Origin of the sequence: Intrasporangium zincisolvens (assembly GCF_034724055.1) — a bacterium.
Taxonomy (GTDB): domain Bacteria; phylum Actinomycetota; class Actinomycetes; order Actinomycetales; family Dermatophilaceae; genus Monashia; species Monashia zincisolvens.
The window spans coordinates 1-115343 of the sequence record NZ_JAWIIL010000012.1 but is presented as its reverse complement, the minus strand read 5'-3'; the positions used below and the strand labels follow the sequence as shown (position 1 = coordinate 115343).

The following is a 115343-nucleotide window of genomic DNA, read 5'->3' as shown; positions in this document are numbered from 1 at the left end:
CGCCGGCCGCTGGTGGAAGGGCGAGGAGGCCCTCGGCCGCGCCGACTTCGCCGACGACGTCGTCACGACCGCGCGGGCCCTGACCCCGCTGCTGCGCTTCCTCAACTCGAGCCAACGCGGCACCGTCGACGATCCCGAGCTCGAGCTCGCGGCCATGGTCGACCTCGAGAGCGAGGTCGAGATCTTCCGCGCCGAGCGGCCCTACCCGAACGAGCGCGACGCCTGGCACCAGGAGCAGCGCCGCGTCTTCGCCGCGTGCCTGTCCAAGGAGGGGCTCGAGGACTTCGACCTGCCGACGTTCAAGCGCATCGTCTCGACGCGCGGCTACGGCGACATCGGCGCCCAGTCGGTGCTCATCAGCTCGATCAACGCCCTCGACGCGCCCGGCATCGACCAGCTGCGCCTCATGGTCCGCGAGCTGCTCTGGGGCGAGGGGCGCGACGAGGAGCGGATCAACCGCGTCCTCGGCTCGGAGGACCTCCCGGTGCAGGGCTTCGGCGAGAGCGTCGTGCTCAAGCTGTTCGCCATCGCCCACCCCGAGCACTGGCTGCCGCTGTTCACCCTGGGCGGCGACTCCGGCAAGGTCGCGATGCTCAAGCGGCTCGGCGGCCCGGCCCGCTGGTCCGAAGGCAAGTCGCGGGGCCGGACCCACGTCGAGACCAACGCCCTGCTGCGCCAGACCCTCGACCCGCTCCTGCCCGACGACCCGTGGGGCCAGGGCCAGCTGGCGCACTGGCTCATGCGCCGCTCCGACAAGGCCCTCGTGCCCGACCACGACGCCATCGGCGAGGCAGCCAAGGAGCTGCTCATCCAGGAGTCGTTCCTGCGCGAGATCCGCTCGCTGCTCGAGGAGAAGAAGCAGGTCATCTTCTACGGGCCGCCCGGCACCGGCAAGACGTACCTCGCGCAGCGGTTCGCCGCGGCACTGCAGCCCGACCCGGCCAAGCGCGACATCGTCCAGTTCCACCCGAGCAGCAGCTACGAGGACTTCTTCGAAGGCTTCCGGCCGCAGATCGACCACCAGGGCCAGATGGTCTACGAGCTGCGCAAGGGCCCGCTCGCCCTCCTCGCCGAGGCGGCCGAGGCCGACCCCCTGACGCCGCACATCATGATCATCGACGAGATCAACCGCGCGAACCTGCCGCGGGTCTTCGGTGAGCTGCTCTTCCTGCTCGAGTACCGCTCGCACTCGGTCAAGACGAGCTACCGGCCCGACGAGGGCTTCGAGCTGCCGCCGAACCTCTACTTCATCGGCACGATGAACACCGCGGACCGCTCGATCGCACTCGTCGACGCCGCCCTGCGCCGACGCTTCGACTTCGTGCCGTTCATGCCGCACGACGGCCCGATGGAGGGCCTGCTGCGTCGCTGGCTCGAGGCCAACGACGGGCCTGTGTGGGTGGCCGACCTCGTCGACCGCGTCAACGAGGACCTGCGCCGCGCCCTGCGCGGCCCGCACCTGCAGATCGGGCACAGCTACTTCATGCGCCCGGGGCTCGACGACGTGTCGGCGCTGCGCCGGATCTGGGACTACAACGTCTACCCGTTCATCGAGGACCAGCTCTACGGCCGCGAGCACGAGCTGGCGCAGTTCCGCTGGGAGAACGTCCTCGCCCGCTACGGCCAGCTCGACCTGACCCGCCCGTGACAGCCGTGACGCGTCGATGACCATCGAGCTGCCCCCGATCCCCGAGCACGGACGCTCGGGGCCGGTCCGGCTCGACCGCGAGACCCGCGCCGCGCTCGTCAACGCGGCCGGGGAGCGGCTCGTCATCCACGCGACGGCCGATCCCGACGTGGTGACGATCGGGGCCACGAGCTGGGTGGGCGCGCTCGCCGTGCCCGGGCTCGTCGTCCGCGTGACGCCCCGGGTGTCGGTGACGAACTTCTTCGCGATGCTCGGCGCCGGCGTCTCGCCCGACGCCTTCGACCACGAGCACGTGACGTGGAGCGACACCGACGAGCTCATCGACGGCGTCGCCTACTTCGCGATCCGTCTCATCGACAGCACCACGATGCGGGGCCTCGTCCACGGCTACGTCGGTCGCGAGGAGCGGATGCGCACCATCCGCGGCCGCCTGCTCGTCGAGGAGTTCGCGCGCCGGCCGTGGAACGCCGCCGAGCCGCAGTGCCGCTACGACGACTTCACCAACGACATCCGCGAGAACCAGCTGTTCCGCTGCACCCTCCAGGCGATGCTGAGCTGGCCCCAGCTGGCCCCGCAGGTGCGCCGCGAGGCCCTCCGGGTGCTCGGCCGGTTCGAGGGGGTCAGCGACACCCCGGCGACGCTGCACGCGGTGCCGGTGCCGGTGACCCGCCTCAACGAGCACTACGACGACGCGATGCGCCTCTCGCGCCTCGTGCTGCAGGCGATGTCGCTGTCGCACCAGTCGGGTGACCAGCAGGCCAACAGCCTCATGGTCGACATGGACGACCTCTTCCGGCGCTGGATGGTCCAGGAGCTCGACCAGCGCCTCGCGCCGGACCTGCGCATCGAGACCGAGTCCGACGTATGGCTCGACGAGGGCCGGGCGGTGACGATGGTGCCCGACCTCGTCGTGCGCCGGGGGAGCGAGGTCGTGCTCGTCGGCGACGCGAAGTACTCGATGGGGGCCGACGGCTACCTCGCCTCTCGCGACTACGTCGACCTCGTCGCCTACACGACCGCGATGGGCCTGCCGACCGGCCTGCTCGTGCACTGCAACGCGGCCCGCTCGCCCGACTCCGAGATGGTCATCCGCAACGCGGGCACCCGCATCCTGTGCCGGCCGATCCGCCTCGACGGCACCTACGCGGGGGTGTGCAGCTCGCTCGACGCGATGGCCGAGCTCGTCCGCGAGCTGGCCGACGCCCCGGGCGAGCTCGAGGTGCCCACGCTGATCCGCGCGCGTCGCTGACGCACAGCCTCCGCACGGCTGTTCCACGGATCACACGCCATTTCCTTGTGACGGGCTGTGGCCACTACTACCGTTTGTAGTACCGACAGAGTAGCTGCCGGAACACCTCGAAGTTCTGGAGTTGAGCACCATGGCCACCATCCACCGTGACACCCCAGTCAGCGGCGACTCGGGCACCGCTGGCACCCCGACGCACGACCCGACCAAGGGCGTCGTCACGTTCCAGGAGGAGGTCGTCCGTTCGGACATCGCTCGCAAGCTGCTCGCCGGCCTGCGTCTCGTCCTCGGGTTCACCTTCCTCTGGCCCTTCCTCGACAAGCTCTTCGGCCTCGGCTACGCCACCCCGTCCGCGAAGGCGTGGATCCACGGCGGCACGCCGGCCCAGGGCTTCATGACGCACGCCGAGGGCCCGTTCGCGACCTTCTTCAAGAACATCTCCGGCCCGTGGGCCGACTGGGTGTTCATGACCGGTCTGCTGGGCATCGGCATCGCCCTCATCGCCGGCGCCGGCCTGAAGATCGCGGCCGGGACCGGTGTACTCCTCCTCGCCCTCATGTACCTGGCCGAGTTCCCGCTCGGGCAGTCGGGCATGACCAACCCGCTCGTCGACAGCCACTGGATCGAGGCTCTGGGCATCGCGGTTCTCGCCGCGACCTACGCCGGGGACACGTGGGGCCTGGGCAAGTGGTGGGGCCGTAAGGTCGGTAACGGCTTCCTGCGGTGAGCGGGGCGGTGGGCCGGTCATCGACCCGCCCACCACGCGGGACCGGTCCACCCAGCACGACGGGCCGGCAACCTGCCAGCGAGGCGGTCCTCCCCTTCGGGAGGGCCGCCTCCCGCACGTGGCCGGCAGGTCAGCCGACGGTGAAGGCGCAGAACTCGTTGCCCGCCGGGTCGGCGAGCACCGTCCAGCCGAGACCGTCCTCGCCGCGGGGCCGCAGCACCGTCGCACCGGCCTCGAGGACCCCGTCGACGTCACGGGTGGTGACGTCGACGTGGACGCGGTTCTTGGCCGCCTTCGCCTCGGGGACCGGCTGGAAGACGAGGCTCTCGCACGGCAGGCCCGCGACGTGCTCGAGGTGGCTGAACCCGTCGTCGCGCACTGCGGTGGCACCGAGCAGGCCGGCCCACCACCGGGCGAGCCGGTGCGCGTCGTCGGCATCGCCGGTGACGTCCTGGACGAGCTCGTAGAGGGGTGCGCGCAGCCGCTCGTCGTCGGCCTGCCGCACGAAGACGCAGAACTCCTGGCCGTCGGGGTCGGCCAGCACCGTCCAGCGCGGCTGCTCGTCGACGACGCGGGCTCCCGCGGCGAGGACGCCGTCGAGGTCGGCCGCGTGGACGTCGAGGTGCAGACGGTTCTTCACCGTCTTCGGCTCGGGCACGGTGTTGACCCAGACGAGCACCTCGCCGGCGCGGCGGAGGTCGGCGTCGCCGTCGTCGTGGAGGGTGACGTCGAGGCCGAGCACCGGGCCCCAGAAGCGCGCCAGGGCGTGCGCGTCGCCGGCGTCGATGCAGAGGTCCTTGTACGTCGCGATCGCCATGGACCGACGGTAGCGGCGCCCGCCCACGGCGTCCGACGTCCGGGAGCGCCCGGTCGTGACGCACGAGGGCCGCCCGGGTGCTCCCGGGCGGCCCTCGAAACGCGTCAGCCGCGGCTCAGCGGACCGTGAGCGTCACCGCCCCCGACGTCGAGGGGTTGTAGGCCTTCGACCCGGAGTAGGTGGCGGTGACACGGTGCGTGCCCCTCGACAGGACGGGCGCCCAGAGCGTCGCCTTGCCGGAGCGCACCGTGCTCGTGCCGATCACCCGCGAGCCGTCGCGGAAGGTCACCGTGCCGGTGGCGCCCGACGGCGTCAGCCTCGCGGTGAGCACCGGGCGACCGCCGTAGCGGTAGCTCGTGACGTTGGCCGAGAGGGCCGTCCGGCTCGCCAGGCCCTTGACGGCGACCGTGACGGTGCCCGAGCGGCTCGCGAGCGTCGAGGCGTCGCCGGAGTACGACGCCGTGAACGACGCCGTGCCGCGGGGCAGCCCGGTGACGGGCAGGACCGCCTTGCCGCCGGACACCTGCACGGTCCGCAGCGCCTTGCCGTTGTAGCCGAACGTCACCGACCCGGTGGCGTTGGGCGGTGCCACCGTCGCCGTCAGCGTCGTGCGCCCGCCGTAGGTGATCGACGTCGGGCTCGCGGCGAGCCTCGTGCTCGAGGGGCGCTTGACGGCGACGGCCTGGGCGCGCGAGCCGTCGGTGTTCAGGTGGTGCAGCAGGAGCAGGCCCTGCGGCTTGTCGACCACCGCGGTCGACGCGTCGCGGTACACGTCGAGCGTCGCCCCCGGCAGGTCGGTGTTGAGCAGCGTGCCGTAGTCGCCGAACGCCGACAGCCCCGGCGAGGCCAGGCTGATCGTCATCGGCGCCGCCGCGCTTCCGGCCGCGTCGACCTGCCCGCGCTGGCTGTACGACTCGACCCAGTACCGCACCCGCGGCGCCGAGCCGGACACCATGCCGGCGTCCATGAGGGCGCTGACCGCCACCGGCATCGCCAGCGAGTCGCTGTTGAACAGGTCGGTGTCGAACGAGCCGTCGACGCCGTTGGTGAGCTGGTCGTCGAGGACGTCGCCGACGTGACCGGGACGCAGGTCGACCAGCTCGGTGAGGAAGTAGTCGTGGTCGTCGGTCGACGTCACGTAGCGGGTCGTGTACGCGACGGCGTCGGCCGTGCCGTCACCGTTGGTGTCGAGGAAGACGTCGAACTCGATCTCGCTGGCCGGGGTGCGCCACGGGCCGTGCGTGCTGATCCCGAAGGTCAGCAGCGCGTCCGCGGGGTCGTCCCATCCGGCCCAGTCCGAGGCCGAGCCGACGTAGCGCAGGTCGGCCCCGCGGTCGTCGGCCGTCTCGAGGCAGTCGAGCACCCGGGACGACGAGCAGTCCGGGATGCGCGGGCTCGTGGCCTGCAGCTGGAACGTCGAGACCGTCGACTCGTAGTCCTCGGGCGTGATGTCCTCGCCCGAGGGAACGGTGTCGAGGCCCGAGCCGGACAGCGGCAGCGACGAGGACTGGACCGAGCCCGAGCCGGTGACCGTCGTGCTCGCGGCCGCCTTCATGGTCGAGGCTGGCCGCGGCGCCGACCACACCGGCACGCGCAGGGCGCCGCCGGACGTGCCTGCGACCGGCGACAGGACGATCCGGCCGCCGGCGTCGGTGCGCTGGTTGCGCATGATGCCGATCTCCGCCGGGTCGGCGGACGCCGTCGGGTCGGAGACCGCGCGCAGCTGTGAACGGGTGAACGTCGCGGTGACCGTGACGTCGACCGAGCCGCCCGCGGGCACGCGGACCTGTGACGGGCTGAAGGAGTAGGCAACTCCGGGCGTCGGGTGCGCGGCGACGTAGTCGAGCGTGTAGGACGCCGACGTGACGGGCCGCTTGTTGACGACGCGGACCGTCTTGGTCAGCGTCTTCGTCGCCGTGGTGACGGCGACCGGACCGAACGAGACGCTGACGGCCCCCGGGTCGTCGGTGACGTAGGCGAGCGTCGTCGTGTCGACCGCGGCGTCGGCGACGACGCGTCCGGACCCGACGCGCTCGGGACCGTAGACCTCGCCGGTGTGGTCGGGGCCGACGGAGACGTCCTGGGTGGCCGTGTTCATGATGGCCGCCTTGACCTCCTCGACCGTCCACGACGGGTGCGCGGCGCGCACGAGGGCGGCCTCGCCGGCCACGTGCGGGGAGGCCATGGAGGTGCCGGACTCGGCGATGCCCTCGTCGCCGGTGCCGACCGCGACGGAGAACGTCGTGACGCCGGGCGCCGCGACGTCGGGCTTGACGCCGCCGGCGACACCGACCCCGCGCGAGGAGAAGCTCGCGACCTGGTCGATCGCCCCGTGGTTCGTGACGGTGACCGCGTTCCGCAGCGCGTTGGTCATCGTGACGCGGACCTCGGTGGACGCGTCGAGCTTCGCCTGGATGGCGTCGCGGCCCTGCTTGACGAGCAGCATCGCCGGGATGCCGGCGTCGCCGGCGACCCCGGCCGAGAAGGCGTCGGAGTCGCTGCCGTAGATGACGCCGACGGCGCCGGCGGTCTTGGCGTTGGCGGCGCGCACGGCGGAGCCGCACCGGCGACCGTTGCCGTCGAGCCACATCTGCATGACGACCTTGCCGGCGACCTTCGTGACGTCGTCACCGGTGTACGGGTCGCAGCCGTCGGTGTTGTTCCCCGGCGTGGATCCCTCGGCCTGGACCGGGTCCGCGGACCAGTCGCCGACCGTGACGACGGGGACGTCGGTGACGCCCGGCCCGGCCGCCCAGCCGTAGCTGTCGGACCGCATGGCGGCGAAGACGTCGTCCTGCTTGCCGTCGATCGGGTCGGCCGGCTCGATGCCGGCGGGGGAGTCGACCTTGAGGCCGTCGACGACGTCGTAGCCGTCGTCGGAGGCCGCGACGCCGAGGACGCGGCGGGCGTTGCCCGGCGAGCCGCCGACCTCGTAGACGTCGCCGGAGTTGCCGATGGAGGCGACGACCACCGTGCCGAGGGCCGCGAGGTTGTTCGAGGCGACCGAGTCGGGGTCCTGGGGCGAGCCGTAGGAGCTGCCGAGCGACATGTTGACGACGTCGAGGTGGTCGGACACGTCGCCGTCGCCGTTCGGGTCGGCGGCCCAGTCGAGGGCCTGCCCCACGAGGTTCGTCGACCCGTCGCAGCCGAAGACCTTGAGTGCGTAGAGGCTCGCGCCGGGCGCCACGCCCGGGCCGATGCGCACCTGTTCCGGCTCGATGGGGTCGGCGTAGCCGCCGGTCCACGTGGAGCCGTCGGCCGCGACGCCGAGGCCGGCAGTCGTGCCGGCGACGTGCGAACCGTGGCCCTCGCAGTCGAGCGGGTTGGCATCGGGCACGGGGACCGACGCGGGGTCGGCGCCGTCGTAGGCGTCGCCGGCGAAGTCGTAGCCGCCGACGACCTTGGCGGTCTGGGCGAAGGTGGTGGAGGCCTTGGCGGCCTCGAACGCGGCGGTCGTGCCGTCACCGCCGAAGTCGGCGTGCGTGTAGTCGATGCCGGTGTCGATGATGCCGACGCGGATGCCCTCACCGGTGTCGTCGGTGCCGGCCCAGACCTTCGGCGCCCCGATGAGCGGGACGGACGAGCTGTTCGACGTGGACTTCGGGGTGAGCCGGTGGATCGCCTTGACCCCGGGGATCGCGGCGAGCGCGGCCAGGCGGCTCGCGTCGGTCTGCACGGCGATGCCGGCGTACGCGGCGTGGGCGCGGTAGAGGGTGCGGGCGCGCGTCGAGCCCGCACCGAACCGGCTCTCGACGGATCGCTGCGCCTGCTTGACCGCGGAGGTCTGGCTCCGCGCCGCGCTCCTGGCCGCGGCGAGCCCGCGACCGCGGGCCTGGCCGAACGCCCGGACCGCCGGCACGGCGTCGAGCTCGAGCATGACGTCGACCGGGCCGGTGGCCCGGCGCAGGTCCTGGTCGACCGTGCCGCCGGCGGTGCGCTGCATGCCGAGGGCGAGGGAGCCGGCCCCTGTGACGTGGCTGGGCAGCTGCGTGTGGTTGCGGTGCTTGACCGCGGTGCGCGTGGTGTTCGTGGTGTGCGTGGTGGCGCTCGCCGGCGTCACCCCGAGGGTCGCGGCGACGAGGGCCGTTGCGGCTCCTGCGCTCACCGTGCCAACCAGACCGCGACGACGACGTCGCAGCCCCCGAGAGTTGATCGACACCCATCCTCCTCACGTGGCTCCGGCCGCACCGAGCCCGCCCGGGCACTCCGTGCGCAGGGACGCTCGCCCCCGAACTGTGCTGCCACGCCGGGGGCAACATATCGGACACCGGGGACGCCCACTCGGCGAAGCGCAGACCTCGTCATCTGCCCGATATGTCGGGGGCAGGACACGGGCTCGCCGGGCCTGTCGGAGGGCATCGGCATACTCGGGGCATGCAGCGCATCGACGGCCACCTCGTCCTCTCCCCGACGGACCTCACCAAGCACGTGGCCTGCGCGCACATCACGACGCTCGACCTCGAGGCGCTGGGTGCGCCGCGGTCGCCGGAGGGGGCCCGGGCGGCGCGGGTCGCCCCCGACGACTCGCTCAACCTCGTCTTCACCAAGGGCCTCGAGCACGAGCACGCCTACCTCGACCGGCTGCGCTCCGAGGGCCGGGAGGTGCTCGACGTCGCCGCCCTCGGTCTGGCCGGCGCCGCGGCCGAGGAGGCCACGGTGGAGGCGATGCGCCGCGGCGTCGACGTCGTCTACCAGGCCACGTTCTTCGACGGCCACTGGGTGGGCCTGGCCGACTTCCTCCTGCGGGTCGACCTGCCCGAGGGGGAGCGCAGCTCGTTCGGGCCGTGGCGCTACGACATCGCCGACACCAAGCTGGCGCGGCGCCTCAAGGTGCCGGCGCTGCTGCAGATGGCCACCTACGCCGCCCGCCTCGAGACCCTCCAGGGGGTGGCGCCGCAGTGGCTCACCGTCGTCACCGGCGACCAGGAGCAGCACCCGTGGCGGCTCGTCGACGTCGCCCCGTACGCCCGGCGCCGGCGAGAGGAGCTGCTTGACGCCATCGAGCGCCCGCAGCCCACCGAGTCGGCTCGGGTGCAGCACTGCGGCCAGTGCCGGTGGAAGGACCGGTGTGCACAGGAGTGGCTCGACCGGGACGACCTCATCCAGGTGGCCGGCATGCGCGCCGACCACCGGGCCGCCCTCGTGCAGCTCGGCATCCCGACGCTGCGCGCCCTCGCCGGGGCCACCGAGGAGCAGCTGGCACCAGCGCTGTCGGTGTCCACGAGTCGGCGCCTGCTCCAGCAGGCCCGGCTGCAGCTCGCCGAGCGTGACACCGGCCGGGCCCAGTTCGAGCTGCTCGACCCCGAGCCGGGCCGTGGCCTGCAGATGCTGCCCGCGCCCGACGAGGGCGACGTCTACCTCGACTTCGAGGGCGACCCCTGGGCCGAGGGCGGGGCCGGGCGTGAGTACCTCGCCGGCACCTGGACCCGGCAGGGCGACTTCGTCGACTTCTGGGCCCACGACTTCGCCGAAGAGGGTCGCCTCACCACCAACCTCGTCGACTGGCTCACCGCGCGCTGGCAGCAGCACCCGGACATGCACGTCTACCACTACGCGCCCTACGAGACGACCGCGCTCAAGCGACTCGTCGGCCAGCACGCCACGCGTGAGGCGCAGCTCGACCAGCTGCTGCGCCACGAGGTGTTCGTCGACCTCTATGCCGTCGTGCGCCAGGGCGTGCGCATCAGCAAGGGCTCCTACTCCATCAAGAAGCTGGAGGAGTTCTACTGGGGTCACACGCGCCAGTCCGAGGGCGACGGCGTCGCCGACGGGCTCTCGTCGGTCGTCGAGTACGAGCGGTGGCTCGTCGGACGGGAGTCGGGCGAGGCCGACCAGTCGATCCTCGACGACATCCGCCGCTACAACCGCGACGACGTCCGCTCCACGCTCGACCTGCACGTGTGGCTCGAGCAGCGTCGCGACGAGCTCGCCGCGCAGGGCCACGAGCTCGCCCGCCCCGTGCCCGAGGCGCTGCGCGAGATCTCCGACGAGGAGCGCGCCGAGGCCGAGCTCGCCGATCGCCTCGTCGCGGGTGAGGAGCCGCTGCTCGCGGGGCTCGTCGGGTGGCACCGGCGCGAGAAGCGGCCCGAGTGGTGGGACTTCTTCCGCTACAAGGAGCTCGACACCGCCGAGCTCGTCGAGGACGGCACCGCCATCGGCGACCTCGGCGAGCCCGAGGAGATGCGGCTCGTCAAGCTCTCCAGGGTGTGGCGCTACCCGTTCCCGCCCCAGGACTGCAAGGTGTCGGTCGGCAAGTACGTGCCCGACGTCGACACGCACGCGCCCGTGGGCAAGGTGGTCGCGCTCGACCCCGTCGAGGGCTGGGTCGAGCTGTCGATGAAGAAGAGCCTCGAGCCACCGCACCCGCGCGGCCTCGGCGGTCCCGGCCCGGTCATGGACCAGGTGCTCCGGCAGAGCATCGCCCGCACCGGCGAGCTCGCACTGGCCGGGGGCGACAACCTCGCCACCCGGCTCGTGCGGCGCGTGGTTCCTGCCGGGGAGGCCCTCGAGGTACGCCCCGGCGAGACCCCGAAGGACGTCGTCGTACGGGTCGGGCGCGCGCTCGACGGTGAGGTCCTCGCGGTGCAGGGCCCCCCGGGCACGGGCAAGACGTACGCCGGCTCGGCGCTCGTGCGCGAGCTGCTCGACGCCGGGCTGCGGGTCGGCGTCACGGCGCAGTCGCACGCCGTCGTGCTCAACCTCCTCGACGAGGTCGGCCGCCCCGCCTGGCACAAGGACGGCAGCAACGCCGAGGAGGGCGACGAGCCGGAGGACCCCAACGCGCTCATCACCCACACCACCGACAACGCGGCGGTCGCCGCGGCCCTCGCCTCCGGGGAGGCGCGGCTCGTCGGGGGCACGGCGTGGTTGTGGTCCCGCGAGGAGATGGCCGGGTCGGTCGACGTGCTCGTCATCGACGAAGCCGGGCAGTTCTCCCTCGCCAACGCCGTCGCCGTCGCGCCCGCTGCGCGCTCGCTCGTGCTGCTCGGCGACCCCCAGCAGCTGACCCAGCCCACCAAGGCCGTGCACCCGTACGGCTCCGGCGTCTCCGCGCTCGACCACCTGCGGACCGACGACGGCACCGTGCACGACGTCATCCCGCCGCACCGGGGCGTGTTCCTCGACCGCACCCACCGCATGCACCCGGCGCTCACCGAGTTCGTGTCCGAGCTGGCCTACGAGGGCAGGCTCGAGTCGGCGCCGGGCCGCGAGAGGCTCGCGGTCGACGCGCCCGGTTCGCTGTCCGGCAACGGCCTGCGCTGGGTGCCCGTCGAGCACGAGCAGCTCTGCGAGCAGTCGAGCGTGCAGGAGGCACAGGTCGTGGCTGCCCTGCTCGACGACCTGCTGCGCGGCACCTGGACCGATGCCGAGGGCGCCACCGCCCGGTTCGGCCTCGACGACGTCCTCGTCGTCGCGCCGTACAACGCCCACGTCGCCACGCTCGCGGCCATGCTGCATCCGGGAGCGCGCGTGGGCACGGTCGACAAGTTCCAGGGGCAGCAGGCCGCGGTCGTCGTCTACTCGATGGCGAGCACCACGGCGGCCCTGGCCCCGCGCGGCGTGTCGTTCCTCTACGACCTGCACCGTCTCAACGTCGCGATCTCCCGCGCCAAGGCCATGGCCGTCGTCGTCGGGTCGCCGACGCTCCTCGATGCCGCCGTCCACACGCCGGAGGAGCTGCGCGCCGTCAACGCCCTGTGCCGGTTCGTCGACGAGGCCAAGACCGTCTGAGGAGGCCGGCCGGCGGGATGGGCCTCAGGGTGGGCGTCAGGGGCGGCGGGGGAGCGTGACGAGGTCGGCCTCGACCACCTCGCGGTCCTCGGCATCGGCCACCGTCGTGAGGGCCTCACGCGCCTGCGCCTCGAAACGGTCGGCCGCCTCGAAGTCGCCCCCGACGGCCGCGGCCCGGGCCGAGGCCTCGAACGCCGCCGCGAGGTCCCAGTCGTCGACGCCGCCCGAGCGCGCGATCGCGACGTAGCGCGCCGCGTGGTGCGCGGCCGCGTCGGGCAGCCCGAGCACGGCGTGCACCCGCGAGACGAGCCAGTGGCCGCGACCGAGGTTCGCCGCCCGCACCTGCGGCACCTGGCTCCAGTGGTGCAGCGACGCGTAGGCGCGCCCGAGCATCGCGTCGTCGTCGGCGGGGGAGCGGTCGTCCCGATCGAGCAGCTCCCAAGTGGCGTTGTAGAGGTCGACGCCGAGACGCCGGTGGTCGAGGTCGGTCATGGACGCAACCTAGGCGCCGTGGGCCGCCACGTGCCAGAGCCGCCCCTCGCCGCGGATGCCCGGCAGTGCCGCCCGGATCGAGCGCTCGGCCAGCTCCGGGGCGACCCCGAGGTCGACGGCGTAGCGCAGCGCCACGGCGGGAGCACGGTCGCCGCCGTGGTGGCAGTGCACGAGGACGCGCTTGCCCTCGGCGCGGAACTGGCGCAGCGCCGACGACGCGTCGTCGAGGACGAAGTCGAGGTGCGGGTTGAGCTCCTGGTCGTCGTGCTCGTTGATCCAGAACTCGATGTGGTCGCGCGCCGACATGCCCTCCGCGGGGATGTCGCGCAGCCCGAGCGGGCACAGCGACACGACCGCCTGGACGCCGAGCTCACGGACCCGGCCGAGGTCGGTGATGCTGCCGAGCAGGATGTCCGGGTCGATCGGGTGCGGCTGGGCGAGCGGCGGCACGGTGGAGTCGGCCACCGTCTCGACGGAGGGCCACTCGCCGTGGCGTCGCCCGCCGATCGAGGTCGACACGGCGAGCTCGACGAGGTCGTGGGCGCGCAGGCCCGGCCAGCCGTGGACCAGCCGGCGCCACTGCGTCGGCACGGCGGACGCGCCGTAGCGGGCGCCGAGCAGCGACCCGGCGATGGCCGCGACGGTGTCGGTGTCATGGCCGGCACGAACGGCGGCCTGCAGCCCGCGCTGCAGGTGCATCGCCGAGCCGTCGCCGCGGTCGGTCGAGGTGATCGCGGCCCACGCGTCCTGCAGGGCGGTGACGGTGAAGCCGTTGTCCCCGAAGGCGCCCGGGTCGGCGCCGGTGGCCGCCTCGATCCAGTCGCCCCAGTGGCCGGCGTGCGTCGCGCTGACGAGGTCGAGCCCGGCGGTGAGGTCGAGTCGGCCCTCCGTGACGGCGACGCGGATCGCCTCGGACCACAGCACCGCCGAGTCCCCGGCCAGCGGGTCGGCATGGGTCAGCTCGGCGACGGCGCGCGCCGCCCGGGCCGTCGCCTCGCGGTCGGTGAGAGCCGACAGCCCGACGATGGAGGTGCGCATCAGGGCGCCGTTGCCGGCGGTGAGCCCGGTGCGCGCGTGGAGGTTCTCGCTGGCGCGCGCCAGGCGCTCGTGCGGGCGGCCCTCGAGGGTCCGGGCTTCGGTGAGCACCACGCGGGTCTGGGTGCCGACGTCGCTGGCGCCGCCGTCGAGCCAGGCTGTGAAGGCGTCGGCCACCTCGTCGAGGCCGCGCGGTGAGGTGAGGTCGAGCCCCACCGCGGCGACCCGCGCCACGCAGAGCGTCATCTGGGTGTCGTCGCTCCACTCGCCGGGCCCGTACGGACCGAGGCCGCCGCCCTTCATGACGGCCTCGCCGACGGGCGGTGCCGCCATCTCGTACGGCACACCCAGCGCGTCGCCGCACGCCTGTCCGAGGAGCACGCCGGCGGCGCGGTCGACCGCGATGGGGCGGATCGGCACGGGAGCTCCTCGATGGGTCACAAGGTGGGTCACTGGTGGTTCGCGGTGGGTCGCGGCAGGTCACGGCCGGCCAGGTGGGCGCGCACGCGCCACCCGAGGGGAAACCTACCGGTCGCGGGCCGGGCGCCACCCACGCAGTAGGCTCGCCGCGTGCTCCAACCGCTCACCGTCGTGCTGCTCGTCGGCAGCGGCGTGCTCGCCCTCCTCGCGGCCCACCACCTGCTGCGCCGCCGGTTGGTCGATGACCCCGTCGTCATCACCGCGCTCGTCCTCGAGGTCGCGCTGCTCGTCCAGCTCGTCGTCGGCCTGACGAAGGCCTCGGCCATCGCCGACGGCGCCGAGCGCGCCACGTTCATCGCCTACCTGTTCACCGTCCTGCTCGTGCCGCCGGCCACCGTCGTCATCGCCATCAAGGAGAAGACGCAGTGGGCCATGGGCGTCGTCCTCGGCGGGGCGTTCGTCGTCGCCATCCTCGTCGCGCGTCTCCAACAGGTCTGGAGCCTCCATGCAGCCTGACCAGCCCACGCAGCCCCAGCAGCCCCAGCAGCCTGAGCACCACGAGCAGCCGGAGCAGCACGAGACCCCGCACACCGGGCACGGTTTCGGCCGGGTGCTCGTCGCGGTCTACGGCCTGCTCGCCCTCGCGGCGACGGGCCGCTCGATCCTGCAGATCAGCGAGTACTTCGACCGGGCCCCGGTGTCCTACGTCCTGTCGGCGCTCGCCGCGGTCATCTACCTCGTCGCCACGATCGGCCTCGCCCGCGGCGACCGCGCGTCGGTCCGGCTCGCCACGGTCGCGTTGAGCGTCGAGCTGATCGGCGTCCTCGTCGTGGGCACGCTGTCCTACGTCGTGCCCTCCGCCTTCCCCGACAAGACCGTGTGGTCGCACTTCGGGTCCGGCTACGGCTACGTGCCCCTCGTGCTGCCGATCGTGGGCCTGTGGTGGATCCACCACACCGCGCGCGCCGGAGACGCCACGGACGGAGCAGCGACCGCCCGCCGATAGGGTTGCGGCCATGACTTCGCAGCCCGCTGCCGCCCCCGCGACCGTGGCCACCGGTCCCCTCACCGTCCGCGAGATCAGCCCCGACGAGGAGCTCGACACGCTCCACGCCGTCGGCGGCAGCTTCCTGCAGACGCCCGCGTGGGGGCGGGCCAAGGCCGGCTGGCGCCGCACGCCGCTCGGTTGGTTCGACGCCGCCGGCACCCGCGTCGGAGCCGGGATGGTCCTGTCGCGCACGATCCCGCGGCTGCGACGCACGTACGCCTATCTCCCCGAGGGGCCGGGGCTGCCGTGGGAGGCCGTCGCCGCCGACCCGTCGGCGTGGATCGACCCGCTCGTCACGTGGGCGAAGGGGAACGGCGCGTTCGCGCTGCGCCTCGGCTTCCCGGTCGTGTCACGCGTCTGGGACCGCGAGCCGGTCAAGAAGCAGGTGGCCGAGGGCGGCCTGCTCAGCTTCACGACGCTCGAGCCCGCGGTCGACAACCCGGTGGCCCGCTCGCTCGAGGCCTGGCTCGGCCGCAACCGCTGGCTGCCGATCGGTGGTGACGGCGTCGCCGTCGGGCAGCCGCGCCTGCTCTGCGTCGTCGACCTGCGCGGCCGCACCGTCGACGAGCTGAACAAGGGCATGAACCAGCAGTGGCGGCGCAACGTCAAGAAGGCCGCGAAGTCGGGGGTGCAGGTCCGCGCGGTCGGGATCGAGGGCCTCGACACCTTCCACGACCTCTACGTCGAGTCGGCGGAGCGCGACAACTTCCTGCCGCGGCCCAAGCCCTACTTCGAGACGATGGCGCGCTCGTTCATGCAGGACGGCGACGACCGCGAGTCGCGCCCCCGCGCCTGGTTCTACGAGGCCCACGTCGACGGCGACGTGCTCGCCTCGGCCCTGATGATCCGCTTCGGCCCGACCTTCTCCTACCTCTACGGCGGCTCCACCGAGCGCAACCGCGACGCCCGCGCCTCCAACGCCCTGCAGTGGCAGGCCATGCAGGACGCCCTCGAGCAGGGCTGCGAGGCCTACGACTTCCGCGGCTTCAACACCTCGCTCGGCGCGACGAGCCCGCTGACCGGCCTGCTGCTGTTCAAGCTCGGCGCCGGCGCCGACGTGCGCGAGATGGTCGGCGAGCGCGAGCTCGTCATCAGCCGGTTCTGGCACACCGCCTTCGAGCGCGCGATGGCCCTGCGCATCGCGATCAACAAGCGTCGCAAGGCCGCTCGCGCGTCCGCCGACGACGCCGACATCTGAGGTCGGCGCCCGGGCGGCACCCGTCAGTCAGCCCGAGCGGGCCGGCAGCGTGACGGCGCACGTGACCGCCGTGTCGCTGGTGTCCAGCGACACGAGCGTTCCTCCGGCGAAGATGCGGCACTCGAGGATCCCGGTGCCCGCGGGCGACTGGACGTCGACCTGCACCCTCGCGGTCGTCGACGAGCCGGACGCCCCGTCGACGGCGGCCTCGGCGACCCAGGGGACGGGACGCTCGAGGGGGTCGACGGCGCTCTGGTCGTCGACCGTGACGGCGGTGGTGGCCTCGGCCGGCCCGGCAGCAACGACCTCGACGCGCAGCTGCCGCACCCCTGCGGGCACCGGGTGCACCTGCCGTGCTCGGCCCGTGAGGGGAGCGGTGCCGCCGAGCGGGGGCGCGTCGGGAAGCTCGACCCACGACATCAGCGACGCGGGTCCGGAGTAGTCGGGCGGGGTGTCGCCCGAGTCGTTCCCGAAGCCGGGGTCCATGCCGGGGTCCATGCCGGGGTCCATGCCGGGGTCCCTGCCGGGGTCCATGCCGGGGTCCATGCCGGGGTCCATGCCGGGGTCGTATCCATCCCCGGGCGCCACCCCGACGGAGACCGAGCCCGCCCCGCCGCCGACCCCGACGTGCACCCCGCCGCCCACCCCGAGAAGCACCGTCAGCGCCGTGGCGGCGGCCACCCACCAGCCCCAACGGCGTCCGGTGCCCGGCGGACGGACCGGCGAGGCGGGTCGGTGGACGGGGCGACCGCTCGGGAAGGCGGTGGTGTGCGACAGGCGGGGTCGGCCCGGGACGGCGGGGGTCGCGCGGCGCGTCGTGGCGTCGTCGAGGTCCGGGAAGGCGACGTGGGTGTCGCGGTCCGGGTCCGGCTGCGCCGGCCGGTCGGTGCCGCTCACCGGCGCGTGCTCCACGACCCGTCGGTGACCTTGCAGTCGACGGTCTGTGTGCCGACCGACCGGGACAGCTCGACGCCGCCAGTGGTCACGCTGCAGCTCATCGCCTGGGTGCCGCGGTAGCCGTAGTCGTCGGCGCTGAAGGAGAAGTACGCGTCGTCCGGGTCGACCGAGAGCTCGGCGGCGTACGGCAGCGTCACACCGGTCAGCTGCGTGGTGCGGCCGCCGCTGCTGTAGAGACGCAGGTCCACGACGCGTCCGGTGCCGTGGAACTCGACGCGCACCTGCGTCGGGCGCTGGGGCACCGACGGCACGTCCGAGGGCGCGACCGACACCGGCGTCACCGGCAGGGCCTTGTCGTCGTCCTGGCGGCCGGCCGAGGTGCTCGAGCTGCCGGACTCCGAAGAGCGCGGGGCGGCCATGACGACCAGGAGGACCAGCAGCACGATGACGATGCCGCCGACGGCGAGGAGGCCGAGGAGGACGCGCCGGGCACGCGCTGCCGGCGTGTCGGGCGGCAAGGGTGTCGGGGAGGCCTGGCTGAGCGAGACCGGTGAGGCGGGCGTGACGGGCGGAGCTGACGGCGGCGCGGTGGCCGGTTCGTCGAACGCCGAGAACCGGTCCGCCGACGGGTCCGGCTCCGCCTGCGGGACGGGCGTATGCGGGACGGGCGTATGCGGGACGGGCGCCTGCGGGACGGGCGCCGTCGGGTCGGGTGACGCGCTGCCGGGCTCGTACTGCGGCGAGAGCGCGTCCGTGCGCTGTGGCGAGTCGGTCACGTCGTTCGTTCCCCCTGCGTCGGTGACGGCTCATCCAACCAGAGGTGGGCGCCGCGATGGTCGCCCATGAGAGGCCGCGGGTCCGCCCGCGGTTCCCTCGTCGGTGGCTCGTCGGTGGCTCGTCGGTGGCTCGTCGGTGGCTCGTCGGCGGCCCTACTGGAAACCCGTGCGACCCGCGCCCGTCGGCCCGCCTATCCTGTCGAGCATGTCCGACCAGCCCGCGAACGCCCCTGCGCGCTCGCGGCCACCGCGGCGCCGGGGGAGGGGCGGCCCGGACCGCCGGGCCGGGCGCGGACCGACGCCGGAGCAGCGTGAGGCGCGTCGGGCGGCACGGGCGGCCACACTCCCGCCGATCACCTATCCCGAGCACCTGCCGGTCGTCGACCGTCGCGACGACATCGCCGCCGCGATCCGCGACCACCAGGTCGTCGTCATCGCCGGCGAGACCGGCTCCGGCAAGACGACCCAGATCCCGAAGATCTGCCTCGAGCTCGGGCGCGGGCTCGACGGGCAGATCGGTCACACGCAGCCGCGCCGCATCGCGGCCCGCGCCGTGGCCGAGCGGCTCGCCGAGGAGCTCGACGTCGAGCTGGGGCAGGCCGTCGGCTACCAGGTGCGGTTCACCGACCACGCCACCCGCGACACGCTCGTCAAGGTCATGACCGACGGCATCCTGCTCGCCGAGATGCAGCGCGACCGCGAGCTGCGCCGCTACGACACGATCATCATCGACGAGGCCCACGAGCGCAGCCTCAACATCGACTTCATCCTCGGCTACCTCAAGCAGCTGCTGCCGCGTCGACCCGACCTCAAGGTCGTCATCACGTCGGCGACGATCGACCCCCAGCGCTTCGCCGAGCACTTCGCCGACCCGTCTACGGGCGAGCCGGCCCCCATCATCGAGGTGTCCGGCCGCACCTTCCCCGTCGAGGTCCGCTACCGCCCGCTCGTCGATCCCGACCGTCCCGACGCCGAGGAGCGGGACATGGTGACGGGCGTCTGCGAGGCCGTCGAGGAGCTCTGGACCGAGCGGCACTCCGGGACGAGCAGCGACATCCTCGTCTTCTTCTCGGGCGAGCGCGAGATCCGCGACGCGGCCGACGCCCTGAACGGGATGAAGCTGCCCGTCACCGAGGTGGTCCCGCTCTACGGACGTCTCTCGGCCGCCGAGCAGCACCGCGTCTTCTCGTCCCACACCGGACGCCGGATCGTCCTGGCCACCAACGTCGCCGAGACCTCGCTCACCGTCCCGGGCATCCGGTACGTCATCGACACCGGCACGGCCCGCATCAGCCGCTACAGCCAGCGCACCAAGGTCCAGCGCCTGCCCATCGAGCCGGTCAGCCAGGCCTCGGCCAACCAGCGCTCGGGCCGTTGCGGCCGTGTCTCCGACGGCATCGCCATCCGGCTCTACTCCGAGGACGACTACGACAGCCGGCCCGAGTTCACCGACCCCGAGATCCTGCGCACCAACCTCGCGTCCGTCATCCTCCAGATGACGAGCCTCGGACTCGGCGACATCGCCCGCTTCCCGTTCGTCGACCCGCCGGACAGCCGCCAGATCACCGACGGCGTCCGGCTGCTCGAGGAGCTGCAGGCGTTCTCGCCCGACGACGACGAGCCCGCCACCGGGCAAGGGCGCCGGCGTCCGGGACGCCGCCTGACGGCATACGGCCGCACCATCGCGACGCTGCCGATCGACCCGCGGCACGCGCGCATGGTCATCGAGGCCGACAAGCGCGGCGTGCTGCGCGAGGTGCTCGTCATCGTCGCGGCCCTCTCGATCCAGGACCCGCGCGAGCGACCGCAGGACAAGCAGGAGCTCGCCAACGCCTCGCACAAGCGCTTCGCGGACGAGACGAGCGACTTCGTCACCTGGCTGAACCTCTGGGCCTACCTCAAGGAGCAGCAGAAGGAGCTGAGCAGCAGCGCCTTCCGCCGGATGTGCAAGGCCGAGTTCCTCCACTACCTGCGCATCCGCGAGTGGCAGGACCTCCACAGCCAGGTGCGGCAGGCCGCCAAGCAGGCCGGCCTCGACGTCAGCCGCGGGACGGTCAACGTCGGCGAGGGTGAGATCGACGCCGACGCGATCCACCAGTCGCTGCTCGCCGGCCTGCTCTCGCACGTCGGCGTCCGCGACGAGCAGAAGCGGGAGTATGCCGGCGCCCGCGGCACGCGCTTCGGCATCAGTCCCGGGTCGGCGCTCTTCCGCAAGCAGCCCCAGTTCGTCATGGCCGAGGAGCTCGTCGAGACGAGTCGCCTGTGGGCCCGGATCAATGCTCGGATCGACCCGGTGTGGGCCGAACAGCTCGGCGAGCACCTCGTCAAGAGGCAGTACTCCGAGCCGCGGTGGTCGGGCAGGCGCGGCTCGGCCGTCGCGACGGAGCGGGTCACGCTCTACGGGGTGCCGCTGGTCGTCGGACGCGTCGTCGGCCTCGGCCGCGTCGACCCCGAGCTCGCCCGCGACCTCTTCGTCCGCCACGCCCTCGTCGAGGGGGACTGGCACACCGAGCACGCCTTCCTCCGCGACAATGCGGCCCTCGTCGAACGGCTCGGTGAGCTCGAGGCCCGCACGCGAAGGCGCGACATCGTCGTCGACGACAGCACGCTGATCGCGTTCTACGACAAGCGGATTCCCGCCGAGGTCGTCTCCGGACGTCACTTCGACACGTGGTGGAAGAAGGCGCGACGCGCCGAGCCCGACCTGCTGACCTTCACCGAGGAGCTCCTGCTGCGCGAGAGCGCCGGCAGCCTCGCCGACGCCGACCACCCCACCACGTGGACGCAGGGCGAGAACGTCCTGCCCGTCACGTACCGCTTCGAGCCGGGCGCCGCCGACGACGGTGTCACGGTGCACGTCCCCGTTGACCGCCTCAACCAGGTGAGCGCCGACGGGTTCGACTGGCAGGTGCCGGGATTCCGCGAGGAGCTCGTCACCGCGCTGATCCGCTCGCTGCCCAAGCAGATCCGCCGGCTCATCGTGCCGGCGCCCGACCACGCCCGTGCCGTGCTGCCCGAGCTGGACCCGACCTCGGGCCCGCTCCTGCCGGCCCTCGCGACGCTGCTGCGCCGACGCGCCGGCGCAGCCGTCTCGCCCGCAGACTTCGACTGGGCGCGCGTCCCCGATCACCTGCGGGTCACCTTCTCGGTCGACGGCCCCGACGGTCGTCCGGTGGCCACGGGCAAGGACCTCGAGGCCGTCCGGGAGGCCGCGACCCCCCAGCTGCGCCGGCAGGTCCGACGCGCCGGCTCCAGCCTCGAACGCAGTGGACTGACCGCCTTCCCGGACGAGGGCGTGCCCGAGACGTTCGAGAGCGCCGACGGTGTGCACGGCTTCCCGGCCCTCGTCGACACCGGCTCCGCCGTCGACCTGCGCGTGCTGCCGACCCGCGGCGAGGCCGAGGCCGAGCACCGCCTCGGCCTGCGGCGTCTGCTCCTGCTCGGCATCACGCCGCCGTGGAAGCAGGTCCTGGCCCGCCTCACCAACACCCAGAAGCTCGCCCTCGGACACAACCCGCACGGCAGCGTCCCGGCCCTGCTGGACGACTGCCTCGCCTGCGCCGTCGACGCCATCAGCGCCGACGCCGCCGGCGCGTCGGGCCCGGGCGCGGGACGCGTCGACCACACGGTGCGCACCCGCGAGGACTTCGAGTGGGCGCTGTCGGCGGTGCGCACCCACACGACGGCCCGCGTCGTGGAGGTCGTCGGGCTCGTCGAGCCGGTCCTGGCCCGGCACCTGGCCCTGACGAACCGCCTCGCCGAGCTCGACCGCTCCGCAAGCCCCGCCCTCCGCCCCGTGCTCGCCGACGTCCGCGCCCAGCTGCGCGAGCTCGTGCGCCCGGGGTTCGTGGCCGACACCGGCCTCGCGCGCCTGCCCGACCTCGAGCGCTATCTGCGCGCGGCCGAGCACCGCCTCGAGAAGGCCCCGGCCAACCTCGCACGCGACGCCCAGTCCCTCGAGCAGGTCGACCTCGTCGAGGGCCGGTACGCCGACCTGCTCGAGTCGCTGCGCCCGGCCCAACGCGGGGCCCGCGAGGTCGTCGACATCGGCTGGATGATCGAGGAGCTGCGGGTCTCGCTCTTCGCCCAGACCCTCGGCACGGCCTACTCCGTGTCGCCGCAGCGCGTCCTCAAGGCCATCGCCAAGGCCGCCGCCTGACCGGTCGCGCGTACTAGCGTTGGTGCATGAGCGCGCGCCCCGCCATCGACGGCGTCCGGACGGTGGAGGTACCGGGAGGCGCGCTCGCCTACGAGGTCCTCGATGCGTCCCCCGACTCGGACGCGTCCGGGGTGGGGCACGCGGTGCTCGCGGTCCACGGCGTCTCGAGCCAGCGGCGGCTGTGGCTCTGGCTGGCCGACGCGCTCGCAGACGTGGCTGCCGGCGTACGCCTGGTCGCGCCCGACCTGCGCGGCCGGGGCGACAGCGTCGCGGTCCCCGGCCCGTTCTCGATGGCCGTGCACGCGGACGACCTCGTGCACGTGCTCGACGACGCCGGCCTGGACCGGGTGCACGTCGTGGGCATGTCGATGGGCGGGTTCGTGGCCGTGCACCTCGCGGCCCGGCACCCGGAGCGCGTCGAGAGCCTCGTCCTCGTCGACGGCGGCGTCCCGATGGACCCGCCTCCCGGGCTGACGCGCGAGACCGTCGCCACCGCCTTCGCCGACCGCGTCGGCCGCCTCGAGCGACGGTTCTCCGGCGTCGAGGAGTACCTCGACTACTTCTGCTCCACCACGGCACCCTTGCTCGACCGCGACGACCCCGTGCTCCGGCGCTACCTGTCCCACGACCTCGCCGCCGACGGCACGGTCCGGCTCAGCGGCCGGGCGCTCGTCGAGGACGCCGCCGACGTCTTCTTCGGCGAGCACCCCTGGGACGCGGTTCGCGCGCCGGTACGCTTCCTGCACGCCGAGTGGAGCGTCGGCGCCGGCAGCCCGCCGGCCTACCCGCTCCCGGTCGTCGAGCAACGGGCGGCCCGCTGCGTCCGCGTCCTCGCGGCGCGGCAGACCGACCATGCCGGCACGATCATGGGCCCCGAGGGTGCCCGGTTCGTCGCCGACCTCGTGAGGGAGGCCGTGGCGTGACCAGCCACACCACCGACGACACCCCGCCGCCCGGCCCGCACCGCTCCCTGGGAGCCCACGCCGACCCCGACGCGCACGCCATCGCGACGCGTCGGCTCGCCAGGGCCCTGGGGCAGGTGGTCCCTGTCGAGCGCGTCGTCACCGACCGCGACGTCGTCGCGAGCCTGTCGTCCGACGACGCCGAGTGGGCGCCCGTGGGGCGGGCCCTCGCGGCGCTGCGACCACGGTCCGAGGCCGAGGTGGCCGAGGCCGTCCGCGTGTGCGCCGACCTGCGCGTGCCGGTCGTCCCGCGCGGCGCAGGCACCGGCCTCTCCGGAGGCGCCAACGCGGTCGACGGGTGCCTCGTGCTCGACCTGTCGCGGATGAACCGCGTCCTCGAGATCGACGCCGACGACCTGCTGTGCCGCGTCGAGCCCGGCGTCGTCAACGACGACCTCAAGGCGGCCGTGGCCGAGCACGGTCTCTGGTACCCGCCCGACCCGGCCAGCGCGCCGTGGTCGACGATCGGCGGCAACGTCGCGACGAACGCCGGCGGCCTGTGCTGCCTCAAGTACGGCGTCACCCGCGACTACGTGCTCGGGATGCGGGCCGTCGTCGGCGGACCGGCCGGGTACGGCAGCGTCGTGCGCCTCGGCCGGCACACGGCCAAGGGCGTGGCCGGCTACGACCTCACGGGCCTCATGGTCGGCTCGGAGGGCACCCTCGGCGTCGTCACCGAGGTGACGCTCCGGCTCCGGCCGGCCCTGCGAGGCACCGCCCGCACCGTCGTCGGCGCCTTCCCCGACCTCGTGACCGCCGGGCGCGCCGTCGCGTCGGTCACCCGCCGTGGCCTCACGCCGGCCGCCCTCGAGCTGCTCGACCGCGAGTGCCTCACCGCCGTCGAGGAGTGGAAGCACCTCGGCATCGAGGCCGACGCCGAGGCGCTCCTGCTGGCCCGCGTCGACACCCCGGGGGAGGGCGGCGCCGCGGAGGCACAGGCGGTTGTCGAGGCCTTCGCGGACGGCGATCCCCTCTGGGCGGTCGTGTCGAGCGACGACGACGAGGCGGAGGCACTCTTCGCCGCCCGACGCCTCGCCTACCCGGCGCTGGAGCGGCTCGGCCCGGTGCTGACCGAGGACGTCTGCGTGCCGCGCTCCCAGGTGCCGGCCATGCTGTCGGCGCTCGTCGACATCGCCGGGCGCCACGGCGTCCGGATGGCCACGATCGCCCATGCCGGCGACGGCAACCTGCACCCGCTGCTGCTGACCCCGCCCGGCGACGACGCCGCACGCGAGGCGGCCCAGCACGCCTTCGAGGAGATGCTCGACGCGGCGATCGCCCTCGGCGGCACCGTCACCGGTGAGCACGGCGTCGGGCTGCTCAAGCGCGACGGCATGCTCCGCGAGCTCGACCCGCTCGCCGTCGCCATGCAGCGCGCCGTCAAGGACGCGCTCGACCCGCTGTACCTCTTCAACCCCGGCAAGGTGCTCGAGTGAGCGTCGAGGCCGACTCCGAGGGGAGTCCGGCCGACCCGGGCGCCGCCCTCGTCCGCGACCTGCCCCCGGTCGCACGGCCCGGCGGGCGCAGCCTCGCCCTGTGCGAGGTCGGCGACCCAACCGGCCGGCCCGTCGTCTACTTCCACGGCACGGGCAGCTCGCGTCTCGAGGCCGCGCTCTACGACGAGGCGGCCCGCGCCCGCGGGGTCCGCATGCTCTGCTGGGACCGGCCCGGCGCGGGGGGCTCACCGGCGCAGCCGGGACGCACGATGCGCGACGTCGTCGACGACACCCGGGCGGTCCTCGACGCGCTCGGCACCGGGCGCGTCGGCGTCGTCGGCCTCTCCGGGGGCGGCAGCCACGTGCTCGTCCTCGCCGCGTCGGCGCCCGACCTCGTGAGGCACGCGGTGGTCGTCAACGCGGGGCCGCCGGCCGAGCCCGACGTGCTCGCCCTACTGCCGTCGTCGGTGTCGGGGCCCATGCGGCTGGCCCGCAGCAGGCCTCGGCTGTTCCGGGGCCTCGCCGGACTGACCCAACGCCGTGGCACCGACGTGCTCGGCCGGGTGGCCGAGGCGGTCCGCCGGCGCGGTCTCGACCCCACCGACGCCGAGGTGCTCGAGCGGCCCGAGGTGCGGCGCGTCCTGGAGGCGGCCGCGGAGGAGGGGGCACGCCAGCCGGGCGCCTGGACCGACGAGGCGCTCGTCGTCTGGGGCGCACCGTGGGGAGTCGGCCTCGACGCGTTCGCCGTGCCGCTCGACGTCTTCGTCGGCACCGAGGACCCGTTCCGCCGGTACGGGGAGTCGCTGACGCGGGCCGGGGCGCAGCTGCACGTGTTCCCCGGCGGACACGTGTCCGGGTGCGTGCCGGCCGTCCTCGACCACGTCGTCTCCGTGGCCGCCCGGGGCTGACCGTCCGTCCTGCGGTCGCACGGGAATCCGTGGGGCGGGTGGGGCGTTGGACCCATCGACCCGCCACACGAAAGGCCAGACCCGTGCAGGACCCGACCGAGCTCTTCCAGTTCGAGAGCGACACCTCGCCGAGCATGCTCGAGGAGCTGCAGGCCTCGGTGCTCGTCGTCGCCCTCGACGGGTTCATCGACGCCGGCAGCACGCAGCGGCTGCTCGCCGACCACCTCCTCGCGGCCCACGAGTCGCGCGTCGTCGCCTCCTTCGACATCGACCAGCTGCTCGACTACCGCGGCCGCCGTCCGGTCATGGTCTTCGACCGCGACCACTGGAGCAGCTACGACGACCCGAGTCTGCTGCTGCACCGGGTCGTCGACAAGGAGGGCGTCCCCTTCCTCCTGCTCGTCGGTCCCGAGCCGGACTACCAGTGGGCCCGGATGGTCGAGGCCACGACGACGCTCATGGACGCGTTCGGCGTCGACCTGACCGTCAGCGTCCACGGCATCCCGATGGCCGTGCCGCACACCCGGCCGCTCGGCGTCACGGCACACGGCACCAACCCGAGCCTCGTGCCCGCCAACGAGCCGGCCTTCGGCACCGTGCAGGTGCCGGCCAGCTTCTCCTCGCTGCTCGAGCTCCGGCTCGGCGAGGCGGGGCGCGACGCCATCGGCTTCGCGGTCCACGTGCCGCACTACCTCGGCCAGTCCGAGTACGCCGACGCCGCGCTCCTCGGTCTCGACCGCGTGCGCAACGCCACCGGCCTCGACCTCGACACCCGCGAGCTGGCCGCCACGGCCGGGCTCAACCGGGCCGAGATCGCCCGCCAGATGGAGGAGTCGGACGAGATCACGGCGGTCGTCAAGGCGCTCGAGCAGCAGTACGACACGTTCCTGGAGGGGCGGCGGCAGCGCAGCCTGCTCGCCACCGACCTGTCCGACCTGCCGACCGCCGACGAGATCGGTGCCGAGTTCGAGGCGTTCCTCAAGGACGTCACCGAGGACGACCCCGACAGCTGACCGGTCCGCGCCTCAGCCGGGCCCTCAGCCCTTGGCCTCGCTCCAGCGCCGCACGACGGAGGTGTCGGCGACGAACCGCACCGCGTCCGTCCCGGCCCACGTGCGCGCGGCGCTCGTGAGTGCCGTTCCCACGGTCGCGGCGGCCTGCTCGGCGTGCTCCTCGGGGACGTGGACGAGCAGCTCGTCGTGCAGGCAGAGCACGATCTGGCCGCCGAGCGGGGCGACCGCGTGGCGCACCGTGGCCGCCCACGCCTTGAACAGCTCGGCCGCCGAGCCCTGGATGATCGCGTTGCGGGCGTAGCGCCCCCGACCCGCGTCGGCGGCGGCCGAGGCGCCGCCGGCGAGGGCGTCCTCACCGGGCTCCAACCCCTGCGGCGTCACCCCCGGGGCGCCGAAGCGGATGAGCCGACCCCCGTACGTGCGCACCGGCCGCCGGGCGATGCCGTCGGCGTAGGCGCGGTCGAGCAGGCCCATGGCCACGGGATAGGCCCGTTCGAGGTCCTTGAGGGCCTCGCCCGCCGGGCCCGAACGCTGGCCGTACATCGCCGCGAGCACCGCGACCTTGGCCGTGGGGCGGTCGGCGCCGAGCTTGGCGGCCACCGGGGCGTAGAGGTCGTCCGCACGCGTCGCCTCGGCGAAGGCGCGGTCCGCGCTGACGACCGCGAGGACGCGGGGCTCGACCTGCCCGAGGTCGGCGCGGACGAAGACGTGACCCGGCGCCGCGGCCACGGCCGGGCGCAGGGGAGCGGGGAGGTTGTGCAGCCCGTTCTGGGCGGTCATCCGCCCCGCCGCGCCGTCGCAGGCGGTCCAGCCGCCGCGGAGCCGGTCGTCGGCACCGACGTGGTCGTCGAGCCACCGGTACCCGTAGGTCGTGGCGATGCGTTCGTCCTTGCGCCACCGCAGCAGCGCGTCGACGAACGGGTGCGTGTGCCGGTACGGCTCGAGCACGAAGGCGCGGGTGTTCGGCACGTCGACCCCGACCGACTGCAGCAGCTCACGCACCTGCCCCGGGTTGCGCAGGTCGGCGACCGCGCGGCCCGGCGCGTGGCGCAGGACGTCCTGGTCACGGCGGGCCCGGATGCGTGCCGCGTCGGCGTCGTCGGCGGGGCGGGGCCCGGCCGCGGCGGCGATGAGGCCCTCGGCAGCGGGGCGGTCGACGGGGAGGCCGTCGCGCTCGAGCTCGAGGCACAGCACGGCAGCGGCGGACTCGGACCACACCGTGCGCTCGAGTCGTGCAACTGCTGCACCGGCGATGCGAGCGAGCGAGTCCCGCTGTGCCGCTTGGCATTCCAGCGCGAGCTCGGCCAGCTCGCGGAGCCGCGCCGGCGTGCTCGCCCAGGCGAGGGCATCGGGGCGCAGATGCGCGTCGGTGGTCCAGAGGGACGGGTCGTCGCCGGCGACGACGTCGAACAGGTCGCCGTCGAAACCGCTCAGGCGGGGCGCCCGGGGGCGCGGCACCTCGGCCTCGGGCAGACCCCGGCAGGCGGCCACGACGTGTCCCGGGGTGGCCCGCCAGCCCCCGTTGACGAGGCGGTGCGCCTCGGCGAGGTCCCACGTGCGCGGGACGTCCACCCGGGCGTCGACGACCGGCCGCAGCGTCGAGGCCGCCGACCACACCACCCACCGCGGACGCGTCGTCGCCGTGACGCTCGCCACCCGCTCGACGAGGGCCTCGAGCGGCACGTGCTCGTCGACCCCCTCACCGAGCAGGAGGGCGGCGGTCGGTCCGACGACGAGTGCGACGAGGGGGACTGCGTTGTCAGGCAATGGATCCCGCGATCCTGTCGATTGCCTCGGCGAGGATGTCGGGGGAGGTGGCGAAGTTGACCCGCGCATGCCCGGCCCCGACGGAGCCGAACGTCGGGCCGTCCGACAGCGCGACGCGTGCCGTGTCGACGAGCCGCGTCGCGGGCCGGTCGCCGAGGCCGAGTCCGCGCAGGTCGAGCCACGCCAGGTAGGTGGCCTCGGGAACGACGAGGCGCGCGCCGGGGAGGCGCTCGGTGACGAGCCGCGAGAGCAGCGCGCGGTTGGCGTCGAGCTCGGCCAGCAGGTGCGCGAGCCACTCACGTCCGTGGCGCCAGGCGGCGACGTGCGCGACGACACCCAGATGGCTCGCGCCGAAGGTCACGAACGGGTGCAGGCGGCGCACGTCGGACACGGCGTCGGGCCCCGGGGCGATGACGGCGGCCTTGAGCCCCGCGAGGTTCCACGCCTTGGAGGCCGACGACACGACGATGCCGCGCCCGGTGCCCGGCACCGTCAGGTACGGGGTGAAGGTGCTGGAGGTGTAGACGAGGGCGCCGTGGATCTCGTCGGACACGACCCGGACGCCGTGGTCCTCGGCGAGGCGTGCCACCGCGGCCAGCTCGTCGGCGGTGTGCACCGTGCCGGTCGGGTTGTGCGGGTTGGACAGGAGCAGGACCGCCCGTGTGCCGCCTGCGGTGGCGGTCGCGAAAGCCTCTGCGAGAGAGTCGAGGTCGAGGCGAAGGTCGGCTCCGAGAGGTGCTTCGACGACGCGGCGCCCGGCGGCCTCGACGACCTCGAAGAAGGCGTTGTAGACGGGCGTCGTCAGCACGACGGGACCGCCCGGGTCGGTGAGCAGTCCCAGCAGGTGGGTGACGCCGGTGAGCACGTCGGTGACGCGCACCGTGGCGCCGGGGTCGGGCCGCCAGCCCCACGTGTCCGCGGCGTGCTCGGCGAACGCCTCGGCGTAGTCGACCGTCCAGGCGTAGCCGGTGTCGCCACGCTGCACCGCCGCGCCGACGGCCTCGACGACGGCGGGGCAGGGCTGGGCGTCCATCTCGGCGATCCACAGCGGCAGGACGTCGGGGTCGTAGCGCCGCCACTTGACGCTCGTGCGGTCGCGGCGTAGCTCGTCGAGCGACGCGCCGAGGATCGGTCCGGGCATGGCACGACCCTACGAGACGCCGCCGACCGTGCGTGAGCCGCAGATCGACGACACCTTGGGGCGCATGCGCGCCCCGTCTCGTCATACGGTGACGGGGGAGGCCGCCGGGTGCGGCGGAAGACGCGACTCGTTCAAGGGGTGAGAGCCGGTGGGCTTCTTCGGTTGGGACAGGACCGAGGCCGTCAAGGCCTCGGACAGTGCGGCGGAGCAGGCTGGGGCGGTGGTGCGCAACGGGGCGCCGGCCCGTGTCGACCAGTCCGCGGAGGGCGGGCTGACAGGTGCGGCGACCCGCCTCGTCGAGCGCCTCCTCGACGTCGGCATCGACGGCAAGGGCCCCTTCGACTCCGCGCACACGGTCGCCGCCAAGGCCCTCCGTGACGCCTCCGGTGACGCTGACCAGGCGCTGCGCATCATCGCGCGCGACCACCGGCAGCTCGGTGCCGCAGGCGGATTCATCACCGGCCTCGGTGGCTTCTTCACGATGCCGGTGTCCCTGCCGGCGAACATCCTCGAGTTCTACCTCCTCGCCACACGCCTGACGGCGGCCACCGCGAAGGTCCGCGGCTACGACATCGACCAACCCGAGATCCGCTCGGCGATCCTGCTGACCCTCGTCGGCGCCGACAGCGACGACATGCTGAGGAAGGCGGGCCTGCACGCAGCCGGGGGCAAGCTGTCGGCCCTCGCCCTCGACCGTCTGCCCGCGCCAGCGGTCATGGTCCTCAACAAGGCCGTCGGCTTCCGTCTGCTCGCGCGCATCGGCCAGGGCACGTTCGCCCGCCTCGGTCGCGCCGTGCCCGTCGTCGGTGGCCTGCTCGGGGCCGCTGTCGACGTCTACATGCTCGGGCGCATCGGCAAGCAGGCGGCCAAGGAGTTCCCGTCCCTGGCGACGTTCGGTCGCTGAGACCCCGGGCGACGATGACGAGGGTGTCGAGACGACCATGACATCGGGAATCCAGGCCGCGCCCCGTACGTTGGGGCGGGCATGAAGGCTGCCTCCCGGATCAAGCTCGCTGCGACCGTCGCGTCCGTCGTGCGTGCCGCCACCCGACCCGGTGCGCCCGGGGTGGGCGAACGCGTCCAGGCGGTGCCCCGACTGGTCCGCGCGACGCTCGACCACGCCTACACCGGGACGTCCCTGCGGCGTCTCGGGCTCGTGGCCGCTGCCGTCGCCTACGTCGCATCGCCGATCGACCTCGTGCCCGAGGCGATCCTGCCGGTCATCGGGGCGGTGGACGACGCCGTCGTGCTGACGTGGGTCGTCCGGGCGTTCTTCGAGGAGACCGATCGCTTCATCGCCTGGGAGATCGGCCAGGGCCGGCACCACGGCCGCGGTCGGGCAGGGGCCACCGGGCAGACCGTGCCCGGGCAGGCCGTACCGACGTCCGCGCCGGCTCCCTCGGCGCCGCCGGCGGGTCAGCCGTCGGGCACCACGCTCGGCACGGCTGCCGACGCCCGGGCCCGCCTGTGGGCCGGCGAGGTCAGCGACAGCCGACGCCGCGACCGCGACGTCACGGGTGCCGCCCGTGGGCGCCTCGTCGGCAGGCAGGGCGCTGCGGCCGGCTCACGACCCGCGCCCGGCGCGCCGTCGGCAGTTCCCGGCCGCGCCGAGGGCACCGGGCGTGTCCGTCTCCCCGAGGGTGCGCGTCAGGCCGCGACCGACTACGTGCTCGAGTCGGTCCGCAAGCGGCTCGAGCGCTGAAGGCCCGGTCGCCGTCGTCCACACCCCCTCGCGCCGAGGGACGCGCGTCCACAGCCGGGGTCTGCAGGGCTGCGGCCCCGACCCGGCCGAGGGCAGCCTTCGGGCATGCCGAAGATCTCCCTGTCCGGACCCGCCGAGCTGTTGACGGTTCTGCCCTACCACCTCGGCTTCCGGCCCGAGCGCAGCATCGTCGTCGTCTGCTTCCACGAGCTGCGCCTCGGGTTGGTGGCCCGGCTCGACCTCGTCGGTCCGGCCGACGCCGCGCGGGCGGCCCAGCAGACCGTGCCGACCCTGGTGCAGGAGCGCCCGAGCCGCGTCGTCCTCGTCGGGTTCGCGGGCGGGCCGGACGAGTCGGGCGATCCGGTACCGCTGCTCGACGCGCTGCGGGACGGTCTCGACGAGGGAGGGGTGACGGTCGGGGAGCGACTGGTCGTCCGCGACGGGCAGTGGTTCGGGCTCGACTGCGACTGCTGTCCGTCTCCCGGGCGGCCCATGCCCGAGCCGGCCGATGTACCGGCCGTCGCCGAGTACGTCGCGATGGGTACCGCCGTGCTCGCCAGCCGCGAGGAGCTGGCCCGGCTCGTCGAGCCCCTCCCACCCGAGGACCCCGACCACGCCGGGCGGCTGGCCGCGGTGGAGGAGTGGGTGGGCCGGCTCGAGCGAGCCGACGGCGGCGGCTCGGTCGCCGACCGTCGGGCCCGCGGTGAGCTCGTCGACGAGGCTCTCGGAGCATGGGTGCGGCTCGTGCGGTCCGGGCTCGACGTCGACCCGTCCCCCCGGGCCGTCGCGGCGCTCGTCGGGCCCCTCGTCGACACGCGCCTGCGCGACCTGGTCGTCTCGTGGCTCTGCCCGGGCTTCCCCGGTGACCACGTCCCCGACGAGCTCGCCACCCGGCTGCGGCGGGCCCTCGACATCCATGGCGGCCCCGGGGCGGGCGCCACGGCCTGGGCCGAGACCGAGGCCCAGACCGAGCGGCTCGTCCTGGCACGCGTCGAGCAGTTGTGCCGGGCCACGCCCGAGGCGTGCGCCGCTCCGGTCCTCGCGGCGACCGCCGCCTACGCCTGGTGGCTCGGCGACGGTGCCCATGCCTCGTTCGCGGCCGACCGTGCCCTGCTCGCCGACCCGGGGCACGTTCTGGCGACGCTCGTCCGGGCAGCTCTCGAGAAGGGCGTCCGCCCGCCCCGGTGCGCCTGAGGAGGCGGCCCGGGCCGGTCCACGGGCTGGACCGGCGGGCGGTGCGTGCGCATCCCGTCGCGTATGGTTGGGAGCAGGTCATGAGCGCCAGCGACAAGCCCCGGCTCGCTGGCCGGCAACCCTCCTTCGCGGTGGGGTGCCCCGGGTGAGGACCAGGCCGCACCGGTATGGGACCGCGGCAAGCGCGAACATCCGAGGAGCTCTCCGCATGACTGTGACCCACCGTCCCGGCCAGGTCACGCGCCGCCCCGTCCGTCCCCCGCAGGGTCCGGACAGAGCGGGCGCCCGAACGGATGCCCGAACGGATGCGCCGGGTGGAGACGGGGTGTGGCGCGACGGCGACCCCGTCGGCCGGCGCCGGTTCGCCGAGCTCGGCGACCTCGAGCTCGAGCGCGGGGGAGTCCTGCCCGGCGTCCGGGTCGCCTACGAGACGTGGGGCCGGCTCAACGAGGCCCGCGACAACGTCGTCCTCGTCGAGCACGCGCTGACCGGCGACAGCCACGTCGTCGGCGAGGCCGGCGGGGGCCATCCGTCGCCGGGCTGGTGGGACAGCCTCATCGGTCCCGGTCAGGCGGTCGACCCCGACGAGTGGTTCGTCGTCGCTGCCAACGTCCTCGGTGGCTGCCAGGGCACGACCGGGCCGGCGAGCCCGGCCCCCGACGGCCGCCCGTGGGGCAGCCGCTTCCCGTACGTCACGGTGCGCGACCAGGTCACCGCCGAGCGGGCCCTGCTCTCGCATCTCGGCATCACCCGTGTCGCCGCCGTCATCGGTGGCTCCATGGGTGGCATGCGCGCCCTCGAGTGGGCGGTCAGCCATCCCGACTCCGTCGAGCGCTGCGTCGTGCTCGCCTCGACGCCGTACGCCACGGCCGACCAGATCGCCTGGTGCCAGCCGCAGCTGCTCGCGATCCGCACCGACCCGCACTTCGCCGGCGGCGACTACTACGACTCCGCGCACCGCCCCGACACCGGGCTCGGCCTGGCACGGCGCATCGCGCACGTCACCTACCGCACGGAGGCCGAGCTCGGTGACCGGTTCGGCCGCGAGGCCCAGCTCGGTGAGGACCCCTTCAGCGTCGGCGAGCGTGCCGCCGGCAGAGGGCGCTTCGCCGTCGAGTCCTACCTCGACCACCACGCCGGCAAGCTCGCCCGACGCTTCGACGCCAACTCCTACGTCGTGCTCACCGAGGCGATGAACTCCCACGACGTCGGCCGCGACCGCGGTGGGCTCGAGGCGGCGCTGGCCCGCGTCACGGCCGACTGCACCGTCGTGTCCGTCGACACCGACCGGCTCTACCCGCCGCGGCTGTCCGACGAGCTCCACGCCGCGCTGCCCGGCGCGACACGCGTGTCGATCAGCTCGGCTTTCGGCCACGACGGCTTCCTCATCGAGGAGGCGCAGGTGGGCTCGGTCGTCCGCGACGCGCTGGCCCGGCGCCGACGTCACTGACGCGCTCGCGGGCTCCGTGCCGGACCGGCGTCGGGGCAGTCCGGTCGTGCCGCTGCCGCGGTGACCCATTTCGGGTACGGTGCGACCACCGGTTTGTTGCCGTACCAAGGAGGTCCGGGAAGTGGCCATCGTCGTCGGATACGTCGCCACCAAGGAGGGACGCGCGGCGCTCAAGCGAGCCGCCGAGGAGTGCGTCCTCCGGGGCACCAAGCTCGTCGTCATCAGCTCCCACCGAGGTGGGAAGGACTTCGACGCCGACGAGGCCGCCGCGTTCGAGGCCGAGCTCGCCCGCGTCAAGGCCCTGCTGGCCGACAAGGGCCTCGAGCACGAGGTGCGTCAGCTCGTCCGCGGCAACGACCCGGCCGAGGACCTCATCAGCGTCGCCGAGGAGGAGCACGCCGACTTCATCGTCATCGGCCTGCGTCGCCGCAGCCCCGTCGGCAAGCTGATCCTCGGCTCGAACGCCCAGCGGATCCTGCTCGACGCCTCCTGCCCGGTGCTGGCGGTCAAGGCCGGCTGAGCCGGGCCCACCCCCGTCTGCGCCGCCGGGACCGTTCCGCGCGGACCCCGTTCGGACCCCCGTTCGGATCGCTGTTCGGGCCCTCGGAGGGCCCGAACGGGATGCGCAACACACCGGCGACACGGCCGTCCGGGCGGATCCGTTCGCTCGCACGCCGCCGGGCGTTTTATAATGTCCGAGTACCGGATCGCATGAGGCACACCGAGAGATCGTCCGAGGGACCCGACTCCGACAGGCCACGCACTTCCGGCACGAACCCCCATTCTCGTTCGTTGTGATGTGGCATGTCCGCGTGCCCGACGTCGGCCCGCGTCACACGAGAACCGCGATGAAAGGCGACTGCATCCGTGCCGAAGGCAACACCCGCTGGAACCCCCAAGACCCTGCCGAAGGTTTTCCAGCACGAGGCGATCATGCAGCTCCTGGTCAGAGGCAGCACCAACGGAAGCATCACCGGCACCGAGATCGCACGAGCCCAGGCTGAGGCCGCCCTCGACCTGAAGCAGATGAAGCCGGTCCTCGTCACCCTCGAGGCCCACGACATCGAGATCGTCGTCGACGCGCCGCACACCGAGACGAAGAAGCGAACCCGATCCGGGACCAAGGGAGGCACTGTGGCCACCGCACGTTCCACCACCGCTGCTGCGACGACGACTGCCAAGAGGACGACGACCGCCAAGACGACGGCCAAGAAGGCTGCCGTCACGACGACGAAGGCCGCGGCTGCGTCCGGCGACGCCGCGGACACCGCGGCGGACACGACGACGGCCCGCAAGGCTGCGACGAACGCCGGGGTGGCCAAGGCTGCGGCCAAGCCGGCCGCCAAGAAGGCAGCGGCGAAGAAGACCGCGGCCAAGAAGACCGCGGCCAAGAAGACCGCTGCCGGCGCTGCCGACACCGACGGCGACGACGCCGAACCCGAGGACGCCGACGAGAGCGAGCTCGAGGACGTCGAGGTCACCGACGAGGACGACAGCGACACCGCCGAGGAGACCGCCGAGGGCGCCGAGTCCGAGGACGGCGACGAGGCGGCCCCGGCCGCCCAGGGTGCCGCCCCGGCCGAGGAGGCCGAGGAGTCCGGCTTCGTCATCCGCGACGACGACGAGGACGACGCGCCGGCGCAGCAGGTCGTCACGGCCGGTGCCACCGCCGACCCCGTCAAGGACTACCTCAAGCAGATCGGCAAGGTCGCCCTCCTCAACGCCGAGCAGGAGGTCGAGCTCGCCAAGCGCATCGAGGCCGGCCTGTTCGCCGAGGAGAAGCTCAACTCCGGCGACAAGATCGACATGAAGCTCAAGCGCGAGCTCTGGTGGATCGCCCAGGACGGCAAGAAGGCCAAGAATCACCTGCTCGAGGCCAACCTGCGACTGGTCGTCTCGCTCGCCAAGCGCTACACGGGTCGCGGCATGCTCTTCCTCGACCTCATCCAGGAGGGCAACCTCGGCCTCATCCGTGCGGTCGAGAAGTTCGACTACACCAAGGGCTACAAGTTCTCGACGTACGCCACGTGGTGGATCCGCCAGGCGATCACCCGCGCCATGGCCGACCAGGCCCGCACCATCCGCATCCCGGTGCACATGGTCGAGGTCATCAACAAGCTGGCCCGCGTCCAGCGCCAGATGCTCCAGGACCTCGGGCGCGAGCCCACCCCGGAGGAGCTGGCCAAGGAGCTGGACATGACGCCCGAGAAGGTCGTCGAGGTCCAGAAGTACGGCCGCGAGCCCATCTCGCTGCACACCCCGCTCGGCGAGGACGGCGACAGCGAGTTCGGTGACCTCATCGAGGACTCCGAGGCGATCGTCCCGGCGGACGCCGTCAGCTTCACGCTCCTGCAGGAGCAGCTGCACTCGGTGCTCGACACGCTCTCCGAGCGCGAGGCCGGCGTCGTGTCGATGCGCTTCGGCCTGACCGACGGCCAGCCGAAGACGCTCGACGAGATCGGCAAGGTCTACGGCGTGACCCGTGAGCGGATCCGCCAGATCGAGTCCAAGACGATGAGCAAGCTGCGTCACCCGAGCCGTTCGCAGGTCCTGCGCGACTACCTCGACTGACGGGCCCCACCGCCGGCACGCGAAAGAGCAGCTCGTCCCTCGCGGACGAGCTGCTCTTTCGCTGTGTGGTCGACGAGCCGAGACCTCGATGGCTCAGCGGCGACGGGAGCCGAGCCGGTCGGGCAGCCCGCGCCACCAGCTCACCCCGGCCGCGGGCCAGATGAACGAGCGCAGCCGCGTCTGCCACGCGCGGGTGCGCCCGATGGTGCGACGGATCGACCGGATGTCGGTGTGCAGGCGCACCGCCTCCTGCGGCGTCGTGCGCTCGGGCCGGTCGTAGCGGGCCTTCTCGAGCGTCGCCGTGACGCGTCCCATCGCCGTGGCGTCTTCGGGGTCCAGGTGGCCCTCGGTGACGTACCGCTCGCGGAGCTGGCGCAGCGTCACCCCCTGCGGGGCGGTGAGGCCGAGGTCGCCGAGGTGCGAGGTCAGTGCGTCCCACTCCGCCTCGATGAGGTCCTGGCGGGTGACGGCGGCGCGCCGCCGGCGCACCCGGAGCAGCCAGGCCGTCAGCGGCATGACGAAGGCTGCGAGGAGGCCGACGACGACCGCGAGCACGATGACGACGTTGCGCAGGCTGAACACCGAGGCGAGCGTGTCGGTGAACGAGGGCTGGACCGGTGCCGCGGCGACGGTCGCCGTCGTCGTGCGCGACGGTCTCGCGGTCGCGGTGCTGCCGGACTGGGTGTCGTCGACGGAGCGGCCGCCGCCGGTCCCGCCGGAGCCGGCGCCGAGGACGGCGTAGGGCGGCGGCGTGCCGGAACGGGCGCCCGGGGTCGGCTCGAAGCGCAGCCACCCGTAGCCCTGGAAGTACAGCTCGGGCCAGGCGTGGGCGTCGGAGGACTTGACGACGTACTCGTCGCCGGAACGGTTGCCCGGCAGGAACCCGATGGCCATCCGCGCCGGGATGCCCTGCGCGCGCGCCATCATGATCATCGCCGTCGCGAACTGCACGCAGTACCCGCGTCGGGTCCGGTAGAAGTTCTCGATCGGCTCGAGCAGCCGGCCCGCCTCGTCGCGCAGCGGTTCGCCGAGGTCGAGGGTGTAGGTGTAGCGCGAGGTGTCACGCAGGTGGTTCTGGATCGCGATGGCCTTGTCGAGCGGGTTGTCGGCGCCCGCCGTGACTTCCGTCGACCAGCGCTCGATGAGGGCGCGCGAGCGGTCCGGGATCGTCAGGTCGTCGTCCGTGATGTCGGGGGAGTCCGGCGTGCCGGAGTCGCGCAGCTCGGCCGCGTTCGGCGCGACGTCGGCGTAGGTGACCCGGTAGTCCGCGACGGCCGTGTCGACGCGGACGTCGCGGGTGATGGGGTCGATCCGCCACCGGGTGCCCGGCATCGAGACGGCCACGACGGGGAACGGGGCGGCGACGCGCGGTGCGGACAGCGTGTTGCCGGTGACCGTGATGACGTAGTCGCGACGCTGCGAGGGCGGCGGCAGCGGCATCGGGTCTGCGGGGCCCTGGTTCGTGCCCGCCTCCTGCCACTGGCCCCGTGAGTAGTACGACGTCGCGAGGACCCGCAGCGGTGGCCGGGTGAAGCCCGTGGTCGTGTACCGCAGCACCGGCGTCTGGTCGGTGTCGTTGAGGCTGCGGCTGAGGTCGAGGGTGTTGTTGAACCCCACCGATCCCTGGCCGCCGCCGCCCGAGCGGCCGAGCCCGTCGGTGAGGTAGCGGGGCGGGAAGTGCGGGACGAAGACCGGCACGAGCAGGGCCACCACGACGCCGACGGCGCCGACGCGCACCGCTGCACCGGAGAAGGAACGGAGGGCGGCGCGGTCGTGCGCCGCCTCGTCGATCTCGCTGTGCTCGGCGGGCCGAGCCGTGCCCCACCGCCCGAACTGCGCCCGGGCCGTGGTGTGCACCATGAGCAGCCACACGACGACCGGCAGGACGAAGTAGCGCAGGGCCAGCGCGGAGTCGCCGTTGGCCGCCGCGACGAGGTAGGCCGCGAGCAGGGGCAGGCCCGACGCGGCCGGGCTGCGCCACGTCGCGGCCGCTGCGTCGACGCTGATCGCGACGAGAGCCACGATGATGAGCAGGCAGAAGGTGACACCGTCGTTGAGCGGTGCGGGCGCGCTGTACCGCTGCACGGTCTCGAGGGCCTGCAGGCCGAGGCCGTTGAGCACCTCGAGGGTGTCGAGCGTCGGCACGACGAGGTAGGCGAAGGTGCCGCCCGCGAACCGTACGACGAGGAAGACGGCGAGCACGAGCACCTGCACCGCCACGACGAGCGGCCGCGACCGGGTCAGGCCGCGCATGAGCAGCCCGACGCCCGCGGTGAGCGCGACGACGAGGACGGCCTGGCCGAACCAGCTCGTCTCGAGGAAGAGGCTCGTGACGGGGTAGCACGCGCAGAGCACCGCGAGGGCCCCGAGGAGGGTGATGCGCCAGCGTCGACGGGTCATCGGCTGCCTCCCACGGTCGCGGCGGTCAGCACGGCCCAGGCGTGGGCGATGTCGTCGTCCCGGGTGGCCGCCACCGCGCGCCACCCGGCCATCCGCAGGGCATCGACGTGCCCGATGGCGTCGTCGGCGTCGGTCGTGCCGAAGGACCGGGCGTCGACGACGAGGGCCAGGCCCGTCGTGCCCGGCTGGCGCAGGCTCGCCACCCGCGAGGTGACGTCGGGGTCGAACGGGCCCACGAGGGCGACGACGAGCCCACCCGCGGCGGCCAGGGCCTGGGCGGCACGCAGGATCTCGTCCTCGCCGCTGTCGTCGCGCTGCTGGGTCACGGCGAGCGTGTCGAGGATCTCGTCGACGGGCATCGGCTCGGCCGCTCTGCCGCTGTCGACGGTCTCGGCGCACACGAGGTGCACGGCGTAGCCGGACTCGGCCAGGTGCACGGCGATCGAGGCCGCGGCCGTGACGCACCACTCGAAGGAGCCGGTGGCCCCCGACCCGCCGTGGGCCGAGGGGCGCGGGTCGAGCAGCACGAGGGCACGGCGTTGGGCCGGGCGGTCCTCCTGGCGCACCATGAGGTCGCCGGTGCGGGCCGTGGCCGGCCAGTGGATGCGGCGCAGGTCGTCGCCGTCGCGGTACTCGCGGATCGTCACGTCGTCCTCGCCGTGCAGGGCGATGAGGTGGGCCTGCTCGCCCTCGGAGCCGACGCCGGCGCTCGGGTGCCGGCTCGAGCCGAGCGGGTGCACCTGCGGCAGGATGACGAGGTCGCTCGTCCCCTCGAGGACGGCATGGCGGTTGGCCAGCCCGAACGGGTCCTGCACCTGCACGCCGAGCGGGCCGAGCCGGTGCCGGCCGCGAAGGTGCGAACGCACCCCGTAGTCGATGGCCCGGACGCGTCCGGGCGGGATGTGGCCGACGACGAAGCGCGGCCGGTCGCCGAGGACGTAGTCGAGGCGCTCCTCGGCCAGGAAGATCGGCGTCGTCGAGCCGGAGACGTTCTCGAAGGACAGGGTCACGTGGGCGTCCTGCCCGACGCTGATGCGCTCGGGGTGCGCGTGCCGCTCGATGCGCATCCGCGTGCGGCGCGTGCGCACGAGCGCCGAGGAGATGACCGGCAGCGCGATGAGGAGCACGCCGAACCGGGTGATGTCGCGGAAGCCGAAGACGACCCCCGCGAGCACGAGCACGATGCCGGAGCCGAAGAACGCCCGCCCCCGGGTCGTGAGGACGCTGCGCAGGGCACGCACGGGCGGCCTTCCCGCCTCAGCGTGCGGCCGGCGGGACCGGCACCTGGCGCAGGAGGTCGACGACGACGTCGGCGGTGGTGCGGCGGGCCAGCTGGGTCTCGCTCGAGGGCATGAGCCGGTGGGCGAGCACGGGGGAGGCGAGGACCTGCACGTCGTCGGGGATGACGTGGTCGCGACCTTCGAGGGCGGCGTGCGCACGGGCGGCCCGGAGCAGCTGGAGCGCGGCCCGGGGCGAGGCGCCGAGGCGCAGCGCCGTCGTGGCGCGGGTGCGCGCCACGAGGTCGACGATGTACTGGCGCACGGCCGGGCTCGCGTGCACGCGGGTGACCGCGTCGACGACGCGGTTGATGGTGTCGGCGTCGGTGACCGGGACGAGTCCCTCGAGCGGCGAGTGCGCGCCGTGCGTCTCGAGCAGCGCGAGCTCGGCCTGTGGCGCCGGGTAGCCCATCGAGATCCGGGCCATGAAGCGGTCGCGCTGGGCCTCGGGGAGGGGGTAGGTGCCCTCCATCTCGATGGGGTTCTGGGTGGCCATGACGATGAACGGCGCCTGCAGTGTGTACGTCGTGCCGTCGACGGTGACCTGGCGCTCCTCCATCGACTCGAGCAGCGCCGACTGGGTCTTCGGCGAGGCCCGGTTGATCTCGTCGCCGACGACGACGTTGGCGAAGATCGCGCCCGGGCGGAAGTCGAAGCGTCGGGCGTCCTGGTTGAACACACTGACGCCGGTGATGTCGCTCGGCAGCAGGTCGGGCGTGAACTGGATACGGCGCACCGTCGCGTCGATGGAGCGCGCGAGGGCCTTGGCCAGCATCGTCTTGCCGACGCCCGGCACGTCCTCGATGAGCAGGTGGCCGCCGGCGAAGAGGACGGTGACGGTCGTGCGCACGACCTCGTGCTTGCCCTCGATGACGCTCGTCATGGCCGTGACGAGTCGGTCGGCCACCTCGTGGACGAGATCGAGGTCGGTCCCCCCGGCACCGGCCGTCGTGTCGAGTCCGGTCTGCGTCGTCGTCACTGCTACCCGCTTTCTTCCCCATGTCGATGCGCCGGCCCGCTCGTGGCGGCCGACGCACTCCGTCAGGTGATCTTCTCCCATGGACCCCGGGTGTCGGAAGTGATCGACGCGCTGGTGGCCGGAAGAAGGCGCATCCGGCCTCCTCCACTCTCCTCCACGGGGACGACGAACGGGCCTCGTTGGTTCGTTCCCGACGCCTCGGCGGGCGCCTGCTGAGCACGATCTCGCTTCCGACGGGGGAGTGGCGTCGGCCCCGGCCGGCGGGCCGGATCCGACGGGGAGTCCTCCCCTCCACTTCGCACCACCCCTCCTGACCTGCGCAAACGCGACGCGCCGGGCGCGAGTTTCGGCCAAACGTCGTTGACGGTGGAGTGAAGTGGAGTACTGTGGAGGAACAAGGTAGGGAATGGGGTCGCCCGCGGGTCGAAAAGGGGAGGTGCGGACCGTGTTTCTCGGAACGCACACGCCTCGCCTCGACGACAAGGGCCGCATCTTCCTGCCGGCCAAGTACCGCGATCGGATGGCCGGGGGGCTCGTCGTCACCCGGGGCCAGGAGCGGTGCCTCTTCATCTACCCCATGGACGAGTTCGTCACGGTCGCCGAGCAGATGCGCCAGGCACCGACGACGAGCCGCGCCGCCCGCGACTACATGCGCGTCTTCCTGTCGGGAGCCTCCGACGAGATCCCCGACAAGCAGGGGCGCTTCACCATCCCGGCCAACCTGCGCCAGTACGCCGGCCTCGACCGTGACGTCACGGTCATCGGTGCCGGCTCGCGCCTCGAGGTCTGGGACAGCACCGTCTGGAACGACTACCTCGAGCGGACCGAGCAGGCCTTCGCCGACACGGCCGAGGAGGTGATCCCCGGCCTCTTCTGAGGCACACCGCACCTGAGCACCGGCCTCCAGCCGCTCCGATCCCGGGACGACTTCCCCCGTCCCGGGCGAGGCAGCGGATGGGGACCAGTCCCCAGGTGTCCACCACGAGACCGAAAGACGGCGACGACCAGCTCCCTCCACCTGGTCGCCGGCCGCACCTCCACCCGCACCATCCCCACCCCATCCCCGGATCGACCGGACCGACTCGGCAGACGTCTGACCTTCTCCGCGTCACACCAGCAACACCAGCACCACATGCAACACAGAGCACATTCGCACCACGCGTGAGAGGGACGCACATGACCGACCGAGGACCGGCGCAGGAACGGCACGTGCCCGTGATGCGCGACCGGATCCTCGACCTGCTCGCCCCGGCCCTCGAGCGGCCCGGTGCGGTGCACGTCGACGGGACCCTGGGCATGGGCGGGCACGCCGAGGGCGTCCTCGAGCGCTTCCCCGAGTGCACCTTGGTCGGCATCGACCGTGATCGCGAGGCCCTGGCCCTGGCAGGGGAGCGGCTCGCCCGCTTCGGCGACCGGTTCCGTCCCGTGCACGCCGTGTACGACGAGATCCGCGACGTCGTCACCGACCTCGGGCTCACGGCCGTCGAGGGCATCCTCTTCGACCTCGGCGTCAGCTCGCTGCAGCTCGACGAGGCCGATCGCGGGTTCGCCTACCGCGTCGACGCCCCGCTCGACATGCGCATGGACCAGTCGACCGGCCTCACCGCCGCCGACGTGCTCAACACCTACTCCGAGCAGGACCTGACGCGGATCCTGCGCGACTACGGCGAGGAGCGCTTCGCCCGCAAGATCGCCAGGGCCGTCGTCCACGACCGCGCCCTCGAGCCGTACACGTCCTCCGGGCGCCTCGTGGAGATGCTCCGACGCGTCATCCCCGCGGCGTCGCAGCGCCAGAGCGGGCACCCGGCCAAACGCACCTTCCAGGCCCTGCGCATCGAGGTCAACGACGAGCTGGCCGTGTGGCGCCGCGCCATCGAGGAGGCCGTCGACGTGCTCGCGGTCGGGGGCCGCATCGCGGTGCTGTCCTACCACTCGCTCGAGGACCGCACGACGAAGCGGGCCTTCGCCGCCGGCGCCACCTCGAGCACCCCACCCGACCTCCCCGTCGAGCTGCCCGAGCACGCCCCCTACCTGTCCCTCGTGACCCGGGGCGCCGAGGAGCCCTCGGCCGACGAGGTCGCCACCAACCCGCGGGCCGCCTCGGCCCGCCTTCGCGTCGCCGAGCGCGTGCGCGACACCTCCACGCACTCCGCCCGCAGCACCACCAGGAAGGGACCCACCCGATGAGCCAGATGACCGCGACGGCCCGGCCGCTCCGCGCCCCCCGACGCGCACCGGCGCCCGCCCCGCTCCGCGTCATCCCGAGCTCGATCGCCCGCACCGGCAACGGTGCGTTCGCCGCGATCTGCATCACCCTGCTCGTCGGAGGCCTCATCGCCCTGCTCCTGCTCAACACCGCCCTGGCCCAGGGGTCCCTGGCGCTCGGTGACCTCCAGCGCGAGTCGGCCCGCCTCGACGACACCGCGAGCAACCTGCACGAGCAGATCGACGCGGCCTCGGCCACCGGAGCCCTCGCGCGCAGCGCGTCCGAGCTCGGCATGGTCCGGATGAACACGCGCGGCTACATCGACCTGCGCACCGGGAAGGTGACCGGCAAGCCGGAGGCGGCGACGAAGCAGAACGCGTTCCCGATCGTCACGAGCCCGACGCCGCCGACGGTGACCAAGAAGGTCAGCAGCGTCCTCGCCAAGGCGACGAAGGTCGCGACGGCGGAGGAGGCCGCGGCCGCCGCTGCCAAGGCCACCGGCGCCACGCCGACGACGCCGGGTGCGACGGACTCGGCCCCGTCTGGCTCCACACTGGGCACGACGCAGCCGCAGACCCAGCAGAGCCAGCAGACGCAGGGCACGGCCCCGACGACCACGAGGTGACACGAGGTGACTCGGTGACGCAGACCCGAGGCGGCGACCCTCGGCGCACCGGCCGCGGGGCCGCCCCGACGAGGACGGCAGCCCGCGCGGGCGCACCCCGCGCGGGCGCCTCGGCGTCCCCGAAGACGCCCGCCAGCTCGAGGTCGAACGCCTCGGCGTCGCGCGCCTCGGGCCAGCAGCCCCGCCAGGCACCGCGCCAGGCACCGCGCCGAGCACCGGGTCAGGCACCCCGTCAGGCGCCGCGTCAGGCACCGCGTCAGGCACCGCGTCAGGGTGCCCGGCCGGCACCGGCTACGGGCCGTGGTGCCGCGCCGCGCCGTACCCCGGCCGCCCGGCGACCCACGCCACGCCGGCCGCTGCGCATCTCCAAGGTCAACCCGCGCCGCCGGGCGCGGGTCATGTTCGTCGTGACCCTCTTCGTCTTCACGATCTTCGCCGGGCAGCTGCTGCGCATCCAGGCCTTCGACGCCTCGGCCACCCAGACTGCCGCCCTGAACAAGCGCCTCGTCACGCAGGTCACGCCGGCCATGCGCGGCGAGATCCTCGACACCAAGGGCCAGGTGCTGGCCCAGTCCGTCGACCGGTACACCGTCGCCGCCGACCCGACGATCATCGGCTGCTTCGTCAAGGTCGCGGGGGAGTGCACCTCCGACGGCGTCACCAAGGCGGCCACGGCCCTGGCGCCGCTGCTGCAGAAGAGCGTCGATGACCTGACGCCGCTGCTGAACCGCCAGAAGACCCGTTACGTCGTGCTCGCCCGCAACGTCAACCCGGCCGTCTACCGCGAGATCCGCGCGCTCGGGGTGCCGGGCGTCACCGGCGAGCGCACTGCCCAGCGCGTCTACCCGACGTCGATGGCCTTGGGCCAGCTCGTCGGCTACGTGCTGCCCTCCGACCAGACCGGCGCAGGCGGCGTCGAGCAGCTGCTCGACAAGACCCTCGCCGGCACACCCGGTAAGTCGGTGGCCGAGCGGGCCCGCGACGGCTACGTCATCCCCGGATCGACGCGCGTCGACACCCCGGTGGTCAACGGGCGCAACGTCAGGCTCACCATCGACGCCGACCTGCAGTGGTACGCCCAGAACGCCCTGGCCAAGCAGGTCACCGCGGTGGGCGCCGAGTCGGGCACAGCGGTCGTCATGGAGGTCGCCACCGGCAAGGTGCGCGCCGCCGCGAGCTACCCGACCTTCGACCCCAACGACCTCGCCGACGCCAAGTCGTCCAACCTCGAGAACCAGGCCTTCAACGTCGCCTTCGAGCCCGGATCCACCGGCAAGCTCATGACGATGGCGGCCGCGCTCGAGGAGGGCGTCATCACGCCCGACACCGGCGTCATCGTCCCGGAGCGCCTGCCCCGCGCCGGCGTCCGGTTCAAGGACAACGAGCCGCACGGTGTCGAGAACATGACCGCCACCGGCGTCCTGGCCAAGTCCTCGAACATGGGCACCATGCTCATCGGGGAGCGGGTCTCGCCGACCGTCATGGAGGCCTACTACCGCAAGTTCGGCGTCGGCCAGAAGACGCCCGTCGCCTTCCCCGGCGAGTCGGCCGGCCTCCTCGCGGGGGCCAAGGACTGGGTCTCGAGCCGCCGCTACACGATCCTCTTCGGCCAGGGCTACGCCGTCACGGCGATCCAGCAGGCCGGCGTCTTCCAGACCATCGCGAACAAGGGCGTGCGGGTGCCGCCCTCGCTCGTCGAGGGCGTCTACAACGACAGCGGCACCTTCATCCCGTCGGCGGCGACGACCCCGACGCGCGTCGTCACCCAGGACACCGCGGTCAAGCTCTCGCGGATGATGGAGGAGGTCACGGGTCAGAACGGGACGGCCAGCGCGGCCCGCATCAAGGGCTACCGCGTCGCCGGCAAGACCGGCACGGCCGACCGCTACGACGAGAAGCTCGGCCGCTACAACGGCTTCACGGCCTCGTTCATCGGCTATGCCCCGGCCGAGGCGCCGAAGTACGTCGTCGCCGTCTTCATCCAGAAGCCGTCGGCCGGCATGTTCGGCGGCATGCTCGCCGGGCCGGTGTTCAACCAGATCATGACCTACATCCTCGAGCGCACCGGTGCGCCGCCGAGCCCGAAGTCGACCCTCGACTACCACGTCTGGGCCGACAAGCCGCTGTCCCCGAACGACCCCACGGTCATCAGCAATGCGCGGGCCCAGCGGGATGGCCTGTAAGTTGGGATGACGTGTCACCTTCCACCGTTCGACCCGCCACGTCGGGCGTGCCCCTCCCTGCGCTGGGCGCCCTCGGCGACCTGACGAGCCGGACGGGAGGCGCCCCGCAGGCCGCTTCCCGGCCCGCCGACGAGACCCTCGTGACCGGCGTCACCCTCGACAGCCGCAGCGTCCTTCCGGGTGACCTCTACGCCGCCCTGCCGGGCTTCAACGTGCACGGGGCCCGCTTCGCCGCCGACGCCGTCCGCGCCGGCGCCGTCGCCGTGCTCACCGACGCCGAGGGCCGCGCCCTCGTCGAGGAGGCCGTCGCGCGCGAGGGGCTCGACGCCGTGCCGGTGCTCGTGGCCGCCGACCCGCGCGCCGTGCTCGGGCAGGCCGCCGCGACCGTGTACGGGCGGCCCTCGGAGGGGCTGACGATGATCGGCATCACCGGGACGAACGGCAAGACGACGACCGCCTACCTCGTCGAGTCGGCGCTGCGGGCCCACGGCTCGCGCACCGGGCTCATCGGCACCGTCGAGACCCGCATCGGCGAGGACCGCGTCGAGTCGGTGCGCACGACCCCGGAGGCCACCGACCTGCACGCCCTGCTCGGCGTCATGCGCGAGCGCGGCACCGACGCGTGCGTCATGGAGGTGTCGAGCCACGCCCTCGAGCTGCACCGCGTCGACGGGGTCGTCTACGACGTCGCGCTCTTCACGAACCTCTCCCAGGACCACCTCGACTTCCACCCGTCGATGGAGGCCTACTTCGCGGCCAAGGCCTCGCTCTTCACGCCCGAACGCTCGCGCGCCGGCGTCGTCTGCGTCGACGACGCGTGGGGCGCCCGCCTGGCGCGCGAGGCCGGCGTGCCGGTGACGACGCTGTCGACGCTGTCGACGCTGTCGACGCTGTCGACGACGGACGCGTCCGAGGCCGCCGACACCGCCGCCCATGCAGCCGACTGGACCGTCGAGGACGGTGACGCCGGCGCGTTCACGCTGCGCGAGCGGGCGACCGGCCGCGGCCTGGCGCTCGTCTCGCACCTGCCGGGCCACTTCAACGTCGCCAACACCGCCCTCGCCGCCCTCGCGCTGCTCGCCACCGGGCTCACCGACGCCGAGGTGGAGGCCGCCATGGCGGTCGCCCCCGACGTGCCGGGCCGGATGGAGGTCGTCGCGGCCGGGGGAGACGGCACGCCCCGCTGCGTCGTCGACTTCGCGCACACCCCCGACGCCGTCGACGCCGCCCTCGTGGCGCTGCGGCCGAGCACGCAGGGGCGCCTCATCGCCGTCCTCGGTGCCGGCGGCGACCGCGACAGCGGCAAGCGTCCGGCCATGGGGGCCGCCGCGGCCCGCCGCGCCGACGTCGTCGTCGTCACCGACGACAACCCGCGCAGCGAGGACCCCGCGACGATCCGTGCCGCGGTCGCCGAGGGCGCCCGCGCGCAGGTGGCCTCCGGAGACGCCACGGCCACCCTCGTCATCGACGGCGGGGCCCGGTCGAGCGCCATCGCCGAGGCCATCGCCCTCGCGGTGGTCGAGTCGGGCGAACAGGGGGAACAGGGGGAGCAGGAAGGGCGCGTCGACACCGTCGTGGTGCTCGGCAAGGGACACGAGAAGGGCCAGGAGATCCTCGGAGTGAAGCACCCGTTCGACGACCGCGACGCCGTCCGCGCCGCCCTCGCCGCCGTCACCTCGACGCGCCGCGCGACGGCGCGCCCGGAGGTGACCGCGTGATCCCCCTGACTCTCGCCGAGGTCCGTGACCTCACCGGCGGGACCGTCCACGGCACCGACGCGCCCGAGGCCGTCGTCGTCGACGGGCCCGTCAGCACCGACTCCCGCGAGTGCGGTGCCGGCAGCCTCTACGTCGCCCGGGTCGGCGAGCACGCCGACGGGCACGCCTACGTCGGCGCGGCCACCGCAGCGGGTGCCGTGGCGGCCCTGACCTCCCGCGTCGTCGACGGCGTGCCGTGCGTCGTGGTCGACGACGTCCAGACGGCCTTCGGGCAGGTCGCCCGCGGGGTCGTCGACAAGGCCCCGGAGCTGCGGGTCGTCGGCATCACCGGCTCGTCCGGCAAGACGAGCGCCAAGGACCTCCTCGCCTCGGTCCTCTCGGCCGTCGCCGAGACGGTCGCGCCGGTCAACTCGCTCAACGGCGAGATCGGCGTGCCGCTCACGGTCTGCCGGGTCACGCCGACCACCCGCTTCCTCGTCGCCGAGATGGGCGCCCGCGGCATCGGCCACATCGAGTACCTGACGCGCATCGCGCCGCCGCAGGTCGCGGTCGTCCTCAACGTCGGCTCGGCCCACGTCGGCGAGTTCGGCTCGAAGGAGAACATCGCGCTGGCCAAGGCCGAGCTGCCTCAGGCGGTCCCGGCCGAAGGCGTCAGCGTCCTCAACGCCGACGACCCGCTCGTGCGCGCGATGGCCGAGGGTCTCGCCTCCCGCGTCGTGCTCGTCGGGCTCGCACCCGACGCCGACGTGCGTGCCGTGGACGTCGAGCTCGACGACCGCGGACGCCCCACGTACACCCTCGTCGCCCTGCAGGGGTCCGCGCGGGTCTCCTTGCGCCAGAGCGGTGCCCACCACGTCGGCAACTCGCTGGCCGTCGCCGCGGCAGCGCTCGAACTGGGCCTCACGCTCGACCAGGTCGTCGCCGGGCTGGGCGCCGCCGAGGCCGTGAGCCGCTGGCGGATGGAGATCACCGAACGCCCCGACGGCGTCGTCGTCGTCAACGACGCCTACAACGCCAACCCCGACTCGATGCGTGCCGCGCTCGACGCCCTCGCCGCGATGGCCACGACCGGCCGCCGCTGGGCCGTCCTCGGCGGCATGCTCGAGCTCGGCGAGGACAGCGACGCCGAGCACAGCGGCGTCGGTGCCTACGCCGTCGACCGGGGCGTCGACCGCGTCGTCGCCGTGGGGGAGGGGGCCCGGCCGATCGCCGACGCGTTCCCCGGCGCGACGTGGGTGCCCGACACCGACGCGGCCCACGCGCTGCTGTCCGAGCAGCTCGAGCCCGGCGACGTCGTCCTGCTCAAGTCGAGCCGCGACAGCGGGCTGCGCTGGCTCGGCGACCGGCTCGCCGGAGTCCCGGTGCCCGAGCCCCGAACCGCGTCGGCGGCGCAGGGGGTGACGCGGTGAAGGGCGTCCTGCTCGCGGCGTCCGTCTCGCTGCTCATCTCCCTCTTCGGCACCCCCCTCTTCATCAAGTTCCTCGTCAAGCGCGGCTACGGCCAGTTCATCCGCGACGACGGCCCCACCTCGCACCACACCAAGCGCGGCACCCCGACGATGGGCGGGGCTGTCATCATCGCGGCGACGTTCGGGGCCTACCTCGTCGCGCACCTGCTGACGCTCAACCCGCCGACGGCATCGGGGCTGCTCGTCCTGTTCCTCATGGGCGGGCTCGGGTTCGTCGGGTTCCTCGACGACTTCATCAAGATCAGCAAGCAGCGCAGCCTCGGCCTGCGCTCGAAGGAGAAGCTGATCGGGCAGACGCTCGTCGGCGTCATCTTCGCGGTGCTCGCCGTCCAGTTCCCGAACGAGCAGTACCGCACCCCGGCGTCGCTGCTCGTCTCGTTCGTCCGCGAGACGAACATCAGCCTCGCCGTCGCGGGCAGCTCGGCCGTCGGCGTCGTGCTGTTCGTCATCTTCGCCAACGTCATGATCGCCGGCGCCTCCAACGGCGTGAACCTCACCGACGGTCTCGACGGCCTGGCCACCGGCGTCTCCACGATGGTCTTCGGCGCCTACGTCCTCATCAGCATCTGGACCTTCAACCAGAACTGCCAGACCAACCCGGGCATCAAGTGCTACGAGGTGCGCGACTCGCACGACCTCGCGCTCGTGGCCGCCGCCGGGATGGGCGCCTGCTTCGGGTTCCTCTGGTGGAACGCGACGCCCGCGAAGATCTTCATGGGCGACACCGGCTCGCTCGCCCTCGGTGGCGCGCTGGCCGGCCTGGCCATCACGACCCGCACCGAGCTGCTGCTCATCATCCTCGGCGGCATGTTCGTCCTCGAGACCCTCTCGGTCGTGGCGCAGGTGGCCTCCTTCAAGCTGACCGGCAAACGGGTGCTGCGGATGGCACCGCTGCACCACCACTTCGAGATGGTCGGGTGGAACGAGGTGACCGTCGTCGTCCGCTTCTGGATCATCGCCGGGCTCTTCGTCGCCTTCGGGCTCGGCCTCTTCTACGCCGAGTGGGTGGTGGGGTCCCAGTGACCTTCGACCCGAGCTACGAGCCCCGCCCGGGCCTGACCCACCGTGACGCCGACTGGAGCGGCATCGCGGTGCTGGTCGTCGGGCTCGGCGTGTCCGGCTTCGCCGCCGCCGACGCCCTCGCCGAGCGGGGCGCGCGCGTCACGGCCGTCTCGCGCGACGCCACCGACGTCATCCGCGAGCGGGCCACCATCCTGGAGATCCTCGGCGTCGACGTGCGCCTCGGTCCCGAGCACGTCGTCGCGCCCCCGGAGGGCACCGAGCTCGTCGTCACCTCGCCCGGCGTCCCGCCGCACGACCCCCTGATGCTCGCCGCGGCCACCGCCGGCATCCCGGTGTGGGGCGAGGTCGAGCTCGCGTGGCGGATGCGCGCCGAGGAGGGCGCGGCGCCGTGGCTCACGGTCACCGGCACCAACGGCAAGACGACGACCGTGCAGATGCTCGCCTCGATCCTGCAGCACGCCGGGCTGCGCGCCACCGCCGCCGGCAACATCGGCACGCCGCTGCTCGAGGCCGTCCTGCACCCTGAGCCCTACGACGTGCTCGCCGTCGAGCTGAGCAGCTTCCAGCTGCACTGGCAGCGCTCGGTCTCGGCGGTCGCGTCGGCCGTGCTCAACGTCGCCCCCGACCACATCGACTGGCACGGCGGCTACGCCGAGTACCTCCGGGCCAAGGGCCGCATCTACCAGAACACGCACCTGGCCTGCGTCTACAACGTCGCCGACATCCAGACCGAGCAGCTGGTCATGGAGGCCGACGTCGTCGAGGGGTGCCGGGCCGTCGGGTTCACCCTCGGCATCCCCGCGCCCTCGATGGTCGGCATCGTCGAGGACGTCCTCGCCGACCGTGCCTTCGTCGAGCAGCGGCAGCGCTCCGCCGCCGAGCTGTGCACGCTGGCCGACCTCCAGGGCGACGGGCCGCCCCCGCCGCCGCACTACGTCGCCAACGCCCTCGCCGCGGCCGCTCTGGCCCGTGCGTACGGCGTGGGGCCGATCGCCGTGCGCGACGGCCTGCGCGCGTTCCGGCCCGACCGGCACCGCATCTCCGAGGTGGCCACGGTCCGCGGCGTCCGGTTCGTCAACGACTCCAAGGCGACGAACCCGCACGCGGCGGCGGCCGCGCTGCGCTCCTTCGACTCCGTCGTTTGGGTCGCCGGCGGGCTGCTCAAGGGGGCCGACGTCGACGCCCTCGTCGAGGACGTCGCCTCGCGGCTGCGCGGCGTCGTGCTCATCGGCGCCGACCGCGACCAGATCGCCCAGGCCCTTTCCCGACACGCGCCGGATGTCCCCGTCGTCGACGTGCCCGAGACCGACACTGGGGTCATGGACCGCGTCGTGAAGCAGGCCGCGCGCCTCGCCCAGCCGGGCGACGTCGTGCTGCTCGCCCCGGCAGCTGCGTCCATGGACATGTTCACGAACTACGGTGCGCGCGGCGACGCCTTCGAGGAGGCGGTCCGCAGGCACGCCAGCGCGAGCGGGGGCGAAGGGTGAGCACTGGGGCGAACCATGGGGTGAGCACGAGGTGAGCACGACGACCTCGAACCGGTCGGGCCGCTCGACGGGTTCGGCGGGCTCGACCGGTTCGGCGTCCAAGGGGACGCCGGCCCGCGGGTCGGCGGCGCAGCGCGCCCGCGCGGCGCAGGCCGCCAAGGAGCGGGCACGCGCCCGTGCGGAGGCGCATGCCGACGAGGCGAGCCGGACCGGCTCCACCCGGTCGCTGCCGATCATCGCCAAGCTCGAGTCGCCGCTGACGACGTACTACCTCATCCTCGGCGCCACGACGACCCTCGTCGTCATCGGGCTCATCATGGTGTTCAGCGCCTCCAGCGTCGAGCAGCTGCTCGCCGACAAGGCCTCCTACACGGTCTTCGCCCGCCAGCTGATGTTCGCCGTCCTCGGCGCGGTCGCGGCCGCCGTCGCCAGCCGCCTCGACGTCAAGAAGTGGAAGCGGCTGGCGATCCCGGCCCTCGTCGTGTCGGTCCTGCTCCTCGCCGCCGTCATCCCGCTCGGGGTCTCGGTCAACGGCAACCAGAACTGGCTCGCGCTCGGGCCGGTGCAGTTCCAGCCCTCCGAGCTGGCCAAGATCGGCATCGTCCTGGCGGGCGCCGCGATCTATGCGAACAAGGCCTCGCGCATGTCGAGCGTACTGCACGTCCTGCTGCCCTTCCTCGTACCGATCAGCGCCGTCGTGCTGGCCCTGATCCTCGCCGGCCACGACCTCGGCACCGCCCTGGTCTTCCTCGTCGTCATCGCCGCGATCCTCGCGGTCGCCGGCGCCCCGCTGCGGGTCTTCGTCGTCGGCGGCCTGCTCGGTGCGGCCGGCGTCGCCGCCCTCGTCGCCACGAGCGGCAACCGCGTCAAGCGCATCGCCGACTTCCTCGACCCGACGTGCAACACCAACCCCGACGGCTGGTGCGGCCAGGCGGTGCACGGCATGTACGCCCTCGCCGACGGTGGCTGGTGGGGCGTGGGCCTCGGTGCCTCCAAGGAGAAGTGGGCGTGGCTCTCCGAGGCCCACAACGACTTCATCTTCGCCATCATCGGCGAGGAGCTCGGGCTGCCGGGCACGCTCATGATCCTCGTGCTCTTCGGCATCCTCGCGTGGGCCTGCTTCCGCCTCGTCAGCCGCACCCAGGACCGCTTCGTGCGCATCGCCGGCTCGGGCATCATGGCCTGGCTCATCGGCCAGGCGATCATCAACATCGGTGCCGTCATCGGGCTCCTTCCGGTCATCGGCGTCCCCCTGCCGCTCGTCTCCGCGGGCGGCTCCTCGCTCGTCACGACACTCCTCGCGCTGGGCGTCCTGCTGTCCTTCGCCCGCAACGAGCCGGGGTGCCGTGCACTGCTCGAGTCCCGACGCGGGATGATCAGACGGTCGCTCGCGGTGCTGCCCTCGCGCACCCGCGCCCTGTCCTCTCGCAGAAGTCGGTGATCCACCTGTCCTCGCCCACCTCCGTCCTGCTCGCCGGTGGGGGGTCGGCCGGCCACGTGTCGCCGCTGCTCTCCCTCGCCGACGCGCTCCGCCGCCGGCACCCCGACGTGCTCGTCACCGCGCTCGGCACCGCCGAGGGCCTCGAGGCGCGTCTCGTGCCGGCGCACGGGCTCGACCTGCGCGTCGTGCCGAAGGTGCCGCTGCCGCGTCGGCCGAGCGCCGACCTGCTGCGCCTGCCGGGCCGGCTCAAGGCCGCCGTCGACGCCGCGGGTGCGGCCATCGACGACACCGGGGCCCAGGTGGTCGTCGGGTTCGGTGGCTACGTCAGCACGCCCGCCTACCTCGCGGCCCGCCGCCGGGGCGTGCCGGTCGTCATCCACGAGCAGAACGCCCGGGCGGGCCTGGCCAACCGTCTGGGGGCGCGCTTCGCCGCCCACGTCGCCACGACCTTCGCGGTCACCTCGCTGAAGAACGCCACGCGCATCGGCATGCCGCTGCGGCGGGCCGTGTCCACCCTCGACCGGGCCGGCAGCCGGGCCGAGGCGATGGCCCTGTTCGGCCTCGACGCGTCCTACCCCACGGTCCTCGTCACCGGCGGCTCGCTCGGTGCCCAGCGCCTCAACGACGCCTTCCGCGCCAACGTCGAGCGGCTCAGCGCCGCCGGCGTCCAGGTGCTGCACGTCACCGGCCTCGGCAAGGAGTTCGACGTCACCGTGCCCGACGGTGGCGCGCCCTACGTCGTCGTGCCGTACGTCGACCGCATGGAGCTCGCCTACGCCGCTGCCGACCTCGTCGTCGCGCGGGCCGGCGCCAACACCGTCTGCGAGCTGACCGCCGTCGGCCTGCCGGCCGTCTACGTGCCCCTGCCCGTCGGCAACGGCGAGCAGCGCGTCAACGCCGCCGACGTCGTCGCGACCGGCGGTGGCCTCCTCGTCGACGACGCCGACCTGACCCCCGAGTGGGTCGGGTCCGAGGTCGTCGCCCTCGCCACCGACCGGCCGCGCCTCGACCGGATGGCGACGGCCGCCGCCGCGCTGGGGGAGCGCGCCGCCGACGAGCGGCTCGCCGACATGGTCGACGACGCCGCGGCGGGCTCGGCCCGGGCGGGGGCGCGACGATGACCCCCTCGGCCGCCGACCCCTTCGCCGCCGCCCGCTTCGACTTCACGGCCCCGGTGCCCGACGCCGCCGACCTCGGACGCGTCCACTTCCTCGCCATCGGCGGGGCGGGGATGTCCGGGGTGGCGCGCATCATGCTGGCCCGCGGCGTCGCCGTCACCGGCAGCGATGCCAAGGACGTCCCGGTCCTCAAGGCGCTCGAGAGCGAGGGCGCGCACGTGTGGGTCGGGTTCCACCCCGCCCACCAGGAGCGCGCCGACGCCGTCGTCATGAGCAGCTCGATCCGCGAGGACAACGTCGAGCTCGTCGCCGCCCGCGAGCGCGGGATCCCCGTCCTGCACCGGGCGCAGGGGCTCGCCTCCCTCATGCACGGTCGCCATGCCGTCGCCGTGGCGGGCGCCAACGGCAAGACGACGACCACCTCGATGCTGACCGTCGCGCTGCAGGGCTGTGGCCTCGACCCGTCGTTCGCCGTCGGGGGAGAGCTCGCCAAGCACGGCACGAACGCCCACGACGGCGCCGACGACGTCTTCGTCGTCGAGGCGGACGAGAGCGACGGCTCGTTCGTCGTCTACCACCCCGAGGTCGCGGTCGTCACGAACGTCCAGCCCGACCACCTCGACTTCTACGACACCTTCGAGGTCGTCCAGGCCGCCTACGACGCCTTCGTCGCGACGATCCGTCCCGGCGGCCTGCTCGTGACCTGCCTCGACGACGCCGGCTCGGCCGCCCTCGCCGACCGGGCCCGGGCCGCCGGCACCCGCGTCGTCACGTACGGCTTCTCCACCGAGGCCGACGTCGTCCTGCGCGACCACGAGCAGGACGGCCTCACGGCGTCGGTCGGGCTCACCGACGCCGGCACCGAGCACGCGATGACCCTCGCGGTGCCCGGCCGGCACAACGCCCTCAACGCGGCGGCGGCCTACGCCGCCGCGGTCCACGGCCTGGGCCAGCAGCCCGAGCGGGTCCTCGCCGGCCTCGCGTCCTTCACCGGCACCCGTCGCCGGTTCGAGCCCAAGGGCGAGGCCGGTGGCGTCGTCGTCGTCGACGACTACGCCCACAACGCCGGCAAGGTCGCGGCCGTGGTCGAGACCGCCGCCCGGCTCGTGGCCGGCAGCGGACGGCTCGTCGTCGTCTTCCAGCCGCACCTCTACAGCCGCACCCGCGACTTCGCCACCGAGCTCGGCGCGGGGCTCGCCCCTGCCGACGTCGTCGTCGTCATGGACGTCTACGCCGCCCGCGAGGACCCGGTCCCCGGCGTCACGGGGCAGCTCGTCGTCGACGCCGTCCGCGAGGCGCGCCCGGGGGTCGAGGTGCTCTACGTGCCCTCGTGGGCCGAGGTGGCCGGACGCGTCGCCGGGCTCGTGCGCCCGGGCGACCTCGTCCTCACGGTCGGCGCCGGCGACGTCACGATGATCGGCCCCGAGGTCCTGCTCGCCCTCGGTGACGAGGAGGCGTGATGCACGACGGGTCGCACGGACGCCAGGTCGCCGGACGCGGCCTGTCGTCCTCGCGCGCCCGTTTCGAGCGTCGGGCCGCTGCGGCCCGCCGGCGGCCCCGGGTCCTCGCGGGCGTCGGCGTCGTCCTGCTCCTCGTCCTCGGCCTCGTGGCGTGGCTCGGCTGGTTCAGCGGCGTGCTGACGGCCACCCAGGTGCAGGTGCGCGGGGTGACCGGCGCGGCCGCGGCCGAGGTGCGTCGGGTCGCCGCGGTTCCTCTCGGTGGGCCGCTCATGCGGGTCGACACCGGTGCGGCGGAGCAGCGGCTCGTCGCCGGCAAGGCGTGGGACGACGTCACGGTGTCCCGGAGCCTGCCGCACACGGTCGTCATCGAGGTGTCGCCACGACGGGCGGTCCTCGCGGTGCGCACGCCGGAGGGCAGCGTCGACCTCGTCGACGCCGAGGGCTTCGCCTTCCGCACCCTCTCCGCCGCGCCCGACAGCGTGCCGCTCGTGCGCTCGAGCAGCGACACGGTGACGAAGTCCGGCGTGGCCGCGGCGGTCCAGGCACTCACCTCGCTGCCGGCGTCGGTGCGTGGCGACGTCTCCGGGGTCACCGTGTCGGCGGCCGACCAGGTGAGCTTCACCGTCTCCTCGAAGTCCAAGCGCAAGACCGTCGTGTGGGGCGGGGCCGGCGAGGGCGCCCGCAAGGCACAGCTCGTCACGGTCCTGCTCGGCGAGCCCGGAGACACCATCGACGTCAGCGTCCCGGACTCACCCGTGACGCGCTGAGGCGGCTGGCCGGCCCGTGCGCCGACCCCGGCGCGCGCCTGCCGACGCGGCGTGGGACAGTGTGCGCGGCAGTTGGTACCGGCGTTGCCGGATGGTGCCGATGGTGTGGATGTGGCCGGTGTGCCGGTGCCTCGGGAAATGGGGCAACCGACGCGACGACACGCCGCGAGTTGTGTTGATCGGCCACGGGCCACGGCATACCGTCGGGGCACTGGTTCCGTGACCAAACCGTAACCGTCAGGTCGACCTTTAAGGTTGGGCCACCGCACCACCCGAAGCCACCCCCAGCCGCACCCACCGGACGATCCCGCGAACTTCGCAGTACCGGCACCACCACTCAGGAAGGCCCACTCCCGTGGCAGCAGCACCGCAGAACTACCTGGCCGTCATCAAGGTCGTCGGCATCGGCGGCGGCGGCGTCAATGCCATCAACCGGATGATCGAGGTGGGCCTCAAGGGCGTCGAGTTCATCGCGATCAACACCGACGCGCAGGCGCTGCTCATGAGCGACGCCGACGTCAAGCTCGACGTCGGCCGCGAGCTGACCCGTGGCCTCGGCGCCGGCGCCGACCCCGAGGTCGGCAAGAAGGCCGCCGAGGACCACGCCGAGGAGATCGAGGAGGTCCTCAAGGGGGCCGACATGGTCTTCGTCACCGCCGGAGAGGGCGGCGGCACGGGCACCGGCGGCGCGCCGGTGGTGGCCCGCATCGCCCGCCAGCTCGGCGCACTGACCATCGGTGTCGTCACGCGCCCCTTCACGTTCGAGGGCCGTCGCCGCGCCAACCAGGCCGAGTCCGGCATCGGCAGCCTCCGCGAGGAGGTCGACACCCTGATCGTCATCCCCAACGACCGGCTGCTGTCGATCAGCGACCGCAACGTCTCGATGATGGACGCGTTCCGCTCCGCCGACCAGGTGCTCCTGTCCGGTGTCCAGGGCATCACCGACCTCATCACGACGCCCGGCCTCATCAACCTCGACTTCGCCGACGTCAAGTCGGTCATGCAGGGTGCGGGTTCGGCCCTCATGGGCATCGGCTCGGCCCGCGGCGAGGACCGTGCCGTCCAGGCCGCCGAGCTCGCCATCAGCAGCCCGCTGCTCGAGGCCTCGATCGACGGCGCGCACGGCGTCCTGCTCTCGATCCAGGGCGGCAGCGACCTCGGCCTCTTCGAGATCAACGAGGCCGCCCGCCTCGTCCAGGAGGCGGCGCACCCCGAGGCGAACATCATCTTCGGTGCGGTCATCGACGACGCCCTCGGCGACGAGGTCCGGGTCACGGTCATCGCGGCCGGCTTCGACGGTGGCGGCCCGACGCGCCGCGACGACGACCGTGCGCTCGGCCAGGTCATGGGCCGGTCCACCCCGTCCGCCGCGCCCGCTCACCAGGGCAACCACCAGGGCAACCACCAGGCGCAGCAGCACAGCAACGGGGTCGCCGCCCAGCCCGCAGCCCAGCCGGTGCACCAGCAGCCCGTCCACCAGCAGCCGGTGCACCAGCAGCCCGTCCACCAGCAGCCGGTGCACCAGCAGCCCGCCGCCCCGCAGCAGCTGCCCACGCAGCAGCCGGCCGCCCCGCAGCACCAGGGCCAGCAGCCGCCCGCGGCGCCCCGTCCCTCCCAGCAGCCGCCGCGGCAGGTGACGTTCGAGGACAGCGACGAGCTCGACGTGCCCGACTTCCTCAAGTAGTCCGAGACGTCGTCAGCACGAAGCACGACCTACCGACGGGAGGCGCCGACGCGGCGCCTCCCGTCGGCGTTCCCCGGCCCGGCGGATAGGTTGGCCCTCGTGTTCTTCTGGCGATCCGATCCCCACGACGACCCGACGCCCGGGGCGGCCCGCGGCGGCCTGGACCTCGCGTTCACCGGCCGGTCGGCGGGGGAGGGCAGGGCGCCCTACGCCGGCCTCAACCTCGGCGGACACGTGGGCGACGACCCCGCGGTCGTCGAGGCCAACCGGATGGCGCTGGCCCGCGAGGTCGGCGTCCCGCGCGGGCAGCTGCTCTTCATGAACCAGGTGCACGGGACCGACGTCGTCGAGGTCTCGGGGCCGTGGTCGGGCGAGCCGCCCGAGGCTGACGGGATCGTCACACGCGCAACAGGACTCGCTCTCGCCGTCCTCGTGGCCGACTGCGTGCCGCTGCTGCTCCACGACGCCGAGGCGGGCGTCGTCGGGGCGGTCCACGCGGGGCGTCCGGGCATGGTCGCGGGGATCGTCCCGAGGGCGGTCGCCGCGATGCGCGACCTCGGCGCCAGCCGGGTGCGCGCCACCGTGGGGCCGTCGGTCTGCGGACGCTGCTACGAGGTTCCCGCCGACATGGCGCGGGCGGCGGCGGGTGTCACGCCCGCCGCAGCGGCCCGCTCGTGGCAGGGCACCCCCGCCGTCGACGTCGCGGCCGGGGTCGTCGAGCAGCTGGCCGACGCCGGTGTCGAGGTCGAGTGGGTCGCGGGGTGCACTCGCGAGGACGCCGATCTCTACTCCTACCGCCGTGACGGCACGACGGGCCGGTTCGCCGGCGTCGTCGTGCGCCGCGAGGCCCTCGCGTGAGCGCCCCGGGCGTCGGCGTCGTCGACCCCGACGTGCGTCGCGAACAGCTGCGTGCCTCGCTCGACGCCGTGAACGGACGCATCGAGCGCGCCTGCGCCGACGCGGGTCGCGACCCGGCCGGGGTGACCCTCGTCGTCGTCACGAAGTTCTTCCCGGCCTCTGACGTGCTGCTCCTGCACGAGCTCGGGGTCCGCAGCTTCGGCGAGAACCGCGACCAGGAGGCGGCCGAGAAGTACGCGCAGGTGCGCGAGGCGCTCGACGAGCGGGCCGGGGGAGCCGCCCGTGGGTCCGACGCGCCCGTGCTCCACTTCATCGGCCGGCTCCAGGGCAACAAGGCCGCCCACGTCGCGCAGTACGCCGACGTCGTCGAGAGCCTCGACCGGGTCAAGCTCGTCGCCGGTCTCGCCAAGGGCGCGCACCGGGCCGGGCGAAGGGACGGCGGCCTCGAGGTCCTCCTGCAGGTCAGCCTCGACGGTGACACCTCGCGCGGGGGAGCCCTGCCCGAGGACCTCGAGGCGATCGCCGCGGTCGTCGAGGGGCAGCCGGCCCTGAGGCTCCGTGGCCTCATGGCGGTCGCGCCGCTCGGGGCCGACCCCGACGCGTCCTTCGCGGCCCTGTACGACCTGGCCCGCAACATGCGCGAGCGACACCCCGGCGCGAGCTGGCTCTCGGCCGGCATGAGCGGCGACCTCGAGGCCGCGCTGCGCCACGGCGCGACACACCTGCGTGTCGGAACGGCAATCCTCGGTTCACGCCCGTCACTTCTGTAACGTCGGCAACGATTCAGCACGATCCGAACGTTGGGAGCCGGCCATGGCAGGGGCACTGCGCAAGACGATGGTGTACCTCGGACTGAGCGAGGAGGACCAGCGTCACGAGAGGTACGACGACTACGAGGCGTACGACGAGTCCGACCGCTACGACGACGAGCCGGAGCACACCGCGGCCGTCACGCAGCTGCCGACGCGTCGTCCCGTCGCGGCGGTCGTGCGTGAGCCCGAGGTCGGTGGCCTCAACCGCATCACGACGATCCACCCTCGCACGTACAACGAGGCCAAGAACATCGGCGAGTGGTTCCGCGACCAGGTGCCGGTCATCATGAACCTCTCCGACATGGACGACTCCGACGCCAAGCGTCTCGTCGACTTCGCGGCGGGTCTCGTCTTCGGTCTGCACGGCACGATCGAGCGGGTCACCTCCAAGGTGTTCCTGCTGTCGCCGGCGCACGTCGAGATCGCGGCCGACGAGCCGGAGGCCCCGTCGCCCTCCACCCGCGGCTTCTTCAACCAGAGCTGACGCGGCGGCCCGGCCACCTTCGGACACCCACGCACAGCGACCCCACAGCACCCCGATTGCTCGGGATGCGGCCGCATCGGCGACACTGACCTCATGGACGCGTTCTGGACGATCTACGGAGTGGTCGTCTTCACCTTCTTCATCGCCCTCATCGGACGCTTCGTCCTCGACTGGGTGCAGATGCTCGCGCGGTCCTGGCACCCCACGGGCATCGTGCTCGTCCTCGCCGAGGCCGTGTACACGGTGACCGACCCTCCGCTCAAGGCGCTGCGCAAGGTCATCCCGTCGCCGAACCTCGGCGGGGTCCGGCTCGACCTCAGCTTCCTCGTCCTCATGCTGCTCACGTCGCTGGCGCTCAACGTCCCCAGCTTCTTCTGACAGCGGGACGGACCTGCGGGCCGGCCGAGCCCGCCACGAGGACAGTCGAACCCGGGGTGCGAGCCGGGCGGCACGTGGGATACGACACGCACCACGCCGAGCACGGCTTTGGTTCGTGACCGGAACGTTAGATACCTTGGACCCGAACCACTACGTCTGCATCGAGGTGAGACATGGCGCTTACGCCGGAACAGGTGCTCAACAAGCACTTCCAGACCACGCAGTTCCGCCGGGGCTACGAGGAGCGGGACGTCGACGACTTCCTCGACGAGATCGTCGCCGAGATGCGCTCTCTCATCGAGCAGCGCGACGACTACCTCAAGCAGCTCAACGACTGCCGAGCGTCGAAGAACCAGTCGGCGGTGCGCGCCGAGGCTGCCACGGCCGCGATGCCGGCCGTGGGCCGTCCTGGTGACGACGCGAAGCTCGGCGGGCTGACGGCCAAGATCCAGGACGCCGAGCGCGCGTTCAAGGCCGCCCAGGACCGCGCCGCCAAGGCCAAGGCCGAGGCCGACAACGCCGAGCGCGCCGCCAAGGAGCGCATCGAGCGGGCCCGGGCCGAGGCCGAGCGGGCCGAGACCGCCGCGAAGTCCGCGGTCGACTCCAAGGCCCTCAACGACGCCCAGGCCAAGCTCAACGACCTCAACACCAAGGTCGCCGACGCCGAGTCGCGCCTGGCCAAGTCCCAGGACAGCGCCCGCGACATCGAGGCCCGCCTCGCCAAGTCGCAGGAGAACGCCCGGGCCGCCGAGGAGCGCGCTGCGCGCGCCAACGCCGACGCCGAGGCCGCCGCCCGCATCCAGCCGGCCGCTGCGGCTGCCGCTGCGGCCGCCGCGCCTGCGGGCAGCACCGACGCCGCCGGCGTCATCGCGCTGGCCCAGCGCCTCCACGACGAGCACGTCGCCGCCGGCGAGACGCGTCGCAACGAGCTGATCTCGGAGGCCGAGAACCGCCACCGCGACCTCATCAACACCGGCCAGACCAAGCACGACGAGCTCATCAACGCCGGTCAGGCCCGCCACGAGGAGGCGACGCGTCAGGCCGAGCAGATCGCCACCGCCGCGACGGCCCAGCGCGACCAGATGATCGCCGAGGCCACCTCGCAGCGCGACCGGATGCTCGCCGACGCCGCGACCAAGCGCGACGAGATGCTGACCGAGGCGCGCGAGCGCTCGACCGGCATGGTCGCCGAGGCCCAGCAGCGCAAGGCCCAGCTGCTCGAGGAGCTCGACAAGCAGAAGTCGCTGCTCGATCGCAAGATCAGCGAGCTGCGCGGCTTCGAGAAGAACTACCGCAGCAACCTCAAGAACTACATCGAGGGCCAGCTGCACGACCTCGACAGCAACGTCCAGGAGCCGGCGCATGCCGGCGCCGGCGACAGCCAGGGCTGAGGCGCACCCTCAGCCCGTCCTCGAGACACGCAGACGCTCGCACGCGGGCCGACCGGGAACCTTCCCGGTCGGCCCGCGTTGTACGTGCTGGGTGACTCTTTGTGCCCGTGCGCGTTTCGTGTTTGTGCGGGACCCGCGCGGGGCCTATTGTCAGCCGCACTTGCAGCGTCGACGGCACGAGCGACGGAGGTGACGCCATGGCGGCGAAGAGGACGGCGGCGGTGACGACCGCAGCGAAGCGGGCGGTGACGGCGGTGGGTCGCACGGCCAGAGCCGCCGCGACCAGGGCGACCCCCGCGAAGGCCACCAGCAGGACCGCGACCAAGACCGCGACCAAGACCGCGACGAAGACCGCTCCGTCGAAGACCGCGTCGAAGCCCGCAGCGAAGGCCTCGGCCACGAAGGCTGCCTCGTCGAAGACCGCGTCGAAGCCTGCGGTGAAGAAGGCGGCGACACGGTCTGCGACGGCTGCGACGACGAAGGCCGCGACGACGAAGGCCGCAACGACGAAGGCCGCAGCCAAGAAGGCGGCGCCGACGAGGACTGCAGCGACGAAGGCTCCGGCGAAGAAGGCCGCGCCCGCCAAGGCCACGGCGAAGAAGGCCGCGCCGGCGAAGACCGTGACGAAGGCGACCGCATCGGCGAAAACCACGGTGAAGAAGACCGCGGTCAAGAAGACTGCGGGCAGGGCCTCGACGCCGACCGGCACGACGACCCCGAAGACCACCTCGAAGCCGACCACGAAGACGGCGACGAAGACGGCGACGAAGACCGCGACGAAGACCGCCCCGAAGCCGACGACGAAGACGACGTCGGCGACCAGCACGGCGCCCCGGCGCACCAGGACCCCTCGGCCGAGCGCTCCTCAGCGTTCGGCCGCACGACCCGAGAAGGCAGCAGTGACGACGACGAGCCCCACCACCGGTACCCGGAGCGCGACGAGTGCCAGCAGCCGGGCCAGGACCGGCACCTCGCGCACGAGCGCGAAGAAGATCGCCGAGACGCTGCGCGTCAAGGACGACGAGAGCCCTTGGAGCGAGGAGGAGATCGCGGAGGTCCGCGGCGTCCTCCTCGAGGAGATCGACCAGCACCGCGAAGAGCTCAGGATCGCCGAGGACGAGCTCGACAGCTTCCTGCGCTCGTCCGGTGACGGCGCGGGCGACGACCAGGCCGACGCCGGTGCGAAGACCGCCGAGCGCGAGCACGAGATGTCGGTGGCGGCGAACGCCCGCGCCGGGCTCGTCCAGGCCGAGCACGCCCTCGAGCAGCTCGAGGCGGGCACGTACGGCGTGTGCGAGAACTGCGGCAACCCGATCGGCAAGCTTCGACTCCAGGCCCGTCCGCGTGCGACCCTGTGCATGTCATGCCAGGAGAAGCAGGACCGCCACTGAACAACGCCGCCGGCGCGCCCAGCCGCGCCGACGCACCAACCCGGGACGCGGCGCCGACCCCCACCCAGCACGGAGTGGGAGCCGGTGCCGCGTCCGACCGAGAGACCGTGAGTACCGAGAACAGCGCACCGCCCACCGCGAGGACCACGTCCGAGCGTCCGTCCCCGACCCGACGGAGGCGACTCTTCGCGATGCTCGCCGTCGTCGCCGTGCTCGCCTACGCCAGCGACCAGCTCACCAAGGCCGTCGCGCTCGCGACGCTGTCCGACGGCAGCCCGCGCCCGTTCATCGGCGAGCTCATCCGCTTCAAGCTCATCGGCAACCCCGGCGCGGCCCTGTCGCTCGGGGCGAGCAACACGTGGGTCATGACCGGCATCGCCCTCGCGGTGCTCGTCGCGATCGTCGTCGTGGCCCGCGACCTCGGCTCGCGCGCCTGGGCCCTTGCCCTCGGCCTGCTGCTGGGCGCCGCCGTCGGCAACCTCACCGACCGGTTCGTGCGGCCGCCCGGCGGCGGCCAGGGGCACGTCGTCGACTTCATCGACTACCGGTGGTTCATCGGCAACGTCGCCGACATCTGGATCGTCGGGGCGGCCTGCCTCGTCGTCGTCCTCGCGATGCTCGGCATCGGCGTCGACGGCCGTCGCGACCGCGACAAGCGCGCCGCCGAGGCGTCGACCATCGAGGGTACGGAGCACGGCGATGAGTGAGTCCGTGTCCGCGGGGGAGGCCCGCACCGTCCTCGTGCCCGACGGCCTCGAGGGCGAGCGTGTCGACTCCGGCGTCTCGCGCCTCTTCGGGGTGTCGCGCACCAAGGCCGCCGAGCTCGCCGCGGCGGGTCACGTGGCGCAGTCAGGACGTCCGGTCGGCAAGTCCGAGCGGCTCGTCGCCGGCGCCATGCTCGAGGTGTCGCTGCCGCGCGCCGAGGCGAGCCCGAGCCTGCAGGTCGTGGCCGAGCCGGTGCCCGGCATGCGGATCATCCACGACGACGACGACCTCGTCGTCGTCGACAAGCCGGTCGGCGTCGCGGCGCACCCGAGCCTCAACTGGACCGGCCCGGACGTCGTCGGTGGCCTGGCAGCGGCCGGCTACCGCATCTCCACCTCCGGCGCCCCGGAGCGCCAGGGCATCGTCAGCCGGCTCGACGTCGGTACGTCCGGCCTCATGGTCGTGGCCAAGAGCGAGTACGCCTACAGCCGCCTCAAGCACCTGTTCCGCAGCCGGCAGGTCGACAAGACCTACCACGCGCTCGTCCAGGGCCTGCCCGACCCCCTCGTCGGCACCGTCGACGCTCCGATCGGGCGCCGTCCGGGCGCCGAGTTCAAGTTCGCCGTCATGAGCACCGGCAAGCCGTCGGTGACCCACTACGAGGTGCTCGAGGCGTTCCGCTACGCGAGCCTGCTCGAGATCCACCTCGAGACCGGCCGCACGCACCAGATCCGCGTGCACATGGCCGCCCTGCACCACCCGTGCTGCGGCGACCCGCTCTACGGCGCCGACCCGACGCTCGCCGCCCGGCTCGGCCTCGACCGCCAGTGGCTGCACGCGGTCGGGCTCGGTTTCGAGCACCCGGGCACGGGGGAGTACGTCCACTTCGAGAGCTCGTACCCGGACGACCTGCAGCGTGCGCTCGACGTCGCCGCGACCTTCTGAGGCTTCAGGTTCGACTTGAGCGTGAAGGTCGGCGCGCCGACGGCGAAGGCGCGTCGGCCCCGCGCGGGTCGGCCGAGAAGCCGACCGCTTCGGGCCGTCGGGGTACGCCCGCCGCCTCGGCTTCCGCAGCTTCCGCAGCTGCCGCAGGTGCCGCAGGTGCCGGAGCCGAGAAGCGTCGACGCACGCGAGGGCGCGCCACGAAGCCGGTGACGACGCCGAGGACGAGCGCGAGCCCCGCCAGCCCGACCGTCGCCGGCCAGGGGAGACCGGTCGCCGTGGCCGCACCCGTCGGTGGCGCCGCCGCGACGGGGACGTGGGTCCCGGGCGCAGCGCCGGGCGTCGGTGTGCTCCCGGCCGCGCTCGCCGGTGTCGCGTCCCCGATGACACCGAGCGAGCGGAGGGTACGCAGCAGCAGGGCGGCATCGGTGGGACGGTGACGGACCGAGGGCGCCGAGAAGAGGTCGGTGCTGCCGTCGATGCTCATCGTCGTCTCGACCCACACGTCGTCGCCGTCGAGCGTGACGGCGTCGACGCGCCAGGGCGTCACGTCGTGGATGAGCCAGGTGAGGCGCAGGCTCGTCCCCATGAACGACGCCGGCGCCGTGCGGTCCCCGCGCGGAGGGTCGTAGGGCGAGAGCGCCTTCTCGAGGTCGGCGTAGGCGGCGCTGCCGGTCAGGGCGGCGCCGGCGCGGGCGCCGTCGTAGTCGACGACGAGCACCGAGGTGGGCCCGCCGGCGGACGCAGGGGCCGCGGCCGCGACGAGCACGGCGAGGCCGGCGGTGACGGCGACGGACAGCAGGGCCAGGGTGCGGGGTCTGCGCACGGCTTCCTCCTCGGGGCGGGCCCGGCGGCGTCCGGGCGTCAGTCCCTCAACACCGCCGGACCGCCGTCGGTTCACCGGGCCGTGCCGGCGATCCGCAGCGCGGCGTCGAGGCCGGCCGGGCCCTCGAGCCGGTAGGTGACCTCGCCCGCAGGGGACGGCACGACCCACACGAGTGTCGGGCCGGCGAGGCGCGGCTGCTCGGCATGCGTCCCGCCCGAGCGGTCCACCCACTCGATGCGGTGCGGAGCCCCGAACCACAGCGCGTCGTGGCCCGACACCTGCGTCGGCGTCACCGCGTCCCACACCGTCTTGACGTAGCCCCACGAGAGCGACCCGACGAAGACGTCGAGACGCGTCGGGGCGCCTCCCGTCGCGGCCCGGGGTCCCCACGACAGCTCGACGACGCGTCCACCGTGGACCAGCACGACGGCGTCCGGTGGCCCGAGCACCGACGGGACTGCGACCGGGGCGCCGACGGCCCGTGCCGCCGTGGCGAGGGTCACCGGCGTTCCGGACGCCCCGGGAGCGGGTGTCGACGTCGGCGCCGTCGCGGTGGACGTGGGCACCGGGCGAGGCTCTTCGCGGACGACGACACCGCCGAGGCGCAGCAGCTCGAGCACGGCCGCCCGCACCGGTGGGACGAGGGCGAGCGCGAGGGCGACGGCCGCGGCCACGGCCCACGCGAGGCGGCGACGTGCGGGCCGCTGAGCGTGGGTGGGCCGAGACGATGACGCCGGTGACTGCACGGGGGCCGGTGCCGTGACCCGCGCGAGGACGTTCGCCGCGAGGTCGTCGCGGGGCGGCCCGGTGACGAGCCACCGGCCGAGCTCGACGAGCTCGCGCTCGAGGCCGGAACCGGCATCCGGTCCTGAACGGGGAACGAGGTCAGGCATCGGCGAGCACCTCCCGGAGGGTGGCGAGGGCGCGGTGCAGCCGTGACTTCACGGTGCCCGCGGGAAGGTCGAGGACCGTGGCCGTCTCGGCCTCGGACAGCTCGAGCAGGTAGCGGCACGTGACGACCTCGCGCAGCTCGGTCGGCAGGGCGTCGAGGGCCTCGAGCAGTCCGGCCCGACGGTCGGCGCCCACCGCCGCGTCGGCGGGGTCGGTGCGGTCGCCGCGACCGCCCTCGGCGACCTCGCGGACGGCCACGCGCAGCTCGCGCAGCAGGCGCCGCGACCGGCCACGCACGGTGTTGCGGGTCTCGTTGACGACGATGCGCAGCAGCCAGGGCCGGAACCCGGCCCCCGCCCGGAACCGCGGCAGCGCCGCGTACGCCTTGACGAAGGCCTCCTGCACGACGTCGTCGGCGTCGTCGCCCGCCCCGGACAGCACGGCGAGGCGTCTGGCCATCGGGGCGTGCCGCACGACGAGGACCGCGTACGCGGCCGGGTCCCCGGCGCGCACGCGGGCCAGGGCCACGGCGTCGTCGACGGCCCCGTCATCGGGCCCGCCGGGCTCGCCGGGCCGGTCGGTCGTGCGGTCGATCGCGCTGATCGAGGCCTCCCTCCGCTGCGGTTCCGGTGACGCGCCGGGTGCGGACCACCCCATCGTCGCGCCCCGACACGGTCGATACACCGCAGCGCGCCGATCGGTTCGCGACACCAGCCGCGACACCAGCACCGACACGCCGAGGGGCGTCGGTGGGCGGGCTTAGACTCATCCACGATGTCGAGCCAGCCCGCCCCGCGTAACGACCAGAACTTCGTGCACCTGCACGTACACACGGAGTACTCGATGCTCGACGGGGCGGCCCGCATCGGCGACCTCTTCAGCGAAGCGGCGAGGATGGGCATGCCGGCCCTCGCCACCACCGACCACGGCTACACCTTCGGTGCCTACGAGTTCTGGAAGAAGGCCCAGGGCACCGGCGTCAAGCCGATCATCGGCGTCGAGGCCTACATCACGCCGGGCACGCACCGCACCGACCGCACCAAGGTCAGCTGGGGCGACGGCGGCCGCGACGACATCTCCGGCAGCGGTGCGTACACGCACATGACGATGCTCGCCGAGAACAACGAGGGCATGCACAACCTCTTCCGCATGACCTCCATCGCGAGCCTCGACCAGGTGTACACGAAGTGGCCGCGCATCGACCGCGAGCTGCTCTCGACATACGGCAAGGGCCTCATCGTCACCACCGGCTGCCCGTCGAGCGAGATCCAGACCAAGCTGCGCTTCGGGATGTACGACGAGGCCCGTGAGGTCGCCGGCGAGCTGCGCGACATCTTCGGCAACGACAACGTCTACGTCGAGCTCATGGACCACGGCCTCGACATCGAGCGGCGCACCCAGAAGGACCTCATCCGCCTGGCCCGCGACCTCAAGCTGCCGCTCGTGGCCACCAACGACCTGCACTACACCCGCGCCGAGGACGCCAAGGCGCACGCGGCCCTGCTCTGCGTCCAGTCCGGCTCGACCCTCATGGACCCCAACCGGTTCAAGTTCGACGCCGACGACTTCTACCTCAAGTCCGCCCAGGAGATGCGCCACCTCTGGCGCGAGCTCCCCGAGGCGTGCGACAACACGCTGCTCATCGCCGAGCGCTGCGAGGTCTCCTTCACCGAGGGCGAGGGGCGCTACATGCCGCGCTTCCCGGTGCCCGAGGGCGAGGACGAGACGTCGTGGTTCATCAAGGAGGTCGAGACCGGCCTGCAGCGCCGCTTCCCCGAGGGGGTGCCCGACTACGCCCGCAAGCAGGCGGCCTTCGAGGAGGACGTCATCGTCTCCAAGGGCTACCCGGGCTACTTCCTCGTCGTCGCCGACTTCATCAACTGGGCCAAGCGCAACGGCATCCGCGTCGGCCCGGGCCGTGGCTCGGGCGCCGGCTCGATGTGCGCCTACGCCATGGGCATCACCGACCTCGACCCGGTCCCGCACGGCCTGATCTTCGAGCGGTTCCTCAACCCCGAGCGCATGTCGATGCCCGACTTCGACGTCGACTTCGACGAGCGCCGGCGCGGTGAGGTCATCCGCTACGTCACCGAGAAGTACGGCTCGGAGCGCGTCGCGCAGATCGTCACCTACGGCACCATCAAGGCCAAGCAGGCCGTCAAAGACGCCGCCCGCGTCATGGGCCACCCGTTCAGCGTCGGCGAGCAGCTGACCAAGGCGATGCCGCCGGACGTCATGGGCAAGGGCGTGCCGCTCGCCGAGATCTACAACCCCGAGCACAAGCGCTACAACGAGGGTGTCGACTTCCGCGCGCTCGTGCAGACCGAGACCCACTTCCAGGAGGTCGTCGACACCGCCAAGGGCCTCGAGGGCCTGAAGCGCCAGTGGGGCGTGCACGCCGCCGGCGTCATCATGAGCAGCGAGCCGCTCATCGACGTCATCCCGATCATGAAGCGGCTGCAGGACGGCCAGGTCATCACCCAGTTCGACTACCCCAGCTGCGAGTCGCTCGGCCTGGTCAAGATGGACTTCCTCGGCCTGCGCAACCTGACGATCCTCGACGACGCCATCGAGAACATCAAGGCCAACCGCGACGAGGACATCGACCTCGACGCCCTGTCCAAGGACATGACCGACCGGGCCACCTACGAGCTCCTCGGCCGGGGCGACACCCTCGGCGTCTTCCAGCTCGACGGCGGCGGCATGCGCGCGCTGCTGCGCCTCATGCAGCCGGACAACTTCGAGGACATCTCGGCCGCTCTCGCGCTCTACCGGCCCGGCCCGATGGGCGTCAACGCGCACACGAACTTCGCGCTGCGCAAGAACGGCAAGCAGGAGCTCATCCCGCTCGACCCGCAGCTGAAGGGCAAGCTCCAGCAGGAGATGATCGAGGCCCTCGACCCGATCCTCGGGATGACCTACGGCCTGGTCATCTACCAGGAGCAGGTCATGGAGATCGCCCAGAAGCTGGCCGGCTACACGCTCGGCAACGCCGACCTGCTCCGGCGCGCGATGGGCAAGAAGAAGAAGGAGGTGCTCGACGCCGAGTACGTCCCCTTCTCCGAGGGCATGAAGGCCAATGGGTTCAACGAGGCCTCGATCGCCGCGCTGTGGGGCGTGCTCGTCCCGTTCTCCGACTACGCCTTCAACAAGGCCCACACCGCCGCGTACGGCCTCGTGTCCTACTGGACCGGCTACCTCAAGGCCAACTACCCGGCCGAGTACATGGCGGCGCTGCTCACGAGCGTGCGCGACGACAAGGACAAGTCGGCGCTCTACCTCAACGAGTGCCGGCACATGGGCATCAAGGTGCTGCCGCCCGACGTCAACGAGTCCGTCGCCAACTTCGCCGCCGTCGGCACCGACATCCGCTTCGGCCTGGCCGCGATCCGCAACGTCGGGGCCAACGTCGTCGACAAGATCGTCGAGGCCCGCGAGAAGAAGGGCGCCTTCGCCTCGTTCAAGGACTTCCTCGACAAGGTCGACGCCGTCGTGTGCAACAAGCGCACCATCGAGTCGCTCATCAAGGGCGGCGCGTTCGACTCGCTCGGCGAGAGCCGCCGCGGGCTCGTCGAGGTGCACGAGCGGTACGTCGACGCGCTCGTCGACGTCAAGAAGCAGCAGGCCATCGGCCAGGACAGCCTCTTCGCCTCGTTCGGCTTCGGCGACGCCGACGGAGAGGCGTCCGGGGTCGACCCGTTCGCCGGCCTGCCGCCGGTCCCGCCGAGCGAGTGGGACAAGTCGGTGCTGCTGTCCTACGAACGCGAGATGCTCGGGCTCTACGTCTCCGACCACCCGCTCTTCGGCATCGAGCACATCCTGTCGGCCCACGCCGACACCCCGATCGCCTCGCTCCTCGGCGAGGACGCCAAGCCCGATGGCACGCCCGTGACCGTCGCGGGGCTCATCACGAGCCTGCAGCTCAAGCGCACGAAGAAGGGCGACCTCTGGGCCATCGCGACCGTCGAGGACCTCGACGGCGCCATCGAGTGCCTCTTCTTCCCCTCGTCGTACATGACGTACTCGACGATGCTGGCCCAGGACACCGTGTGTGCCGTCAAGGGTCGGGTCAGTGCGCGCGACGACTCGATCTCGATCTTCGCCCAGGAGCTGACGATCCCCGACATCAAGGAGGGCCCGCGCGGCCCCGTCGTCGTCACCCTCCCGCTCGGTCGGGCCACGCCGGCCGTCGCCGAGAGCCTCAAGCGTGTCCTCGGCGAGCACCCCGGCGCCACGGAGGTGCAGGTGAAGCTGACCCAGCCCGGCCGTTCGGTGCTCATGTCGCTCGACGACTCGCTGCGGGTCACCGCGACCTCCGCGCTCTTCGGCGACCTCAAGGCGCTCCTCGGCCCGGCCTGCCTCGGCTGAGCACGGGCGTCGGGGGAGTGGGCACAGCGTGAAGGTCGCCGACCGCCGCCGAATGCGGCGCACCCGGCTCGCGGCGCTCGGCCTCGCACCCTCGCTGGGCGACGCGTCGACGCCCGTCAGCGCGCTCGAGGTGACCCGTCACCTCGGCGCGCTGCAGGCCCAGGACTACGGGAGCGGCGCCTGGTCGCTCGGCGTGCGGTCCGGGCTGACGCTCGAGCAGGTCGAGCAGGCGGTCCACGACCGCGAGGTGGTGCGCACGTGGCCGATGCGCGGCACCATCCACTGGGTCCCCGCCGAGGACGCCCGCTGGATGTGCGAGCTGCTCGCCGCGCCGCGTAGCACCACGCTCGCGACCCGGTTCGCCCAGCTCGGCCTCACCGAGGCCGACGTCGAGCGGTCCGGCGCCCTCTTCGAGGAGCACCTGCGCGAGCCGATGAGCAGGCCCGACGTCGCCGCGATGCTCGTCGAGCACGGCATCGACCCCACCGACCAGCGCAACTACCACCTCATCGGGTACCACTGCATGAGCGGGCTCATCTGCCAGGGGCCTCTCATCGGCAAGCAGCCGAGCTTCGTCCTCATCGACAGCTGGGTTCCCCACTCCCGCAAGCTGTCCCGCGAGGAGGCCCTCGCCACGATGGCCGAGCGGTACGTGCGCAGCCACGGCCCGGTCACCGAGAAGGACCTCGCCGGCTGGCTCCTCAAGCCGCTCGGCCTCACCCGCGAGGCGCTGGCCCTCGTCGAGGACCGGCTCGTGCGCGAGGAGGTCGACGGGCAGGTTTGGCTGTCGCACGCCGACGCCTCGGAGTCCTCGAATCTGTTGGGGCACAGTGGAGTCCACCTGCTCCCGCAGTGGGACGAGTTCCTCCTCGGCTACAAGTCGCGCGACGTCACGCTGCCGTCCGAGCACTTCCACCGCGTCGTGCCCGGCCGCAACATGGTCTTCAAGCCGACGCTCGTCGTCGACGGCGAGGTCGCCGGCACGTGGCGGCGCGCCGCGTCGGGCCGGCGCACGATGCTCGACGTGAGCCCCTTCGTACCCCTCAACGGCGTAACGCGTCGGGGCCTCGAGCAGGCGGCCGCCGGGTACGAGCGCTTCCTCGGCACCGACGTCGAGGTGCGGCTCCTCGCGCCCGCCGCGGGCGACGCGGGGCGGGGCTGAGTGGCGCGCGGAGGCGTGCCGCCCTCGCCGCTGCCACCGCGCCACGGCGTCGACGCCCAGCGCATCCGGATGCCGCAGACCGGGCCGTGGCCGACGCTGCGTGACCACCTCGTCGAGCGGCTGGCCCCGGGCCTGTCGGCGCAGGAGGTCGACCGCAAGCTCGCGACCGGGGAGGTCGTCGACGCGTCCGGCGCCCCGGTGGCGCCCGACGCGCCGTTCGTGCCGAGGTCGGTCGTGTGGACCCACCGTGACCTGCCCGACGAGGTGCCGGTGCCCTTCGACATCGAGGTGCTGCACCGCGACGAGCGCCTCGTCGTCGTCGACAAGCCGCACTTCGTCTCGACGATGCCGCGCGGTCGGCACGTCGTGCAGAGCGCCCTGGCTCGCACCCGCGTGCTGACCGGGCTGCCCCGGCTGGCGCCCGCGCACCGCCTCGACCGGCCGACCGCCGGCGTCCTGCTGCTCACCACCGAGCAGCGGTGGCGGGGTGCCTACCAGCAGGTGTTCGCGGCGGGCCTCGTGCACAAGGAGTACCTCGCCGTCGCGCCGGTGCGCGCCGACCTGCCCACCGCGTTCGTCCGGCGCACGCACCTGGTCAAGGAGCACGGCACCCACCAGGCCCGCGAGGTGCCCGGTGCCGAGCCCAACGCCGAGACGCTCGTCGAGCTGCTCGACGCCGTCGACGGGCTGGGCCTCTACCGCCTCGTGCCGCGCACCGGCCGCACCCACCAGCTGCGCTGCCAGCTGTCCGGGCTCGGCCTCCCGATCCACCAGGACCCGCTCTACCCGGTCGAGGTCGACGTCGCACCCGACGACTTCGGCGCGCCGCTGCAGCTGCTCGCCGCCGTCCTCGCGTTCGCCGACCCCGTCGACGGCAGGCCCCGACGCTTCGTCTCGCGGCGTCGGCTCGAGGCCTGGCCCGGGGCGTGGCCGAGCCCGCCGACGAGCCCCTGAGCCGGGCGGAACCATCCAACTCCTGACGTTCACGAATCGGACGCCTCGCTCGACGCGCCGAGGGGGCCCGGCCGGTCTAGTGTGACCCCCGACCGTGCGGAGGAGCCGGTCGCCAGGAGGATTCACATGCTGTCATCACGACCGACCGTGCGTCGGGTCGCGGGGGCCACCGCCACCGCACTCGCCGTCGGTGTCGTCCCGTTCGTCGTCGCGCCGAGCGCGTCGGCGGCCCCGACCGAGCTGTTCATCAGCGAGTACGTCGAGGGCACGAGCAACAACAAGGCCCTCGAGGTCTACAACGGCACCGGGGCGCCCGTCGACCTCACCGCCGGGGGCTACAACGTCCAGGTCTTCGCCAATGGCGCCGCCGCCGCGACGTCGACGACCAACCTGACGGGCACCGTCGCCAACGGCGACGTCTTCGTGCTCGCCAACCCCTCGGCCAACGCGGCGATCCTGTCCGCGGCCGACCTGACCTCGGGCAACGCCAACTGGAACGGCGACGACGCCGTCGTGCTGCGCAAGGGCACCACGGTGCTCGACGTGTTCGGCCAGGTCGGCTTCCGTCCGGTCAACGAGTGGGGCACCGGCCTCACCTCGACGATGGACAACACGCTGCGCCGCAAGGCCTCGGTCCAGGTGGGCGACCCCAACGGCTCCGACGCCTTCGACCCGTCGGTCGAGTGGGACGGCTACGCCGTCGACACCGTCGACGGTCTCGGCGCGCACTCGATCGACAGCGGCCCCGCCCCGGACGCCGCCCCGACGGTCACGGCCACGACGCCGGCCGACGGCGCGTCGGGGATCGCCCCCACCGCTCCGCTGTCGGTGACCTTCTCCGAGCCGGTCACCGCCGGTGCCGGCGCCTTCTCCCTGGTCTGCACGACGGGCGGCACCCGCGCGCTCACCGTCGCCGGTGGGCCGACCGCCTACACCCTGACCCCCACCGCGCCGCTCGTCGCCGGTGACTCCTGCACGCTGACCGTCAGCGCCGCGGCGGTCTCGGACGTCGACGCCGTCGACCCGCCCGACACCATGGCCGCCGACAAGGTCGTGCGCTTCACGACGGCCGCGGCCAACCCGTGCGAGGCCCCGATCACGCCGATCTACGAGATCCAGGGCAGCGGCCCGGTGGTCACGCGCACCGGCACCGTCACCACCCGTGGTGTCGTCGTCGGCGACTACGAGGGTGCCTCGCCGAACCTGCGCGGCTTCTTCCTGCAGGACCCCGTCGGCGACGACGACCCGGCCACCTCCGACGGCATCTTCGTCTTCGAGGGCAGCAACGCCAACGCGGTCAAGCTCGGTGACCTCGTCACCGTCACCGGCACGGCCGCCGAGAACCAGGGCCAGTCGCAGATCAGCGTCGGCACGGTCACGGTGTGCGCGAGCGACCAGACCGTCGCCCCGACCGACGTCGCCTTCCCCGTTGCAGACGACACGACGCTCGAGCGCTACGAGGGCATGCTCGTGCGCGTCCCGCAGCCGATGAGCGTCACCGAGCACTTCCAGCTCGGCCGCTTCGGCCAGGTCACGCTCTCGGCCGACGGCCGCCTCGCCCAGCCGACCAACGTCGTGGCGCCCGGCGCCGCGGCGGCCGCGCTGCAGACGCAGAACAACCTGCGCAAGATCGTCCTCGACGACGCGAGCCAGGCCCAGAACCCCGACCCGATCGTCTTCGCCCGGGGCGGGCAGCCGCTGACGGCCGCGAACACGCTGCGCGGCGGTGACACGGTGACGAACCTGACGGGCGTGCTCAACTACACGTGGGGCGGCAACGCGTCGAGCCCGAACGCCTACCGCATCCGGCCGATCGGCGCCCTCGGTGGGCAGGCCCGCTTCGAGGCCGTCAACGAGCGCCCCGCCTCGGCCCCGGCCGTCGGTGGCCACGTCCGCGTCGTCGGCATGAACCTGCTCAACTTCTTCAACACCCTCGACACGACGGGCAACAACTGCCGTGGCGGCGTCATCGGGGCGGTCATGGACTGCCGCGGGGCCAACACGACCACCGAGTTCGACCGCCAGTGGCACAAGACGGTCACGGCCGTCAGCGGCACCGGCGCCGACGTCGTCGCGTTCATGGAGATGGAGAACGACGGCTACGGCACCGACAGCGCCGAGCGGTTCCTCGTCGACCGGCTCAACGAGAAGGACGGCGCCGGCACGTGGGCGTTCATCGACGCCGACGCACGCACCGGCCAGGTCGACGCCATGGGCACCGACGCCATCAAGGTCGGGATGCTCTACAAGCCGGCGGCGGTGACGCCGGTCGGCACGACGGCCGCGCTCAACACCGACGCGTTCGTCACCGGTGGCGACAGCGGCCCGCGCAACCGGCCGTCGCTCGCGCAGGCGTTCCGCGACAACACGACCGGTGGCGTCTTCGTCGCCGTCGCGAACCACCTGAAGTCCAAGGGCTCCGCGTGCGACAGCCCCGACACCGGCGACGGCCAGGGCAACTGCGCCGCCGTGCGCACCAAGGCGGCCCAGCTGCTGTCCGACTGGCTCGCCACCGACCCGACGAAGACCGGTGACGACGACGTGCTGCTCCTCGGCGACATGAACTCCTACGCCAAGGAGGACCCGATCGCGATGTTCGAGGGCAAGGGGTTCACCAACCTCATCGCGGCCCGCAACGGCGCCGAGGCGTACTCCTACGTCTTCGACGGCCAGTGGGGCTACCTCGACCACGCGCTCGGCTCGGCATCCCTGTCGCGTCAGGTGACCGGCGTCGCCGACTGGCACGTCAACGCCGACGAGCCGTCCGTGCTCGACTACAACACCGAGTTCAAGTCGGCGAACCAGGTCGCGAGCCTCTACAGCCCCGACCAGTTCCGCATCTCCGACCACGACCCGGTCGTCGTCGGCCTCGACCTGGCCAACGCAGCTCCCGTCGTGACATCGGTGACGGGCCCGTCGGACGCCACGTCGGTCGGCGCCACGGCGGCCGTCTCGGCCTCGTTCACCGACGCCGACGCCCTCGACACCCACACGGCCACCATCGCGTGGGGTGACGGCTCGACGACGGCCGCGCCGGTCACGGGCGGCACCGTCTCCGGCGGCCACGTCTACGCCGCGGCCGGCGTCTACACCGTGACGGTCACCGTCAGCGACGAGTGGGGTCACAGCGGCAGCGGCACGACGACCGTCGTCGTCTACGACCGCGCGGCCGGGTTCCTCACGGGCGGAGGCTGGTTCACCTCGCCGAAGGGTGCCGTCGCCGGCGACCCGTCGGCCACGGGCAAGGCGCAGTTCCAGGTGTCGGCGCAGTACGCGTCGGGCGCGAGCCGGCCGGCCGGGTCGTTCACCCTGGCGACCCCGGGGCTGACGCTCGCCTCGACGGGCCTCGACTGGCTCGTCGTCACCGGTGACACCGCCCGCCTCGCGGGTCAGGCCACCGTCGGCGGTGCGCCGGGCTACCGCTTCGAGGTGACGGCCACCGACGCCGCGACCGACACGCTGCGCGTCGTCGTGCGCGACGCGTCCGGTGCGGTCGTCTACGACGGCGGTACGCAGCGGGTCCAGGGCCAGGTCAAGGTCCACTGACCGGCTGACCCGCGTCGCACCGACACGAGCGCCCCGGAGCCCCACGGCTCCGGGGCGCTCGCGCGTGCGCCCGTAGACTGCGCGGAATGCAGCACCCTCCGCTCGCCCGGCGTGACCCGAAGGTCCGCGTCCACCACGGCGACACCTTCGAGGACCCCTACGCCTGGATGGCCGACCGCGACGCCCCCGAGCTGCGCGAGCTGCTCGTCGCCGAGAACGCCTGGGCCACCGAGCGCACCGAGCACCTGCGGCCGCTCGCCGACCAGGTGTTCGAGGAGTTCCGCTCCCGCATCGAGGAGACCGACCTGTCGGTCCCTGTGCGCCACGACCGCTGGTGGTACTACTCGCGCACCATCGAGGGGGAGCAGTACGCCGTCGATGCCCGAGTCCTCGTGGCCGACCACCCGCAGCGACCGGCCCTCGACCACGGCGCCCCGCCGGCGGGGGAGCAGGTGCTCCTCGACGGCAACGCCGAGGCGCAGGGCCACGAGTTCTACGGCGTCGGGGCGAGCGAGGTGTCGCCGGCTGGTGACCTGTTCGCGTGGGCCGTCGACCTCGCGGGTGACGAGCGCTACGACGTGCGCGTGCGGCGCATCGCGAATGGCGAGGTGCTCGACGAGGCCGTCCGCGACACCGGCGGCTCGCTCGCGTGGTCGCTCGACGGCCGCTACCTGTTCTACACGCGCGTCGACGACGCGTGGCGCCCGCACCAGGTGTGGCGCCACGAGGTCGGCACCGACGCCGACGGCGACGTCCTCGTGCACGAGGAGACCGACGAGCGCTTCTACATCGGAGTCGGCGCCTCGCGCGACGACCGGTGGGTCATCATCGCGATCGGCTCCAAGACGACGAGCGAGTTCCGGCTCCTCGACGCCGCGACCCCCCTCGACACACCACGGGTCGTCGCCGAGCGACGTCAGGGCGTCGAGTACGACGTCGAGCCGTGGGGCGAGCAGCTGCTCGTCGTGCACAACGCCCGACGCGTCAACTTCGAGCTGGCGCTCGCCCCGGTCACGTGCGCCTCGGCCGAGGAGTGGGTGTCGCTCGAGCTGACGACCGAGGACGAGTACGTCACGGGCGCAGAGGGTTTCGACGACTTCCTCGCCGTGTCGCTGCGCCGGGAGGGCGGCACTGGCGTCAGGATCGTGCTCCACGACCCCGAGGCGCCGAACGGCCTGGGGGAGGCCCACGACATCGCGGTCGGTGAGCCCATCGGCACCCTCGTCGTCGGGGCCAACCCGGAGTCGGCCACGCCGACCCTCCAGGTCGTGCACGAGTCGCTCGTCACGCCCCGCACGGTCGAGGACTACGACGTGCGCACCCGCCGCTTCACACTGCTCAAGCAGCAGCACGTGCGCGGCGACGTCGACCTGACGCGCTACCGGCAGCGTCGGGAGTGGGCCACCGCCCCCGACGGCACGCGGGTGCCGATCTCCGTCGTGCACCGCCACGACGTCGCGGCCGACGGCACGGCCCCGGGCCTGCTCCACGCCTACGGCGCCTACGGCATCCCGAGCGACCCGTGGTTCTCGGTGCTGCGACTGTCCCTGCTCGACCGGGGCTGGGTCTTCGCCGTCGCGCACGTGCGCGGCGGCTCGGAGATGGGGCGGTCCTGGTACGACGACGGCAAGCTCGAGGCCAAGCCGAACACGTTCTCCGACTACGTCGCGTGTGCCGAACACCTCGTCGAGTCAAAGATCGTGGCGCCCGACCGGCTTGCGGCAGAGGGTGGTTCGGCCGGGGGTCTGCTCATGGGTGCGGTGGTCAACCAGGCGTCCGAGCGCTTCCGGTTCGTCCACGCGCAGGTGCCGTTCGTCGACGCGCTCACCACGGTGCTCGACCCGAGCCTGCCGCTGACCGTCGTCGAGTGGGAGGAGTGGGGCAACCCGCTCGAAGACCCCGACGCCTACGCCCTCATGAAGGCCTACACGCCCTACGAGAACGTGCGCCCGGGCGCCCACCCGAGCCTGCTCGTCACGACGAGCCTCAACGACACCCGTGTGTACGTCACCGAGCCGGCCAAGTGGGTCGCTGCGATCCGGTACGCCGACGCCCAGCTGCCCGCGGGTACGCAGAGCCCGCAGGTGCTGTTCCGCACCGAGATGGTCGCCGGCCACGGCGGCCGCTCCGGGCGCTACGACACGTGGCGGCAGTGGGCCTGGGAGACGGCCGTGCTCATCGACCAGACGTCGTGAGCACGGCCGCCGGGTAGCCGTCGGTCACGAACCCCAGATGGCGGTGACCCACTCGGGGTGGTCGATGAACGGGTTCCGGTTGTGCTGCCACGTGTCGAAGATGACCTGGTTGCGGCGCTTCTCGAAGGCGTCCGGCGGGTCCTGCAGGTTCCACTGCTTGAGGACCGACAGACGTCCGATGGCCGGGGCGGTGCCGTTGCCCACGAGGTCGTTCGGCTCGAGGTCGGCGAAGCCGTCGCCGCCGTCCCAGCGGACCGCCATGTAGAGGATCATCCGGGCGACGTCGCCCTTGACGGCGTCACGCGGCTGGAACGAGTCGCCGTCGCTGAGGCAGCCGGTGCACTGGGCCACCGGTGACCCTCCGTTGTCGAAGTCGAGGTTGCCGCGGGTGCTGTTGACCGTGACGTCCTCGGGACGCAGGTGGTGCACGTCGGTGCCGGGGCCGTTGACCGTGCCGAAGTCGCCGTGGCTCTTGGCCCACACGTGCTCGCGGTTCCACTGGTCGACGCCACCACCGTTGTCGGACTTGGCGATCGAGCGGCCCGAGTAGACCTCGATCACGTTGTTGGTGTTGTTCGGGTCCTGGTCGGTGTCCTTGAGCGCCGTCCAGACCTGGTCGTACGTCAGGGTCGTGACGCCACTCGAGATGATCCGGTGCAGCTCGGTGTGCAGCGCTGAGCCGGACTTGCCGATCGCCGACGCGTAGTACGTCGAGTCGTACGGGCCGGTGGTGCCAGTGGGGCTGGGGGAGGTGGTCGTGCTCGTCGTCGGCGGGGGTGTGGTCGTGGACGAGCCGCTGAAGGCGAACGCCGTCGTGCCGGTCATGCCCGGGTGCGAGAAGTACGCCGTGAGGGTGCCGGTGACGTCGACCTGCCGCCCCATGAGCGAGGGGTTGCTCTGCAGGCCCCACTGCGCGCGGAACGCGGACGGGATCTGCACGTAGAGCATCCGGCTCGTGCCGGTCTCCGAGGCGGTGTCGGCGATCGCGAGGGCGTAGTCGTTGGGGAAGCCGGACCGCACGACGGTGTTCGTCGCGGTCGGCTGGCCGACGACGTAGCCGCGCACGGTCGCCGAGCGGCCGTCCTGCGTCGAGACGGCCTGCGAGACGGTGAGCGGTGCGGCGGCCGCGAGGCCGGCCGGCGCGGGCGCCGCGACGACGCGTGGCGTCCCCGACGCGGGAGCGCCGGACGCGCTCGAGGCTGCGGTGAGCGCGATGGAGGGCGGGACGACGCCGACGGCGAGGCCGAGAAGGGCGGCGCCGATCCGGCGCCTGCTGATGACGACGGGCACGGGTTCTCCTGGGGTGTGCGAGGGCGTAGAAGACGTGTGAGGACGGTGTGCAGTCGGTGCGAGGAGGTGGGGCGCGACCCCGGCCGGACGCTCGCGTGGACGACTCGGAGGATGAGCTGACCAGGAGGTCGTGGGCGCCCGGCCGGGACCGCTCCGAGCGTGGCGGAGCCCCGGTGGGGCGAGGGTCTGGCGGGGGTCTGGCCTTGGTCAGCGGCGGTTCAGGATTGGACAGCCCCGACGGGGGGTGGCGGCAGCACCGACCCGCACGCTGAGACGCTGCAGGGGCACGCGAACGCGCCTCCTAGACTGGTGACCCATGATGTCCACCCTCGACCTGCGCGGACGCACGCTCGACGTGCGCTTCCTGCGCGGCGCCCTTCCCCGAGCCGAGTTCGACGTCACGGCCGCCCTCGAGCAGGTGCGGCCGATCTGCGAGGACGTCGAGCATCGGGGTGCTGCGGCCCTGCGCGACCTGGGTGAGCGGTTCGACGGGGTCCGCCCGACGCACCTGCGGGTGCCGGCCGCCGTGCTGCAGTCGGCCCTCGAGAGCCTCGAGCCCGACCTGCGAGCCGCCCTCGAGGAGGCCATCCGCCGCGCCCGGCTCGTCCACGCCGACCAGCGGCGCACCGACTCGACGACCACCGTCGTGCCCGGCGGCACCGTCACCGAGCGCTGGGTCCCGGTCGACCGCGTCGGCCTCTACGTGCCGGGCGGCCTCGCGGTCTACCCGAGCAGCGTGGTCATGAACGTCGTGCCCGCCCAGCTCGCCGGCGTCGGCTCGCTCGCCGTCGCCTCGCCGCCTCAGCGCGAGAACACCGGCGAGTTCGCCGGCTACCCGAACCCGACGATCCTCGCCACGTGCGCCCTGCTCGGCGTCGAGGAGGTGTACGCCGTCGGCGGCGCCCAGGCCGTCGCCATGTTCGCCTACGGCTTCTCCGAGGAGACGCCGGAGGGCGTCACCGTCACGTGCGACCCCGTGTCGATGGTCACCGGCCCCGGCAACATCTGGGTCGTCGCGGCCAAGCGCCTGCTCAAAGGGCTCATCGGCATCGACGCCGAGGCCGGCCCCACCGAGATCGCCGTGCTCGCCGACGACTCCGCCGACCCCGAGCACGTCGCCGCCGACCTCGTCAGCCAGGCCGAGCACGACCCGCTCGCCGCGTCGGTGCTCGTCACCGACAGCGAGCAGCTCGCCGAGGCCACGCGCGGGGCGCTCGCGCGCCGTGTGCCGGCAACGAAGCACGCCGAGCGGGTCACCGAGGCGCTCGAGGGCACCCAGTCGCGGATCGTCCTCGTCGACGACGTCGACGCCGGCCTCGACGTCGTCAACGCGTACGCCGCCGAGCACCTCGAGATCCAGACGCGTGACGCGTCGGCGGTCGCGGCCCGGGTGCGCAACGCCGGAGCGGTCTTCGTGGGCCCATGGGCGCCGGTCAGCCTCGGCGACTACGCCGCCGGGTCGAACCACGTCCTGCCCACGGCCGGCTGCGCGGCGCACTCGAGCGGCCTGTCGGTCCAGTCGTTCCTGCGGGGCATCCACGTCGTCGACTACGACGAGTCGGCCCTGCGCGGCATCGCGGCGCACGTCGTCACGCTCGCCCAGGCCGAGGACCTCCCGGCGCACGGCGAGGCCGTCACGGCCCGGTTCGGCGACGAGGTGCCGCGGTGACCGACGCGTCCCCCACCCCGGCCGAGGAGGTCGCCCGGCTGCTGCGCCCCGACCTGCGCGGGCGCACCGCCTACGGTGCGCCGCAGCTCGACGTGCCGGTACGGCTCAACACGAACGAGAACTCCTACCCGGTCCCCGAGGAGGTCGTCGAGGCGATCGTCGAGGCGCTCGCAGCCGACGTCCGCGACCTCAACCGCTACCCGGACCGCGACTTCACCGACCTGCGCAAGGCACTGACTGCCTACCTCGAGAAGCAGTCCGGGGTCACGGTCACGCCCGAGCAGGTCTGGGCGGGCAACGGTTCCAACGAGGTGCTCTCGCACGTCGTGCAGGCGTTCGGCGGGCCGGGCCGGGTGGCGCTGGGGTTCACCCCGAGCTACTCGATGCACCCGATCATCAGCGAGACCCTCGGCACCACGTGGGTCGACGGCCTGCGCGGCACCGACACCTTCGACCTCACGCCCGAGTCGGCAGCCGAGCAGGCCCGGCGGCACCACCCGTCGGTCGTCTTCCTCTGCTCGCCGAACAACCCCACTGGCACCGCGCTGCCCTTCGAGGTCATCGGTGCCGTGCTCGAGGCCGCGCCCGACGCGATCGTCGTCGTCGACGAGGCGTATGCCGAGTTCGCCCGTCCCGGAACGCGATCCGCGCTGTCGCTGCTGGCCGAGCACCCGCGTCTGGTCGTCACGCGCACCATGAGCAAGGCGTTCGCCTTCGCCGGTGGACGCCTCGGCTACCTGGTCGCGGCACCCGAGGTCGTCGACGCGCTGCGCCTGGTCCGGCTGCCGTACCACCTCTCGACGCCGACCCAGACGATCGCGCGGGTCGCGCTCGAGCACGCCGACGTCATGCTCGGCACCGTCGAGGTCATCAAGCACCAGCGCGACCGCATCGTCCAGCGCCTCGCCGAGCTGGGAGCCGCCCCGGTGGCCAGCGACAGCAACTTCGTCCTCTTCGGGGGCCTGGCCGACGAGAAGGCCACGTGGCAGGCGCTGCTCGAGGCGGGCGTGCTCGTCCGCGACGTCGGCATCGCCCACCACCTGCGGGTCACGGCCGGCGACCCGGACGAGACCACGGCGTTCCTCGACGCGTTCGCCCGCCTCGCACCCACCCACCTGACCCGCACGAGCAGCACGAGCAGCACGCCGAGCAGCACGACGACCCAGGAGCAGCCCGCATGAACCGCACCGCGACGATCAGCCGCTCGACGTCCGAGTCGTCCGTCGAGCTCACCCTCGACCTCGACGGCACCGGTGTCGCCGACGTGTCCACCGGCGTCCCGTTCTACGACCACATGCTCGCCTCGCTCGCGAAGCACTCGCTCATCGACCTCACGGTCAAGGCGACCGGCGACGTCGACGTCGACGTGCACCACACCGTCGAGGACACCGCGATCGTCCTGGGCCAGGCGCTGCGCGAGGCCCTCGGCGACAAGGCCGGCATCTCCCGCTTCGGCGACGCCACCGTGCCGCTCGACGAGGCGCTCGCGCACGCCGTGGTCGACGTCGCCGGGCGGCCCTACGTCGTGCACGAGGGCGAACCGGAGGGCCAGCAGTACGCGCTCATCGGTGGCCACTTCACGGGGTCGATGACACGTCACGTCCTCGAGTCGTTCGCCTTCAACGCAGGTCTGTGCCTGCACGTGCGCGTCCTCGCCGGCCGCGACCCGCACCACATCGTCGAGGCCCAGTTCAAGGCGGTCGCGCGGGCCCTGCGCGCCGCCGTGGCCCGCGACCCGCGCGTCGTCGGCATCCCCAGCGCCAAGGGAGCCCTGTGACCGCTGGCGGCCGCGGCGTCGTCGTCCTCGACTACGGCAGCGGCAACGTCCGCTCGGCCGTGCGCGCCCTCGAGCGCGTCGGTGCCACGGTCACCCTCACCGCCGACCCCGTCGCGGCCCTCGAGGCCGACGGCCTCTTCGTGCCCGGCGTCGGCAACTTCCACGCGTGCATGAAGGGCCTGGCCGCCGCGCACGGCCCACGTGTCATCGGCCGGCGGATCAGCGGCGGCCGCCCGGTGCTCGGGGTCTGCGTCGGGATGCAGGTGCTCTTCGACGGTTCGGCCGAGCCGTCCGACGCGCCGGTCGAGGGGCTGGGGGAGTGGCCCGGCACCGTCGAGCGGCTCCCCGCCGACGTCGTGCCGCACATGGGCTGGTCGCCGGTCGAGGCCGCCGAGGGCACCCGGCTGTTCGCCGGCGTCGAGCAGGAGCGCTTCTACTTCGTGCACTCCTACGCCGTGCAGCGCTGGACGCTCGAGGCCACCGGCGCCTTCGCGCGGGTCGCGCCGCACGTCACGTGGGCCGAGCACGGCGCCCGGTTCGTGGCGGCCGTCGAGAACGGTCCGCTCTGCGCCACCCAGTTCCACCCCGAGAAGTCCGGCGACGCCGGAGCCCACCTGCTGGAGAACTGGGTCAGGGGCCTGTGACCCGACCCGGGCGGACGAGGAGGTCCACCGTGGCGACGAGGAAGACGCCGAAGCGCACGTCCAGCGGCACGCGACGCGCCGCCTCGACGCGTCGGCGCACGACGCGCACGACCGGCACGGGCGCGACGCGCCGGGGCACCCGCCCGGGACTGCCGACGACGGTCGGTGCCGCCCTCGGCACGCTCGCCGTCACCACCCTGCTCGACCTGTCGTGGCCGGCCCGCATCGGCCTGCTGGTCGTCGTGGTCGTCCTCGGACTCGGCTACGTGCTGTGGCGCCACCGTGCCGAGCTCACCACCGGCGCACGAGGCCCCGACCCCGCGCCTGAGGCGGCGAGCGGCGCAAGTGAGCCGGCCACGCCTCCTGCGACGGAGCCGCCGGCAGCGAGCGGCCCGCCCGTGGCGCCGGGGACATGACCCCGGGTACGCGACGTCGCTCAGGTCGTGGGGGCGTCTCCACCGAGGTCTCGGCCCACGCCCCAGAGGTGGGCCACGTGGGAGGCGTCGGTGCCACAGCACCCGCCGACGACCGTCACACCCGGCAGCTGTCCCACCACTCGGTCGTGTCCTGCCGAGATCGCGTGGAGGTCGCCCGCGTCGAGGTCGTCGGCCTCGTCGAGCTCCGCATGGCTGCGTGTCGACGCGTTGTAGCGCAGACCGAGCATCCTGCTGCGCCAGTCGATCCCGTCGTCACCGCCATCGGTCGCCAGAGCAGCGAGCACGTGCTCCGGGTGGGCGCAGTTGACGAGGTAGTAGTCGGGGGCCGCCTGCTCGTCGACCGTGGCGATCGCGGCCGCGAGCGTCGACCCGTCGGGCAGCCGGCCGTCGACCTCGACGGTGAACGAGATCGCCACGGGCAGCTCCAGCTCGCGGCACGCCTGTGAGATCCCGACCGCCTCGCCCGCCGTCGTGAGCGTGTAGGCCGTGACGAGGTCGGCGCCCGCCTCGGCGAACGCCGCCACCTGGGCGCGGTGGTAGTCGGCGGCCTCGGCCGGGCTCGGTGCACCGGCGCTGCGGTAGCCGTCTCCGCGCGGACCCACCACCCCCACGACGGCGACGTCTCGAAGGCCGTGCTCGTCGGCATACCGGCGACCGAGACTGCGGAGCAGGTCGATGGCGTCCGTGTCGGCTCGCGCCAGGTCGGAGGGGGTGTGGCCGAGCCGTGCACCCCAGTCGGGGTTGGCCCGCCACGTCGGTGACTCGAGGAGCAGCCCGGCTCCTGCTCGTGCTGCGACGGACGCGTAGGCGTCGTAGTACGTCGTGAGCAGCCCACGGCCGGTTGCGTCGTCGAGCAACGGGTAGGCGGCGAACTCCCGGAGCTCGACCCCGTGGTTGAAGATGAGGTCGGTCTCGAGCCCGCCGTCGGTGACCATCGGCCGGCCGGCCACCTGCGGAAGTGGATCCATGTCGGCTCCCGTGCGTCGCGAGGATCGGACTCTTCCCGGTGTACCAGACGCCATGTCGGGGCACGCGCGGAACGGTACGAGGCGGCGCCGCCGTGAGTCTGCTCGGGGATCCACGGACCGACACGCGGGGGAGGCCCCCCGCCATCACACGGCATACTCGGTGGTCGCACGTCGGGCGGCGCGAGGCCCCCGACGACACCTGCCGACCGACCACGACCACGACCGTCGTGACCGACCCGAGGAGTCGACCGATGACCGGCCAGCACACCGCCGCCCACCCCCGACTCGAGCTGCTGCCCGCCGTCGACATCGCGGGCGGCCGGGCCGTCCAGCTCGTCCAGGGCGTCGCCGGCAGCGGTGGCGAGTTCGGCGACCCGTGGGAGGCCGCGAAGGCCTGGCAGGACCAGGGCGCCGAGTGGATCCACCTCGTCGACCTCGACGCTGCGTTCGGTCGGGGCACCAACCACGACCTCATCGCCTCGATCGTCGGGCGCCTCGACCTGCGGGTCGAGCTCTCCGGCGGCATCCGTGACACCGCCACGCTCGAGGCTGCCCTCGCCACCGGCTGCCGCCGCGTCAACATCGGCACGGCGGCGCTGGAGAACCCGGAGTGGACAGCGTCGGTCATCGCCGAGCACGGCGACCGCGTCGCCATCGGGCTCGACGTGCGCGGCACGACGCTCGCGGCCCGGGGATGGACCCGTGACGGCGGCGACCTCTGGGAGGTGCTCGACCGGCTCGACCGCGAGGGCTGCGCCCGGTACGTCGTCACCGACGTGCAGAAGGACGGCATGCTCCAGGGCCCGAACACCGACCTGCTCCGCGAGGTGTGCGCGCGGACCGAGCGACCCGTCGTCGCGAGTGGCGGCGTGTCGACGCTCGAGGACATCACGGCGATCCGTGGCCTCGTCGGGGCAGGCGTCGAGGGCGCCATCGTCGGCTCGGCCCTCTACCGGGGCGCGTTCACGCTCCCGGAGGCGCTCGAGGTGGCGGGTCGCCCGGAGGCCCGCTCGTGAGCGAGGCACCCGGCGCCTTCCACGACGCCGAGGGCCGCCCGGCCGACTCCGCCGGTCAGGCCTGGGAGGGCAAGTCGATCCCCAGCCACGGCTTCTCCGGCGACACCGGGGAGGCCGACGCCGCCGTGCTCGCGGCCGTCGAGGCCCTGCACTCCGCCCCGACGCCCGAGACCGAGGAGGCGCTCGTCGCCGCGGTCGCGGCAGCCCGCTGGCTCGTGCCCGTCGTCGCCGTCGCCACGGAGGTCGACGAGTCGGGCGAGCACGCGGCCGACACCCGCAGCGACATGGCCGCGGTGACCCTGACGGCCCCGGACGGCTCGCGCGCCCTACCGATGTTCACCTCGCTCGCCAGCCTCGCCGAGTGGGACCCCACGGCGCGCCCGGTGCCCGTACCGGCGTCGTCGGCCGCACGGGCGGCCATCACCGAGGAGTGCCAGGTGCTCGTCGTCGACGTGGCCTCACCGCGCGCCACGGTGCTGCGCCCGAGCATGCTCTGGGCGCTGGCCCAGCAGCGTCCGTGGGTCCCGAGCCACGCCGACGCGCACGTCGCTGCCGCCGTGGCGGCCGCCGTCGCCTCCGAGGAGGCCGTCGCCGGCCACCGCCTCGAGGCGGGGGACCCCGCCGGGGCCGGCGTCCTGCGCGTCGTCCTCGCCCTGCGCGCGGGCCTCGGCGCCGACGAGGTCGGAGCCGTCGCGACGCGCATCGGCGAGCGCATCGCCACCGACGGCGAGACGCGTGCGAGGATCGATGCCCTGACGTTCGCGCTCGAGCCCGCGGGCTGAGCGACGCGTCGGCCCCCGGTCCCGGGAGCGTCGGCGGGTGCTCGCGCGTTCGGAGGGGTAGGAGCAGCGACAGGCAGCATCACGCAGCGTCAGCAGGGAGGGGAGGGCCGTGCCCGAACGAGTGCAGACCCCGAGCGGACCCCTGGGGTTCATGGTCGACCCCGCCCTCGACGCCCAGCGCCGCCACGACCTGCGGCAGATGCGGCTCGTCGCCACGGGCCTGCTCGTCTTCGCGGCCATCGTCTACCTGCTGACGCGCGGCCACGACGACGGAGTGCTCGGCTTCGTCAACGCCGGCGCCGAGGCCTCGATGGTCGGCGCGTGCGCTGACTGGTTCGCCGTCACCGCGATCTTCCGCCACCCGCTCGGTCTGCCGATCCCGCACACGGCGCTCATCCCGCGCAAGAAGGAGATGATCGGCAAGAGCCTCGAGGAGTTCGTCAGCGAGAACTTCATGCGCGAGGACATCATCCGCGAGCGCGTGCTCGACGCCGAGCCGACGCGTCGTGCGGCCGAGTGGGTCCTCGGCCCGGGCCACGCCAAGCGGCTCGTCGACGAGGTCGCGACGGTCACGGTGCACGCCCTGCACCGGATCCCCGACGCCGACGTCCGCGCCGTCATCGAGCAGGCCGTCCTGCCCCGGCTCAAGCAGGAGCCGATCAGCTCGCTCGCCGGGGGCCTGCTCGACCAGGTCGTGCGCGACGAGGCCCACGTGGCCCTCGTCGACCTCGCCCTCGACGAGCTGCGGGTGTGGCTCGTCGACAACGAGGACCTCTTCGAGTCGCTCATCACCCAGCGGGCCCCCGCGTGGGTGCCCGACGCGATCAACGACCTCGTCGCCCGCAAGGTGCACACCGAGGCCCTCAAGTGGCTCGCGGACATCCGCAACGACCCTCGGCACGACGTGCGCCAGGCGCTCGACAAGCTGCTCGTCGACCTCGCCGACGACCTCCAGCACGACCCCGTCACGCAGGCCAAGGCCGAGCGGCTCAAGGAGCGCCTCCTGTCGCACCCCCAGGTGCCCGACACCGCGATGGCGCTGTGGTCCTCACTGCGGTCCGTCGTCGTCGCGGCGCTCGAGGACGGGGACGGGCCGGTGCGCACCCGGGCCGTCAAGGAGGTCACCGGGCTCGCCGAGCGCCTGCTCGCGGACAAGGCGGTCCGCGACCGCATCGACGCCCGGATCTGCGACGCGACGGTCTACGCCGTCGAGCGGTACGGCACCGAGGTCACCCAGGTCATCAGCGCGACCATCGACCGCTGGGACGGCAAGGAGACCGCCGAGCGCGTCGAGCTCCAGGTGGGCCGTGACCTCCAGTTCATCCGGATCAACGGCACCCTCGTCGGCGGCCTCATCGGCGTGCTCATCCACGCCGTCTCGGTCCTCATCCCCTGACGGGGGCGGGGGCCGACGCCTCGGCCGCGACGGCGTCGAGCCGCTCGGAGACGGTGCGTAGCACGCGGTGCAGCTCGAGCATCTCGGCGTGGGTCAGACCGCTGCGCTCGGCGATGGTCGTCGGCAGCCCGGTGAGGGCGTCGAGGCGCTCGCGGCCCGTGGTCGTGAGGCCGACGACGACGCGTCGTTCGTCCTCGGGGTCCCGCTCGCGCACGACGAGGCCGGCGGCCTGCATCCGCTTGAGCAGGGGGGACAGGGTGCCGGAGTCGAGGCGCATGAGGCGGCCGAGGTCGCCGACGGTGACCCGTCCGTGCTCGCCGAGGGCCATGAGGGCGATGTACTGCGGGTAGGACAGGCCGTGCTCGGCGAGCAGCGCCCGGTAGACGGCGTCGAAGGCGCGCACCGTGGTGTGCATCGCGTAGCAGATCTGCTGCTCGAGACGGAGGTCGTCCGGGGGTGAAGTGGTGCGAGCCATGGATCCAGTCTACTATTCAATTGCGCACAATTGAATTGCTGACAACCTGACTCGACCGAAGGAACCCGATGACCACCACCGCCGCGCCCACCCAGCAGGCCCGCTATCTCGCCTCGGCCACCGCGTCCGGCCGCGAGGGCCGCGCCGTCACCTCCGACGGCCGCCTCGACGTCATGCTCGCCGCGCCGCGCGAGCTCGGCGGCAGCGGGGAGGGCACCAACCCCGAGCAGCTGTTCGCCGCCGGGTACGCCGCATGCTTCGCGAGCGCGCTCGGCCTCGTGGCCCGCCAGCGTCGGGTCGAGGGCTTCGACGCCGCGGTCACGGCCGACGTCAGCCTGTCCGGCACGCCCGGGCAGGGCTTCTCGCTCGGCGTCGTCCTCGACGTCGAGCTGCCCGACGGCCTCGACGCCGACCTCGGCCGCGAGCTCGTCGATCGCGCCCACGAGGTGTGCCCGTACAGCAACGCGACCCGCGGCAACATCCCCGTCGAGCTGCGCGTCAGCTGAAGGCCACCACCCCTCCAGCCCGACACCCCACCAGTCCGACCCCTCCACGAGAACCACTGCACGACAAGGAGACCCGATGATCGACAGCACCACCACCCCCGCCACCACCTCCACCACCGCCGGCACGACCGCACCCCGCGAGGTGCGCCTCGTGTCCCGCCCTGTCGGCTGGCCGACGCCCGAGAACTTCGAGGTCGTCGCCAGCGAGCTGCCCGAGCTCGGTGAGGGCCGGGTGCGCGTGCGCAACGTCGTCATGTCGGTCGACCCGTACATGCGCGGCCGGATGAGCGACGCGAAGTCCTACGCCGAGCCCTACGCGCTCGGCGAGGCGATGCACGGGGGAGCGGTCGGCGTCGTGGAGGAGTCGCGCGCCGAGGGCGTCGCCGTCGGTGACCACGTGCTGCACGGCCTCGGCTGGCGCGAGGTCGCCGTCGTCGACGCGTCGGCCGTCCGCGTCGTCGACACGACGATCGCCCCGGCGTCGGCCTACCTCGGCGTCCTCGGCATGACCGGCCTCACCGCCTATGCCGGCCTGACGCGGGTCGCCGGCCTCAAGGAGGGTGACGTCGTCTTCGTCTCGGGCGCCGCCGGGGCCGTCGGCAGCGTCGTCGGCCAGGTCGCCAAGGCGCTCGGTGCGAGCCGCGTCATCGGCAGCGCGGGCTCCCAGGAGAAGGTGCGCCACCTCATCGAGGACCTCGGCTTCGACGCCGCGTTCAACTACAAGGACGGACGCGTCTCGGACCTGCTGCGCGAGGCCGCCCCGGAGGGCATCGACGTCTACTTCGACAACGTCGGCGGTGACCACCTGGAGGCCGCCATCGGCTCGCTGCGCCTCGGCGGACGCATCGCGATCTGTGGCGCGATCTCGGTCTACAACAACACCGAGCCGGCCCCCGGCCCGCGCAACCTCGCCCGCCTCATCCAGACGCGCGGCACCATCACCGGCTTCCTCGTGGGCGACCACTGGGACCTCGCCGGGGAGTACGCCAAGAAGGCGGCCGGCTGGCTCGCCGACGGCACCCTGACGACCCGCGAGACCTTCGCGGACGGCATCGACCACGCCGTCGACGCCTTCCTCGGCGTCCTGCGGGGCGAGAACACCGGCAAGATGCTCGTCCGCCTCTGACGAACGCGAGTGAGCGGCCGAGGGCCCGATGCGTCGCACCGACGCGTCGGGCCCTCGCGCGTCCTGTCAGCCGATGAGCTCCTGGAGCAGCTCGACGGCGCGGCCCGCGGCGGCGTTGCCCGCGGGGTCGCGCACGACGGCGGCGATGCGTCGCACCGGGCGGGGCGCGGCCAGGGGGAGCACGGCGACGTCCTTCGGGACGACGTGCGCGGCCAGCTGCGGCACGACCGTGATGCCGACGCCCGCCTTGACGAACGCGATCGCCGTGTAGTGGTCCTGGGCCTGGACCGCGAACCGCGGCCGGAAGCCGGCGGCCTCGCAGGCGCTGGACAGGATCCGCGAGCAGGCCGTGTTGGGCAGGTCGTTGCGGATCCAGGTGTCGCTCGCGAGCTGAGCGAGGCCGACCTCGTCCTCGCCGGCGAGCGGGTGGTCGGCGGGCAGCACGGCGACGTACGGGTCGACGGTGAGCGGCACCCGCCGCGAGCCCTGCGGGTCGGTGGCGCCGGCGACGTCGACGACGATGTCGAGGTCGGGCGTCGGGCCGGCGTGGTCGGGGGCCTCGGTGAGGACGAGCTCGAGGGTGAGGTCGGGCAGCTCGGTCGTGAGGCGCCGCGCGAGGATCGGCATCCACTCGGCACCCGCCGAGGCGAAGTAGCCGATGGTGAGGCGGTCCGAGCGTCCCTCGCGCAGGTCGGCGACAACGCCGTCGAGCCGCGTCAGCTGGCCCATCAGCTCGTTGGTGTTGGCGACGAGCGCGCGGGCTGCGGCGGTGGGCGTCAGGCCCCGGCCCTCGCGCGCGAAGAGGGTCAGTCCGGTCTCCTTCTGGAGCGCCGAGATCTGCTGGCTGATGGCCGAGGGCGTGAAGCCGAGGTTGTCTGCGGCGGCCTGGATCGAGCCGCTGGCCATGACCGACCGGAAGACGCGGATGCGGTGGGTGTCGAGCACCATCTGACAGTACAGCGAGACTTAAGGTTTGTGTAGCAAACATCGCTTGTGCTGAATAGTTAAGGGTTGGATCATGGAGGCATGACGACACGCCTCCTCTCCCGCGCCTCCCTCTCCTCCCTCCGGTCCATGGCCGCCACGCAGCGCCGCGGCCACCTCGCCGGCCTGCTCCGGCCGGCCGCCGACCGCGACCTCGACCGCATCTCGACCGACCTGCTCTACCTTGCGCAGGCCGACCCCGCCGCCGACCGCCCGACTGTGCCGACCCGCGACCGCCACACCACCCCGGTCGACCTCGACGCGCGGCGCGCCCAGGCGTCCGGCCGTGGCGTCCTCGAGCACGCTGAGCAGCCCGAGCACGCACAGGCCAGCTGACGACGCCCGCGCGTCGTCACGCGGCACCACGAACGGCCGACCGGGCACCTGCCCGGCCGGCCGTTCGTGCGTCCGGCGTCGGTCGGCCGCGCCGCTCAGGCCCCGACGTAGTCGGCGAGGTGCCGGCCGGTGAGGGTCGACCGAGACGCGACGAGCTCGGCGGGCGTGCCCTCGAAGACGACGGTGCCACCGTCGTGCCCCGCGCCCGGGCCGAGGTCGATGATCCAGTCGGCGTGCGCCATGACGGCCTGGTGGTGCTCGATGACGACGACGGACTTGCCGGCGTCCACGAGCCGGTCGAGCAGGCGCAGGAGGTTGTCCACGTCGGCGAGGTGCAGGCCGGTCGTCGGCTCATCGAGGACGTAGACCCCGCCCTTCTCGCCCATCCGCATCGCGAGCTTGAGCCGCTGGCGCTCGCCGCCGGAGAGGGTGTTGAGCGGCTGGCCGAGCTTGAGGTAGCCGAGGCCGACGTCCTCCATCCGTTGCAGGATCGACGCCGCCGCAGGGGTCTTCGCCTCGCCTGCGGCGAAGAAGGCGTGCGCCTCGGCGACCGGGAGGTCGAGCACCTCGGCAATGTTCAGGCCGCCGAAGGTCAGCTCGAGCACCGACGCCTGGAACCGCTTGCCGCCGCACTCCTCGCACAGCGTCGCGACGGTCTCCATGAAGCTCAGCTCGGTGTAGATCATCCCGTTGCCGTTGCAGCTCTCGCAGGCGCCCTCCGAGTTCGCGCTGAAGAGAGCGGGCTTGACGCCGTTGGCCTTGGCGAACGCCTTGCGGATCGGCTCGAGCAGGCCGGTGTAGGTGGCCGGGTTGCTCCGCCGCGAGCCCTTGATGGCGCCCTGGTCGATGACGACGACGTCCTCGCGGCCCGCCACCGACCCGTGGATGAGCGAGCTCTTGCCCGACCCGGCCACGCCCGTGACGACGCAGAGCACCCCGAGCGGCACGTCGACGTCGACGTCCTTGAGGTTGTGGGTCGACGCCCCACGGATCTCGATGGCCCCCTTGGCTTTTCGCAGGTCGTCCTTGAGCTGGGCCCGGTAGTGCAGGTGCCGTCCGGTGAGGGTGTCGGAGGCCTCGAGCCCCGCGACGTCGCCCTCGAAGCAGATCCTGCCGCCGCCGGTGCCGGCGCCCGGGCCGAGGTCGACGACGTGGTCGCCGATGACGATCGTCTCGGGCTTGTGCTCGACGACGAGCACCGTGTTGCCCTTGTCGCGCAGCTCGAGCAGGAGGTTGTTCATCCGCTGGATGTCGTGCGGGTGAAGGCCGATCGTCGGCTCGTCGAAGACGTACGTGACGTCGGTCAGCGCGGAGCCGAGGTGGCGGATCATCTTGGTGCGCTGGGCTTCTCCGCCCGACAGTGTGCCCGCGGGGCGGTCGAGCGACAGGTAGCCCAGCCCGATCTCGACGAACGAGTCGAAGAGGTGCAGCAGGTTGCCGATGAGCGGCCCGACGGAGCTGTCCTTGACCCCGCGCACCCACTCGGCGGCGTCGGTGATCTGCATCGAGCACACGTCGGCGATGCCCTGCCCGTTGATCTTCGACGAGCGTGCGGCCTCGTTGAGGCGCGTGCCCTCGCAGGCCGAGCACGGGGCGAACACGGCGGCCCGCTCGACGAAGGCCTTGATGTGCGGCTGCAGCGAGTCGACGTCCTTGCTGAACATCGACTTGCGGATCTTGGGGATGAGGCCCTCGAAGGTGACGTTGATCTTCTCGACCTTGACCTTGCGCGGCTCGGCGTAGAGGAAGTCCTCGCGCTGCTCCGGGGTGAGGTCCTTGATCGGCACGTCCGGCGGCACGGCCACCTTGTACGCCGCCACCATCCAGCCGTCGGCCGTGTAGCCCGGAACGAGGATCGCCCCCTCGACCAGGGACCTGCTCTCGTCGACGATGGCCGTGAGGTCGAGGTCGGAGACGCTGCCGCGGCCCTCGCACTGCGGGCACATGCCGCCGAGGTAGACGACGTTGCGCGCGATGCGCTTCTCGCCGGTGTCCGAGGTCATGATGCCGCTCGCCTTGCGCGTCGGGACGTTGAAGGCGAAGGCCGTCGGCGGTCCGACGAACGGCTCGCCGATGCGGCTGAAGAGGACTCGGAGCATCGCGTTGGCGTCGGTGGCGGTGCCGACGGTCGAGCGGACGTTGGCCCCCATCCGCTCCTGGTCGACGAGGATCGCCGTCGTGATGCCCTCGATGACGTCGACCTCGGGCCGGGCGAGCGAGGGCATGAAGCCCTGGACGAAGGTGCTGTACGTCTCGTTGATCATCCGCTGCGACTCGGCGGCGATGGTGCTGAAGACGAGCGAGCTCTTGCCCGAGCCGGACACCCCGGTGAACACCGTGAGGCGCCGCTTCGGGATCTCGACGCTGACGTCCTTGAGGTTGTTCTCCCGCGCGCCCTGGACGCGGATGAGGTCGTGCCGGTCGGCGGCGTGCCCGACCGACGCCGGCGCCCCCGTCGTGCGCGCGTCGGTCGTCGTCGTGCCGTTGCCCATCGTGTCTCCCCGTGTTCGTCGCAGTTCGTCGCTGCTCGTCGGTGCCCGCGCGCGGTCGTCGGCGCGGCCCGTCCCGAGCGTAGGTGGCCCGGGGCGGTCCCACGGTAGACACGAGCAGGACTGCGGCGCTTCTCGATTCCTGACCCGCTGCGGTCGCTGCGGCCTCAGCCCTTGAACAGCTCCTTGGCCTTGTCCGCCGGCAGCAGGTCGTGCCGCACCGGCTCTCGCGTGAACGAGCCGGTGCCGTGCGACACCGAGCGCAGGTCGATGGGGTAGCGGGACAGCTCGGACGCCGGGACCTCCGCGTGCACGACGGTCCACCCTCCGCCGTCGCCGACGGCGTCCGCCGGCTCCGTGCCGAGCACCTGGCCGCGCCGGCCCCGCAGGTCGGACATGACGGCACCGAGGTACTCGTCGGCGATGGTGATGTCGACGCGGTCGATCGGCTCGAGCAGCGCCATCGTCGACTCGTTCGCGGCCTCCTTGAGGGCGAGGGCGGCCGCGGTCTGGAACGCGACGTCGGAGGAGTCGACCGAGTGCGCCTTGCCGTCGACGAGCGTCACCCGGACGTCGACGACGGGGTGCCCGGTGAGCAGCCCCTTCTCGAGCTGGTGGCGGGCCCCCTTCTCGACCGAGGGGATGAACTGCCGTGGCACCGAGCCGCCCACGACCTTGTCGACGAACTCGAAGCCGGAGCCCCGGGGGAGCGGCTCGATGCGGATCGAGCACACGGCGTACTGCCCGTGACCGCCGGACTGCTTGACGTGGCGTCCCTGCACCGAGCAGGTGCGCACGAACGTCTCGCGCAGGGCGGTGCGGTAGGGCTCCGCCTCGACCGTGACGCCGTAGCGGTCGGCCAGCTGAGCGATGAGGTCGTCGACGTGGGCCTGGCCCATCGTCCAGAGGACGACCTGGTCGGTCTCGACGGAGTGGTCCAGGCGCACCGTGACGTCCTCGGCGACGATCCGCTGCAGTGCACCGGCGAGCTTGTCCTCGTCGGACTTCGTCGCCGCGCGGATCGCGACGGGCAGCTGCGGCTCGGGCAGCAGCCACGGGGCGACGACCGCGGGGCGGTCGGGGGAGGAGAGGGTGTCGGAGGTCTCGGCCCGGGTCAGCTTCGACACCAGGACGAGCTCGCCGGCGATGGCGTTGCCCCGCGGGCGGTGCGCGTCGCCGAAGGGCGACGCGAGCGGCCCGACGCGCTCGTCGTCGTCGTGCGCCGGGTGGCCGGCCACCTCGTGCCCGACGAAGTCGCCGAGGTGGCCCGACACGTGGACGGTGTCGTCGACGTGGAGGCTCCCGGAGAAGATCCGCACGAGGGAGAGCCGCCCGACGTAGGGGTCGGTCGTCGTGCGCACGACCTCGGCCACGAGCGGCGCGTCGGGGTCGCAGGCGACGCCGGAGACCTGGCCGCCGGCCGGCGAGGTCACCATCGGCAGCGGGTGCACGGTGGGGTCGGGGAAGGCGCGCTCGATGATGCCGAGCAGCTCCTCGACGCCGGCGCCCGTCAGCGGCGAGACCGGCAGGATCGGGAAGAACGAGCCCAGCTCGATGGCGGTGCGCAGGTCGGCGAGCAGCGACGTGGTGTCGAGGGTCTCGCCCTCGAGGTAGCGGTCGAGCAGCGTCGCGTCCTCGGACTCCTCGATGACCGACTCGATGAGCGCGCTGCGGGCGTCCTCGTGCTCGTCCGACGTCTCGCCGGTGAGCAGGCCGACGACGCCGGTGACCTGGCCACCCTCGAGGACCGGCCAGTGCGTGGCCCGGGCGTCGCCGAAGGTGCGGCGGCACGTCTCGACGGTCGCGCCGAAGTCGGCCCGTGGCTGGTCGAGGTGGGTGACGACGACGGCCCGCGGCATGCCGACCGCCGCGCACTCGCGCCAGAGCAGTGAGACCGGCCGGTCGATGTCGTCGGCGCCGGACACGACGAACACCGCCGCGTCGGCCGCCCGCAGCCCGGCGCGCAGCTCGCCGACGAAGTCGGGGTAGCCGGGGGTGTCGAGCAGGTTGAGGGCGATGCCCCCGCTGTCGAAGGAGGCCGTCGTCAGGGTCGTCGTGCGGACGTGGTCGGTGGTGCCGGGTCCGCTGGTGCGCTGGCCGGGCACGCGCGCCGCGAGCAGGGCCTCGAAGAGGGCCGTCTTGCCGGCGCCGCCTGGGCCGACGAGCACGACGTTGCGGATGTCCTGCGGCGAGGCGGGGCTGGGGGCCGCAGGAAGGTCTGATCTGCCGGGCGTCTTTGCCATGACCCCACCTTTCTCCTCCAGCCCGGCGGCCACAAGGGAATGCGCGAGGCGCCCCCCGACGCCCATGGATCGCAGGTGTGAAACGCGGGTGCGACGTGCCGGTGGCGGGTGGTTGGCTTGGTCCATGGACCTCCGGAAGTACGGGCCGGTGCTCGCGAACCGCGACACCCGACGCGCGCTGCTGCTCGGCTTCCTCATCCGCGTGCCGATGTGGGCCGGTGGGGTCATCCTGACGCTGCACGTCGTCACGAGCCTCGGTCGCAGCTACGGCGCGGCCGGGCTCGTCTCGGCCGCCGCGACCATCGCCGTCGCGATCTCCGGTCCGTGGCGCGGCCGCCTCCTCGACCGAATCGGCCTGCGCCGCACCGTCGGTCCCTCGCTCGCCGTACAGGTCGTCTGCTGGTCGATCGCTCCCTGGGTCGGCTACGCGCCCCTCATCGGGCTCGCGGCGCTCGCCGGCCTCTTCGTCGTGCCGACGTTCTCGATCCTGCGCCAGGTCATCATCCGGTCGGTGCCGAGCGAGCAGCGGCGCACCGCCCTGTCGCTCGACTCCTCGGCCACCGAGCTGTCCTTCATGGCTGGCCCGGCGATCGGGGTCTGGCTCGCGACCTCCTGGCAGACCGGCTGGGCGCTGTTCGTCTGCGAGATGGCGGCTGTCGCCGCCGGGTGTGTCCTGTGGCTCGTCAACCCGCCGCTGACGGCCGCGCCCGCCACTGGGGGCGCCGACGCCACCGACGCCACCGACGCCGTGGATGCCGACGGGGATGCGCCGGCGCCGCGTCGGGCGATCCACGGCTTCGTCACGCTCCCGGTCGCCGCCGTGCTCCTCGCGGCCGCGTGCTCGACGCTCGTGCTGTCCGGCACCGACGTCTCGGTCGTCGCGGCGCTGCGCAGCTTCGGCTCCACCGGCTCGATCGGCTGGGTGCTCGCGCTCTGGGGCCTGGGCTCGCTCGTCGGCGGTCTCGTCTACGGCGCCTGGCACCGCTCGGTCTCCGTCTTCTGGCTGCTCACCGGCCTCGCGGCCAGCACCGCACCGGTCGCCCTCGCCGCCGGCGTCCCGAGCTTCGCCGTCCTCGTCACCGTGTGCGGCCTGCTCTGCGCGCCGACCGTCACGGCCACCGTCGAGCAGCTGAGCCGGCTGGTGCCCGAGAGGCACCGCGGCGAGATGATGGGCTGGCACGGGTCGGCGATGACGGCCGGGTCCGCGCTCGGGGCCCCGATCGCCGGCTTCGCGATCGACCGCGGCGGCTGGCAGTGGGGCTTCCTCGTCGTGTCGGCCATCGGCCTCGTCGTCGCACTCGCCGGGGCCCTCGCACCCCGGGGACGCCGGCGCGTCCGCCCCGGCGCCGAGGCTCCGGTGCAGCCCGCGGCCCTGGCCCCCGGCGTCGATTCGGTCCCCGGCGCTCCGGCTGCTACTGTTGAGCACTGACCAGTCGTCCACGCATCGTGCCCCCGGGCCGGAGCGCGGACGACGTGCAAGAGAAGCTCGCTTCCACCCGCGTCGACCAGCAGGTCGCCGGGTCCCAGGTCTGCTCGACGGAGGATCACCCCACTGGTGTGTGGTGGGCACCGTCGAGCCGCGTGCGGCGTCGGCGACGACACCGCGCGTGTGAACCCAGGGCTCCTCGTGCACTCACGAGGAGCCTTTTTCTCGTCCTGGGTCAGGCGCCGGCAGAGCAGTTCCTGCAGGTCACACCAGTCATCGAACTTAGGAGCACCACATCAGCGAGCCTCGCATCAACGAGCGCATCCGGGTCCCGGAAGTGCGTCTGGTTGGCCCCAACGGCGAGCAGGTCGGCATCGTGCGCGTCGAGGACGCGCTGCGTCTGGCCGAGGAGGCGAACCTCGACCTCGTCGAGGTGGCCCCCATGGCGAAGCCGCCGGTCGCCAAGCTCATGGACTTCGGCAAGTTCAAGTACGAAGCCGCCATGAAGGCACGGGAAGCGCGCAAGAACCAGGTCAACACGGTCATCAAGGAGATCAAGCTCCGCCCGAAGATCGACCCGCACGACTACGGCACGAAGAAGGGCCACGTCGAGCGGTTCCTCAAGGCCGGTGACAAGGTCAAGGTGACGATCATGTTCCGCGGTCGCGAGCAGAGCCGTCCCGAGCTGGGCCGCCGTCTGCTCGAGCGTCTCGCCGACGACATCGCCGAGCTCGGCTATGTCGAGTCGGCACCGAAGCAGGACGGCCGCAACATGATCATGGTGATCGGCCCGACCAAGAAGAAGGCCGAGGCCCGCGCCGAGCAGCGCCGGGCCCGCACCACCACCCCGGCCGGCGCCGAGGGTGAGGTCGCCCCGCAGGCCGAGCAGGCCGGCGAGCAGACGACCGAGCACACCCCCGAGCACACCCCCGAACAGACCACCGAGACCGCCGCCGCCGAGTGACCGGCGGTCCGGACTCCCCGGCGGGCTCCCCGAGCCTGCCGCACCACGGACGACGTACGCCTCACGTACGCACGCAACACGAAGGAGATCGGCCACCATGCCGAAGATGAAGACGCACAGCGGTGCGAAGAAGCGTTTCCGCCTCACCGGCACCGGCAAGGTCATGCGAGAGCAGGCCGGCGGCCGCCACCTGCTCGAGCACAAGTCGAGCAAGAAGATGCGTTCCATCGCGAACGACGTCCAGGTCTCCGCCCCGGACGCCAAGAAGGTCAAGAAGCTCCTCGGCAAGTGAGCCGAGACCCCCACAGCATCCGCTGAGCAGCCGGGACGTCTCGGTCAGGCCAGCAACACCTCAGTGTGTTCCAGTAAAGAAGGAGTGTTCACGTGGCACGCGTGAAGCGGGCGGTCAACGCCCAGAAGAAGCGTCGCGTCGTTCTCGAGCGCGCGAGCGGTTACCGCGGTCAGCGGTCGCGTCTCTACCGCAAGGCCAAGGAGCAGGTCACCCACTCGCTGGGCTACGCCTACCGTGACCGTCGCGCCAAGAAGGGTGACTTCCGTCGCCTCTGGATCCAGCGCATCAACGCCGCGGCCCGCGCCAACGGCATGACCTACAACCGGTTCATGCAGGGCCTCAAGGCCGCCGGTGTCGAGGTCGACCGCAAGATCCTCGCCGACCTCGCCGTCAACGACGCGCCGGCCTTCGCCACCCTCGTCGAGCTCTCGCGGGCCAACGTCCCCGCTACGGCCGACAAGGCCGGCGACGCCGCCTGAGCGTCACCCGCAGCGCACCCGAGCGCCGGGACACCCCGTGCTGACCAACACCCGATCCGATCGGGTCAAGGCGGTCCGGGCGTTGTCCCGGCGCTCCGTGCGTGAACGCACCGGCCAGTTCCTCGCCGAGGGTCCCCAGGCGGTCCGCGAGGCCGTCGCCCACCGGCCCGGCGCCGTCCGCGACGTCTACGTCACGCCGGACGCGGCGCAAAGGCACGCGGACATCCTCGCGGCCGCCCGCGCTGCCGACCTGTGGGTCCACGAGGTGAGCCCCGAGGTGCTCGCCGCCATGTGCGACACCGAGTCGCCGCAGGGCCTGGCCGCGGTCTGCCTGACCGTCGACGTCCCCTTGGACGAGGCGCTCGACCGGGTGCCCGACGGCGGGTTCGTCTGCGTGCTGACGAACGTGCGCGACCCCGGGAACGCCGGCACCGTCATCCGGGGCGCCGACTCCGCGGGTGCCGACGCCGTCGTCGTCAGCGACGCCAGCGTCGACGTCTACAACGCCAAGGTCGTCCGCTCGACCGTCGGCTCGCTCTGGCACCTGCCGGTCGTCGTGGGCGTGCCCGTTCCGGAGATCCTCGAGGCCCTGCGCTCCCGCGGCGTCGCGCTGCTCGCCGCCGACGGCGCGGGCACGACGCTGCTGCACGACACCGACCTGCACCGCACACACGCGTGGGTCATGGGCAACGAGGCGTGGGGCCTGCCGGCCGAGATCCGCGACGCCTGCGACGACGTCGTCAGGGTGCCGATCTACGGTGCCGCCGAGTCGCTCAACCTCGCCATGGCAGCGACGGTCTGCCTCTACGCGTCCGCCGAGGCCCGCCGCACCGGACGCTGACGCGCCGCTTCGGCACGGTCCTGGTGGGGCACGGTCGCCTTGGTCATGACTATCCTCGCTCCATGACCCGCGTCGACGGTTCCGGCGACCACCTGCCCCGGTCCGTGGACGCCATGGCCCCCGTGGCGATGATGGGCGAGCTGCTGCCCGACGGCCTCGTCGTCGTCGGCTCCGACCGGCGCATCCGGTTCGTCAACGCCGAGGCGGCGCGCATCCTGACCTGCACGCCCGACGAGCTCGTCGGCCGGCCCCTCGACGAGGGCCTGCCCTTCACGGACAAGTACGGCCGCCCGTGGTGGGAGCACACCGACCCGTGGGGCGGCCTCGCCTCGAGCCCCGGCCACCGGGAGAAGCTGCTCGTGGCCCCGGCAGGCCAGGACGTCCTCGTCACGGCCCGGTACGTCAGAGGCGGCGACGGTCGCGTCGAGCGGATCCTGCTCGGGCTGCGCGACGCCGAGGCCCGTCAGCGGGCCGAGCGCGAGCAGGCGACCGTCCTGTCGACCGTCGCCCACGAGCTGCGGGCGCCGCTGACGTCGGTCACCGGCTTCACGAGCAGCCTGCTGCGCCGGTGGGACCGGTTCACCGACGAGCAGAAGCGGCTCATGATCGAGACCATCGAGTCCGACGCCACGCGCCTGACCCGCCTCATCACCGAGCTGCTCGACATCTCGCGCCTCGACTCCGACAGCCTCAACCTGCGCCTCGGTCCGGTCGACCTCGAGGCAGTGCTGCGGGGCCACGTCGTCCGCTACGAGGTCGGACGCGCGCCCGGCGCCGTGGCGCTGCGGCTGGGCCCTGCGGCCGGCGCCCGGGGGCTGCCGGAGATGTGGGCCGACACCGACCGCCTCGAGCAGATCTTCTTCAACCTCATCGAGAACGCCCTCCAGCACGGCTCCGGCCCGGTCACGGTGACCCTCGACCGCGACGGGGCGCGGGAGGGCGCGCGGGACGCGTCGGGCGTCGAGTGCGTCGTCGTCCACGTCGACGACGAGGGGGAGGGCATCGCGCCCGCCGACCGCGACAAGGTGTTCGGTCGTTTCTGGCACGGCCCCTCGAACGCGAGCACCGGCCTCGGCCTCTACGTCGTGCGCGGCCTCGTCGAGGCGCACGGCGGCACGGTGCACGTCTCCGACAACGAGGCCGGCGGTGCGCGGTTCGTCGTTCGCCTGCCGGCGGGACTGCCGGCGGTCGTCGGCCCCTGACGCCCGTAGGTAGGCAGGCAGCCGGGCAGGTCGGCCGGACGCCGCGGAAACCGGTTCGACGCCGCCCCTAGACTGGCAGCCCAGAACCGACCCGCACCCGAGCGAGAGCAGCCACGCACGCCGATGTCCGGACCCAACACGAACTACGACCCGGTCGAGGTCTCCGCGCTCGACCCGGCACAGATCGACGCCGCCGTCCAGGAGGCCCTCGCCGCGATCGCCGCGGCCACCTCTCTCGACGACCTCAAGGCCGTGCGCACCGCCCACCAGGGTGAGAAGAGCGCGCTCGCCCTCGCCAACCGCGAGATCGGCGCCCTGCCGCCGAGCGCCAAGGCCGAGGCCGGCAAGCGGGTCGGCCAGGCGCGCGGACGCGTCGGGCAGGCCGTCGCCGCGCGGCAGGTGCAGCTCGAGGCCGAGCGCGACGAGCGCATCCTCGTCGAGGAGCGCGTCGACGTCACGGTCCCCGTGTCCCGCCGGCCGCTCGGGTCGCGCCACCCCATCGAGCTGACGGCCCAGCGCCTCGTCGACGCGTTCGTCGGTATGGGCTGGGAGGTCGCCGAGGGGCCCGAGCTCGAGAGCGAGTGGCTCAACTTCGACGCCCTCAACCTCGGCCCCGACCACCCGGCCCGGCAGATGCAGGACACCTTCTTCCTCGACCCGGTCGACTCCGGTCTCGTGCTGCGCACCCAGACCTCCCCGGTGCAGATCCGCACGATGCTCGAGAAGGAGCCGCCGATCTACATCGTGGCCCCGGGCAAGGTGTTCCGCACCGACGACCTCGACGCCACGCACACGCCGGTCTTCCACCAGATCGAGTGCCTCGCCATCGACAAGGGCCTGACGATGGCCCACCTGCGCGGCGCGCTCGACGCGTTCGTGCGCATCATGTTCGGCGAGGACACCCGCACCCGGGTGCGCGCCAACTACTTCCCCTTCACCGAGCCGAGCATGGAGACCGACTTCCTCTGCTTCGCCTGCCACGGGGCCGAGACCTGGGGCACACCGGAGCAGTGCCGCACGTGCGGCGGCTCGGGCTGGATCGAGCTGGGCGGCTCGGGGATGGTCAACCGCAAGGTGCTGCGCACGTGCGGCATCGACCCCGACGTCTACTCGGGTTTCGCCTTCGGCCTCGGCATCGAGCGCGCGCTCATGCTGCGGCACGGGGTGCAGGGCATGCACGAGATGGTCGAGGGCGACGTCCGCTTCTCGCAGCAGTTCGGAATGGGGGCCTGACCCGATGCGCATGCCACTGACCTGGCTCGCCGAGTACACCGACCTGCCCGCGGGCGCCACCGGCGCCGACGTCGCGGCCGGTCTCGTCGGCGTCGGCCTCGAGGAGGAGGACCTCCACGGCGGCGACATCACCGGCCCGCTCGTCGTCGGGCGCGTCCTCGAGCTCGTCGAGGAGCCGCAGAAGAACGGCAAGACGATCCGCTGGTGCACGGTCGACGTCGGCCAGCACGGCCAGATGGTCTCCGAGGGCAAGCACCAGGAGATCGTCTGCGGCGCCGACAACTTCGCCGTCGGCGACCTCGTCGTCGTCGTGCTGCCGGGGGCGACGCTGCCCGGCGGTTTCCACATCGCCGCGCGCAAGACCTACGGGCACGTGTCCAACGGCATGATCTGCGCCGAGGACGAGCTCGGCATCGGCCACGACCACAGCGGCATCATCGTGCTCGAGCGGCTGCTCGGCGCCGAGAAGGCCGCCGGGGTGCAGCCGGGCGACGACGCCATCGCCCTCCTCGGCCTCGCCGAGGAGACCGTCGAGACCAACGTGACGCCCGACCGCGGCTACTGCTTCTCGGTCCGTGGCCTGGCCCGCGAGTACTGGCACAGCCAGGGCAGCCCGGCCGGCGGCTTCCGCGACCCCGCGGCCGTCGACGTGCCGGAGGGCAACGACGCCGGCCACCCGATCCGCGTCGAGGACGACGAGCCGCTCGAGGGCGTCGTCGGCTGCGACCGGTTCGTGGCGCGCGTCGTGCGGGGCATCGACCCCACGCGTCCGTCGCCGCCGTGGATGCAGAAGCGCCTGACGCAGATGGGCATGCGCCCGATCTCCCTCGCCGTCGACGTGACGAACTACGTCATGCTCGCCGTCGGGCAGCCGCTGCACGCGTACGACCTCGCCAAGCTCGACGGCCCGGTCGTCGTGCGCCGGGCGCGGGCGGGGGAGTCGCTGACGACCCTCGACGACGTCGAGCGCACCCTGTCCACGGAGGACCTGCTCATCACCGACTCCGGCGAGCGGCCGCTCGCCATCGCGGGCGTCATGGGTGGCGCGTCCTCCGAGGTCGACGACGCCACCACCGACGTCCTCGTCGAGGCGGCGCACTTCGACCCGACGACGGTGGCCCGCTCCTCGCGCCGGCACCGCCTCGTCACCGAGGCGTCCAAGCGCTTCGAGCGCGGCGTCGACCCCAAGGTCACGGCGGCGGCGGCCCAGCTCGCCGTCGACCTGCTCGTCGAGTTCGGCGGCGGCACCGTCGACCCCGGTGTCACCGACCTCGACGCCACGACCGACCGTCAGGCCTACCTGCTCGACCTCACCGAGCCGGGCCGGATCATCGGCATCGACTACCCGCGCGAGCGGGTCGTGCAGATCCTGCGCGACCTCGGCTGCACCGTCGACGAGCAGGGGCCGGGCACCGACGCCGGGCACGTCCTCGTGACGCCGCCGTCGTGGCGCCCCGACCTCGTCGACGCGCCCGACTACGCCGAGGAGGTCGCGCGGATCGACGGGTACAACAACATCCCCTCGATCACCCCGACGCCCTCGCAGGGTCGAGGTCTGACGCACGCGCAGCGCACGCGGCGGCTCGTCGCCGACGCGCTGGCCGGCGCCGGCTACACCGAGGTGCTCAGCTACCCGTTCGTCGGCGAGGAGCTCTCCGACCAGCTCGGTCTGTCCGCCGACGACGACCGCCGGCAGGCGGTCCGGGTCGCCAACCCGCTGTCGGAGGAGCGTCCGCTGCTGCGCACGACGGTGCTCGCCAGCCTCGTCGACGTCCTGCGCCGCAACCTGGCGCGCGGTCACAAGGACGTCGCGCTCTACGAGCTCGGCCTCGTGTTCCGTCCCGGCGGTCCGCTCGCGAAGGCGCCCGTGCCCGGCGTCGGCGCCCGCCCCGACGACGCGACGCTCGAGGACCTCTACGCGGCGGTGCCGCCCCAACCGCGCCGGGCGGCCGTCGTGGCCACCGGCCAGGTCGAGCCCGCCGGCTGGTGGGGCTCGGGGCGGACTGCCGACTGGAGCGACATGGTGGCGGCGGTCCAGGCCGTCGCGGCGGCGCTCGCGGTGCCGGTCGTCGTCGCGGCCGACGCCGACCACGCGCCGTGGCACCCGGGCCGGTGCGCCCGCATCAGCCTCGCCGACGGCACGCTCGTCGGCCACGCGGGTGAGCTACACCCGAAGGTCCTTGCGGCGCTGGACCTGCCGGCCCGCACCGTCGCGGCCGAGTTCGACGTCGACGTGCTCATCGCCGCGAGCGAGGAGCCGGTCCAGGCGACGGCGTTCTCGACGTTCCCACCGGCCCTGACCGACGTCGCCCTGCTCGTCGCGAGCGACGTCGCCGCAGCCGACGTCGAGCGGGCCCTGCGGGCCGGGGCGGGTGAGGCGCTGGAGTCGATCGTGCTCTTCGACGTCTACGAGGGCGAGCGCGTCGAGGCCGGGCACCGGTCCCTCGCGTACCGGCTCACCTTCCGCGCCGCTGACCGGACGCTGACGACCGACGAGGTCAACGCCTTCCGCGACGCCGCGGTGGCGTCGGCGGCCGAGGCCACGGGAGCCGTCCAGCGCTGATCTGCGGCCGCGGTCGTCCAGCGGTGGCGGCATGCAGAAGTATGCATCGCGGTGTATAGTCATGCATCGTGACCAGGGCAGCAGTGGCGGGAGCGAGCGGCTACGCCGGAGGAGAGATCCTCCGGCTGCTGCTCGCCCACCCGCAGATCGAGGTCGGGGCCGTCACGGCGGCCAGCAGTGCGGGTGAACGGCTCGGGGGCGTTCACCCGCACCTGACCCCCCTCGCGGACCGCGTCCTCGAGGCGACGACACCCGAGACCCTCGCCGGTCACGACGTCGTCTTCCTCGCCCTGCCGCACGGCCACTCGGCGGCCATCGCCGCCGCGCTGCCGGACGACGTCGTCGTCATCGACTGCGGCGCCGACTTCCGGCTCGAGTCGGCCGACGCGTGGACCACCTTCTACGACACCCCGCACGCCGGCTCGTGGCCCTACGGTCTGCCCGAGCTGCCGCTGGCGTCCGGGACCCAGCGCGAAGCGCTCGCCGGCGCGACGCGCATCGCCGTCCCCGGCTGCTACCCGACCGGCATCTCCCTGGCCCTCGCACCCGGGTTCGCAGCCGGCGTCCTCGAGCCGGACGACGTCGTCGTCGTCGCGGCCTCCGGCACCTCCGGCGCGGGCAAGTCGCTCAAGCCGCACCTGCTCGGCGCCGAGGTCATGGGCGCGATGTCGCCCTACGGCGTCGGTGGCGGACACCGGCACACCCCCGAGATCGAGCAGAACCTCGGTCGCGCGGGCGGGGCACCGGTCACCGTCTCCTTCACCCCGACGCTGGCCCCGATGCCGCGCGGCATCCTCGCGACGTGCACGGCCCGGCTCGTGCCAGGCACCGACCCGGCCGCCGTGCGCGAGGCGTGGGAGAAGGCCTACGCGTCGGAGCCGTTCGTCCACGTCCTGCCCGAGGGCAGCTGGCCCTCCACCGGCAGCGTCATCGGCAGCAACAACGTCCTCATCCAGGTGGCGGTCGACGAGCGCCTCGGCCGCGTCGTCGTCGTGTCGGCCGTCGACAACCTCACCAAGGGCACGGCCGGCGCCGCCGTGCAGTGCGCCAACCTCGCCCTCGGCCTCGACGAGACGCTCGGGCTGCCCGTCGCGGGGGTGGCCCCGTGAGCGCCACCGACCCCCGGCCCGCCGTCCACCTGCCGAAGGGCTTCCGCGCCTCCGGCGTGACTGCGGGCCTCAAGGCCAGCGGTCGCCCCGACGTCGCGCTCGTCGTCAACGACGGGCCCGACCACCACGCCGCCGCCGTCTTCACGAGCAACCGCGTCGAGGCGGCGCCCGTCACGTGGTCGCGCCAGGTCGTCGCCGACCGACGCGTCGACGCCGTTGTCCTCAACTCGGGCGGCGCCAACGCCTGCACCGGCGCCCAGGGCTTCCTCGACACCCACCGCACGGCAGAGCACGTCGCCGAGGTCGTCGGAGCCTCGGCCGGCGACGTCGTCGTCTGCTCCACCGGGCTCATCGGCGAGCTGCTCCCGATGGACCGTCTGCTCGCCGGCGTCGACGCGGCTGCAGCCGGGCTGAGCCCCGAGGGTCACGAGGACGCCGCCGTCGCGATCATGACGACCGACACCGTGCGCAAGGTCGCCACGCACGTGGGGGAGGGCTGGAGCGTCTCCGGGATGGCCAAGGGCGCCGGCATGCTCGCCCCGGCCCTCGCGACGATGCTCGTCGTCCTCACGACCGACGCCGTCGTCGACCCCGCCGACCTCGACGCCGCCCTGCGCGCCGCCACGAGCGTCTCGTTCGACCGCATCGACTCCGACGCGTGCATGTCGACGAACGACACCGTCGTCGTCCTCGCCTCCGGTGCCTCCGGCGTCCGCGTCGACGCCGCAACGCTGACCGACGCGCTCACCGCGGTGAGCGCCGCTCTGGCTCGCCAGCTCATCGGCGACGCCGAGGGCGCGAGCCACGACATCGCCATCGAGGTGCGCGGCGCGGCGTCGGTCGACGACGCCCTCGAGGTGGCCCGCGCCGTCGCGCGCAACAACCTCTTCAAGTGCGCCGTCTTCGGCAACGACCCCAACTGGGGCCGGGTGCTCGCCGCCGTCGGCACGACCCGCGCCGCCTTCGACCCGACCACGCTCGACGTCGCGATGAACGGCGTCCAGGTGTGCCGCGCCGGCGGCGTCGGCGAGGACCGCTCGCTCGTCGACCTCACCGCCCGCGAGGTCCACGTCCTCGTCGACCTCCACGCCGGCCCCGAGACCGCGACGGTCTGGACCAACGACCTCACCAACGACTACGTCCACGAGAACTCGGCCTACAGCACATGACCCGCAGCAGCCCGACCCACCCGAACCAGCGCAACCTGCGCGGCCTCATCGACGCCGCCTCGATCCGCGTCGCCGCAGGCAAGGCTGCGACGCTCGTCGAGGCGCTGCCGTGGCTCGAGCGGTTCCGCGGCGCGCTCGTCGTCGTCAAGTACGGCGGCAACGCCATGATCGACGAGGGGCTGAAGAAGGCCTTCGCCGAGGACGTCGCGTTCCTGCGCTACGCCGGTCTGCGGCCCGTCGTCGTCCACGGCGGCGGCCCGCAGATCAAGGCGATGCTCGACCGCGTCGGCCTGGAGAGCGAGTTCCGCGGCGGCCTGCGGGTCACGACGCCCGAGGTCATGGACGTCGTCCGGATGGTCCTCACGGGCCAGGTCGGTCGCGAGCTCGTCGGCCTGCTCAACCAGCACGGCCCGATCGCCGTCGGCCTCTCCGGCGAGGACGCGTCGCTGCTCGGGGCGCGGCGGCGCAGCACCCTCGTCGACGGCGAGGAGGTCGACCTCGGCCTCGTCGGCGACGTCGAGAGCGTCAACCCCTCGGCGATCCTCGACATCCTCGACGCCGGGCGCGTGCCCGTCGTGTCGACCGTCGCCCCCGACCTCGACGTCGACGGCCAGGTGCTCAACGTCAACGCCGACTCGGCGGCGGCCGCGATCGCCGTGGCCCTGCAGGCCGAGAAGCTCGTCGTCCTCACCGACGTCGAGGGCATCTACGCCAGCTGGCCCGACCGCAGCTCGCTGCTGTCGACGATCGACCTCACCGCCGCGCGCGAGCTGCTGACCCGCGTCGACGCCGGCATGGTCCCCAAGCTCGAGGCGTGCATCCGCGCCGTCGAGGGCGGAGTGCCGCAGACGCACGTCGTCGACGGGCGCGCGCCGCACTCGATCCTGCTCGAGATCTTCACCGACGAGGGGATCGGCACCATGGTCCTGCCCGACATCCGCTCGACGCCCGAGGGCGCCGGAACCGACGGGAGCCCGTCATGACCGCCACCTCCCACGCCACCGGCCGGCAGCTGCTCGACCGGTACGCCGGCTCCCTCGTCCAGGTCTTCGGCACGCCGCAGCTCGTCCTCGCCTCCGGCCACGGCTGCTGGGTCACCGACGTGGACGGCAACCGCTACCTCGACCTGCTCTCGGGCATCGCCGTCAACGCGCTCGGCCACGGGCACCCGGCACTCGTGCAGGCCGTCGCCAAGCAGGCCGAGCAGGCCATCCACGTCTCCAACTTCTTCACCTCCGAGACGGCGATCCTCCTCGCCGAGCGCCTCCTCGGGCTCGCCAACGCCCCCGCGGGCTCCGGCGTCTTCTTCGCCAACTCCGGCACCGAGGCCACCGAGGCCGCGATCAAGCTGTCGCGCCGCACCGGGCGCACGCGCATCGTCGCGCTCGAGGGCGCCTTCCACGGCCGGTCCACCGGGGCCCTCGCGCTGACGCACAAGGAGGCCTACCGGGCCCCGTTCGAGCCGCTCATCCCCGAGGTCGTCTTCGTGCGTCCGGGCGACGCCGACGCCCTGCGCGGCGTCATCGACGAGCACACGGCCGCGGTCTTCCTCGAACCGGTGCAGGGCGAGGCCGGCGTCCGTGAGCTGTCCGACGACTACCTGCGCCTGGCGCGCGAGCTGACGTCCGCGCACGGTGCGCTGCTGGTCCTCGACGAGATCCAGAGCGGCATCGGCCGCACCGGCGACTGGTTCGCCCACCAGCGCTCGGGCATCGTGCCCGACGCGATGACGCTCGCCAAGGGCCTCGGCGGCGGCGTGCCGATCGGCGCCCTCGTGACGTTCGGCAGCGACGTCACCGCGATGCTCTCGGCCGGCCAGCACGGCACGACCTTCGGCGGCAACCCGCTCGCGTGCGCGGCCGGGCTGGCCGTGCTCGACACCATCGAGCGAGACGACCTGCTCGGCAACGTCCGACGCGTCGGGGCCCTCCTCGACGCCGTGGACGTCCCCGGCGTCAGCGGCACGCGCGGCCGCGGGCTGCTCCGGGCGATCGAGCTCGACGGCGTCTCCTCGGCCGCCGCGATGGTCGCGGCCCGTGAGGCCGGCTACATCGTCAACGCGGTCACCCCGACGGCGCTGCGCCTCGCCCCGCCCCTGGTCATCACCGAGGCCGAGCTGCAGGGCTTCCTCGACGACCTCCCCGCGATCCTCGCGGCCGCCCGCGCGGCCGAGCAGGGCACGCCGTGAGCCGCACCCAGCGGCAGCGCCGCATCGTCGAGCTGCTCGGCCAGCACCCCGTGCACAGCCAGGGCGAGCTCGCCGACCTGCTCGTCGCCGACGGCATCGACGTGACCCAGGCGACGCTGTCGCGCGACCTCGTCGAGGTCGGTGCGGTCAAGGTCCGCCGCGACCGCGCCCTCGTGTACGCCGTGCCCGGGGAGGGCGGCGAGGTTGCCGCCGTCGGTTCGCTCGGCGACTCCTCGTCGGCCCGGCTGCGGCGCACGTGCGAGGAGCTGCTCGTGTCGGCCACGGCAGCCGGCCAGCTCGTCGTCCTGCGCACCCCGCCTGGCGCGGCCAACTACCTCGCGTCGGCCATCGACCAGACGCGCGACCCCGACGTCGTCGGCACCATCGCCGGCGACGACACGATCATGATCGTCACCGACGGTGCCGAGCGCGCCCTCGCGGTCGCCGACCGCCTCCTCGCGCTCGCCGGCACCCGCGAGTGACGCCCTCGCGCAGCCTCGACCGAACCACTCCCGTCACTTCCCAGGAGGACCTGATGCCGACCGACGCCACCCCCACCACGCCGGACGGCGTCGAACAGGGCGAGTCCGGCGAGGGCCGCGTCAGCCTCTGGGGCGGCCGGTTCAGCGGCGGTCCCGACCAGGCCCTCGCCGCCCTGAGCAAGAGCACGCACTTCGACTGGCGTCTCGCGCCCCACGACATCGCCGGCTCGCGCGCCCACGCCCGGGTCCTCGCCGCTGCGGGGCTGCTCTCCGACGATCACCTCGCCGGCATGCTCGAGGGCCTCGACCGGCTCGAGGCCGACGTGCGGTCCGGCGCCTTCGTGCCGGCGCAGGACGACGAGGACGTCCACACGGCCCTCGAACGCGGACTCATCGACCGGGTCGGCACCGACCTCGGCGGGCGGCTGCGCGCCGGCCGCTCCCGCAACGACCAGGTCGCCACGCTCTTCCGGATGTACCTGCGCGAGCACGCACGCGTCGTCGGTGGCCTCGTCCTCGACGTCGTCGACGCGCTCGTGACGCAGGCCGAGCGCCACCACGGCGTGCCGATGCCCGGGCGCACCCACCTGCAGCACGCGCAGCCCGTCCTCCTGGGCCACCACCTGCTCGCGCACGCGTGGGCGCTGCTGCGCGACGTCGACCGGCTCCGCGACTGGGACGCCCGCACCGACGCCTCGCCGTACGGGTCCGGCGCCCTTGCCGGCTCCTCGCTGGGCCTGGACCCCGAGGCCGTCGCCCGGGACCTCGGCTTCAGCCGTGCCGTCGAGAACTCCATCGACGGCACCGCCTCGCGCGACTTCGTCGCCGAGTTCGCCTTCGTCGCGGCGATGACCGCCGTCGACATCTCCCGGATCGCCGAGGAGGTCGTCATCTGGGCGACGAAGGAGTTCTCGTTCGTCACCCTGCACGACTCGTACTCGACGGGGTCGAGCATCATGCCGCAGAAGAAGAACCCCGACGTCGCCGAGCTGGCCCGGGGCAAGGCCGGTCGCCTCGTCGGCGACCTCGCCGGGCTGCTCACGACACTCAAGGCGCTGCCGCTCGCGTACAACCGCGACCTCCAGGAGGACAAGGAGCCGGTCTTCGACGCCGTCGACACCCTCGAGGTGCTGCTGCCGGCGTTCTCGGGCATGGTCGCCACCCTGACCTTCCACACCGACCGCCTCGCCTCCCTCGCGCCGCAGGGCTTCGCGCTCGCCACCGACGTCGCCGAGTGGCTCGTCCGCGAGGGCGTCCCGTTCCGCGTCGCCCACGAGGTGGCGGGGGAGTGCGTGCGGGTCTGCGAGTCGCGCGACATCGAGCTGTGGGACCTCACCGACGACGACTTCGCGGCGATCAGCGAGCACCTGACGCCGGGCGTCCGCTCGGTGCTGTCGGTCGAGGGCTCGCTCGCGTCCCGTGACGCCGCCGGCGGCACCGCGCCGGTCCGCGTCGCCGAGCAGCTCGAGGCTGCTCGCGGGCGCCTGGCCGCCGCGCGCGAGTGGACGGCCGCTAGCGTCTGACAGGTGACCGACGCCGCAGCACCTCCGCGCCGACGCGGGCCTGCTCGTGCGCCTGGGGGGCGGCTGCCCCGTTCGTTCTTCGCCCGGCCGGTCCTCGAGGTGGCCCCCGACCTGCTCGGGTGCACCGTGACGCACGGGGGCGTGACGCTGCGCCTCACCGAGGTCGAGGCCTACGCGGGTGAGGTCGACCCCGGTTCGCACGCCTTCCGGGGCCCGACGCCGCGCACCCGCGTCATGTTCGGCCCTGCCGGGTTCCTCTACGTCTACTTCACCTACGGCCACCACTGGTGCGCGAACCTCGTCGCGGGCGACGAGGGCAACGCGTCGGCGGTGCTGCTGCGAGGTGGGGAGGTCGTCGACGGCCACGACGTCGCCGCCGGCCGACGCGTCGGGCAGCGGGAGCGCGACTGGGCCCGCGGTCCCGGCCGGCTGGGTCAGGTGCTCGCGCTCGGCGCGTCCGAGACGGGGCGCGACTTCTGCCGTCCGCCGGTCGGCGACCCCGTCGACCTCGTCGTGCGCGCGCCGGCCACCGCGACCGACGCCGCCCGCGTGCGTACCGGCCCGCGCGTCGGCGTCAGCGGCGCCGGCGGTGACGGCTCGGTGTTCCCGTGGCGGTTCTGGCTCGACGGCGAGCCGACGGTGTCGGCGTACCGGCCGGGCGTCGTGCGGCAGCGCCGGCCGTGATGTGGGACGACCGGCAACCCGTTCGCCGCAGCCGGTGCCCGTAGGGCAGGCTGTGCGCGTGGGCACCCGGCCCCCAGCCGGCTGGGTCGCCGGTTGAAGCCCGACCGAGAGGAACCGATACCCGTGACCGACATCTTCGACGAGCTGCAGTGGCGCGGCCTGGTGGCGCAGACCACCGACGAGGCGGCGCTGCGCGAGGCACTCGCCGACGGGCCGATCACGCTGTATTGCGGTTTCGACCCGAGCGCGCCCTCGCTGCACTTCGGCAACTTCGTCCAGCTCTCCGTGATGCGCCGGATGCAGGCGGCGGGGCACCTCGTCATCTGCCTGGTCGGCGGGTCGACGGGGCTCATCGGCGACCCGAAGCCCGACTCCGAGCGGGTCCTGCAGGACAAGGACACGATCGCCGCAGCGGTGGCGCGCATCCAGCAGCTCGTGGGGCCGCTGCTCGACTTCGACGGCGACAACGCGGCGGTGCTCGTCAACAACCTCGACTGGACGGCGCCGATGAGCGCCCTCGACTTCCTGCGCGACGTCGGCCGGCACTTCCGGGTCAACCAGATGATCCGCAAGGAGGCCGTGGCGCGGCGCCTCGAGAGCGACCAGGGCATCTCGTACACCGAGTTCAGCTACCAGATGCTCCAGGCGCTCGACTACCTCGAGCTGTATCGCAGCCGGGGGTGCGTGCTCCAGATCGGTGGCAGCGACCAGTGGGGCAACATCACGGCCGGCGTCGACCTCGTCCACCGGGTCGAGGGACAGTCGGTGCACGCGCTCGCGACCCCGCTTCTCGTCGACTCGACGGGCCGCAAGTTCGGCAAGTCGGAGGGCAACGCCGTGTGGCTCAGCGCCGACATGACGAGCCCGTACGCCTTCTACCAGTACTTCCTCAACGTCGAGGACGCCTCGGTCGTGGGCATGCTCAAGGCCTTGTCGGACCGCTCCCGTGAGGAGATCGGCGAGCTCGAGCGGCAGGTGGCCGAGGAACCGTTCCGCCGGGCTGCCCAGCGCGCCCTGGCCGCAGACGTCACGACGCTCGTGCACGGCGCCGCGGCGACCGAGGCGGTGCAGGTGGCCTCCGAGGCGCTCTTCGGCAAGGGAGACCTCGGCGTCCTCGACGCCTCGACGCTCAAGGACGCGACCTCCGAGCTGCCGGGCGCCGACGTCGCGGTCGGAGGGTCGTTCGTCGATGCCCTCGTGGCGGTGGGCCTCGTCGAGTCGCGCAACGCGGCCCGCCGCGCGATCGCCGACGGGGGAGCCTCGCTCAACAACGCCAAGGTCACCGATCCCGAGCTGGTGCTCGGCGAGGGCGACTTCCTGCACGGTGAGGTGGCCGTGCTCAAGCGTGGACGCCGCAACCTGGCGGCGGCGCGACGCTCGGGCTGACGTCCTCCGTGCGTGTCGACAGGCTCGCCCAGGCGCCCCAAAGGGCTCCGTAGGCACCTGAACGGCCGGATTCCGTTGTGATGCAACGGGATTCGGCCGTTCTTGCGTCTGTAGGGGGCGGGATTTGTGTTTCCCGCGGGGCCCGGGCTACTGTTCTCTTCGTCAGCCCGACAGGGAGGAACGGACGCCACGGCGATCGAGTGAATCGATCGCGAAGCTGGCCGGTCCCGGGGCAGACATCCGGTGGGTCCACGACCACGCGATGGTCGTTCGCNCGGGTAAGTTTGAAGGGTTGCCCCGGAGGCCGGGCCCGCGTGTGTGGGTGTGGTTGATGGTGTGTGTCTGATGCTTGAGAACTCAACAGCGTGTCAAAAATCGATGCCAATACCTCGTCTCGAGGAGCCGGCGTGTGCTTGTGACTTCATGGTCGCGGGTTGCTGGTTTCTTGGATGATTTATATTTCTTTGGTTGACAACGACGATCAGTATTTTTTGCTGGTTGTTCGGCTCAGCCTGGATCATTTTTGCCCTTCGTGGGTTGTTTGAACATCAACGGAGAGTTTGATCCTGGCTCAGGACGAACGCTGG

At 73.0% G+C, this 115343-nt stretch carries 92 protein-coding genes and 1 riboswitch (1 of these 93 running past the window's edge); of the genes, 71 read left to right on the top strand and 21 right to left on the bottom strand.

The annotated features are described in order from the left end of the window. The 3 genes from RY076_RS21535 to RY076_RS21525 form a co-directional block, all read left to right on the top strand. Nucleotides 1-1648: the 3' portion of an AAA family ATPase gene (locus RY076_RS21535; RefSeq protein WP_323101638.1), read on the top strand. Its footprint begins 1166 nt before the window's first position; 1648 of the gene's 2814 nt are visible here — the last part of the coding sequence; its start codon lies beyond the left edge, outside the window; its stop codon occupies nt 1646-1648. Between the two features lie 16 nt (nt 1649-1664). Further along, nucleotides 1665-2897, top strand: a complete 1233-nt coding sequence (locus tag RY076_RS21530) for an McrC family protein (RefSeq protein ID WP_323101636.1) — start codon at nt 1665-1667, stop codon at nt 2895-2897. Between the two features lie 130 nt (nt 2898-3027). Continuing rightward, the gene (locus RY076_RS21525) at nt 3028-3621 is read left to right on the top strand and encodes a DoxX family protein (protein ID WP_323101634.1); all 594 of its coding nucleotides are present in this window, start codon (nt 3028-3030) and stop codon (nt 3619-3621) included. Nucleotides 3622-3751: 130 nt separating this feature from the next. On the opposite strand, the gene RY076_RS21520 is transcribed toward RY076_RS21525, so the two are convergent. Then, nucleotides 3752-4438 (bottom strand): VOC family protein, encoded by a 687-nt coding sequence (locus RY076_RS21520; RefSeq protein ID WP_323101633.1) that lies wholly within the window; start codon nt 4436-4438, stop codon nt 3752-3754. A gap of 115 nt (nt 4439-4553) precedes the next feature. Next, a complete protein-coding gene (locus RY076_RS21515; RefSeq protein WP_323101630.1) occupies nt 4554-8543 on the bottom strand; it encodes a S8 family serine peptidase in 3990 nt (1329 codons plus the stop codon). 269 nt (nt 8544-8812) lie between these two features. Between RY076_RS21515 and RY076_RS21510 the strand changes: the two genes are divergently transcribed. Next, a complete protein-coding gene (locus tag RY076_RS21510) occupies nt 8813-12169 on the top strand; it encodes a TM0106 family RecB-like putative nuclease (protein WP_323101628.1) in 3357 nt (1118 codons plus the stop codon). A gap of 36 nt (nt 12170-12205) precedes the next feature. Here RY076_RS21510 and RY076_RS21505 read toward each other — a convergent pair whose 3' ends face one another. Both RY076_RS21505 and RY076_RS21500 read right to left on the bottom strand, forming a co-directional pair. Beyond that, the gene (locus RY076_RS21505; RefSeq protein ID WP_323101626.1) at nt 12206-12661 is read right to left on the bottom strand and encodes a hypothetical protein; all 456 of its coding nucleotides are present in this window, start codon (nt 12659-12661) and stop codon (nt 12206-12208) included. 9 nt (nt 12662-12670) lie between these two features. Continuing rightward, nucleotides 12671-14116 (bottom strand): ADP-ribosylglycohydrolase family protein, encoded by a 1446-nt coding sequence (locus tag RY076_RS21500; protein WP_323101623.1) that lies wholly within the window; start codon nt 14114-14116, stop codon nt 12671-12673. A gap of 150 nt (nt 14117-14266) precedes the next feature. Here RY076_RS21500 and RY076_RS21495 point away from each other — a divergent pair, with 150 nt between their 5' ends. The 3 genes from RY076_RS21495 to RY076_RS21485 are packed head-to-tail and all read left to right on the top strand — an operon-like array spanning nt 14267 to nt 16362. Then, the gene (locus RY076_RS21495) at nt 14267-14632 is read left to right on the top strand and encodes a hypothetical protein (RefSeq protein ID WP_323101621.1); all 366 of its coding nucleotides are present in this window, start codon (nt 14267-14269) and stop codon (nt 14630-14632) included. Then, nucleotides 14622-15122, top strand: a complete 501-nt coding sequence (locus tag RY076_RS21490) for a hypothetical protein (protein ID WP_323101620.1) — start codon at nt 14622-14624, stop codon at nt 15120-15122. Before RY076_RS21495 ends, RY076_RS21490 begins: the two co-directional genes overlap by 11 nt. A 10-nt stretch (nt 15123-15132) precedes the next feature. Beyond that, nucleotides 15133-16362 (top strand): lipid II:glycine glycyltransferase FemX, encoded by a 1230-nt coding sequence (locus RY076_RS21485; protein ID WP_323101619.1) that lies wholly within the window; start codon nt 15133-15135, stop codon nt 16360-16362. Between the two features lie 27 nt (nt 16363-16389). On the opposite strand, the gene RY076_RS21480 is transcribed toward RY076_RS21485, so the two are convergent. Both RY076_RS21480 and RY076_RS21475 read right to left on the bottom strand, forming a co-directional pair. Then, nucleotides 16390-17259, bottom strand: coding sequence for a hypothetical protein (locus tag RY076_RS21480; protein WP_323101617.1), 870 nt, complete (start codon nt 17257-17259; stop codon nt 16390-16392). Further along, nucleotides 17256-18035, bottom strand: coding sequence for a hypothetical protein (locus tag RY076_RS21475; protein ID WP_323101616.1), 780 nt, complete (start codon nt 18033-18035; stop codon nt 17256-17258). The genes RY076_RS21480 and RY076_RS21475 overlap by 4 nt, the downstream gene beginning before the upstream one ends. Nucleotides 18036-18240: 205 nt before the next feature. Here RY076_RS21475 and hrpA point away from each other — a divergent pair, with 205 nt between their 5' ends. The 5 genes from hrpA (at nt 18241) to RY076_RS21450 (ending at nt 26513) form a co-directional block, all read left to right on the top strand. Next, nucleotides 18241-22194: an ATP-dependent RNA helicase HrpA gene (gene hrpA / locus RY076_RS21470; RefSeq protein WP_323101613.1), complete on the top strand. Its 3954-nt coding sequence runs from the start codon at nt 18241-18243 to the stop codon at nt 22192-22194. Nucleotides 22195-22220: 26 nt separating this feature from the next. Then, nucleotides 22221-23117: an alpha/beta fold hydrolase gene (locus RY076_RS21465; protein ID WP_323101611.1), complete on the top strand. Its 897-nt coding sequence runs from the start codon at nt 22221-22223 to the stop codon at nt 23115-23117. Beyond that, a complete protein-coding gene (locus RY076_RS21460) occupies nt 23114-24592 on the top strand; it encodes an FAD-binding oxidoreductase (RefSeq protein ID WP_323101609.1) in 1479 nt (492 codons plus the stop codon). The genes RY076_RS21465 and RY076_RS21460 overlap by 4 nt, the downstream gene beginning before the upstream one ends. Next, nucleotides 24589-25500: an alpha/beta fold hydrolase gene (locus RY076_RS21455; protein ID WP_323101607.1), complete on the top strand. Its 912-nt coding sequence runs from the start codon at nt 24589-24591 to the stop codon at nt 25498-25500. Before RY076_RS21460 ends, RY076_RS21455 begins: the two co-directional genes overlap by 4 nt. An 83-nt stretch (nt 25501-25583) precedes the next feature. After that, on the top strand, nt 25584-26513 hold the full coding sequence (locus RY076_RS21450) for a proteasome assembly chaperone family protein (protein WP_323101606.1): 930 nt from the start codon (nt 25584-25586) through the stop codon (nt 26511-26513). 24 nt (nt 26514-26537) lie between these two features. On the opposite strand, the gene RY076_RS21445 is transcribed toward RY076_RS21450, so the two are convergent. Both RY076_RS21445 and RY076_RS21440 read right to left on the bottom strand, forming a co-directional pair. Then, the gene (locus tag RY076_RS21445; protein ID WP_323101604.1) at nt 26538-28280 is read right to left on the bottom strand and encodes a DNA polymerase; all 1743 of its coding nucleotides are present in this window, start codon (nt 28278-28280) and stop codon (nt 26538-26540) included. Continuing rightward, entirely contained in the window at nt 28273-29421 is a 1149-nt protein-coding gene (locus RY076_RS21440) for a MalY/PatB family protein (RefSeq protein WP_323101601.1), read from the bottom strand. The genes RY076_RS21445 and RY076_RS21440 overlap by 8 nt, the downstream gene beginning before the upstream one ends. A gap of 148 nt (nt 29422-29569) precedes the next feature. Here RY076_RS21440 and RY076_RS21435 point away from each other — a divergent pair, with 148 nt between their 5' ends. The 6 genes from RY076_RS21435 to RY076_RS21410 all read left to right on the top strand — a co-directional run bounded on the left by RY076_RS21435 (nt 29570) and on the right by RY076_RS21410 (nt 36338). Then, a complete protein-coding gene (locus RY076_RS21435) occupies nt 29570-30325 on the top strand; it encodes an EcsC family protein (protein ID WP_323101598.1) in 756 nt (251 codons plus the stop codon). Nucleotides 30326-30406: 81 nt separating this feature from the next. Next, nucleotides 30407-31123 carry a YkvA family protein gene (locus RY076_RS21430; protein ID WP_323101595.1) on the top strand — a complete coding sequence of 239 codons (717 nt, stop codon included), beginning with the start codon at nt 30407-30409 and terminating at the stop codon, nt 31121-31123. Nucleotides 31124-31228: 105 nt separating this feature from the next. Next, nucleotides 31229-32317, top strand: a complete 1089-nt coding sequence (locus RY076_RS21425) for a DUF4192 domain-containing protein (protein WP_323101593.1) — start codon at nt 31229-31231, stop codon at nt 32315-32317. Between the two features lie 76 nt (nt 32318-32393). Beyond that, a riboswitch (SAM riboswitch) is annotated at nt 32394-32508 on the top strand. A 17-nt stretch (nt 32509-32525) separates the two neighbouring features. Beyond that, nucleotides 32526-33767: a homoserine O-acetyltransferase MetX gene (gene metX, locus RY076_RS21420; RefSeq protein ID WP_323101592.1), complete on the top strand. Its 1242-nt coding sequence runs from the start codon at nt 32526-32528 to the stop codon at nt 33765-33767. A 121-nt stretch (nt 33768-33888) separates the two neighbouring features. Further along, on the top strand, nt 33889-34287 hold the full coding sequence (locus RY076_RS21415; protein ID WP_323101589.1) for a universal stress protein: 399 nt from the start codon (nt 33889-33891) through the stop codon (nt 34285-34287). Nucleotides 34288-34700: 413 nt separating this feature from the next. Continuing rightward, nucleotides 34701-36338 carry an RNA polymerase sigma factor gene (locus RY076_RS21410; RefSeq protein ID WP_323101586.1) on the top strand — a complete coding sequence of 546 codons (1638 nt, stop codon included), beginning with the start codon at nt 34701-34703 and terminating at the stop codon, nt 36336-36338. A 93-nt stretch (nt 36339-36431) separates the two neighbouring features. Here RY076_RS21410 and RY076_RS21405 read toward each other — a convergent pair whose 3' ends face one another. From RY076_RS21405 to RY076_RS21395, 3 genes are read right to left on the bottom strand one after another with little or no spacing between them, the layout of a single operon-like run. Beyond that, entirely contained in the window at nt 36432-38738 is a 2307-nt protein-coding gene (locus tag RY076_RS21405) for a transglutaminase TgpA family protein (RefSeq protein ID WP_323101583.1), read from the bottom strand. Then, entirely contained in the window at nt 38735-39979 is a 1245-nt protein-coding gene (locus RY076_RS21400; RefSeq protein WP_323101582.1) for a DUF58 domain-containing protein, read from the bottom strand. The genes RY076_RS21405 and RY076_RS21400 overlap by 4 nt, the downstream gene beginning before the upstream one ends. A 16-nt stretch (nt 39980-39995) precedes the next feature. Next, complete coding sequence (locus tag RY076_RS21395; RefSeq protein WP_323101580.1) at nt 39996-40994, bottom strand: AAA family ATPase; 999 nt, start codon at nt 40992-40994, stop codon at nt 39996-39998. A gap of 445 nt (nt 40995-41439) precedes the next feature. On the opposite strand from RY076_RS21395, the gene mraZ reads away from it, so the two are divergent. The 18 genes from mraZ (at nt 41440) to RY076_RS21305 (ending at nt 62097) form a co-directional block, all read left to right on the top strand. Then, complete coding sequence (gene mraZ / locus RY076_RS21390; protein WP_076258867.1) at nt 41440-41871, top strand: division/cell wall cluster transcriptional repressor MraZ; 432 nt, start codon at nt 41440-41442, stop codon at nt 41869-41871. Nucleotides 41872-42170: 299 nt separating this feature from the next. Beyond that, nucleotides 42171-43181: a 16S rRNA (cytosine(1402)-N(4))-methyltransferase RsmH gene (gene rsmH, locus RY076_RS21385; RefSeq protein ID WP_323101577.1), complete on the top strand. Its 1011-nt coding sequence runs from the start codon at nt 42171-42173 to the stop codon at nt 43179-43181. Further along, the gene (locus RY076_RS21380; protein ID WP_323101575.1) at nt 43178-43825 is read left to right on the top strand and encodes a cell division protein FtsL; all 648 of its coding nucleotides are present in this window, start codon (nt 43178-43180) and stop codon (nt 43823-43825) included. The genes rsmH and RY076_RS21380 overlap by 4 nt, the downstream gene beginning before the upstream one ends. Nucleotides 43826-44223: 398 nt before the next feature. Continuing rightward, nucleotides 44224-46008 carry a peptidoglycan D,D-transpeptidase FtsI family protein gene (locus RY076_RS21375; protein ID WP_323101574.1) on the top strand — a complete coding sequence of 595 codons (1785 nt, stop codon included), beginning with the start codon at nt 44224-44226 and terminating at the stop codon, nt 46006-46008. A gap of 11 nt (nt 46009-46019) precedes the next feature. Next, entirely contained in the window at nt 46020-47726 is a 1707-nt protein-coding gene (locus tag RY076_RS21370) for a UDP-N-acetylmuramoyl-L-alanyl-D-glutamate--2,6-diaminopimelate ligase (RefSeq protein WP_323101572.1), read from the top strand. Continuing rightward, nucleotides 47723-49135, top strand: a complete 1413-nt coding sequence (locus tag RY076_RS21365) for a UDP-N-acetylmuramoyl-tripeptide--D-alanyl-D-alanine ligase (protein ID WP_323101571.1) — start codon at nt 47723-47725, stop codon at nt 49133-49135. The genes RY076_RS21370 and RY076_RS21365 overlap by 4 nt, the downstream gene beginning before the upstream one ends. Further along, nucleotides 49132-50217, top strand: coding sequence for a phospho-N-acetylmuramoyl-pentapeptide-transferase (gene mraY, locus RY076_RS21360; protein ID WP_323101568.1), 1086 nt, complete (start codon nt 49132-49134; stop codon nt 50215-50217). Before RY076_RS21365 ends, mraY begins: the two co-directional genes overlap by 4 nt. Continuing rightward, a complete protein-coding gene (gene murD, locus RY076_RS21355; protein WP_323101565.1) occupies nt 50214-51704 on the top strand; it encodes a UDP-N-acetylmuramoyl-L-alanine--D-glutamate ligase in 1491 nt (496 codons plus the stop codon). The genes mraY and murD overlap by 4 nt, the downstream gene beginning before the upstream one ends. A 31-nt stretch (nt 51705-51735) precedes the next feature. Beyond that, nucleotides 51736-53145: a putative lipid II flippase FtsW gene (ftsW, locus tag RY076_RS21350; protein WP_323101563.1), complete on the top strand. Its 1410-nt coding sequence runs from the start codon at nt 51736-51738 to the stop codon at nt 53143-53145. After that, the gene (murG, locus tag RY076_RS21345) at nt 53142-54266 is read left to right on the top strand and encodes an undecaprenyldiphospho-muramoylpentapeptide beta-N-acetylglucosaminyltransferase (RefSeq protein ID WP_323101560.1); all 1125 of its coding nucleotides are present in this window, start codon (nt 53142-53144) and stop codon (nt 54264-54266) included. Before ftsW ends, murG begins: the two co-directional genes overlap by 4 nt. Continuing rightward, the gene (gene murC, locus RY076_RS21340; RefSeq protein ID WP_323101559.1) at nt 54263-55723 is read left to right on the top strand and encodes a UDP-N-acetylmuramate--L-alanine ligase; all 1461 of its coding nucleotides are present in this window, start codon (nt 54263-54265) and stop codon (nt 55721-55723) included. The genes murG and murC overlap by 4 nt, the downstream gene beginning before the upstream one ends. Then, a complete protein-coding gene (locus RY076_RS21335; RefSeq protein WP_323101557.1) occupies nt 55723-56490 on the top strand; it encodes a cell division protein FtsQ/DivIB in 768 nt (255 codons plus the stop codon). Before murC ends, RY076_RS21335 begins: the two co-directional genes overlap by 1 nt. Nucleotides 56491-56845: 355 nt before the next feature. Beyond that, nucleotides 56846-58174, top strand: a complete 1329-nt coding sequence (gene ftsZ / locus RY076_RS21330; protein ID WP_323101554.1) for a cell division protein FtsZ — start codon at nt 56846-56848, stop codon at nt 58172-58174. Nucleotides 58175-58273: 99 nt separating this feature from the next. Beyond that, entirely contained in the window at nt 58274-59032 is a 759-nt protein-coding gene (pgeF, locus tag RY076_RS21325) for a peptidoglycan editing factor PgeF (RefSeq protein ID WP_323101551.1), read from the top strand. Beyond that, the gene (locus RY076_RS21320) at nt 59029-59802 is read left to right on the top strand and encodes a YggS family pyridoxal phosphate-dependent enzyme (protein WP_323101549.1); all 774 of its coding nucleotides are present in this window, start codon (nt 59029-59031) and stop codon (nt 59800-59802) included. Before pgeF ends, RY076_RS21320 begins: the two co-directional genes overlap by 4 nt. 43 nt (nt 59803-59845) lie before the next feature. Further along, nucleotides 59846-60328 (top strand): cell division protein SepF, encoded by a 483-nt coding sequence (locus tag RY076_RS21315; RefSeq protein WP_323101547.1) that lies wholly within the window; start codon nt 59846-59848, stop codon nt 60326-60328. 93 nt (nt 60329-60421) lie between these two features. Then, nucleotides 60422-60706 (top strand): YggT family protein, encoded by a 285-nt coding sequence (locus RY076_RS21310; RefSeq protein ID WP_076258843.1) that lies wholly within the window; start codon nt 60422-60424, stop codon nt 60704-60706. Nucleotides 60707-60879: 173 nt separating this feature from the next. Further along, nucleotides 60880-62097 carry a DivIVA domain-containing protein gene (locus RY076_RS21305; protein WP_323101544.1) on the top strand — a complete coding sequence of 406 codons (1218 nt, stop codon included), beginning with the start codon at nt 60880-60882 and terminating at the stop codon, nt 62095-62097. Here the strand turns inward: RY076_RS21305 and RY076_RS21300 are convergent. After that, nucleotides 62009-62839 carry a hypothetical protein gene (locus RY076_RS21300; protein ID WP_323101541.1) on the bottom strand — a complete coding sequence of 277 codons (831 nt, stop codon included), beginning with the start codon at nt 62837-62839 and terminating at the stop codon, nt 62009-62011. The two genes, RY076_RS21305 and RY076_RS21300, sit on opposite strands and share 89 nt — an antisense overlap. Nucleotides 62840-62996: 157 nt before the next feature. Here RY076_RS21300 and RY076_RS21295 point away from each other — a divergent pair, with 157 nt between their 5' ends. The 3 genes from RY076_RS21295 (at nt 62997) to RY076_RS21285 (ending at nt 65138) form a co-directional block, all read left to right on the top strand. Then, the gene (locus tag RY076_RS21295) at nt 62997-63488 is read left to right on the top strand and encodes a TraR/DksA family transcriptional regulator (RefSeq protein ID WP_323101538.1); all 492 of its coding nucleotides are present in this window, start codon (nt 62997-62999) and stop codon (nt 63486-63488) included. A gap of 107 nt (nt 63489-63595) precedes the next feature. Continuing rightward, nucleotides 63596-64195: a signal peptidase II gene (locus tag RY076_RS21290; protein ID WP_323101535.1), complete on the top strand. Its 600-nt coding sequence runs from the start codon at nt 63596-63598 to the stop codon at nt 64193-64195. Further along, a complete protein-coding gene (locus RY076_RS21285) occupies nt 64188-65138 on the top strand; it encodes an RluA family pseudouridine synthase (RefSeq protein ID WP_323101532.1) in 951 nt (316 codons plus the stop codon). The genes RY076_RS21290 and RY076_RS21285 overlap by 8 nt, the downstream gene beginning before the upstream one ends. A 4-nt stretch (nt 65139-65142) precedes the next feature. Here RY076_RS21285 and RY076_RS21280 read toward each other — a convergent pair whose 3' ends face one another. From RY076_RS21280 to RY076_RS21270, 3 genes are all read right to left on the bottom strand, one after another. Next, a complete protein-coding gene (locus tag RY076_RS21280; RefSeq protein WP_323101531.1) occupies nt 65143-65961 on the bottom strand; it encodes a hypothetical protein in 819 nt (272 codons plus the stop codon). A 71-nt stretch (nt 65962-66032) separates the two neighbouring features. After that, nucleotides 66033-66854 carry a hypothetical protein gene (locus RY076_RS21275; RefSeq protein ID WP_323101529.1) on the bottom strand — a complete coding sequence of 274 codons (822 nt, stop codon included), beginning with the start codon at nt 66852-66854 and terminating at the stop codon, nt 66033-66035. Next, complete coding sequence (locus RY076_RS21270) at nt 66847-67509, bottom strand: RNA polymerase sigma factor (protein ID WP_323101526.1); 663 nt, start codon at nt 67507-67509, stop codon at nt 66847-66849. The genes RY076_RS21275 and RY076_RS21270 overlap by 8 nt, the downstream gene beginning before the upstream one ends. 117 nt (nt 67510-67626) lie before the next feature. Here RY076_RS21270 and dnaE point away from each other — a divergent pair, with 117 nt between their 5' ends. The 5 genes from dnaE to RY076_RS21245 all read left to right on the top strand — a co-directional run bounded on the left by dnaE (nt 67627) and on the right by RY076_RS21245 (nt 79077). Then, the gene (gene dnaE / locus RY076_RS21265) at nt 67627-71220 is read left to right on the top strand and encodes a DNA polymerase III subunit alpha (RefSeq protein WP_323101523.1); all 3594 of its coding nucleotides are present in this window, start codon (nt 67627-67629) and stop codon (nt 71218-71220) included. A 28-nt stretch (nt 71221-71248) separates the two neighbouring features. Next, complete coding sequence (locus tag RY076_RS21260) at nt 71249-72382, top strand: winged helix DNA-binding domain-containing protein (RefSeq protein WP_323101521.1); 1134 nt, start codon at nt 71249-71251, stop codon at nt 72380-72382. A gap of 15 nt (nt 72383-72397) precedes the next feature. Continuing rightward, nucleotides 72398-73336 carry a pseudouridine synthase gene (locus RY076_RS21255; RefSeq protein ID WP_323101518.1) on the top strand — a complete coding sequence of 313 codons (939 nt, stop codon included), beginning with the start codon at nt 72398-72400 and terminating at the stop codon, nt 73334-73336. 126 nt (nt 73337-73462) lie between these two features. After that, nucleotides 73463-76882: an ExeM/NucH family extracellular endonuclease gene (locus tag RY076_RS21250; RefSeq protein ID WP_323101516.1), complete on the top strand. Its 3420-nt coding sequence runs from the start codon at nt 73463-73465 to the stop codon at nt 76880-76882. An 86-nt stretch (nt 76883-76968) separates the two neighbouring features. Beyond that, a complete protein-coding gene (locus RY076_RS21245; protein WP_323101514.1) occupies nt 76969-79077 on the top strand; it encodes a S9 family peptidase in 2109 nt (702 codons plus the stop codon). 24 nt (nt 79078-79101) lie between these two features. On the opposite strand, the gene RY076_RS21240 is transcribed toward RY076_RS21245, so the two are convergent. Continuing rightward, nucleotides 79102-80367 carry an endonuclease gene (locus tag RY076_RS21240; RefSeq protein WP_323101511.1) on the bottom strand — a complete coding sequence of 422 codons (1266 nt, stop codon included), beginning with the start codon at nt 80365-80367 and terminating at the stop codon, nt 79102-79104. Between the two features lie 316 nt (nt 80368-80683). Between RY076_RS21240 and hisD the strand changes: the two genes are divergently transcribed. Genes hisD through RY076_RS21215 form a run of 5 tightly spaced genes read left to right on the top strand, consistent with a single transcriptional unit; the run spans nt 80684 to nt 84873 of the window. Next, entirely contained in the window at nt 80684-82036 is a 1353-nt protein-coding gene (hisD, locus tag RY076_RS21235; protein WP_323101509.1) for a histidinol dehydrogenase, read from the top strand. Next, nucleotides 82033-83217 (top strand): histidinol-phosphate transaminase, encoded by a 1185-nt coding sequence (locus RY076_RS21230; RefSeq protein WP_323101506.1) that lies wholly within the window; start codon nt 82033-82035, stop codon nt 83215-83217. Before hisD ends, RY076_RS21230 begins: the two co-directional genes overlap by 4 nt. Continuing rightward, nucleotides 83214-83813 (top strand): imidazoleglycerol-phosphate dehydratase HisB, encoded by a 600-nt coding sequence (hisB, locus tag RY076_RS21225; RefSeq protein WP_076258817.1) that lies wholly within the window; start codon nt 83214-83216, stop codon nt 83811-83813. Before RY076_RS21230 ends, hisB begins: the two co-directional genes overlap by 4 nt. Beyond that, a complete protein-coding gene (gene hisH, locus RY076_RS21220) occupies nt 83810-84457 on the top strand; it encodes an imidazole glycerol phosphate synthase subunit HisH (RefSeq protein WP_323101503.1) in 648 nt (215 codons plus the stop codon). Before hisB ends, hisH begins: the two co-directional genes overlap by 4 nt. A 29-nt stretch (nt 84458-84486) precedes the next feature. Further along, the gene (locus tag RY076_RS21215; RefSeq protein ID WP_323101500.1) at nt 84487-84873 is read left to right on the top strand and encodes a hypothetical protein; all 387 of its coding nucleotides are present in this window, start codon (nt 84487-84489) and stop codon (nt 84871-84873) included. Between the two features lie 20 nt (nt 84874-84893). Here the strand turns inward: RY076_RS21215 and RY076_RS21210 are convergent, their stop codons facing one another. Beyond that, nucleotides 84894-85862: a homocysteine S-methyltransferase family protein gene (locus RY076_RS21210; protein WP_323101498.1), complete on the bottom strand. Its 969-nt coding sequence runs from the start codon at nt 85860-85862 to the stop codon at nt 84894-84896. Nucleotides 85863-86113: 251 nt separating this feature from the next. Between RY076_RS21210 and priA the strand changes: the two genes are divergently transcribed. The 3 genes from priA to RY076_RS21195 all read left to right on the top strand — a co-directional run bounded on the left by priA (nt 86114) and on the right by RY076_RS21195 (nt 89056). Next, nucleotides 86114-86878, top strand: a complete 765-nt coding sequence (gene priA / locus RY076_RS21205; protein WP_323101494.1) for a bifunctional 1-(5-phosphoribosyl)-5-((5-phosphoribosylamino)methylideneamino)imidazole-4-carboxamide isomerase/phosphoribosylanthranilate isomerase PriA — start codon at nt 86114-86116, stop codon at nt 86876-86878. Beyond that, nucleotides 86875-87660 carry an SseB family protein gene (locus tag RY076_RS21200; RefSeq protein WP_323101492.1) on the top strand — a complete coding sequence of 262 codons (786 nt, stop codon included), beginning with the start codon at nt 86875-86877 and terminating at the stop codon, nt 87658-87660. The genes priA and RY076_RS21200 overlap by 4 nt, the downstream gene beginning before the upstream one ends. Before the next feature lie 109 nt (nt 87661-87769). Next, nucleotides 87770-89056, top strand: a complete 1287-nt coding sequence (locus tag RY076_RS21195; RefSeq protein ID WP_323101489.1) for a DUF445 domain-containing protein — start codon at nt 87770-87772, stop codon at nt 89054-89056. Here the strand turns inward: RY076_RS21195 and RY076_RS21190 are convergent. Then, entirely contained in the window at nt 89046-89531 is a 486-nt protein-coding gene (locus tag RY076_RS21190) for a MarR family winged helix-turn-helix transcriptional regulator (RefSeq protein ID WP_323101487.1), read from the bottom strand. The genes RY076_RS21195 and RY076_RS21190 overlap by 11 nt on opposite strands. A gap of 68 nt (nt 89532-89599) precedes the next feature. On the opposite strand from RY076_RS21190, the gene RY076_RS21185 reads away from it, so the two are divergent. Together RY076_RS21185 and RY076_RS21180 are read left to right on the top strand one after the other, a co-directional pair. Continuing rightward, nucleotides 89600-90037: an organic hydroperoxide resistance protein gene (locus RY076_RS21185; protein WP_323101485.1), complete on the top strand. Its 438-nt coding sequence runs from the start codon at nt 89600-89602 to the stop codon at nt 90035-90037. Between the two features lie 76 nt (nt 90038-90113). Further along, complete coding sequence (locus tag RY076_RS21180; RefSeq protein ID WP_323101482.1) at nt 90114-91163, top strand: NADP-dependent oxidoreductase; 1050 nt, start codon at nt 90114-90116, stop codon at nt 91161-91163. A gap of 66 nt (nt 91164-91229) precedes the next feature. On the opposite strand, the gene RY076_RS21175 is transcribed toward RY076_RS21180, so the two are convergent. After that, the gene (locus RY076_RS21175; protein WP_323101479.1) at nt 91230-92111 is read right to left on the bottom strand and encodes a LysR family transcriptional regulator; all 882 of its coding nucleotides are present in this window, start codon (nt 92109-92111) and stop codon (nt 91230-91232) included. Between the two features lie 78 nt (nt 92112-92189). Here RY076_RS21175 and RY076_RS21170 point away from each other — a divergent pair, with 78 nt between their 5' ends. Beyond that, nucleotides 92190-92483 carry a hypothetical protein gene (locus RY076_RS21170; RefSeq protein ID WP_323101478.1) on the top strand — a complete coding sequence of 98 codons (294 nt, stop codon included), beginning with the start codon at nt 92190-92192 and terminating at the stop codon, nt 92481-92483. Nucleotides 92484-92578: 95 nt separating this feature from the next. Here RY076_RS21170 and RY076_RS21165 read toward each other — a convergent pair whose 3' ends face one another. Next, entirely contained in the window at nt 92579-94975 is a 2397-nt protein-coding gene (locus RY076_RS21165; RefSeq protein WP_323101476.1) for an excinuclease ABC subunit UvrA, read from the bottom strand. Nucleotides 94976-95139: 164 nt separating this feature from the next. Then, on the bottom strand, nt 95140-97215 hold the full coding sequence (locus RY076_RS21160) for an elongation factor G-like protein EF-G2 (RefSeq protein ID WP_323101474.1): 2076 nt from the start codon (nt 97213-97215) through the stop codon (nt 95140-95142). A 124-nt stretch (nt 97216-97339) separates the two neighbouring features. Between RY076_RS21160 and RY076_RS21155 the strand changes: the two genes are divergently transcribed. The 16 genes from RY076_RS21155 (at nt 97340) to tyrS (ending at nt 114756) form a co-directional block, all read left to right on the top strand. Next, nucleotides 97340-98644 carry an MFS transporter gene (locus RY076_RS21155; RefSeq protein ID WP_323101472.1) on the top strand — a complete coding sequence of 435 codons (1305 nt, stop codon included), beginning with the start codon at nt 97340-97342 and terminating at the stop codon, nt 98642-98644. Between the two features lie 292 nt (nt 98645-98936). Continuing rightward, nucleotides 98937-99605 carry a translation initiation factor IF-3 gene (gene infC, locus RY076_RS21150; RefSeq protein WP_323101680.1) on the top strand — a complete coding sequence of 223 codons (669 nt, stop codon included), beginning with the start codon at nt 98937-98939 and terminating at the stop codon, nt 99603-99605. A gap of 97 nt (nt 99606-99702) precedes the next feature. Then, on the top strand, nt 99703-99897 hold the full coding sequence (gene rpmI, locus RY076_RS21145; RefSeq protein WP_323101470.1) for a 50S ribosomal protein L35: 195 nt from the start codon (nt 99703-99705) through the stop codon (nt 99895-99897). Nucleotides 99898-99989: 92 nt separating this feature from the next. Then, nucleotides 99990-100376 carry a 50S ribosomal protein L20 gene (gene rplT / locus RY076_RS21140; RefSeq protein ID WP_323101469.1) on the top strand — a complete coding sequence of 129 codons (387 nt, stop codon included), beginning with the start codon at nt 99990-99992 and terminating at the stop codon, nt 100374-100376. 37 nt (nt 100377-100413) lie between these two features. Beyond that, a complete protein-coding gene (locus RY076_RS21135; protein WP_323101466.1) occupies nt 100414-101217 on the top strand; it encodes a TrmH family RNA methyltransferase in 804 nt (267 codons plus the stop codon). A gap of 62 nt (nt 101218-101279) precedes the next feature. After that, entirely contained in the window at nt 101280-102419 is a 1140-nt protein-coding gene (locus RY076_RS21130) for a sensor histidine kinase (RefSeq protein ID WP_323101464.1), read from the top strand. 123 nt (nt 102420-102542) lie between these two features. Then, nucleotides 102543-103652: a phenylalanine--tRNA ligase subunit alpha gene (pheS, locus tag RY076_RS21125; protein WP_323101462.1), complete on the top strand. Its 1110-nt coding sequence runs from the start codon at nt 102543-102545 to the stop codon at nt 103650-103652. Nucleotides 103653-103656: 4 nt separating this feature from the next. Beyond that, nucleotides 103657-106215 carry a phenylalanine--tRNA ligase subunit beta gene (gene pheT, locus RY076_RS21120; RefSeq protein WP_323101460.1) on the top strand — a complete coding sequence of 853 codons (2559 nt, stop codon included), beginning with the start codon at nt 103657-103659 and terminating at the stop codon, nt 106213-106215. Nucleotides 106216-106283: 68 nt separating this feature from the next. Next, on the top strand, nt 106284-107324 hold the full coding sequence (gene argC / locus RY076_RS21115; RefSeq protein ID WP_323101458.1) for an N-acetyl-gamma-glutamyl-phosphate reductase: 1041 nt from the start codon (nt 106284-106286) through the stop codon (nt 107322-107324). Further along, nucleotides 107321-108493: a bifunctional glutamate N-acetyltransferase/amino-acid acetyltransferase ArgJ gene (gene argJ, locus RY076_RS21110; protein WP_323101457.1), complete on the top strand. Its 1173-nt coding sequence runs from the start codon at nt 107321-107323 to the stop codon at nt 108491-108493. Before argC ends, argJ begins: the two co-directional genes overlap by 4 nt. Then, on the top strand, nt 108490-109476 hold the full coding sequence (gene argB, locus RY076_RS21105) for an acetylglutamate kinase (protein ID WP_323101455.1): 987 nt from the start codon (nt 108490-108492) through the stop codon (nt 109474-109476). The genes argJ and argB overlap by 4 nt, the downstream gene beginning before the upstream one ends. Beyond that, complete coding sequence (locus tag RY076_RS21100; protein ID WP_323101453.1) at nt 109473-110681, top strand: acetylornithine transaminase; 1209 nt, start codon at nt 109473-109475, stop codon at nt 110679-110681. Before argB ends, RY076_RS21100 begins: the two co-directional genes overlap by 4 nt. Further along, nucleotides 110678-111163 carry an arginine repressor gene (gene argR / locus RY076_RS21095; RefSeq protein ID WP_323101451.1) on the top strand — a complete coding sequence of 162 codons (486 nt, stop codon included), beginning with the start codon at nt 110678-110680 and terminating at the stop codon, nt 111161-111163. The genes RY076_RS21100 and argR overlap by 4 nt, the downstream gene beginning before the upstream one ends. A 53-nt stretch (nt 111164-111216) precedes the next feature. Then, nucleotides 111217-112686 (top strand): argininosuccinate lyase, encoded by a 1470-nt coding sequence (gene argH, locus RY076_RS21090; protein WP_323101449.1) that lies wholly within the window; start codon nt 111217-111219, stop codon nt 112684-112686. Nucleotides 112687-112689: 3 nt separating this feature from the next. Further along, nucleotides 112690-113370, top strand: a complete 681-nt coding sequence (locus tag RY076_RS21085; protein WP_323101447.1) for a DNA-3-methyladenine glycosylase — start codon at nt 112690-112692, stop codon at nt 113368-113370. A gap of 123 nt (nt 113371-113493) precedes the next feature. Next, nucleotides 113494-114756: a tyrosine--tRNA ligase gene (gene tyrS, locus RY076_RS21080; protein WP_323101445.1), complete on the top strand. Its 1263-nt coding sequence runs from the start codon at nt 113494-113496 to the stop codon at nt 114754-114756. Nucleotides 114757-115343: the final 587 nt, after the last annotated feature.

Bases quoted from the DNA above. Each gene is read 5' to 3' on its own strand.
- pheS (WP_323101462.1), top strand. From the start codon at position 102,543: ATGTCCGGACCCAACACGAACTACGACCCGGTCGAGGTCTCCGCGCTC.
- RY076_RS21270 (WP_323101526.1), bottom strand. From the start codon at position 67,509: ATGGGGTGGTCCGCACCCGGCGCGTCACCGGAACCGCAGCGGAGGGAG.
- RY076_RS21130 (WP_323101464.1), top strand. From the start codon at position 101,280: ATGACCCGCGTCGACGGTTCCGGCGACCACCTGCCCCGGTCCGTGGAC.
- RY076_RS21185 (WP_323101485.1), top strand. From the start codon at position 89,600: ATGACCACCACCGCCGCGCCCACCCAGCAGGCCCGCTATCTCGCCTCG.
- RY076_RS21165 (WP_323101476.1), bottom strand. From the start codon at position 94,975: ATGGGCAACGGCACGACGACGACCGACGCGCGCACGACGGGGGCGCCG.
- RY076_RS21315 (WP_323101547.1), top strand. From the start codon at position 59,846: ATGGCAGGGGCACTGCGCAAGACGATGGTGTACCTCGGACTGAGCGAG.
- RY076_RS21180 (WP_323101482.1), top strand. From the start codon at position 90,114: ATGATCGACAGCACCACCACCCCCGCCACCACCTCCACCACCGCCGGC.
- RY076_RS21375 (WP_323101574.1), top strand. From the start codon at position 44,224: ATGTTCGTCGTGACCCTCTTCGTCTTCACGATCTTCGCCGGGCAGCTG.
- RY076_RS21155 (WP_323101472.1), top strand. From the start codon at position 97,340: ATGGACCTCCGGAAGTACGGGCCGGTGCTCGCGAACCGCGACACCCGA.
- RY076_RS21305 (WP_323101544.1), top strand. From the start codon at position 60,880: ATGGCGCTTACGCCGGAACAGGTGCTCAACAAGCACTTCCAGACCACG.
- RY076_RS21100 (WP_323101453.1), top strand. From the start codon at position 109,473: ATGACCGCCACCTCCCACGCCACCGGCCGGCAGCTGCTCGACCGGTAC.
- RY076_RS21285 (WP_323101532.1), top strand. From the start codon at position 64,188: ATGAGTGAGTCCGTGTCCGCGGGGGAGGCCCGCACCGTCCTCGTGCCC.
- RY076_RS21275 (WP_323101529.1), bottom strand. From the start codon at position 66,854: ATGCCTGACCTCGTTCCCCGTTCAGGACCGGATGCCGGTTCCGGCCTC.
- priA (WP_323101494.1), top strand. From the start codon at position 86,114: ATGACCGGCCAGCACACCGCCGCCCACCCCCGACTCGAGCTGCTGCCC.
- RY076_RS21490 (WP_323101620.1), top strand. From the start codon at position 14,622: ATGCAGCCTGACCAGCCCACGCAGCCCCAGCAGCCCCAGCAGCCTGAG.
- RY076_RS21190 (WP_323101487.1), bottom strand. From the start codon at position 89,531: ATGGCTCGCACCACTTCACCCCCGGACGACCTCCGTCTCGAGCAGCAG.
- RY076_RS21485 (WP_323101619.1), top strand. From the start codon at position 15,133: ATGACTTCGCAGCCCGCTGCCGCCCCCGCGACCGTGGCCACCGGTCCC.
- RY076_RS21410 (WP_323101586.1), top strand. From the start codon at position 34,701: ATGCAGCTCCTGGTCAGAGGCAGCACCAACGGAAGCATCACCGGCACC.
- RY076_RS21170 (WP_323101478.1), top strand. From the start codon at position 92,190: ATGACGACACGCCTCCTCTCCCGCGCCTCCCTCTCCTCCCTCCGGTCC.
- argB (WP_323101455.1), top strand. From the start codon at position 108,490: ATGACCCGCAGCAGCCCGACCCACCCGAACCAGCGCAACCTGCGCGGC.
- RY076_RS21505 (WP_323101626.1), bottom strand. From the start codon at position 12,661: ATGACCGACCTCGACCACCGGCGTCTCGGCGTCGACCTCTACAACGCC.
- RY076_RS21465 (WP_323101611.1), top strand. From the start codon at position 22,221: ATGAGCGCGCGCCCCGCCATCGACGGCGTCCGGACGGTGGAGGTACCG.
- RY076_RS21430 (WP_323101595.1), top strand. From the start codon at position 30,407: ATGAAGGCTGCCTCCCGGATCAAGCTCGCTGCGACCGTCGCGTCCGTC.
- RY076_RS21405 (WP_323101583.1), bottom strand. From the start codon at position 38,738: ATGACCCGTCGACGCTGGCGCATCACCCTCCTCGGGGCCCTCGCGGTG.
- hisD (WP_323101509.1), top strand. From the start codon at position 80,684: ATGATGTCCACCCTCGACCTGCGCGGACGCACGCTCGACGTGCGCTTC.
- hisB (WP_076258817.1), top strand. From the start codon at position 83,214: ATGAACCGCACCGCGACGATCAGCCGCTCGACGTCCGAGTCGTCCGTC.
- RY076_RS21425 (WP_323101593.1), top strand. From the start codon at position 31,229: ATGCCGAAGATCTCCCTGTCCGGACCCGCCGAGCTGTTGACGGTTCTG.
- RY076_RS21380 (WP_323101575.1), top strand. From the start codon at position 43,178: ATGAGCCAGATGACCGCGACGGCCCGGCCGCTCCGCGCCCCCCGACGC.
- RY076_RS21335 (WP_323101557.1), top strand. From the start codon at position 55,723: ATGCACGACGGGTCGCACGGACGCCAGGTCGCCGGACGCGGCCTGTCG.
- RY076_RS21175 (WP_323101479.1), bottom strand. From the start codon at position 92,111: ATGGTGCTCGACACCCACCGCATCCGCGTCTTCCGGTCGGTCATGGCC.
- RY076_RS21525 (WP_323101634.1), top strand. From the start codon at position 3,028: ATGGCCACCATCCACCGTGACACCCCAGTCAGCGGCGACTCGGGCACC.
- RY076_RS21245 (WP_323101514.1), top strand. From the start codon at position 76,969: ATGCAGCACCCTCCGCTCGCCCGGCGTGACCCGAAGGTCCGCGTCCAC.
- RY076_RS21520 (WP_323101633.1), bottom strand. From the start codon at position 4,438: ATGGCGATCGCGACGTACAAGGACCTCTGCATCGACGCCGGCGACGCG.
- rsmH (WP_323101577.1), top strand. From the start codon at position 42,171: ATGACCGACCGAGGACCGGCGCAGGAACGGCACGTGCCCGTGATGCGC.
- rpmI (WP_323101470.1), top strand. From the start codon at position 99,703: ATGCCGAAGATGAAGACGCACAGCGGTGCGAAGAAGCGTTTCCGCCTC.
- hrpA (WP_323101613.1), top strand. From the start codon at position 18,241: ATGTCCGACCAGCCCGCGAACGCCCCTGCGCGCTCGCGGCCACCGCGG.
- pheT (WP_323101460.1), top strand. From the start codon at position 103,657: ATGCGCATGCCACTGACCTGGCTCGCCGAGTACACCGACCTGCCCGCG.
- RY076_RS21160 (WP_323101474.1), bottom strand. From the start codon at position 97,215: ATGGCAAAGACGCCCGGCAGATCAGACCTTCCTGCGGCCCCCAGCCCC.
- metX (WP_323101592.1), top strand. From the start codon at position 32,526: ATGACTGTGACCCACCGTCCCGGCCAGGTCACGCGCCGCCCCGTCCGT.
- RY076_RS21440 (WP_323101601.1), bottom strand. From the start codon at position 29,421: ATGCCCGGACCGATCCTCGGCGCGTCGCTCGACGAGCTACGCCGCGAC.
- RY076_RS21530 (WP_323101636.1), top strand. From the start codon at position 1,665: ATGACCATCGAGCTGCCCCCGATCCCCGAGCACGGACGCTCGGGGCCG.
- RY076_RS21210 (WP_323101498.1), bottom strand. From the start codon at position 85,862: ATGGATCCACTTCCGCAGGTGGCCGGCCGGCCGATGGTCACCGACGGC.
- RY076_RS21310 (WP_076258843.1), top strand. From the start codon at position 60,422: ATGGACGCGTTCTGGACGATCTACGGAGTGGTCGTCTTCACCTTCTTC.
- dnaE (WP_323101523.1), top strand. From the start codon at position 67,627: ATGTCGAGCCAGCCCGCCCCGCGTAACGACCAGAACTTCGTGCACCTG.
- argH (WP_323101449.1), top strand. From the start codon at position 111,217: ATGCCGACCGACGCCACCCCCACCACGCCGGACGGCGTCGAACAGGGC.
- murC (WP_323101559.1), top strand. From the start codon at position 54,263: ATGACCCCCTCGGCCGCCGACCCCTTCGCCGCCGCCCGCTTCGACTTC.
- RY076_RS21250 (WP_323101516.1), top strand. From the start codon at position 73,463: ATGCTGTCATCACGACCGACCGTGCGTCGGGTCGCGGGGGCCACCGCC.
- RY076_RS21510 (WP_323101628.1), top strand. From the start codon at position 8,813: ATGCAGCGCATCGACGGCCACCTCGTCCTCTCCCCGACGGACCTCACC.